Genomic DNA, 112,653 nt, shown 5'->3' on the forward strand with positions numbered 1-112,653 from the left:
CTGCTTCAAAAATTTCTCAATCTCGCTTGAGAAATACCCGATCCTCCGAGGGCTTACCTGGACCCGCGGAGGCAATTCGCCAGCAAGTTCGAGCCGCCGTATAGTCGACGCCCCGACTCCCAGCAAGGCGGCAACCTCCCTGCGACTTAAAATTTTCCCATCTGTTCCCAAAGCCGGACCCCCAATTTATTGCAAAAATAGAATTGCCCCATACTTAACCAGAATCCTTCAGAGTGGTTCAAATATCAATTATTTTGCCCTAAAAAAAACCATATACTCCTAACTACCTGTAAAAACATACGAAATCACGTAAAGACAAAATAATTGATATCTGAACCACCTCGTGCAATTGTGGAGTCAATAGGGACGAAATCGCGGGGAGGGTGTGATGGCCAATAATCAAGAAAAGCTTTTGCGTGTTTCCGAAGTCCTGGAAATTATACATGTTTCCCGGTCGTGTTGGCTCGGATGGGTTAAGTCGAATCGTGCACCGCAGCCGATACGATTCGGCCGGCGGTGTAGCCGGTGGAAACAGTCGGCGATCTCGGAGTTTATTGCCCGGGAGGAATTATTGTGAGCGAAATTGTCCCAAAAACATTGACGGCATTCGTTTTGCCGCCATTCTACAGTTCCCGCGCCTTGTGCAACCGGATCGCGACAGGTTGGCAGCGAGTTGTTTTTTGGGCGGAGGCCGGAGACATTGACAGGGCGTTGGCGACTTTTTTCAACCTAGCAGAATTGCAAAACTTTGCGCGGTCGAATTTCACGGATGAAGCCATTTTGCGGGGTCCAGCGCCACGATGAATGGTTGGGTCCCTCTTGCAAAATCGCTTGTTTGCGAATTGCCAAAAGACAGACCGTATACCCGTCTTGAGGCGCTTTTTTCGTTAACGGTCGACTACGATGAAGGCCGTTCAGCTACGGTGCAGGGGTATTCCAAGTTGTGGAATTGGTCGAGGGGAAAGGTTGACCGTTTCCTTGAAGATGTTGGCGCGGAGATTGTTTATCAAAATGACACCAGTGTAATGCAAAATCAGCGCGGACAGATAGTGATACACAACTCAGACAGATCACGAGCAGATAGCGGACAGATAAAAATGATTGATTCCAAGTGGTTGCATAGCAAAGCAACCAGATACCGAGCAGATACCGAGCAGACAACGAGCAGATCGCGGGGCACTACTACCGAACCAAACCCTAGCCCTGTTTATTACGGGGAAGATGGGATCGAATACTCGCTTCAAGATTTCTTTGAGCGGTTGTGGGCGCACTACCCGAAGCGAGACGGGAAGAAACAGGCGTTGAAGCATTTCCAAGCATCGGTTAAAACGCAGCAGGATATGCACGACATTAAGTTGGCATTGTTCCACTATTGCCAGGACGTAGATGGACGCGATCCACAATTCATCAAGAACGGATCGACTTGGTTCAACAACTGGCGAGATTGGATTCCGGAGGAGTCAAATGCACAACAATGCGAATACATTTAGCCAAGAATCGGAGATGTCGATTCTGGGTTCGGTTTTTATCGAGAATTCTTGCCTCCAGAAAGTGGCCGGGATCATCGAGGCCGACGACTTCTACCGCGAATCCCATCGCAAGCTGTTCCGGGCGATGGTCGAACTTCATCGCCAAAAAAACCCTATCGACTTGGTAACCATGACAGACCGGTTGAAGCGGCACGGCGAACTTGAGGAAGTCGGCGGGGCCGCTTATCTCGCCACCCTGGTCGACTACGTGCCGACGGCGGCCAACATTGCCTACTACTGCAAGATCGTCAAGGAAAAGTCTGTTTCCCGTCAGGTGGCAGCGTTTGCGGCTGAGTTGGCAGACAAGGCCTGTGGTGAAAATCCCGGCGAAATTCTTTCTGAGGCAAAGCTTCAAATTCAGGAGATCACCGGCCGACTCGACGGCATCAACGGGGTTTCCGCCTCAGACCTTCTCAATTTCGACCAGCGGCAGGAGCGGTACCAGCGTTTTGTACGGGACATAGAGAGAGAGCGGTTCAAGACCGGTTTTGCTCTCCTCGACCAATGCATACGGGGCGTAGCGCCTGGCGAGGTCCTGACAATCGCGGCTTACTCTGGAACATTCAAGACCGCCTTTCTGCAGAATCTGCTGCTCAGAGGAGCTGCAGCAACCGGTCTCTGTCACCTTCTCTTCTCACTCGAAATGCCTGCCGAAAAGGTTTTCGAGCGAGAACTTCAAATCCAAGGCGGAGCGACTGGTCGAGAAGTTGAGGACCATTATCGAGGTCATCAGGACAGTGAAAGCGTCCGGACCGGTGAAAATCAAGCCAGCTCTCAGGGGCTTATTGTCTGTGATCGGCCCCGGCTCTCCGTTGAGAAGGTTGCTCGCTATGTCGAGATTGCTCTTCAGAGACATAAACGTCTCGGCGCTGTCGGTATCGACTATCTCGGGTTGATGCAGGCCCCCGGAAAGACCGTTTTTGATAAGACAGCTCACATTTCCGCAGAGATGAAGAACATGGCAAAAGAACTTCGTGTCCCAGTCATCCTCTTGAGTCAAATCAATCGGCAAGCGGCGACGGCCGGCGGAGAAATTGAGATGCACAGTGCGAAAGGCGGAGGTGATGTGGAGGCTGGAGCAGACTTCATGCTCGGTTTCTGGCGGGACAAGAGCGACACGCTCATCTGTAAGGTTATGAAAAATCGCAACGGGGCAGTCGGGATGAATTTCGATGTGAATATCAACCGGGAGACGCTGCAGTTTGTCGACATGACCCCCTACACTCCTGCCAAGGTAAGTCGAAAAAACCCGTTCTAGTTTGTCCCTATTCCCGGGATATGGGATTTACAGAAACACCCGATAATCCACGTTCAGGGCCTTCGCCAGCTTCTTGGCCGCTTCCTTGCCGATGGGACGCTTGCCGTTCTCCATTTCGGAGATATGCCGTTGCGGTATACCTGTCATCTCGGCAAGCTGCCGCTGGGTAAGCTCTTCTTTGCCCCTGGCTCCCCGCAGATTGACGGAGGGCTTCGACTCGCCGGGGAAATGGCCGGCAAAGAAATCCTCCAAGGAGATAGCGTCGTCCTCCGACTCGATACTATCCACATACCGGCGCACACGATCCACGTTCTGGCTGTGAACCCGAAGGCGCAACGTCACAAATTCTTCAGTAGGGCGCTTTTTCGTGAGTCCCTGCATACGTCACCTCAATAAGTCTGATTTCCCTGTCGCGCTCTTCCCACATCACGACATATGTCGGCTTCCCCTTCTTCAGGTGGCAATGGTGCCGACCATCACCGAGCTTGCCATAGTTCGGCCAGTTCCCGCGCACGGGACCGGAGTGCTTGATTTCCTCCATCAGCAGAAAGAGCCGTTCAACAATGCTTCGAGGCAATTTGTGCGCCTGCTTATTGGCCCTTCCCGTGAGCTGGACGACCCATGTCATAAATCACCCTATACCATTTTTTAGTATCGCGTCAATTCATTTGAATGATCAACCCGAGAAAGATCGGGCGCGACCGGTCTTACCCCTCACGCCGCATCGGTATCACCTTCGCGCCCGACTTGAGCTCATTCAGGTAGTCTGCCCACAGCTGCATCATCTTCTTGCGCTCGGAAAGGTGCGTTGTCCGATTGTAGGCGCGGCCGAGGGGATCTCTGACGGCATGCGCCAGCTGATGCTCGATGTAATCAGGCCGGACATGCAACACTTCGTCGAGAATCGTCCTCGCCATCGCCCGGAAACCGTGACCGGTGATCTCATCTTTGCTGAAACCCATGAGCCGCAATGCCGAATTAACCGTATTCTCGCTCATGGGGCGAAGGGGAGAGCGGTGGCCGGCAAAGACGTATCGCCGGGAACCGGTCAGGGTATGGAGTTCCCGCAGAATTTCAACGGCCTGCCGGGAAAGGGGCACCAGATGCTTTTCTCCTTTACGGTCAATTTTCTCTTTTTTCTTCAATTTCAGACGCTCAACGGGGATGTTCCACTCTGCCGCGTCGAGGTCGAATTCCGCCCACTCCGCGTGACGCAATTCCCCAGGGCGGATCAGGACGAGAGGTGCAAGGCGAAGAGCACACTTCGTGATGAACGATCCTTGATAGCTATCGAGTGCCCGCAAAAGCGGAGCCACAGCCTTCGGATCGGTAAGTGACGAGTAATGCTTGTTCTTGACCGGCGGGAGTGCCCCCTTCAGGTCTGCCGCCGGGTCGCGCTCGGCCCTTCCGGTAGCGACGGCATAACGGAACACCTGCCCGCAGGCAATCTTGAGGCGATGGGCCGTTTCTAGCGTTCTCGCTTCCACTCGGCGCAACACGGCCAGGAGTTCCGGGGCCTTGACCTCACCTATTGGGCGCGCCCCGATATACGGAAACACGTCAAGTTCAAGACGGCGAAGCAGCCGCCCGGCATGGTTTTCCGACCACTCCCCCTTGAATCGTTCATGCCATTCACGGGCAACAGCCTCGAAGGTATTCGCAGTGGCCTCGGCCTGCGCCGCCTTCTGCACCTTCTTTTCCTCGCCCGGATCAATCCCCTTTGCCAACAGCTTCTTTACCTCTTCACGACGTTGCCGGGCATCCGAAAGAGAGACAGCGGGATAGGCACCCAATGCCATTGTTTTCCGCTTACCATTGCACCGGTAGTCGCACCGCCAGAGCTTTCCCCCGGAAGCAGCAACCAGAAGATAGAGCCCCCCACCGTCTGCAAGTTTGTAATCCTTGGCCCTCGGTTTTGCAGCTTTTACCTGAAGGTCGGCTAGCGGCTGAATGCGCTTTGGCATGGCGTCTACCCCCTTTTGACGGTATCCATATTCGAGTTTTGACGGTATACCCTCAAAGATACCGTCAAAATCTATGGACGCAACCATATCAACTTAGACATTACCGGACAACAGAAAAAGAAAAAGCCCTGATTTCTCAGGGCTTCTCAAACTACCTTGTACTACCTTGGATTCTCTTTTGGTGCCCGGAGCCGGGCTCGAACCGGCACAGCACTAAGTGCCGAGGGATTTTAAGTCCCTTGCGTCTACCAATTCCGCCATCCGGGCGGTTGCTTAAAGTCTGCTATTCAGCAAGATCGTTGACCCGCTCGCGCAGCTCCTTGCCAGTTTTGAAGAAAGGAGTCTTTTTGGCGGGAATCTTGACGATCGCCCCGCTCTTGGGGTTTCTCGCCTCGCGGGCACCCCGCTCGCGAATGGTGAAGCTGCCGAAACCGCGTATCTCCACCTTTTCCCCACGCTTCAGGGCATCGCTGATGCTGTCGAAGACGATATTGACGATCATCTCCGAATCCTTGCGGGTCAGCCACGAATTATTTTCTGCCAGATTTTCAACCAGTTCACTTTTCGTCATACTGCACTCCTTGCCGCAAAGTAATAAACGTAAGGCCGGGGTCGGCGCAGCCCCGTCGGGATGCAGACAGGGCTGGGCCAGCATGCCCGGTCAGGGACCGGGGAGAGTTACTCGTCACCGTCGCCGTTTTTCCGCAAACCTTCCCGGAGCAGTTCACCAAGATTGGAGGTTGCTTCACCCTGCGCCTGCATGTACGATTCGAGCTCCGCCTTCTCGGTGGCGGCCTGAAGCGCCTTGATGGAGAGCGCAATTTTCTTCTCCACCACATCCACGTTGAGCACGACCGCTTCCAGCTCATCGCCGATATTGGCAAACTCCTTGGGCGTAGCGATCTTTTCCCGGGAGATTTCGGAAACGTGGATCAGTCCCTCGATTCCTTCCTCGATTTCGAGGAACACGCCGAAATCGGTAACCGAGGTGACCTTACCCCGCACCCTGGTACCGGGCCGGTATTTGGTCGGGATTTCGCTCCAGGGATCGGGCATCAGCTGTTTGATGCCGAGCGAGAGGCGTTCGTTTTCGACATCAATGTTCAGCACGACCGCCTGAACGGTCTGTCCTTTGCTGAACAGCTCGCCGGGATGCTTGATCCGCTTGGTCCAGGAGATGTCGGAAACATGCACCAGGCCATCGATCCCTTCATCGACACCGATGAAGATACCGAAATCGGTAACGCTCTTGATCTGTCCTTCCAGCTTGGTGCCAACCGGGTATTTGTCGGTCAGCTGCGACCAGGGGTTTTCCTGAACCTGCTTGAGGCCCAGCGAAATCCGCCGATTGCCCATGTCGACACCAAGGACGATCGATTCGACGGTATCGCCGACCGAGAGCAGTTCGGACGGATGACGCAGCCGTTTCGTCCAAGACATTTCGGAGACGTGGACCAACCCTTCGACGCCGTCTTCGAGGGCGATGAACGCCCCGTAATCGGTCAGGCTGACCACTTTCCCCGTCACCCGGTCGCCGGCATGGTATTTCGTTTCCACGGTCAGCCAGGGATCGGGAGCGATCTGCTTGAGACCAAGGGAGATCTTCCCTTTTTCCTGGTCGTATTTCAGCACCTTGACGCTGATCTTGTCACCGGATTTGAGGATTTCGGAAGGATGGTTGATCCGTCCCCAGGACATGTCGGTAACGTGGAGCAGGCCATCGACCCCGCCGATATCGACGAACGCGCCGTAATCGGTGATGTTCTTGACCACCCCTTCGCGGACCTGTCCCTCGGCGAGGGTACCCAGGGTTTCGCGCCGGACGACGTCCCGCTCCTCTTCCAGGAGGACCCGGCGGGAAAGGACGATATTGCCCCGCTTCTTGTTCAGTTTCAAGACCTTGAACTTGTCGACGACACCGATGTACTTGTCGAGGTTGCCGCCCGGCCGCACGTCGACCTGGGAAGCCGGCAGGAACGCCTGGACCCCGATATCGACGGTCAGGCCGCCCTTGACCTTGCCGATGATCTTCCCTTCGACGATCCCCCCCTCGCCGCCGGCGGCGTCGATGGTATCCCATGCCGCATGGCGGTCGGCTTTACGCTTGGAGAGAACCGCGTATCCCTTCTGGTTCTCCTTGCGCTCGAACAGGGCCTTCACTTCGTCGCCAACCTTGACGGTCAGATTGCCGTCATCGTCAAGGAACTCTTCGACCGCAATGCACCCTTCCGACTTGTATCCGATATCGACCAGGACGTACTCCTGGTTGATGTGCACCACTACTCCCTTGACAACCTCACCGACATGATGCTGCCGGATGCTGTCCTGGAAGAGTTCGGCGAATTCGCCACCCCCTTGCTCCATCTCTTCGTCCGCGTCGGCAAACCGCCGGATCGGAGCGTTGGTGCGGCTGTTTTTGTCCTTTTCATCACTCATTAAAGCTAGCCTCCCTGAATCGTTCATGGATTAGGATATGTAAACGTAACACATATCTATCGAAAAACTCAACCGTTTTTCTCATTGTCGAGCTTCTTGATCCGTTCGATGACTTCGTCGATCAGCCATTTCGGGGTCGATGCACCCGCCGTCACTCCCACCCGGTTGACATCGGCAAACCAGGCCGAATCCAGATCCTGGGCAGTCTCGATGTGGTAGGTTTTCGGCTGCAGCTCTTTGCAGACCTCGGCAAGCCGCTTGGTATTGGCGCTGTTGTAGCCGCCGATCACGATCATGCAGTTCACCTGGCCGGCCAGGGCTTTGGCCTCTTCCTGCCGGACCGCCGTCGCATCGCAAATGGTATTGAAGACCCTGATCTCTCCGGCCTTCAACAGGCATTCGAGCACGACGTTCTGCAAGTTCTCGAAAGACTGGGTGGTCTGTGCAACGATACCAATCTTTTTCATCTTCGGCAAGGTGCTTGCTTCTTCTCCCGAGCCGACCACAAAGACATTGCCGTTGGCAAAGGAGACGATCCCCTGCACTTCGGGATGGTCGGCATCGCCAACCACCACCAGATCGTAACCGGCAAGGGAGAGGCTCTTGACGTGCTCCTGGGCCTTTTTCACAAAGGGGCAGGTGGCATCGACGATCTCCAGCTGTTTCTGGACCGCCTCCTGCAGTTCGTCGGAGGTGACCCCATGGGAGCGGATGATGACCGTCCCCTCGCTGATCCCGTCGAGGCCCTTCAGGACCTTGACCCCCAGCTCTTCGAGCCGCTGCACGACCTGGGGCGAATGAATGATCGGCCCGAGGGTATAGGTGAGCCCACCCTTGTCGGCAGCCTCGAAAGCCATCTGGGTGGCCCGTTTTACCCCGAAGCAGAACCCTGCCCGCTTGGCCAGCACTATTTCCATATCCGACGGCTCCCCTCTTCTGCCTGAATCAGCTCTGCCGACTGCGTTCGCCACCGAAACCGAACTGCCGCTCCCTGTCCCGCACGCACGCTTCCATCCGATCCAGCACTTCTTCGATGGTCAGGCCGGTGGAATCGATGTCGATCGCATCGTCGGCCCGCTTCAACGGCGCATGCTCACGCCCCGAATCCTGCCGGTCCCGCCGGACCACGGCGGCAATGGTTTCCTCAAGGGAAATAGCCTCTCCCCGAGCGGTCAGTTCCAGCCAGCGCCGCCGTCCCCGCTCTTCGGCCGAGGCGGAAAGATAGAACTTCACTTCGGCATCGGGGAAGACCACCGTGCCGATATCGCGCCCCTCCAGGATAACCCCGCCGTTGCAGCCCATTCGCCGCTGCAGCCCCAGCAGGAAGTCGCGCACGACCTTGCGGGCCGAGATCGCCGAGGTCAGCAGGCTGATCTCCGGAGTACGGATCGCCGCCGAGACATCCTCACCGTTGGCCACCACCCGGCAGCAGCCATTATCCCGGACGAAGGAGATTTCCATCCCGCGGCAGAGTCCCGCCAGGGCCGCGTCGTCGTCGACATTAATCCCCGCCCGGCTGGCGGCAAGCGCCACCGCCCGGAACATCGCCCCGGTATCGATGTGGATATAGCCGAGCCGATCGGCCAACTGCTTGGTGATCGTACTCTTCCCCGCCCCTGAAGGACCGTCGATGGCGATGATGAGTCCCCTTTTCCCTGCCCCGTTCACCGTGCCGTCACCTTTTCCAGTAACGGGAAGAAGTCAGGGAAGGAGGTACCGATGCAGGCCACGTCATGGACGGTGACCCCGCCGGCCGCCACCAGGCCGGCCACCAGCATCGACATGGCAATCCGGTGGTCGCCGAAGCTCTCGACCGTCGCCGCACCGAGGCGCTCAACGCCGGTTATCTCCATTCCATCGTCCGACTCCGCGACGGTAACGCCCGCCGCCCGGAGATTGGTCGCCATCGCGGCAATCCGGTCGGTCTCCTTGACCCGCAATTCCCGCGCCTCACGAATAACAGTCTTCCCTTCGGCCAGAGCGGCAGCAACGCAGATCACCGGGAATTCGTCGATCGCCCGGGTCACCACCTCGCCGGCGATCTCGATCCCGCGAAGGGCGGAAGAACGGATCAAGAGGTCGGCAACCGGTTCGCCGGACAGTTCCCGCTGGTTGAGCAGGGCAATGGAACCGCCCATGGCGGTCAGGATGTCGAGGATCCCGGTCCGGGTCGGGTTGACCCCCACCCCAGTGATCAGCAGTTCGGAGTCCGGCACCAGCAGGGCGGCCACGATGAAGAACGCTGCCGAGGAGATATCGCCGGGGACGATGATGTCCCGTCCGGTCAGTTCGTGGCCACCGCGGATGACGACCCCTGTCGCGCCGGTTTCGATCGCGGCGCCGAAATGGCGGAACATCCGCTCCGAATGGTCCCGGGAAAGGTGGGGCTCGATGATCCTCGTTTCGCCGGCCGCATAGAGTCCGGCGAGCATCAGCGCCGATTTCACCTGGGCGCTCGCCACCGGCGAGCGGTACTCAAGACCGGTCAGCGGCCGGCCGGCAATGGCCAGCGGTGCCTTCTCCCCGCCATCGCGGCCGAGGATGCAGGCCCCCATCTGCCCTAACGGCCCGACCACCCGTTTCATCGGCCGGCGGCGCAGGTAGCGGTCACCGGTCAGCACCGAATAGAAGCGCTGGGGGGCCAGCAGACCGGTCAGCAGCCGGATCGATGTCCCGGAATTGCCGCAGTCGATGACGTCATCGGCTTCGCTCAACCCGTACAGCCCCTTGCCATTGATGGTGAGCGTTTCGCCGTCGTCGCCAATGGCGACCCCCATGGCGCGGAAGGCGTTCAGGGTGGCGAAGTTGTCCTCCCCGCGGAGAAAGCCGCGCACTGTCGTCACCCCCCGGGCAATGGAGCCGAGCATGATCGAACGATGAGAAATCGATTTATCGCCGGGGACGGCGATTTCGCCGCGAATCCCCTGGGCGGGCTGTGTCGAATACGATTGAACGTTCATATCACCTGCGTCTGTCATGGTTGCTTACAGGATGGCGTCCCTGCTCTCCTTGGATTCGCGGAAGAACCGTTCGAGCCCCGGGCCGTCGCCGGCCGCCACCAGCTTGCGGAGCGTCCCGAAATAACCGGCGAAATGATCCATCATTTCCAGCACGGCGCCCTTGTTCATCAAGGCGATGTCCCGCCACATGATCGGGTCAGACGAGGCAATCCGGGTAAAATCCCGGAAGCCGCCCGCCGAGTAGCGGAGCAGCCCCTCCCCACCGTGCCGGTAGCCTTCGACGGCGTTCACCAAAGCATAGGCGACCATGTGGGGGAGATGGGAAATCGCCGCCACCACCCGGTCGTGCTTCGCCACGTCCATCGTCACCACCACGGCACCGGCCGCCTCCCAGGCGGCGACGACCTTTGCCAGGGCCGCCCGGTCGCTTCGGGGAGTGGGGGTAACGATACAGCGCTTGCCGCGATAGAGGGCGGCAAACGACGCGGCCGCTCCCGAATGCTCGGTGCCGGCGATCGGATGCCCGCCAATGAAACTGACTGCCGGCGGCAGCAGTGCCTCACACTCCGCAACGACCCCTTCCTTGACGCTCCCCCCGTCGGTGACGACCGCCCCGGGGGCGAGATGGGGCGCGATCAGGGCAACAACCGCGGCAATGGCACAGACCGGCACGGCAACGAAGACGAAATCAGCCCCCCGGACCCCTTCGGCCGGGTCGACACAGCCCCGGTCGATGATCCCGAGTTCCCGTGCCCGGTCGAGATTCTCCCGGTCCCGATCGATGCCGACGATCTCCGCAACGGCCCCGGCTTCCCGCAGGGCACGGGCGAACGAGCCGCCGATGAGGCCGACGCCGACCACGGCTAACCGGTTGATTAGGGGCATGGAAATCTCCGCCGACAGGATGGTGTCACTCCGCATTCGCCCGGCAGGCTACTTCGCCCTCGGGTATGAGCCGAGGATCTTGACGAACTGGCAGTACCCCTTCAACTCCTGGACCGCTTCGGCCACCGCCGGTTCGGAGACGTGGCCGGCCAGATCGAGGAAAAATATGTATTCCCACGCCTTTTTCTTCAGCGGCCGCGATTCGATCTTGGAGAGGCTTACCCCCCGCTTGGCGAATGGCTCCAGCATCCGGTAAAGGATGCCCGGCTCGTCCTTGATCAGGAACATCAGCGAAGTTTTGTCGTCGCCGCACCGCTCGGCCATCTTCTTGCCGATGACCAGGAAGCGGGTGAAGTTGTTGACTTGGTCCTCGATCCGCTTCCGCACGACCTTGAGATCGTACATGGTCGCCGCCAGCTCGCTGGCGATGGCAGCCGCCGTATAGTCCTCGCCGGCAATCTGGGCGGCAACGGCCGTGGAAGCCACGTCGACGAGCGGCACCCCCGGGAAATGCTCTTCGAGCCAGTTCCGGCACTGGGCGATAGGTTGGGGATGGGAGTAAATCTTTTTGATATCTTCGACTCTCCCGGTGCGGGAGAGCAGATCGTGATGGACTTCGAGCAGAATCTCGGCGTTGATCTTCAGCTCACTGTCCATGAACATGTCGAGGGTATGGGAAACCACCCCTTCGGTGGAGTTTTCGACCGGGACCACCCCGTAGTAGGCGCGCCCCTTCTCCACTTCCTCGAACACCGCCGAGATCGACTTGAGCGGGACGAGCTCGGCGGAGAGGCCGAACTGCTGCAGGGTAGCCAAGTGGCTGAAGGTCGCCTTGGGGCCGAGAAAGGCCACTTTCATCGGCGATTCGAGCGACAGGGAGGCGGAAATCACTTCGCGGAAAACGCTCCGCACCGCCTCGTTGGGGAACGGGCCCGGATTGGCACCGGTCAGCCGCTCGTAGATTTCCCGCTCCCGGTTTGGCACATGGAAATCGCGCTTTTCCCCCGTCTTGAGCCGACCGACCTCGATGACGCAACGCGCCCGCCGGTTCAGCAGGTCGAGAATCTGGTCGTCGATGGCGTCGATGTCGCGCCGCAAATCTGCAAGTGTTTTACTCATGTAACGAGGGCCACCTGGGGAGGGGAATGCGGACATGCCGTGGAGGGAGGTACTCTATAGCAAAGGGGGCTAAAATGCAAACATTTTCTGGTATACACGACGGCGGGACGCTTTACGGCCATCCCATTGCGCAAGGGGACCACGCCCGCCGGGGCGAAATACCGGGCCGCAGAGGGCCTCGCCTATTTGAGACAGACCTTGCGGACTTCGTGAATATCGGTAAGCCCCTGGAATACTTTGAGGATGCCATCCTGCCGCAGGGTCGTCATACCCTCGGCGACGGCTTCGCGACGGATGAGGTCGGTGTCGGCCTTCTTCTTGATCAGACTCCTCATTACGTCGGTGCACTCGAGGACCTCGTGAATGCCGATCCGGCCGCGGTAACCGCTCTGCCCACAAGAGGGACAGCCGACCGGCCGAGCGAGAACCAGCTCGCTGCCGACCAGCCCCGTCGCCGCGAACTGCTCCTCGCCGTACTCGGCAATGATCTCCGCCAGTTCGCGCCGTTCGGGACGATAGAGCTCGCGGCACTCTTCGCAGAGCCGGCGGGCGAGCCGCTGGGCGATAATGCAGAGCAGCGAATCGGAAAAGCCGAAGGGGTCGAGGCCGATATCGAGCAACCGGGTAACCGTTTCCGGCGCCGAGTTGGTGTGGAGGGTCGACAGCACCAGGTGGCCGGTCAGTGACGCTTCGATGGCGATCGAGGCTGTTTCGGCATCGCGCATCTCGCCGACCATGATCACGTCGGGATCGAGCCGAAGGAACGAACGGAGGGCGGCAGCAAAGGTCAGGCCGATCTTCGGGTTCACCTGCACCTGGCGAAGCCCCTTCTGAGTTATTTCCACCGGATCCTCAGCGGTCCAGATCTTGACCTCCGGCCGGTTGATCCGGCCGATGGCCGCATGGAGGGTAGTGGTCTTTCCGGCCCCGGTCGGGCCGACGACGAGAACCAGCCCGTACGGCTTGGCAATCGACGATTCGAAGACCCGCAGGTTCCGGTCGGTGAAGGCCAGGCTGTCGAAGGAATAGCTTTCGCCGATGTTGACCAGCCTGAGCACTACATCTTCGAGCCCGCCGGCGGTCGGCATGGTGGCAACACGCAGTTCCATGTCCAGCGGACCGAACTTCTTGAAGTTGATCTTGCCGTCCTGGGGCTTGCGCTTCTCGGCGATATCGAGATCGGCCATGATCTTCAACCGCGACGGGATCGCGTACTTGTACTTGTAGGGGATGCGCTGGTAGACCTTGCAAAGGCCGTCGACGCGCATCCGGACGATCACGTCCCCCTTGCCCGGGTATGGCTCGATATGGATATCGGAAGCCCGGCTCTGGAAGGCATCGAAGATGATCTTGTTGACCAGCTTGACGATGATGCTGTCCCGCTCGGTAACCTTGCGGACCTCGTCGTCGATCTCCGGTTCGTCCTCGGCGGCACTGGCGCTCAGGATCTCGACGATGCTCCCCGGGGTGATCTCGAGATCTTCCTCGTCGAATAACTGGCTCGGTCCGGCAGCAGTCTTGTACAGTCGCTGCTGGGCCTTGACGATCTCGCTTTCGGGGGCGATCACCGGAATGATCCGTGCCCGGATGCTCTGTTCGAGTTCTTTCAGCTCATGCAGCTTGACCGGATAGGCCATCGCCAGCGTCAGGGTATTGCCGATCTTGGAGATCGGCACGATCCGCTGCTTCTGGGCATAGCTTGAATTGATGTACCGGGCGAGGTCCGCCTCAATTTCCAGGGTATTGATATGGACGAAGGAGAGATCGTACTGGGTTGCCAGCGCCTTGGCCAGCGCTTCCTCCTCGATGAAGCGCAGCCTCAGCAGCGCCCGCTCTAGGGGGACGCCGTCCCGTCTGGCGGCAGTTCGGGCCTGGTTCAGCCGCTCCGGGTCGATGAGCCGTTCCTTGAGCAGGATGTCGCCCAGCTTTTGCCGCTTGCCGGTCTGTTCCAGGATATAGGAAAGGTCGTTCTCGCTGAGGAAGCCAAGCTTGCAAAGGAGCTGGCCGACCGGCTGACCGGGGAACACCTTCTGCAGCTCCAGCGCCTCCTTGAGCTGTTCCTCGGTGACGAGCCGGTTTTCGATGAGCAGCTCACCGACTTTTTTCTGAGACATGGCGATCAATCCTCGTCGGCGGACGGGAATTCCCGGCGCCCGGCAAACGGCGCCGGCAGTGATTCAATAGGTAACGACGCGATAGCCGCCGTAATCGAGCAGGTCGCGGAACAGCGGATCGATGGTGGCGTTGGTCAGGAAGAGTTCACCGGACCGCCCCGCCAGCCCATGGACCTTGAAGCCCGACAGGCGGATATCGTAAGGGAGATGGCGATTCGCCAGCAGTTGGTAGCTGGCATAGCTGCCGGGGATGCGCAGCCGGGAGAGGATTTTTCCCGACACCTTCTGGAAATCGTCCTGCGGATCGAGCATGATTACCCGGTAACCGCGGGTTTCGAGGAGCCTGGTGAGGGTATAGCTGACCGGATCGCCGTCGAAATAACTGACGACATACCGATCGCCGCCACTCTCGAAATAGCGGTCGGCCCGGACGAACAGCCGGACGCCGCCGTCATCGACGCCATACAGCTCCACGTTACGGTCGGTCTCGAAGGGGAGCGACAACGCCCGGAGGATTTCGTCGGCGAGCGGCCGCGGTTCGCGGGCGGTGATCTGATGGACGGTTTCGTCTACGGCGGGACGGGATTCCCCCTCCCGGGCCGGGAACGGCTCCAGCAGCTGGAATCCTTCCTGATGGAGGAATTGGGCCAGCGCCGTCGGCATGGCGCGCCGGTTGTCGCCGACGTTCAGCAGCACCACGTCGTGGCGCAGCAGGCTGTCGGCGGTCTTTTCCACCTTGAAATCGGCATTCACCGTCAGCTTGGGATCGGTGCCGAACTCGAGGGAGACATTCTCCTCAACCGAGTAGAAATGGCCGCCGGCCAAAAGAGAAGCGATGAACCGCTTGCGGTTGCGCGGGTTCTCGGCAACGATCCGGAGCGACGGGTCCTTCGCCTCGATCAGGGACCGGACAAGGGGAGGAAGTTTTCCCCCCGCATCGACCAGAATCCGCCCCCCGTCGGCGGCGGCGAAGGTCGGAAAGTTAGCCGGATCGAGGGAAAGCGAGAAGTTTTTGTCTTCAATGGCAATCGGCTGAAAGGAACTGTGCGTCGGCGGGACCAGATCGTCCCAGACCCGCCGCGCCGTCTCGACGCCGTCGGGTTGTTGCCGCTCCGCAGCCACCTTAACCATCTGCAGCGCATGGGCAGCGTCTTCCCGTCGGCCGGCTGCCACTGCGGGCACCGGGGCTTGGGCGGCAGGCTGCCGTTTCGCCGCGTGCTCCTCGTTGCCGGTAGACCGCGTCTGGCCAAGAGGAATAAGGAGGAGCTGTCCCACCCGCAGCCGGCGAATGTCGGTAATGCCGTTCCGCCGTTTGACTTCCGGGATCAACGCTTCCGCTTCGCGGTTGGAAAGGCCGTAATCCCGCATCAGGATCTTGAAGATGTGATCGCCCGCCTTGACCCGGTATTCGGAATCTTCACCGGACCGATGCCCGGCCTTTCTCACGGCATGTCCGGCCTTTTCGCGGAGCGACTGCTGCGGGGAGGCGTCAAGTGCACGGGGGTCAAGTTCGAAACGGGGATCGAGCGCGAAGCCGGCGCGGGGTTGCCGGCAGACGAGGATTAGGGCGGCAAGCGCAATCCCCGCGTAAAACCTGGACGGTACCGATATCATTCATTCTCCCGTCAATAAATGTGTTTCCTCACATGAGAGCTGCATGATAGCAACTTTTCCCCCGCTGTCAATGCAGATTGCGTTCCACTCCGCCGGCCGAGGTAAGCGGGCCGCCGCTCAGGGGAGTGAAACAACTATCCCCCGGATCGCGCCTCCCTTTTGCCGATAGAGCGCAATCTCCCCTTTGCCGCCAAACCGCCCCTGTTCGACGAGATAGCCGGCTTTCCGCTGACGGGCGAGCCGCCCCCGGACGGTATCCCCCAGCAGTTCCTTACTGACCGTGGCGACAAACGATGCGGGAATGGCGGCGCCATGCCGACCGATCACCTGTACCGCCCGTAAGGCCCCTTTTTCACGGAAGAGACGAAACTCCATGGTCTTGCCGAGGTAACGCTCCCAGCCGGGGTTGGCCTTGGCAAAGCCCGGATCAAGGCCGGCCGCCGGCACGAAAGACGGAAGAGCGCTTTGCTTGGGCGCGGCAGGGGGCAGGGCAATCGGCTTGGCGGGTCCGGCCGCCGGCACCGCCGGTGCGGGCATTTGCACAGGCGATCTTTTAACCGGAGGAATAACCGGTGACGATGTCGGCCGCAGAAAGAACAGCGCACCGCCAACTACGGCCGCCAGCGCCAGGGCCGCCAGCGGCAGCCAAAGCGACAGCCGGACCCCTTGCCGCATGCTACCGGCTTCGTATTCCGGCGACGGGATCGCCGCCCATTCGAAGGAGGGCTCCGGCACGGCCGTCGGCGGCACGTTGTCCCCGACGCCGGACGGTGCGGCAGGCGCAGGTTCGGCAACGGGACGTTGTTCGGCCGCCGCGGTGACGATCGGCGCGACAACCGGCGGGACGGCCGGCGCCGCTGGTTCGACGGGCGGTTCCGGCGGCGGGCATGTTGCCGCGGCAACGGCCGCGGGGGGGGTGGACAACTCGACCGCTGCCGGTTCCTGAGCCGACCGGGAGGAAACCTCGGCAGGAGACTCTGGCACGGAAACGGAGCCTGCAGGGACTGCCGGTGGGCAGGGCAGCGCCGGCTCCGGCGGCTCGGGCGCCGTCTCCCAGTCGAAGAACTCGAAATCGGGCGCCGGTCCGGTGGCATCGCCGGTGACAATCGGCGCGGCGCCGGCAGACGGGGGAGTTTCGTCCGGAACGTCCGTCTCCTGCCACTGGTCGGGAGCGATCGCCACCAGCTGATTCCTGAAGGAAGCCAGCAATTCCTGGTCGGCAAGGGAAAAATCGAAGGTGTCGTCAAACCATTTTTTCCCCCCCTGCAGCTTGAGGCTGTCGCGGTGTGCCAGCACGATCCGGGGGGCATCCCCGCGCAGCAGGGTCTTGATGTGCCGCGCCACCGTTTCGCCGGAAATCCCCGAGATGCTGTTCTGGATGAAGACGGCGGCCGGGCGGTTGTCAAAGACCTCCTTGAGCCCCTGGTCGAAATCGGCGGACAGCCGCATCCGAGCCCGGCAATGGGGTTTGAGCAAGGCGAGCAGCTCGGCTGCCCGGGCATCATCAGAGATGAAGAGTATGGAAATCATTACCGTCTCCGGGGTTCCAGGTAAAACTGACCACGATTCGTTACCGGCTGAATAGCCGTCAGGGGCAGACATTCTCCAGGCGGGAGAACAGCTCCCGCCGCTCGGGGGAACGGGCGCGTACCTCGACAAGGCAGCGCTGTTCGGTCCGCCGGCCGCTCAACACGGCAGTCGGCAAGGTCAATGTGGCAAAGCCGTCGGCGGCTGCGGCGGCCTGGCGCGCCACCAGCGCCACTGCATCCTCCAGGTCGTGGGAGGGGGCGACATAGCGCGGATCGCTCACCGATTCGATCCAGCCGTCCCGTACCAGGAGGTCATACTCCTCGCGCGGGGCGTTGGCCTCCGTGCCGACGGCCCGGGAAACGGTCACCAGGACCGCATTCCCCTCCCGGCGGGCAATCTTCCCCCACCATTCGCCCTGCCGGACATCCTGACCGGCGGCAGCCACTGCCCCGGCCAGCAGTTCCGCGCTGCCGGCAGGCCGATGCCTGACCAGCGCCACGCCGCTCTCCCGGACGGACGCCACCGGACCGCTACAGGAAGCCGCCAGGGGAATCGCCAGAAGCGGCAGCCACAACTTGATGTTCATGATACCTCCCCGACTGAACCGGGTGATGCGGCACGCTGTGCCGTCACTACCCTTATCGTCAGGAAGGCGAAAACTCTTGAATGACTGCACGACGTCAGCTGCCGTTACGCCTGCCGGCTGGTTGATCCCGGTGGCAGTGGGCGCCCGGGCAGTGCGGCGTCACAAGTGCCGAACTGCGCCGGGCGACGCAGAAACCGGGGCCGCCAGGAATGAAAAGCAACCGTGCGAGGTCTAGGATACCTTGAAGAAGGCGGTCCCCTTGGCACCGCAGACGGCACACTGCTCGGGAGCGGCCCGCTCAACGGTATGGCCGCAGACCGGGCAGACATAATAGTCGAACTCCTCCGCAGCCGCGCCGAGAGTGTCGAATGCCTTCTGGTAGAGGGCGGCGTGGACTTTTTCAACCGCGTTTGCATAGGTGAACGACCGGCGGGCAGCGGTAGCCCCCTCAAGCTCGGCATCGGCGATCATCTGCGGATACATGTTCTTGAATTCGTGGGTCTCCCCGGCGATCGCCTCAAGCAGATTCTCCCGGGTCGGCCTGATCCCGCCCAGGGCACGCAGGTGATTGTGGGCATGAACGGTCTCGGCCTCGGCAGCAGCCCGAAACAGCCGGGCAACCTGGGGGAAACCGTCTAGGTCCGCCTGCTTGGCGAAGGCCAGGTACTTGCGATTCGCCTGGGATTCGCCGGCAAACGCTTCCTGCAGATCGTGTACTGACTTCGGTGTTTCGCTCATGGGTATCCTCCTTGAATGGCGCCCTGCCCACCCCGGCCAGCGGGAAGGTCAGAGCCGGATGAGATCCTGATGCTCTTCGTCGTGGGGATTGATGTGGATCATGACATCGCCGACATTGGCATACCGCTCGAAGATCAGCTGTTTGACCCTGGTGGCGATATCGTGGGAATGCTTGACCGTCATCTGGGGATCCATTTCGAGTTTAAGGTCGATGATAATGTACTGGCCGGAGCGGCGGGCACGGATCTCATGAACATGCTCCACCCCCTCGACCGCTTCGGCGATCTCGGTGACCGCCGCGATCAGGTCCTCGGACGGGCTGCCGTCCATCAGATCGTGGGCCGCGTTCTTGAACGTCTCGAACCCGATATGAAAAATGAAGAACGCCGTCAGACCCGCCGCCAGCGGGTCCATGATCCCCACGCCCAGATAGGCGCCGCACACGCCGATCAGGGTCGCGACCGAGGTCACGGCATCCTTGCGATGATCCTTGGCGACCGCCAGCAGGGCGGGACTTTCGAGACGCCGGCCGGTGGTGCTGGAAAAGCGGAACAGCCACTCCTTGACGCCAATGGTGATCACCGCGGCGATCACGGCAATCACTTCCGGTGACTGGTAGGTCCGGTCAAGCACGGTATGGACCGATTTCACCAGGATACCGGCGCCGGTGACGAAGATCACCAGCGAGACGAAAATGGCGGCAATGCTCTCCGCCTTGCCGTGACCATAGGGGTGTTTGCTGTCGAAAGGCTGGCGGCCGATCCGGAGGGCAATCAGCGTCGCCAGGATGGCGATGAAATCGCAGGCACTCTCGACGCCGTCGGCAAACACCGCTTCCGACCGGCCGTAATAGCCGGCAAACAGTTTCATCGCCATCAGGCCGGCGTTGACCCAAAACCCGACCTGCATTACCCGCTCGGCCTTATCGAATCGCTCATTGCGCTGCATCATCACTCCTCGTGTGCTACCCGGAAATCTTTGAGCTGGAGCTGCAGTTCCCGTCGGCCCTGCCACTCGTTCCACTGCACCGCCGCGACAAGATCGACGCGCTCACCGGCCGCCCCCCCCCGGCTCGCCATATTGAAGCCGATGGCCCCGAATCGGCAGCCGTCTTTCTCCAGGCGAAGTTTCAGGTGCTGCTCCTTGAGTATTCGCCGGTCGAGCACCGTCACCCCCCGCAGCAGGAAGAGCGGTTCGGGATTCCCCATGCCGAACGGCGCCAATGAGCCGACGAGCCCGGCCAGTTCGGCGGTGACTTCGGCCGGCGCCAGTTCGGCATCGATAGTCAACAGCGGCAGGAGATCGTCGGCGGTCAACGTTCGGGACGCCACCTCTTCGAACCGGGCGGCGAACCCGGCGACGGCCTCTTCGGCAACGGCCAGCCCCGCCGCATGTTTATGGCCGCCGAACCGCTGCAGATGCCCGCTGCACTCCCGAAGAGCGTCATGGAGATGGAATGCCGGGATGCTGCGTCCCGACCCTTTCCCTTCGCCGTCCTGCAGGGCCACCAGCACGGTCGGCCGGTAAAATTGCTCGACCAGCCGCGAGGCGACGATGCCGATCACCCCCGGATGCCAGTCGGCGGCGGCCAGGACGATACTTTTCCGCGCCGCGGCCGTTGGGTCCTGCGCCAGCATGGCAAGCGCCTCGCCGAGAATTGCCCGCTCCAGGTCTTGCCGCTCGCTGTTGTGCCCGTCGAGTTCAGCGGCAATCGATAACGCCCGTTTTTCATCCGTCGCCAGCAACAGTTCGACCGCCCGCGACGCATCTTCGAGCCGCCCGGCGGCATTGAGCCGGGGCGCCAGACGGAACCCCACCGCGCCGTAACCGACCTCGCCGTCGATGCCGGCCACCCGTTTCAACGCCCGGACGCCGATCCGGCGGGCGGCGGTCAGCTCCTGCAGGCCGTGCTTGACGAAAATCCGGTTCTCGTCGAGCAGCGGGACAACGTCGGCGATGGTCCCCAAGGCGACGAGATCCAGATATTCGCGGAGATTTGGCTCGTTTCGGCCGGCGAAGGCGCCTTCCCGCCGAAGCCGCCCCCGCAGGGCGATCAGCAGATTGAAAGCCACTCCCACTCCGGCCAGCGCCTTGAACGGATAGGGACAACTGGGTCGGAGCGGATCGATCACGGCACAGGCCAGGGGGAGTTCCGGCCCGGGCAGGTGATGGTCGGTAATGATCAGATCGATGCCGAGCGAGGCAGCGTACGCCGCCTCGGCAACCGCCGAAATGCCGCAATCGACGGTCACAATGGCCCGGGCCCCCTGGGCGGCCACGGCCCCGATACTCTCGGCCGACAGGCCGTAACCGTCGTCGAGCCGATGCGGAATATGATAGAAGCAGCTGAAGCCGGCCGCCCGGAGAAAATCGACCAGCATCGCCGTGGCGGTGATCCCGTCGACGTCGTAATCGCCGTAGACGCAGACCGTCTCCCCCAGGTGCCGGGCACGGCCGAGCCGTTCCACCGCTTCACTCATCCCCCGCAGCAGAAGCGGATCGCGAATATCCGCCAGGGTAGCCGCGAGAAACCGCCGCCCGGAGTCGGCATCAGCGACACCGCGGCCACTGAGCAGCCGGGCGAGCAGCGGCGCGACGGCCAGTTCCCTCGCCAGGCGCTCTGCCACTGCGGGATCGACGTCGCGGATAATCCAACGTTTTTCGTTAACCGGTTCCATGATCGGCTCGACGGGCTGCAGCCGGTTCCAACAGCTATCGCCCAAAAAAAACCCCCGCCGGAGCGGGGGGGCTGTTACTTTTTGAAGGCCGGCGCCGCTTGCATTCCCTTGGCCTGATCGATCATCATCCGCACCTGCTGGGCGTTGGGATTGGTCGGATCGACTTCGAGAAAGCGGGACCAGGCCTTGATCGCCTTGTCGGGCTGTTTCAGATCCTCCATATAGACGATCCCGAGATTGTAGAGGCTCTGACCATGTTTCGGATCAATCTGCTGCGCCTTCTCGAAATTGGCGATCGCCCGGTCGAACCAGCCGAGCCGACGGAACATGATCCCTTGGTCGGTAAGGACATTCGGATTGTTCGGCTTGAGCTGGAGCACCTTGTCATAGGCGTTGATCGCCTTCTGCGGCTGGTCGGTATCGAAGTAGTCATTGCCGAGCTGGAGCCAGACCTGCACATTGCCGGGGTCCTTGGCAACGATCTTTTCCGCTTCGGCGATCCGTTGCTGATAGTCGACGGGTGAGCCGCCGCCAACCGGCACGCCGCCCGTGGCCGGCAGCGAGCTTTTCTTGCCGCTGACCCCGATGACCAGGTAACCGCCCAGAAAACCGACGAGCAGTGCGACAACTACATACAGTACGGTCTCCTTCTTCACAGGCGGCCTCCTTTATGCCTTGCTCGCCTTGGTGCGCCCTTCCCACACCGCGACGATCGGGCTGGCGACAAAGACGGACGAATAGGTGCCGACAGCGATCCCGATCAGCAGGGCCAGAGCGAAGTCGTGGATCACTTCGCCGCCGAAGAAGAACAGCGAACCGGCTGCCAGGAAGGTGGTGAGCGACGTAATGATCGTTCGCGACAGCACCTCGTTGATGCTGACGTTGAAGATACTCGTCAGGGAATCCTTGGTATTCTTGTGCAGGTTCTCCCTGATCCGGTCGAAGACAACCACCGTGTCGGTCAGCGAATAGCCGGCGATGGTCAGCACGGCGGTGATGAACAGCAGGTTGACTTCCTTGTTGAGGACGAAGAAGACGGCGAACATCGCCAGCACGTCATGCATGGTGGCGACCAGCGCCCCGATGCCGAACTGGAAATCGAACCGCCAGGCAATGTAGATAACGATTCCGACCATTGAAATCATCACCGCCACCAGGGTGTCCTGGCGCAGCTTGTCGCCGATCGCCGGACCGATTTCACTGGAACTCTCCACGACAAACTGGTTGCCCGGCAGTTCCTGGCGGAAGGCGTTCTCGATGGCGTCGGCGGCTTTCCCCTGCTGGCCCGCGGCCGTTTTCCCGACCTTGATCAGCAGTTTGTTCCCTTCCTTGATCTCCTGCAGGTTGGCTTCCTTGAGGTTGTGCTTGGCCAAAGCCGCCCGGGCCTCCTGAATCGGCACCGGTTGGGCGAATTTAAGCTGGACCGCCGTCCCGCCGGAAAAGTCGATCCCCATGTTGGCGGCACCGCGGGCGATCTGGATGATGCCGATGATCCCGAGAATGGCGATGATCGAAGAAATGACGAACGAGATGTTCTTCTTGCCGATGAAGTCTATTGTGGTTTTGCCGATAAATTCCATGACGTTCCCCCTAGATGCTCAGTCGCTTGACCCGCAGGCGCAACAGGGCGAAGTCGAAGATCGCCTTGGTACCGACGAGGGCAGTGAAGAGGTTGATGATGACCCCCAGGCTGAGGGAGACCGCAAAGCCCTTGACCGGCCCGGTGCCGAACTGGAAGAGCACCGCCGCCGTAATCAGGGTGGTCACGTGGGAGTCCATGATGGTCAGGAACGCCTTGTCATAACCGGAATCAAGCGCCGCTTTCGGTGGCTTGCCGAGCCGCTGTTCTTCGCGGATCCGCTCGAAGATCAGCACGTTCGAGTCGACCGACATCCCGATCAACAGGACGATGGCGGCGATGCCCGGCAGGGTGAGCGTCGCACCGAGGGCTGCCAGCGCCCCCATCAGGTAAAGTACGTTCAGCACCATCCCGAAATCGGCCACCAGCCCCGCCATTTTGTAGTAGATCGCCATGAAGATGACGACCAGCGCCACCCCGACCAGACCGGCAATCAGCCCCTTGTTGATGGAGTCCTGGCCGAGGGAGGGACCGACGGTCAGGTTCTGGACGATATCGACCGGCGCGGGGAGCGAACCGGCCCGCAGGACAATCGCCAGGTCAGAGGCTTCCTTCTCGGTGAACGAACCGGAAATCTGGGCGCTGCCGCCGGAAATCCGCTCCCGGATCACCGGCGCCGAGTAGATGGTGTTGTCGAGGACGATGGCGAAGCGCTTGCCGACATTGGCGGCAGTGACCTGATCGAAGAGCCGGGCGCCGGTCGAGTTGAACTCGATGGCAACGTACGGCTGGTTGAACTGGGAATCGATCCGGACCTGGGCATCGGTCAGCAGGTCGCCGGTGATCATCGCCTTCTTCTTGACGACGAGCGGCGTCTCGGTGACGGCGCCGGTAGTCGGATCGGTCCGTTTCTCGACCAGGATCTCGTCATCTTCGGGGATCGTCCCCGGGGTGGCAGTGGCGGCATTCACCGTCTCGTCCACCAGTTTGAACTCCAGGCGGGCGGTCCGGCCAATCAGCTCGATGGCCCGCTTCGGATCCTTGATCCCGGGGAGCTGAACGACGATATGGGTTTGCCCTTCCCGGGCGATTACCGGTTCGGAGACGCCGAACTGGTCAATCCGGTTGCGGATGGTCTCCAGCGCCTGGGCAACGGCCCGGTCCTTGCGCTCCTGAATCTCCTTGTCGCCCATCTTCAGCTGGATGCTGACAAACCCGCCGTCATCATAGGGGGGAACGAGCTCCATGTTCGGATACTTGTCCTTGATCAGCTTCTGGGCCGCTTCGGCGGTTCCCTTGTCATAGAAAGTCATCCCGACCCGATCACCGCCGATCCGGCCGATCTTCTTATAGCGGAGCGTCTTGGAATTGAAGACGTCCTCCAGATCGGTACCGATGAGATCGAGCGTCCCTTCCACGGCTTTCTGGGTCTCCACATCGAGCACCAGGTGGGTCCCCCCCTGGAGGTCGAGGCCGAGATGGATCTTGTCCTTGGGCAGGACCCCGGACCACCAGGACGGCAGGGGAGAAACCAGGGTCGGGGTCAGGTAGAGCAGCGAAACGATGATGAAGAGCGCAATGAGACTGAAGCGCCAAGTTAGCCCCTTGGACATGCGCGAAGCTCCTTTCGAACGGTCGTCCCCGAAGTGGGGCCGTTACTTGTCGGTCTTGGAAATGCTGGCGATGAAGCCCTTGGTGATCTTGATGCTGACCCCGGAAGCGATTTCCAGCATGACCACATCACCGTCGATTGCCGAGATCTTGCCATGGATACCGCCGGCCGTCACCACCTGGTCACCCTTTTTGAGGGCGTCCAGAAGCGACCGGTGCTCCTTGGCCTTTTTCTGCTGGGGCCGGATCAGCAGGAAATAGAAAATCCCGAACATGAAGATCAGCGGCACGATGTTCATGATCGCCGACTGCGCCCCGGCGGGTTGCCCGCCTCCCGGCTGTGCTGCCATGGCAAATGCAAGTCCTAACATTGAATTACCTCCGACGTTTAATGATAACAAAGCAAGTGTAACGCAGGCGGCGCGAAGGAACTTCCTACGCGCCGTCAAACGATTGTACGCCCTGCCTCTTGGAATAAAACTCGCGGCGGAACTCGGCAAAGCGGCCCGCGGCCACCGCCTGGCGGATCTGTCCCATCAGCGCCAGGTAATAGTGGAGATTATGGTACGTATTGAGCCGAGATGCAAGGATTTCGCCGCACCGGTAGAGATGACGGAGATACGCCCGGCTGAAATTACGGCAGACATAACAGTCGCACTCAGGATCGACCGGTCCCGAATCCTCGGCATAGGCTGCGCCCTTGATATTCACCCGACCAAAGGAGGTAAAGAGCATCCCGTTCCGGGCATTGCGGGTCGGCATCACGCAGTCGAACATGTCGAAGCCGTGCCAGACCGCCTCAACCAGATCCTCCGGCGCGCCGATCCCCATCACGTAGCGAGGCTGATCGTCAGGCAGGAACGGTGCGGCATATTCCATCACCTCGTACATCAGTTCCTTTTCCTCGCCGACCGACAGGCCGCCGAGGGCATAACCGTCGAAACCGATCTCCCGCAGCTCCGCCGCGCTCTGCTCCCGCAGGTCACGGTACATCCCCCCCTGAACGATGCCAAACAGCGCCTGGTCGTGCCGCTGCTGTGCCGCCCGGCATCGGCAGGCCCAGCGGGTCGTCCGTTCCAGGGAGTTCCGGGCATACTCGCGGGTCGCCGGATAGGGGGTGCACTCGTCGAAGCACATGGCGATGTCGCTGCCGAGGGCCTCCTGGATGGCAACCGCCCCTTCGGGGGTGATGACATGGTACGAGCCATCCAGATGGGACTGGAATTTGACCCCTTCTTCGGTGATCCTGCTCAGCTCGTTGAGGCTGAAGACCTGGAAGCCGCCGCTGTCGGTCAGGATCGGCCGGTCCCAGTGCATGAAACGGTGCAGCCCGCCCAGCCGGCGGATCAGTTCGTGTCCCGGCCGGATATAGAGATGATAGGTATTGGCGAGGATGATCTGGGCGCCGATGCCGGTGAGCTCCTCGGGAGTCATCGCCTTCACCGTCGCCTGGGTGCCGACCGGCATGAAGATCGGCGTTTCGATCGTCCCATGCGCTGTTGCCAAAGAACCGAGCCGCGCCCGGCCATCCTGTCTGATTACCTTGAAATCAATCGCTGCCAAATACACCTACCAGGGGTAAGCCACCGGAGCATGCGTCACGGGAGCGACTCTCGTCAGTCCCCGGCGCCCCGCCGTGAGCCGGTTAATAGATAAACATCGCGTCACCGTAGCTGAAAAAACGAAACCGCCGCGCTACCGCCTCGGCATAGGCGGCGAAGAGCAGCTCCTTGCCGGCAAACGCCGAAACGAGCATCAGCAGGGTCGATTGCGGCAGATGAAAATTGGTGATCAGGGCGTCGACCGCCTTGAACCGATAGCCGGGATAGATGAAGATATCCGCGTCGCCCTCCCCGGCCGGGATCGTCCCGTCAGCCGCGGCGGCATACTCCAACGCCCGACAGACCGTGGTCCCGAGGGCAACCAGCCGGCCGCCGCGAACTCGGCACTGCCGAATCGCCTCGGCCGTCGTTTCGGGAATCAGATACCGTTCCCGGTGCATCCGGTGTGCCGCCACCTCCTCGACCCGGACGGGGAGAAAGGTCCCCAGCCCCACGTGAAGGGTCAGCGGCGCAACCACCACCCCCCGCTGCGCCAGTTCGGCCAGCAGCTCGGGGGTAACGTGAAGGCCGGCGGTCGGTGCTGCCACCGCACCCCGGTGCCGGGCAAAGACCGTCTGGTAACGTGCCCGGTCGGCAACGGCCGGCGCGCGGCGGATATAGGGCGGCAGCGGCATGGCGCCATTGCGGTCGAGCCACTCGTCGAACCCTGCCGGCGGGCTGAACGAAACCGCCCAGGTCTCCCCCTCGCCGGGGCCGAGCACTTCGGCGGTCACCTCGCCGGCGAGCCGGATGAGCAGTCCCGGCCGGGGCCGTTTGGAGCAGCGCAGCAGGCAGTGCCACACCTCACCGGCAGCGGCCAGGCGTCGGACCAGAAACACCTCCACGGCACCGCCGCTCTCCTTGCGACCGTGCAGTCGGGCCGGGATCACCCGGGTATCGTTGATCACCAGCAGGTCGCCGGGGCGGAACCGCTCGACGATCTCCCGGAAAGGGATCTCGCCGCGGGCACCGGTCGCCCGCTCCACCGTCATCAGCCTGGTGGCGGCCCGGTCCGGCAACGGCTCCTGAGCGATCAGCTCGGGTGGCAGCGGGTAATCGAAATCGGCGACGAGCAACGGTTGGCTACCGGTCATCGAATTTTTCCAGCCGGGCACCGGGATAGTAATAGCTCAGGATCTCCCGGTAAGAGAAACCGTCGGCGGCCCGCTGCTTTGCCCCCCACTGGCAGAGGCCGACGCCGTGGCCATACCCCCGACCGGTAAAGACCGCCGCATCGCCGGTAATCCGCACGGTGAAATTGGTGCTCTTGATAACGGTATAGCCGACGATCTTGCGGAAAGCGACCGCCGGCACGGTGGCCGTCCCCCGGGCCGAGACAAACGCCAGCTCGGTCAGCCGGCCGCTGTCGTTCCGCTTCCCTTCCCGGATATCGCGCAGCCCCTGCACATTGACGCCGGCAGCGCGGAGCAGCGATTCGAGCTTTTTCAGCGGGATGGTCTGCTCCCAACGGCTGGCGGGGTTGGCAGAGCAGTAAGCGCAATCCACGCTCCGCAGATAGGGGAGCTTCACTCCCCAGACGTTTTCGGGCACCTCGGTCCTGCCGCCGCAGCTGGAATGGTAGAAAGCCTGGATCGGCTGGCCATCGTAGGTAAGCACCTCGCCGGCGGTCTCCTTCACCCCGCGGGCAGCCCGGCTGTCCTCGATCTCGCAGCCGTCGTAGACCTGGTCGAGAACCGACGACTCCAGATGATAGGGAGCGTTGGCCCGGGCCTGTTTCTGATACAGCGCGTAGGTCCGCGCCACCACCGCCTGCGCCTTGATGGCCTCCATGGGCCAGAGCGACGAAATCTCGCAGTTGATCAGGCCGACCAGGTACTCTTCCAGCGGCAGTTCGTTCACCACCAGCAGCCCCTTGTCGAGAGGCGAGATGTCGAGGGTGCCCCGGTACCGCTTGCCATTCACCTGGATGGTGGCGGCGGCGGCAACGATCAACCGGCTGACGATCCGACCGTCGACGGCCAGACCCTCCCGCACCCGCTTGACCTGGCACGGCGGGGCCAGGGGGACCGGCCGGCCGCTTTCATCGGTGGCCAGCAGCCCGTCACCGGCAAGTTGGACCGTCTCGACCCCTTTCAACAACGCCACCCGGATGGTCTCCTGGCGAAAAGGCGCGGCTTCGCCGCGGCTCCCCCCACTCAGCACCAGGGCAACGAGTATGAGCCAAAGATACTTCACGAAGTACCACTTACCTTCCGTCGGCGGCCGTCGCGACCCACCGCAAAACAAAGCAAGGAGGAATTTCCTCCTTGCCGACCCGCAAACGAATCTCCGCCATGGCTTTTTGGCAAATGAATTGCTATAAATAATCAGACAGGCGGAATTTGACCGTAGAATTCACCGGTTCGTCATCATAGGTGGTGACCGGGTCCTTGTCAAGTTTTTCAGGGGAATGACGACGGTACCGCCTGAAACCGGGCCGTTCGCACGTTTGCGTACCGATTGTCGCCCGGAACCCTTGTGGTGTGCGCGCACTGTCATTAGCCGATCCTAACCGCTATATCACTTAGCCAGCAGCCCAAAACCGGCTGCTAACGGCCATCGGCCCGTTACCGAGACAAGCATTCGAACGATGAATTCACTGAAGATCAAAATATTTTTGCTGATAGCGCTGATCGTGATCGTCATTGTCTCGACGGTCGGCTATCTGGAACTGCGCAACCAGAAGGGGATCATCACCCAGATTTCGACCAGAAACGCCCTCATTTTCACCACCGCCATCCAGAGCAGCATCGAAAACGTCATGATGAGCGGGCGCTCGGATGAAGTGGCCAGCGTCCTCACCCGCCTGAAGGGGCAGGACACCCTGCGGCAGTTGCGAATCTTCGACGAGACCGGTCGTATTCTCAACTCCGCCGACCGGCACGAACTCGGCAGACAGGTAACCCCCAAGGAGCTCGACGCCTACCGGCGCGGCATGCGGGTGGCTTTACGCAGCGACGGTGATGAGGAATTCTTCGAGTGCATCTCGCCGATCTACAACAAGCCGGCCTGCCACTCCTGCCACGACCCGCGCTCCACCGTCCTCGGCGCCCTGGAGATCGACATGGCGGTCGACTACCTGGAGGCCTACCTCAGTAAGGGGAAAGAATACACCCTTCTCTCGACCATGGCGATGGTCGCCCTGATCCTGGTGACGGTGTTCCTCTTTATCAGCATTTACGTCAACTCGCCGCTGAAGACGATCATCTCTTCCATGCAGAAGGTCGAGCACGGCGACTTCTCGATCAAGACCCGGATCACCAGCAGCAGCGAAATGATGTTCCTCTCCGACCATTTCAACATGATGGTCAACAAGCTCAAGTATTACATGGACACCACCATCAGCCACGAACGGGAGCTGGCCCGGGCCCAGTCGAAGCTGGCCAACCACCATGAAATGCACCTGATGAACCAGAAGCTCGAAGAGCAGCTGAAGGAGATCGAGAACCTCAACGTCAGCATGGAAGAACGGATCGAGGAGATCGAGGAGGCGAACTACCGGATCGCCGACCTGGCCAGCGAACTGGAAGACAAGAACGCCAACCTGGAGCGGGCAGTCGCCCGGCTGTCGACCCTTTACAAAGTCGGCCTTGCCGTCAACTCAACCGTCGAGTTGGACCGGCTCTTTACCCTGATCGTCAGGACGACCGTCGAGACCTTGCAGGCACAGATCGGCTACATCATCCTTTACGACACCCAGCGGAAGTTCCTCCGGGTCACGACCCTGCTCGGTCACGTCATCCCGCCCGATTCGGCGACGATCATTCCGATGAAACCGTCGAGCGTTTCCACCTGGGTCATTGAGCACCGGCGGCCGCTGCTTATCGCCGATATCAACGAGGCGCCCCAGTTCGACCGCTTCAGCGCCCTCGGCTACGAACGGAAGTCCCTGATCTGCGCCCCGCTGCTGGTGAAGGACGAGATCATCGGTACCATCACCGTCGTCAACAAATCCGACAATTCGACCTACAACGCCGAAGAGGTGGAACTGCTCTCCACCATCGCCGCCCAGGCAAGTATCGCCATCAAGAATGCCCAACTGTACGACGAGCAGCAGGCCACCTACCTGCACACGATCCAGGCTCTCGTCTCGGCCATCGAGGCCAGCGACAGCTATACCCGCGGCCACTCGGAGCGGGTCACCCGCTATTCGATGGAGCTGGCCCGCAAGCTGGGACTGCCGGCCGAGCGGCTCAAGATCATCGAGCGGGCGGCGATTCTGCACGACATCGGCAAGATCGGCATCGACCTGAGCCTCCTCCACAAGGAAGGGAAGCTGACCCCGGAGGATATCCACGACCTGCACCAGCATCCGGTGATTGGCATGAAGATTCTCGAACCGATCGACTTCCTCCAGGACGTCCGGCTCTGCATCGGTCAACATCATGAGCGGCATGACGGCCGAGGGTATCCCAACCGGCTCCGCGCCGAGGAGCTGCTGATAGAATCGCGCATCCTGGCGATTGCCGACGCCTTCGACGCCATGACCTCGGACCGCCCCTACCGGAAAGCCCTGCCGATCGAGACCGCCATCCAGGAACTGCACGATAACGCCGGCAGCCAATTCGATCCCGACCTGGTGCCGCACTTCGTCGAGCTTTTGGAAAACGGCGCCTTCGGCTTTTATCCCGACCGGGCACCGATCGCAGACGATAAACGGGGTGAACGGAAGGTAGTTTCAATGAGCGACTACGGTCCCCGCTCTCTTTGATCACTGCCGTTGTTTTGGTTTACCCACCCCCCCGGCTCGTGTTATAACGGGCTCCATCCTCCGGCCGACAGGCCATCGACCGTTATCTCCGCCCCAGGACTCATGATGTCGCACCTTCTCGCCATCAAAGGATTGACGACCCGCTTCCGGCTGACGGACGGGATTGTCCATGCCGTCAACGGCGTCGATCTCACCATTGACGAAGGGGAGACCGTCGCCCTGGTCGGCGAATCGGGCTGCGGCAAGAGCGTTACCGCCTACTCCATCCTCCGGCTGGTTTTCCCGCCGGGCGAGATCGCAGCGGGTGAACTGATGTTCGAGGGAAGGGACCTGCTGACCCTGAGCGAGGCGGAGATGCGTCGGCTGCGGGGAGACCGGATCTCGATGATTTTCCAGGAGCCGATGACCTCCCTCAACCCGGTTTTCCCCATTGGCCGCCAGATTGCCGAGGGACTGATCCTGCACCGCGGGCTGAACCGCCGGCAGTCCCGCGACGAGGCAATCCGGCTCCTGGGCGAGGTGGGAATTCCGGCGCCGGCCGAGCGAATCGGCGACTACCCTCACCAGCTGTCGGGGGGGATGCGCCAGCGGGTGATGATTGCCATGGCCCTCGCCTGCCAGCCCCGCCTGCTGATCGCCGACGAGCCGACCACCGCCCTCGACGTTACCATCCAGGCCCAGATCCTCGAACTGATCGACCGGCTCAAGGAGAAGAACCGGATGGCACTCCTCTTGATCACCCACGACCTGGGAGTGGTTGCCGAGCGGGCGGCCCGCACCATGGTCATGTATGCCGGCCGGATCGTCGAAGAGGGACCAACCGACCAGCTGTTCGCTTCCCCGCTGCATCCGTACACCGAAGGGCTCCTCGCCTCGCTGCCGCAACAGGGAGAACCCGGCGCGCCGCTCCGGACCATCCCCGGACACGTGCCGAGCCTTCGCGGCGACCTCCCCGGCTGCGGCTTCTGCAACCGCTGTCCCGACCGGGAGTTCCGCTGCGAGCAGGCAACGCCCGAGCTGCGGGAAATCAAACCGGGCCGCAAGGTCAGGTGCTGGAAATACCGATGATGACACCGCTCCTCGAAGCCACCGACCTGGTCAAGACGTTTACCGTCAAGACGAGCCCGTTCGCCCCGCCGCGCCAACTGCGGGCGGTTGACGGGGTGACGCTCCGCGTCGCCCCCGGCGAGACGCTGGGGATCGCCGGCGAGTCGGGGTGCGGCAAGTCGACCCTCGGCAAGCTGCTCCTCGGGCTGCTGCCGCCGGACGGCGGCACCATCAGCTACAACGGTCAGGCGCTGACCGCCGGCTCCCGCCGCGAGCGACTGACGCTACGCAAGAACCTGCAGATGATCTTTCAGGATCCTTTTTCCTCGCTCAACCCGCGGATGCGGGTCGGCGACATCATCGGTGAGCCGCTGATCATCCACCAGCTGGTACCCAAAACCGCACTCCGGGACCAGGTGCTGCAGCTGATGGGGAAGGTCGGGCTGCTCCCCGAACACCTGCATCGCTACCCCCACGAATTCTCCGGCGGCCAGCGGCAGCGGATCGGCATTGCCCGGGCGCTCGCCGCTTCGCCGCAACTGATCGTCGCCGACGAGCCGGTTTCCGCCCTCGACCTGTCGATCCAGGCCCAGATCATTAACCTGCTCCAGGAATTGAAGCGGGAGTTCGGTCTCGCCTATATCTTCATTGCCCACGACCTGTCGGTAGTCCGACACATGAGCGACCGGGTCGCCATCATGTATCTCGGCAAGATCGTCGAAACCGGCGAGCGGGAGGCAATTTTCAGCAACTTCCGGCATCCGTACACTGAAGCGCTCCTCTCGGCAATCCCCCGCATCGGCGGGGCGGCCGATGGCCGGCGGATCATTCTCCAGGGCGATCCCCCCACCCCGCTCAACCCGCCGCCCGGCTGCCCTTTTCACCCGCGCTGCCCGTACGCCGAGCAAATCTGCAGCACAATTGTTCCACAATTGACGGAGAAGGGTCACGGGCACCTAGCTGCTTGTCATTTCAGTGAAAAGCTCTATTCCCGGGGCTAAGCTTTTTCTTGACAATAACGTTATGGAATCATATAAATATATCTAAATTTTTCACAGATTCCGGTCGGAAATGTCCGTACCCGCGAACAGTTCCCCCGGCATCGCCACAGGGAAGGATTCATGGAATTCGATAAAACCAGAAATTTCAATGAAGAAGCGGAAATTTTCAAGGTGCTCGGCCATCCTGTCCGCCTCAAGATCGTCGCCGGTCTCTGCACCCGCGAATGCAACGTCAAGCATATCTGGGAATGTCTGGGGCTTCCCCAGGCAACCGTTTCCCAGCATCTGGCGCTGTTGAAGAACAAGGGGATCATCGAAGGGAAGCGGGAAGGGGTGGAGGTTCATTACACCGTCGTCCACCCGCTGGCAAAAAAGCTCATCGAAGTGGTCAGCTAATCCCCGTCACTGTAGTTCCTGATTTCAAACGTACAAATCCCCTCCCTGCCGAGGGGATTTTTTTTGGAGCGTCCCATGCAAGAACACCGTATCCGTCTCACCCTCGGCAAGGGGGAGGATCGCCGGATCAAGGCCGGCCACCCGTGGATCTTCAGCAACGAAATCCGCGAGCTGCAGGGCGACCGGCTCCGCGGTGCGACCGCGGAAATCTATGATGCCGGCGGCGGTTTTATCGGCCTCGGCCACTACAACCCCCAGTCGCTGATCGCCGCCCGCCTCCTCAGCCGCCAGCGCGAGGAGATCGACAGCGTTGAGTTCTTCCGCCAGCGGATCGCGGGCGCCAATGAGCTGCGCCAGGGCCGCTATCCCGGGTTGGCCACCTACCGGGTGGTCTTCGGGGAAGGCGATTTCCTCCCCGGCCTGATCGTCGACAAGTACGAAGAGTACCTGTCGGTCCAGTTTCTCACCGCCGGGATGGACGCCCGGCGGGAGATGGTGATCGCCGCGCTGACCGAGCTTTTCGCCCCGCGGGGGATCGTCGCCCGTAACGATGTGGCGGTCCGGAGCCTCGAAGGGCTGCCGGAAGCGGTGGAAATTCTTGCCGGGGACATCCCCGACCAGCTTGCGGTGACCGAGCATGGCCTCCGCTTCCTGGTCGATCTGACCGGCGGGCAGAAAACGGGACATTTTCTCGACCAGAAGGAGAATCATCTGCTGCTGCAGGGGATCGTGGCGGGAAAAGAGGTGCTCGACTGCTTCTGCTATTCCGGCAGCTGGGGGGTTCATGCCGCCGCCTACGGGGCCGCGGCGGTGACCTGCGTCGATATCTCGGAGCGGGCCGCCGCGCTGGCCCGGGAAAACGCCCGGCTGAACGGGGTGGCGAACGCGGTGACTGTCGAAGCCTGCGACGCCTTCGAGCGGCTGCGGAGTTTCCGCCACGAAGGGCGGCGCTTCGATGTGGTCGTCCTCGACCCGCCGGCGTTCGTCAAGAGCAAGAAAGCGCTGAAGGAAGCGGAAAAGGGATACCTGACCATCAACCGGCGGGGAATGGAACTGCTCAACCCGGGGGGTTACCTGATCACCTGCTCGTGCTCCTACCACATGGGACGGGAACCGTTCCGCGAGTTGCTGGCGCGGGCCGCCCAGCAGGCGGGGCGGCAGCTGCGGCTGGTCGCGGCCCGCTCGCAGGCGCCGGATCATCCGGTGCTGCTGGCAGTACCGGAAACCGACTATCTCAAATGTTTCGTCCTGCAGGCGGTCTAGCGGTGCATCACCGGGCAGCGGTCGGCCGGTCGATCACCCCAACCCCATAGATCACCGCATAGCTGGCCGGAATGCCGGCCGGCCCGCCGAATTCCTCTGCGTAACGCCGCATCATCACCTGCATCACCCGCCGCTCAGCCAGCCCCCGGCCGCGGACCGGCGAGGCATTGCCAGCACCGACCCGCCGTAGCGAGCGGAGAAAGGCCGGCACATCCGGATGGTACTCGGTCTCCGTCTCGCTGCCGAGCAATTCAACCCGGAAGCCGTTCCGTTCCAGGGCACGCCGCACCTCGCGGGCGGTGAAAAAACGCTGGGTCCGGTCCTCCGACTCCCGTCCGACTTCGGCCAACGCTTCCCGATAGGCACTCTTCAGCTCGTGGAACGTTCCGGCACCGAACAGGGCGAAGCAGAAGCGGCCGCCGGGCACCAGTACCCGCCGGGCCTCGGCGAACGCCGCCTCCAGCGTGGTCAGCCACTGGAAGGTGGAAGCGGAAACCACCAGATCGAAGGCCCCGCCGTGAAACGGCAGTTGCTCGGCATCGGCGACGGCGACCAGCGTCCCGGCCGTCGCCGCCAGTTTGTGCCGGGTTTGCCGGGCCATGCCGAAGGCGAGATCGATGCAGGCCAGCCGGCCGGGATGCAGGCGATCGGCCAGCTGGCAGGCCAGTTCTCCGGTCCCGCTCCCCACGTCGAGGACCCGCGGCGCCTCCCCCACCCGCCCGGCGAGCAGTTCCAACAGCCGCGCCACCACCCGTTTCTGCACGGCAGCATGGGCATCGTACTCCATCGCCTGACGATCGAACGCCTCCCGTACCCGCCGCCGGTCAATCATCGGCGGCAACCTCGCGGATAAAATCGCCGAGCTGTCGGTTGAACAGCTCCGGCCGGGAGAGAAACGGCGCATGCCCCAGACCGGGGAACATCACCAGCCGACCGGCGGGGAGCCCCTCGGCAAGGGCCCGGCCGGCGCCGGGGAGGCAGATCGGGTCCCGATCGCCGTGCAGTACCAGCGCCGGGCAGGAAACCCCCGCCAACAGCGGTCGCTGGTCGCCCGCCGCCAGGGTGGTCAACGCCGCTGCCACCGCCGCCGGATCGGGATGGCGCCGGTTCATGACAATCTCCCGGACGAGCCGCTGGTTGTCCGCCGGCGACAACTCCCCGGCGACGAACATCCGCTGGAAGAATTCGCCAAGCGTTGCCTCGTAATTACGCCTGAGGCGAAGGGCCAATCCCCGGACCTCGCTGGCGGGGAGCCCGTGGGGCCAAGCGTTGCCGGCGGCAAATCTCGGCGTCCCCCCCACCAGCACCAGCCCAGCCAGCCGGTCGCGCAGCGTCCGTTCGACTTCCAGCACCGACTGGGCACCGAGGGACCAGCCGAGCAGCACCGCGCGCCGCAGCTCCAGATGATCGAAGAGGGCAACGATATCGGCGGCGAAATCGGCGAAGGCGTAGCCGGCGGCCGGCGCCGACGAGGCACCGTGGCCGCGCAGATCGAGCATAATCAGGCGGCAGGCGGCACCGAGCTCGCGCTGGAATGCCCAGACCCGCCCCGACATCGCCCAGCCGTGGACCAGGACCACCGGCACCCCCGCTCCCACCTCTTCGTAGTGGAGCGTTGTCCCTCCCACCGTCGTCAGCTGCGGCATCAGATCACCCCCAGCTGCCGGCCGATCCGGACAATGGCCGCCGCCGCCCGGTCAAGATCGTCGGGACTGTGGGTCGCCATCAGGGTGCAGCGGAGCCGGCAGGTCCCCGCCGGGACGGTCGGCGGGCGAATCCCCTGGACAAAGAACCCTTCCGCCAGGAGCAGCCGGGTAAATTCCATCGCCGGTGCCGCCTCGCCGACCCGGAGCGGGACGATCTGGGTCGTACTCCCCATGGTGTCGAAACCGGCGGCGGCCAGTGCGCCCCGGAACCGCTCGCTGTTGGCCGCCAGCTGCCGGCGCAGCCGCGCCCCTTCCGGCGAATCGACCACGTCGAAGGCGGCCAGCGAAGCAGCCAGCACCGCCGGCGGCAGCGAGGTGGAAAAAATGAAACTGCGCGCCCGGTTGACCAGATAGGCGACGATCTCCCGGGAAGCGGCGGCGTAGGCACCGTAACTGCCGAACGCCTTGCCGAGGGTCCCCATGTGGATATCCACCCCGTCCATTACCCCGAGCAGCTCGGCGCTCCCCCGGCCGGTCGCCCCGAGGACGCCGCTGCCGTGGGCATCGTCAACCATCAGCAGGGCGCCAAACTCGCGCTTCAGCGCCACCAGCTCCGCCAGCGGCGCCAGGTCGCCGTCCATGCTGAAGACCCCGTCGGTGACGATCAGCCGCCGCCCGGTCGGCGGATGTTTCGCCAGCAGCCGGCGGAGCGCGGCCAGGTCATTGTGCGGATAGCGGACCAGGGTGGCCCGGGAGAGGAGGGAACCGTCGACGATACTGGCGTGGTTGAGGCGATCGGAGAAGATCAGGTCGCCTTTTCCCGCCAGGGCGGGGATGATGCCGCTGTTGGCCGCATAGCCGGAATTGAAGAGGAGTGCCGCCTCGGTCCCTTTGAAGCGGGCGATGCGCGCCTCCAGTTCGGCGTGGAGCTCCATGGTCCCCGAGACGAGCCGCGAGGCGCCGCTGGACGTACCGTAACGCTCCACCGCCGCCACCGCTCGTGCCTTGAGCTGCGGATGATCGGCCAGCCCGAGGTAGTTGTTGGAGCAAAGGAGCAGCACTTCCCGGCCATCCACCACCACCCGGCTCCCCTGGCTCCCCGCCACCAGCCGCAGCGAACGATAGAGTCCGTCCTGCCGCAATGCTGCCAGTTCTTCGCCGATCGATCCCGACACCCGCATCCTCCTTGTCGAATAGTGGTTCCGGTTGTATCACAGCCGGCGGCCCATCGTCAACCCACACTACTATAACGGTTAACAATGGCAATCACGGGGTGCGCTGGAGATCGATAATAGTGATTTCCGGAGGAGCGAGGAAGCGGAGCGGCGGCCCCCAGGTGCCGGTCCCCCGGCTGACCGCCAGCAGGGCGCCATTGGCCAGACGATGAACGCCGTTCATCAGCGGGTAGGAGAGCCGGACCACCAGTCCGAAGGGAAAGAGCTGGCCGCCGTGGACATGACCCGACAGCATCAGGTCGAAGGGGCTGGGAGGAGAGTCGAGCTGGGGACGGTGCTTGAGCAGCAGGGTAAACCGCTCCGGAGGGAGCGTAGCCATCAGCCGCCGCTCCTGGTCGGCCGGAGCGAGGCCGAGCCGGACCGCCACCGGATCGTCGACGCCGGCGACGGTGATGCCGGCCACCGTTGCCGCTTCGCCGTGAAGCAGCCGGAAGCCGGCCCGGCGGGTGAACGCAAAGGCCTGCTCCGGGCCGGCATAATACTCATGATTACCGGTGACGGCATACTTGCCGAAGCGGGGATGCAGTTCCGCCAGCGGTTCGACCAGGTTCGCCAGGTTGTTGATCTGCCCATCCACCAGATCGCCGGTGGAGACGAGGATGTCGGGTCCGGCCGCCCGGACGCTGGTCACGATCCGCTGCAGCAGCTCCTCCCGGACGATCAGTCCCAGGTGGACGTCAGAAATCTGCACGATCCGCAGCCGCGGCACGTCCGCCGGCAATTTGGCGCTCGGCACCGTCAGGTGTTCGGTACGGATGTCGCGGGCCTCGAAAGCGCTGTAAACAGTCACCACCACGGTGTAGAGCGCCGCCAGCCGGAACGCCCCGAGCGGGGAGAGCCGGAAGGCTGCCAGGTCGCGGTGGCTGAGCAGCGCCACCGCCTTGAGAACCAGATGGTAGGAATCGATCGCCAGCGAGCTGCTGAAGAAGAAAAACAACACCCCCATCCAGCAGTAGCCGCTCCAGGCGAGGAACCGGGCAATCCCTTCCAGTCCTTGCCGCTCGGTGATCCGGACCAGCAGCGGCATGACCGCCATCACCGCCAGGAACAGCGCCAGAGCGACCGCCACCACGGCGCCGAAGCCGAACGCCGCCCGGGCACGGTAGAAAAAGTAGACGTGGGTCCCGCCGTAGATCAGGAAAAACATCGCCAGGAAGAGGGACATCGGCAACTCCGGGAACATCGGGAAATGACGGCGCCGTCTGCCGCCGTACCGCCAACTGTACCATATTCACCGTTTACTTGCGAGGGGGGCGCGTGCTATAAAAATCCACAAAATCAATGTATTCACCGAAAGGGCCGCCCCGTGCCGGACAATACTCCCCGTCGCTTCGTCATCCCCGACATTCATGGTTGCAGCAGGACCCTCGACCGGTTGCTCGGCAAGGTTCTCCGGCTGCAGCGCGGCGACGAGCTCTACCTGCTCGGCGACTACATCGACCGCGGCCCGCGCAGCCGCGAGGTGCTGGACCTGCTTCTGGAACTGGTCGGGGCGGGCTATGCCGTCCATCCGCTACGGGGCAACCACGAGGAGATGCTCCTCAACGGCTGCCGTGACCGCGGCATGTTCCGCCTCTGGATGCTGAACGGTGGCGATGCCACCCTGCAGAGTTTCGGGGTCGAAGACCCGTGCGAAATCCCGCTCCGTTACCGCCGTTTTCTCGGCGAACTGCCCCTCTATTATTTATTGCCCGACTACGTCCTGGTCCATGCCAGCCTCAACTTCGCGCTCGCCGATCCCTTCGCCGACCGGGAGGCGATGCTCTGGAGCCGGTCGCTGGAGGTCCGCAAGGAGTCGATCGGCGGCCGGCGGCTGATCGGCGGCCACACCCCCGTCCCCCGGGAAACCATCGTCGCGGGACTCGCCGGCGACCGGATCGTCCTCGACAACGGCTGCGTTTATGCCGGCCGTTCCGGCATGGGGAGCCTGGCAGCCCTGGAACTGAACGGCATGAGCCTTTTTTTCCAGGAAAACATCGATCGCTAGCGGGAGGGAGACCGTGAAACATTATCGCAAGGAGCTCTGGTTCGAGACAAAACAGCGCCGTCAACTGCTCAATATCACCCCGACCGTCCGCGACTGCCTCCGGGAGAGCGGCATCCGTGAAGGGCTCCTGCTCTGCAACGCCATGCACATCACCGCCAGCGTCTTCATCAACGACGACGAAGCGGGGCTCCACCAGGATTTCGAAACGTGGCTGGAGCGGCTGGCCCCGGAAAAACCTTACAGCCAGTACCGGCACAATGGCTTCGAGGACAATGCCGACGCCCACCTCAAGCGGACAATCATGGGCCGGGAGGTGGTAGTGGCGGTTACCGGTGGCGAGCTCGACCTGGGACCGTGGGAGCAGCTCTTCTACGGCGAATTCGACGGCAAGCGGAAGAAGCGGGTGCTGGTGAAGATCATCGGCGAATAACCGGCCGCCGGCCATTTCCTAAAGCTTTCTCATTTTTGCCCGATAAAGCTAACAAGTACCTTCGCAAGGAGCTGATGCCGGGTGAACACCCTTTCCGCCAAGAGCATTTTCATACTGGTCATTCCCGCCGCTCTTCTGGCCGCCACCTTCTGGCTGTTGCCCCGGGCCGCCGCGCTCCCCGCCGGCGAACAGCAACTCCTCCCCTCGCTCCCCTATGCGGCCATGGCGCTCGGCATGATCCTCTCGATCCATTTTCACCGGGGCCGCGCCTTTTTCGCCCTGCTACTGCTCGCCGGCGCCTACTGGACGTTCCGCAATCACCTTCCGACACTCCCCGCCGGCATCACCGCCACCGTCCTCTTCCAGGCGCTCTGCATCCTCGTCCCCTTCAACTTTGCCCTTCTGGCGCTGATGCGGGAACGGGGAATCATCACCGTGGCGGGACGGCTCCGCCTGGTTTTCCTGGTGCTCCAGGCCCTGGCGGTCGGCTGGCTCAGCGAGCCGGGACATGTCGCGGCCCAGCAGTTTTTGGGACAGCGGTTCTTCGCCGGCGGCCTCCCGGGTACCCTTCACCTCCCCCAGACGGCCCTGCCGGTGCTCGGCATCGCCGCCCTGGTCATTGCCAGTTGCGCCTGCCGTCGCCAATCGCCGATCGACAGCAGCCTGCTCGGCGCGCTGCTGGCCTTTGCCGTCGCCGCCAATCACCTCGACATCGCTCACGTCACGCCGGTGTTCATGACCGCAGCAGCCGTCATCCTCTCCTTCGGCATTCTCAAGGACTCTTACAACATGGCTTTCCGCGACGACCTGACCGGCCTGCCGTCGCGGCGCGCCCTCAACGAACAATTGACCTGGCTCGGCCGCCACTACGCAGTTGCCATGGTTGACGTCGACAATTTCAAGAAGTTCAACGATACCTACGGCCACGACGTCGGCGACCAGGTACTGCGGATGGTGGCCGGCAAGCTCCGCAGCGTCGGCGGCAGCGGCCGCGCCTTCCGTTACGGCGGCGAAGAGTTCACCATCCTCTTCCCGCGCCGGACCAAGGATGAGGTCGTCGCCTACTTGGAAGAGCTGCGCTGCACCATCGCCGATTACGAAATGCGGCTCCGCGGCGATGACCGGCCCAATTCCCGGCGCGAGGGGATGAAACGCCGCACCGCCACACTCCGCAGCCGCGGCGCGGTCTCGGTAACCGTCAGCATCGGCGTCGCCGAAAGCGGCGGCCCCCTGCGCCGACCAGCCGATGTCGTCAAAGCCGCCGACCAGGCGCTGTACCGGGCAAAAAACCGGGGCCGCAACCTGGTCAGCACCTGACCCCCTCATTTGCATTCGCCCTATCCCCCGCTATACTTTCGATGATGTTCGCCCCCCTTCCCGTACCACCTCCGGCGCGGCTGCGCTCACCTCCGGTACTACCCGACGGCGGACGACACTTCTACACGCGGAGGAATCCCATGAAACGAACGGCAATCGCACTGCTAACCCTGGCAACCTTCACCCTGAGCGGCCTCACCGGCTGCATTACTGTTCCGGAAGAACACCAAGGCGCGGCCAAGGGAGCCGGCATCGGCGCCGCCACCGGCGCGCTGGCCGGGGCGATTCTCGCGCCGGAGGGCGCCGGTCTCAAAGGGGCGGTCCTCGGCGGCCTGGCCGGCGCACTGGTCGGCGGCCTGATCGGCAACTATACGGTCGACAAGAAGCTGAGCGCCGAACAGACGGCCAGCAAATACAACTTCCAGCCCTCGTCGGGAACGATGGTCCGGATCGAGAATGTCACCACCACGCCGACCACCGTCCGGCCGGGAGACAAGATCGACATCCAGACCACCTACGCCCTGCTGGCGCCGAACAACGACAGCCAGGTCACCGTCACCGAGGCGATGGAAATCCGCCACGAAGGCGACCTGGTCGGCAATCCCCAGACAACGGTCTCCCATACCGGCGGCACCTATACCGCCACTATCCCGATCTTCCTGCCGCCCGACGCCAAAAAGGGTACCTACCGGATAACGTCGACCATCAGCACCGCCACGGCCAAAGACGTCCGCGAATCGAGCTTCACCGTCCGCTAGCCACCCGGGTTCGCCGCACCGGGCTCCGGCAACCGGAGGAGGAGAGACAAGATGATCGAATTCACCGTCAACGGCAAGCCGCAACGGGTCGATGTCGCTCCGGAAACGCCGCTGCTCTGGGTAATCCGGGAGCAGTTGGGGCTGACCGGCACCAAATTCGGCTGCGGCAAGGCCCTCTGCGGCGCCTGCACCGTTCACCTGGACGGCCGGGCGATCCGCTCCTGTGTCACCCCGGTCTCCGCCGTCGCCGGCAAGGCGGTGGTAACCATCGAAGGGATCCCGGACAGCCACCCGGTGAAGGAAGCCTGGATCGCCGAAGACGTCCCCCAATGCGGCTGGTGCCAACCGGGGCAGATCATGGCGGCCACGGCGCTGCTGGCGGCCAATCCCCAGCCGGACGATACCGCCATCGACGATGCCATGTCGGGGATCATCTGCCGCTGCGGTACCTACCAGCGGATCAGAAAGGCAATCCACCGGGCAGCCGGCAAACGGCCGTCGGGAGGTGCCCTATGAAGAGCAAAACGGTCATGAGCCGCCGCGATTTTCTGAAAACCGGCGCCGTGCTCGGCGGCGGGCTGGTCCTCGGGCTCTATCTCCCCCACGGCACCGCCCTGGCAACCGAGCCGCCAGACGGGACCTTCGCCCCCAACGCCTTCATCCGGATCGGCACCGACGGCTCGGTAACCTTCATCGATAACAAATCGGAAATGGGCCAGGGGATCTACACCGCCCTGCCGATGATCGTCGCCGAAGAGCTGGAGGTCGACCCGGCCATCATCCGGGTCGAACCGGCGCCGGTAGCTCCCGCATACAATCACGCCCTCTGGGGGATACAGGTCACCGGCGGCAGCACCAGCGTCCGGACCGAATGGCAACGACTGGCCGAAGCCGGGGCCGCAGCCCGGGAAATGCTGCTTGCCGCAGCCGCCGCGGAATGGGGAGTGAAACCGGCCGACTGCCGTGCCGAGAACGGCTGGGTGATCCATCCCGCCACCAGCCGGCGCCTCGCCTATGGGGCGCTCGCCACGGCCGCCGCCCGGCTGATGCCGCCCAAACAGGTGACGCTCAAGCCCCCCGCCGCGTACAAAGTCATCGGCACCCGGGTGCCGCGGCTCGATACCCCGGCCAAAGTCCACGGCACCGCCCTGTTCGGACTCGACGTCACCCTACCGGGAATGCTCACTGCCGTAGTCGCCCGGCCGCCGGTCTTCGGCGCCCGGGCGACCCGGATCCGGGAAGACGGGGCGCTGAAAATTCCCGGTATTCAGCGGGTCGTACCGATCGACACCGGGGTGGCGGTGGTGGCCGACACCCTGCCGACGGCCCTCAAGGGGCGGGCGGCGCTGGAAATCCAGTGGGACGAAGGCCCCCTGGCCCAGCTTGACAGCGACCGCCAGCGACAGCAATACGCTGCGATGGCAAAAAAACCGGGAGCCGTGGCCGCCAGCCGGGGCGATGCCGACGCCACTCTGGAAAAGGCCGAGAAACGGCTTGAAGCGGTCTACACCCTGCCGTACCTGGCCCATGCGCCGATGGAGCCGCTTAACTGTGTGGCGAGTGTCCGCCCCGACGGTTGCGACATCTGGGTCGGCACCCAGATGCAGACCGGCGACCGGGACGCGGCGGCAAAGATCACCGGCTTGGCGAAGGAAAAGATCAACCTGCGCACCATGCTCCTCGGCGGTGGCTTCGGCCGGCGGGCGGTGCCCGACTCCCATTTCACCCGGGAGGCGGTCCAGGTTTCCAAAGCGGTCGGCCGGCCGGTCAAGGTAGTCTGGACCCGCGAGGACGACATCCACGGCGGCTGGTACCGGCCTGCCTCGTACAACGCCCTGGTTGCCGGCCTTGACAAAGCAGGGCGGCCGATCGCCTGGAAGCACCGGATCGTCTGCCAGTCGATCGCCCTCGGCTCCCCCTTTGAAGCGGCGATGGTGAAAAACGGGGTCGACGACACCTCCGTCGAAGGGGCAGCCGATTCCCCGTACGAAGTGCCGAACTTCCACTGCGATTACCATATGGCGCCGACCGGGGTGCCGGTCCTCTGGTGGCGGTCGGTCGGCCATTCGTTCACCGCCTTTGTCGTTGAGAGTTTCCTGGACGAACTGGCGCACGCCGCCGGCCAGGACCCGTACCAGTACCGGCGCGGGTTGCTCGCCGGCCATCCCCGCCACCGCGGCGTGCTCGACCTGGCGGCCGCCAAGGCCGGTTGGGGCGCCCCTTTACCGCCGGGCCGCAGCAGGGGAATTGCCGTGCACGAGTCGTTCGGCAGCTTCGTCGCCCAAGTCGCCGAAGTGTCGGTCGGCAATCGCGGCGAGATCAGGGTCCACCGGGTGGTCTGCGCCGTCGACTGCGGTCGGCTGGTCAATCCCGAGATCATCGCTGCCCAGATGGAATCGGGAATCGCCTTTGGCCTCTCTGCAGCACTGCACAGCGCCATCACCTTCAAGAACGGTCGGGTCGAGCAGCACAATTTCAACGACTACCAGGTGCTGCGGCTGCGGGAAATGCCGGTCGTGGAAACCCACATTGTCAGCAGCGGCGAAGCGCCGGGCGGGATCGGCGAGCCGGGGGTCCCCCCCATCGCCCCGGCGGTGGCCAACGCCGTATTCGCCGCTACCGGCGCTCGGCTGCGCGAGCTGCCGATGACCCCGGAGCGAGTGCAGGAGGCTACGAAGCGCGGATGAACGACCTGGATATCTATCGGGAACTGATCAGACTAGCCGAGGCGGGGATTCCGGCGGTACTGGCGACAATCGTCGAAACGAGCGGTTCGAGCCCCCGCAAGGCGGGCGCCAAACTGCTCGTCCGGGAAGATGGGACCAGCTGCGGCAGCGTCGGCGGGGGCGGAGTCGAGCAGGAGACGATCGCCGCCGCCCGGCTCGTGTTGGGGGACGGAATGCCGCGCACCGTGCCGATTACCCTCACCGAGCAGCACGGTCACCTTTGCGGCGGCCGGGTAGTGGTCTATCTGGAACCAGTGGCGATCCGTCCCCGACTGATTATCGCCGGCGCCGGCCATGTCGGGGCGGCGCTGGCGCGCACCGCCCAGCAAGCGGGCTACCGGGTGACAGTCGCCGACGACCGGGCCGATTTCGCCGTTACCGGCCGCATCCCGGCGGCAGAGGAAACGCTGCTCGTCGATTACGGCGCGCTGTTCGGATCGCTGCCGGTCGCCGACGGGACCATCATCGTCATTGCCACCGCCAGCGCCGAGAAGGATTTTATAGTAGCCAGGGGCGCGCTCGGCACGCCGGCGGCATTCATCGGGCTGATCGGCAGCTCCCGCAAGCGGGAGGTACTGCGCCGGACGCTGGCCGAAGAAGGATATCCGGCCAGGGAAATCGACCGGATCACTATCCCGGTCGGGCTGGCCATCGGCGCCGAAACGCCCGAGGAGATCGCCATCAGCATCGTCGCCCAACTCATCGAAAGGAGAAAGGCCCATGGCGCCGCCGGTATCGGCGATCCTGCTCGCCGCCGGCAGCTCGCGGCGGATGGGGACCTGCAAGCAACTGCTGCCGCTGGGTGACCGGCCGGCCATCGCCCACTGCCTGGACAATCTTGCTGCCGCCGGCATCGACGAGATCGTGGTAGTGGTCAACCCGGCCAACCGGGAGCTGGTCGCGGCGTTGCGCCCCTTTCCCATCACGCTCGCCGACAACGACACCCCCGAGAGCGAGATGGCCGGCTCGGTCCGGGCCGGCCTCCGCCACCTCCGACCAATGGCAACCGGCATTCTCGTCGCCCTTGCCGACCACCCGCTGGTCACCGCGGCATCCTACCGCGCCTTGGCGACAGCCCACGAAGCCGAGCCCAACGCCATCGTCATTCCGGTTCGCAATGGCAGGAAGGGACACCCCACCCTTTTCCCCCGGGCGCTCCTGGCGATGATCGACACCCTCCCCACCCTGAGAGACATCATCGGTAACCACCAGGAAATGGTCCGGCTGCTGCCGCTCGCCGACGAAGGGATCACCCGCGACATGGATGTCCTGGAGGATTACCAGCACATCGCCAAAATATTCTCCGCCCGGCGGGACCGTTGATCGCCCCGGGCAAACAGAAAAGGGGCCGGCATGACTGCCCGACCCCTTTGACGGTTATTTCACTCGAACGTGATGCTCAATAATCATCGTCATCCGCCATCACGCCCCACTTGTCGACGAAGTTGAGATGATGGAGCATATTCTTCACCTTTACCTCGCTGGCGATCGAATCGGCCTCGTCGGCAGTAAAACCGACGCTCGGTCGCACCCCCATCCAGTGGGTCGACTCGCCGGAAGGATTGTCGAGAGGGCGGGGAACCGGCGGGCCCGGTTTGTATTTACCGTTGAGAAACAGTGCGGCTTCATATTGCCGGGGCCTCTTGACCAGGCGAACGTCGACCATGAAACCGTTCTTCAGCTCTTTCGACAGAATTGATTCCACCACCGTCATATCTTTGGGTACATCGAGAAACTCTGCCATTACTTCCCCCGCATTTGTTTTAGTTCGGACGTTGACGTGAATCGTCGCTCTGTTACTGTCTATTATCGGCATCCCGCGGCATTTCCTTTAGCAGGAAAGTGGTCGCCAGCCGATCCGAAGTTCGGATATGCGACCGAAGCCAATCAATGAGCAGCCGGTTGACCCGGAGGGTGAAATCCCGGCCCGGGGAACCGCTGGTCAATTCCCGCCCGAGGATGACAACCTGCTCCCGGAAGTACCGGTGTTCCGCCTGATGCTGCCGATAGTCGGGATAGCCAAAATGCTCCTGCAGCTGCTCTTCACTGGCGAAATGGCTTACCACGTAACCGTCGAGGAAGGCGAGCATCGCCAGGGTTTCGTCCCGATCGCCACCGGCAACGCAGGCATCGAGCAGTCGCGCCAACTGCGCGAACAGCGCCTTGTGCTGGCTGTCGATCTCGGCGATGCCCAGCGTCAGATCATCGCTCCACATCCCTCACCTCCGCGAGGTGAATTCCCTGCCGCCCGTTGATGCAGCAAAATTGAAGCCAAGACGCCCGGGGTGAAGCAGCGAACGCCCCCCGGCGATACTCACAATGGCCGATAAACGATGAAGCCGGCCGCCGGGACCGTCAGCTCGATCGCCTTGAGGTACGCCGTTGCCTGGCGGACTGCCGTCTTGTGCCGCAGTTGCGCCGGATCGGTGGAATAGAGGCAGCCGAACCGATCACCGGCCCGGTGCAGGCCACCGTCCACCACCACCCAGGCGCGACGGGGCTGGTCCGGGTCGGTGTTGATCGCCAGCACCAGTTCCTCGCTATCGAAGATCCGCGCCCAGGGGACGACCGAACGCAGTTCGCCGCCGATCTCGTGGGGAAGGCCGAAATTCACCCCGTCGCCGGAAATCTCCCGCAGGTACTGGCGGCCGCGGCGGAGCGCCGGTTGCTCCTTGCGGATGACCAGAATACGGGCAAATTCCCGGTAGACCGGATTGGTCTCGTCGAAGAAATGCCGCTCCCGGCTGCGAAAGGCGCCGAACGGCCCGCCGAACATGCATTCCCGCAGATAGCGGTCGTCGCCCCCCTCGCCGTCGAAACACTGCTCGGTACCGTAGTAGACGCACGGAATGCCGAGGGTGGTAGCATTAAGGGCCAGGGCGTTGAGGGCCAACGTGCGCCACTTCGGTGCACCGGCGCAGAAACGTTCCTTCTTGGCGCCGCGGCAGACCTGGTCGTGATCGTCGATCATCGTCACCACCCGGTTGCGGAACCAGGCGTGGGACTCCTTGCGCACCAGGAGCGAATTGCGGAAGAGATCGAAGTAGCCGGCCGGGTCGGCCTGCCCCTTGACCATATCTTCGAGCCGGAGCGGAACGTCGTCCACCCCGAGGGCGGCATCGAGGCCGGTGGTTTCCAGGGTATCGAAGGCGTTGACCCGGCCGCCGGTGATCTCGCCGATCAGGTAGAAATTCTCCTTGCCGAGCCGCTGGGCAAATTCATGGATCGTCGAGGCAAAAAAGCGGGTCGCCCCCACCCCCATGTGCTTCACCGTGTCGATCCGGTAACCGTCGAGATCGGTCAGGGCGATCCAGTACTTGTAGACCTCGCAGAGGGTGAGCAGCGCCGGCGACGGCTGGAAGGTGTCGGCATCGCCCGCCCCGAGATGGAGATCCTTCAGATCGAAGAAGTCGCCGTCCAGGTATTCGAGATAGCGGTCCCAATCCCGGATGAACCCCTTGCGGGTGAACGATTCCGGCGCCTGCAGCTCCCGGGGCCAGACCGCCCCGGCGGGCCAGGCCGCGGGTTGCGTGGCCGGATCGAGCGGCGCAAAGGGGAGCGACGGCTGGCCGGTCCCGTCGCGGAAGCCGCTGACCGGGTAGAGCGCATCGCCGGTGAAAGGGGTAGGCTCGCGGTCGTAGGCAAAGACGTTGCCGGCATGGTTGAGAATGACATCGAGGATGACGTAGATGCCATTGTCGTGGGCGACCCGGACCATCTCCCGCAGGTCGTCGCGACTGCCGAAATGCGGATCGACCTCAAGGAAATTCTGGATACCGTAGCCGTGGTAGGTCGACTGAAAGGAGACCTGCCGGAACAGCGGGCTCACCCAGACGGCGGTAATGCCGAGCCGCCGCAGATAGCCCATCTTGCCGGTCAGCCCCCGCAGGGTGCCGCCGCACCACCGGCCGCCGGCATCGCGCCAGGCTGCCGCGTCGACGGCACTGCCGATGGCGTTCCCTTCGTCGGCTGGCGCAAAGCGGGGGGTCGTCCCCTTCCGGACCGGCCGGCCCCGGTTGTCCCGATAGCCCTGTTCGTTGCCGTCGGAAAAGCGGTCGAGCAGCAGAAAATAGAGTACCTGGTCCTCCCAGGCGACTGGCGAGGGGTGAAAGCGGCGATTGCTGAGGCTTTTCAGATCCAGATCCGTGATCGTTTGCAGTGCCGTCATGGCGCGCCTCCTGAACGCACCGGCCCCCTCGTCGACAGGGGCGAGGGGGCCGGCAGGTTACGTCAGTTATTGAATTTTCAGGACGATTTTGCCGAAATGCTTGTCCTCTTCCATCATCCGATGCGCCGCCACCACCTCGTCGAGCGGGAAGACCTTCTCGATGATCGGCACGATCGTCCGGTCGGCGAACTTCGGCAGCGCCGTCCGGGTGAACTCGGCGACGATCTCCCCCTTGTCTTTGACCGGCCGCGAGCGGAGCACCGAGCCGATGATCTGCTGCCGCTTGACCATCATCAGCGCCAGGTTCAGCTCGGCCTTGATGCCGCTGATCACGCCGATGAGCACCAGCCGGCCGGCATAGGCGAGGGAGTTCATGTTCGGCTGCAGATACTTGGCGCCGACATGGTCGAGGATCACGTCAACCCCCTTCTTGTTGGTGAACTCCTTGACCGTCTCGGAGAAATCGGGGGTTTCGCGAAAATTGATCACCAGGTCGGCACCGATCTCCTTGACCCGCGCCAGCTTCTCCGGCGCCGCGGTGACGATGATTCTGGTGTTCGGCACCAGCGCCTTGCAGAGCTGGACACCGGCGGTATTCACCCCGCCGCCGCCGCCATGGAGGATGACGGTGTTGTTGTCCTTGAGGCCGCCGATCATGAAGACGTTGAGGAAGGCGGTGATGTACGATTCGCAGACGCAGGCCGCCTCTTCGAAACTCATGCTGTCGGGAATCCGCATCAGGTGACTGGCGTACGCCACGGCGTATTCCGCATACCCGCCGCCGCCGACCAGCGACATGACCCGCTCGCCCACCTGCCAGCCGGTAACGCCCGGGCCAAGTTCCTCGATGGTACCGGCCACTTCGAGGCCGAGAATTTCCGAATCGCCCGGGGGGGGCGGGTACTTTCCTTCGCGCTGCACCAGGTCGGGGCGGTTGACGGTCGTCGCCACCACCTTCACCAACACCTGGCCTTCCGCCGGTTTCGGCCGGTCGACCTCCCCAACTTTCAGCACCTCCAGACCGCCGAAGCCGTCAAGCAGAACCGCTTTCATACTCATCCTCCTTGCATCGAATCTGATGCGGTGAAATATCCCGCCACTCTAACGGACAAACGCCGTTATGTAAACAGGAAAAGGAGAGCGGTTTTCACCACTTCCAGAGGTAGAGGAACTCGGTGTCGGCAAGGAGTCCGAGCAGTCCGTCGCCGGAGAGAAGCTCCAGGCCGGGTCCGGGCTGTGCCTCGCCGGCATAGATGCTCCCCTGGTAGCTGCCGGGGCGGTAGTAGCTCACCACCCGCGCTTCGCCGAGATGGAGCTGCTTCTTCATCCCGTCGATCGCATCCTCCAGGTAGCCGACCTGGTCGATGAGCCCGTCAGCCAGCGCCTGGTCGGCGGTAAAGACCCGCCCGTCGGCCAGCTTTAGCAGTTCCGGCCGGGTCAGCCGGTTGCCGGGGCGGGCGAGCACCGTATCGAGGAACCGGCCGTACAGGCGATCGATCAGGTCCTGCAGGAGAGCCTGCTCCTCGGCGGTCATCGGCCGGAAGGGGGAGAGGATATCCTTCTTGTCGCCGGACTTGATGGTCTTCTCGCTAACGCCGATCTTGCCGAGCAGCCCCTCGGCATTGAAGGAGTGGAGCAGGACGCCGATACTGCCGGTGACGGCGGTCGGATGGGCGACGATCCGGTCGGCGGCGGCGGCCACGTAATACCCCCCCGAAGCGCCGATGCCGACGATACAGGCATAGACCGGCACCTTCTTCCGCTCCCGGAACCGCTGCACTTCATGATGGATGATATCGCTGGCGGTGACCGTCCCGCCGGGCGAGTTGATCCGCAGGATCACCCCGGCGATGTCGTCATCTTTTTCCGCCCGCCGTAGCGACTCCTTGATCCGGGAGACCATCGACGGCCGCTTCCCGCCCAGGATCCCCCCCCCTTCCTCTTTCTCGGAGATGATGCCGGTAAGGTCGATGAGGAGAAGCTTCGCCCGCCCCTCGCCTTCCAGGGTCGTCTCCTCCAGGGGCCTGGCCGGGGTGACAAGATTGGCATTGACGAAGGCACAACCGTTGAGCAGCAACAACAGGCCGAGCATTGGCAGCACGAGGTAACGACGGGACATCGGCGACTCCTTCCCGGTGGGCCGCTGCCGAAAAACGGCCGACACTACCGGACGGTTATCGGGGAACAGACCGCTACTCTTTCCGGCAGAGCACCGGCACCTTTGCCAGGGCACGCAGCCGCTTGTCGGGATCGCTGCTCAACCGGATCGCGTCCATCATGAAGCCGACGGTTTCGACGAAGGCAACGGCGTCGCGCACCACCTTCCGACAGGCGGTCTCACTCTCCGGTTGCCTGTCGGGAGCATAAACGAGGGTTTTCTTGTCGACGGTCAGCAGCCAGGCAACGTACACCAGGAAAGCCTCCCCCCGCCGCAGGGCGCAGATATAGGCGCCGCAGGTCTGGGGCAGATGCCCTTCGGGGGAGATGTTGACCATGTTCAGGGCATGCTGGAGGGCAATGAAATCTTCGGGCTGTTCATACTCGATACAGGTCAGATGCTTGTCGAGGCGGAAGAGGGCGGGCGAGCCGAAATCCCCCGCCGGTTCACTGTCACCGAATCCCGCGAACGCATCGTCCCCCTCGGGAAAAGCGAGCGGCTCTTCGGCAGAGGCAAGCACATCGACCGCGGCGTCAACCTCTTCTTCCCACTCCGGCGCGGTAGCGCCCTTGTCGGTGCTGACGGGAGCGGCCGCCGGCTCCGCTCTCCGGGCGGCCGGCGGAGAGGGAGCGGGCTCGGCGGGAGCCAGCCGGGATTTCGCCGCAGCGCCCCCCTCCCCGGCATGCCGTTCGAGTTCGGCCTGCAGTGCGGCAATCCTGGTTGCCGCGCTCTGCTCGGCAAGGCTCTTTTCGGCAGCCAGTCTGCCGACTTCACCCTTCAGGGCCGCCACTTCCGCTTCGGCCCGGGCCAGCAGTTCCGCCGCTCCCCCCCCGGAGTGGCTGGCAATAAAGCGCTCGACTGCCGTCCCTTCCGCGGCGAGCAGTTCCGCCTCCACCGCCAACTGGGCCAATTCCCGGACCGCCCGCTGCCGGGCCTCCGCGGTCTCGGCTTTCAACCGGGCAACGGTTTCCTGCAGGGCGGCCTGATCGATTTCGGCCCGCTGTTCCATCGACGCCTTGACGGCAACGAGCCGTTCGATCTCGGCCTCCAGCGCCTGCACCCGCTCGGCGGCACCCTGCTCCCCCGCCGCCGTTTGCTGGGTCAAGCGGGCAATTTCGTCTTCGAGTTTTCCGGCCTGCTCGGCGGTCGCGGCCGCCGCCGCCGTCTGGGCCGCCGCCAGTTCGTCACGCTCAGCCCGGAGTGCTGCCAGCTGCTCTTCCGCCTGCCGTTCGACCTGCTTTTTCTCGGCGGCGACCCGTTTGAGCTCGGCCCGCAGATCACTCTGCTGCCGCATCGCCAGTTCGCTGGCATGCTCTTTTTCGGCAGCCAGGGCGGACAGGTCAGCCTTGAGGGACGCCACCTCCGGCGCAGCAGCCGCCTCACGATCCTTCACTTCCTGCCGGAGCCGGGCCAGCTCTTCCTTCAGGGCCGCAAGCTGCTCGGCACCGGAGCTCTCAAGCCGTTGTTTCTCGTCGGCAAGCCCTTTCAGTTGGTTCTTGAGCGTCGCTGCCGCCGCCGTCTGGGAACGCCGGAGCTCCTCGTTCTCGGCCGACAGTCGTTCGATCTTCGACTGCAGCGCGGCCTTCGCGGCGGCAGACTCCTCCTCCAGCCGCTTCCGTTCCGCCGCCAGTCGCTCGGCTTCCACTTCGAGGCTGGCGGCTGGCGAAGGTTCCGCCGCGCCCTTCCGGCGGCCGGCCGCTGCGGACTCGGGAGCAGGAGCGCCGGCCGGCGCTGCCGACGCGGGGATATCGGCCGCGGCAGGTTCCGGCGCCTCTTTTGCAGCGCCACCCCGTTCCTTCGCCGCTACCGCCGGTGGTTCCGGCATGGGCAGATCGGCGGAAGGCCGGCTGATCACGTGGATATCCCGAATGACGACTTCCCGCATCGCCTTGCTGTAGTTGAGATTGATCTCCTGCATGGCAAAGCCTAGCGAAGCGGCCAGATCGAGCGCTTCCCGCAACAGGGACTGTTCCAGCGCCCCCTCCTTGGGCAGCTGATCGGGACGGTACACGAGGGTCTTTTTCCGTTCGGTCTGTTCGAGCGCCAGATAGACCATGGTCGTCTCGCCTTCCCGGATGGCACAGACATAGGCGTAACTCAGACGCGCCGTGGGCTCGCCGGCCGAAACGGCCACGGCTTCCGTGGATCGATGGATCGCAACGACGTCCGACTCGCCGGCCTTGATAGTGGTAAGCGACGGATCGATGACAAACATGAGACCTTCTCCAGAAAACTGCTGGCGCTCGCGCGGGGCCGGCCCGGCCGCCCCGGCGGGGGATCGATCCCGGGGAGAGCGGCGGATGCCAGCCGCAGGCGGAAGTATAGTACACTTTACACGTTTTTCCTTCAAAGGCAAACAAACGGACCCCCAAGGGGCGGAGCGGCGGGAAGGATTCAGGGAGAGGAGGGGTGGAGATCGTGCCGGGCGACGCCGGACTAGGGAATTTCAACCGTCAGCAGATCGCCGGAGCCGGTCTTGAGCTTCTTTTCGATCGCCTTGCAGAGAATGATTTTGCCGTCGTAGGACGCATCATTTTCATTAACAACCATCACCGGGAACACTCCTGACACCCCGGTTGTCTGGTGGGTCAGCTTCAGCTTCTTGAGCGGCCCGCTGGCAAAATGGTTGCTGATCTGATGGGCCGTGGTCTGCGTCAGGGCGGCCATACCGAACTGCTCAAACGAGCTGCCGATGGTGGAATCTTCGAGATGGCAGGCCGGCAGGGAAAGCCCCCCGCTTGGCACTGTCCCGCCAGAAGCGGGGACGGCGGCAGCAGCCGGCTGGGTCGACGGAAGCAGCGCCTCGATCTTCCCTTTCGCCACGTTGAGGGAAATATTGAGAACCTGCAGATTGACCGACTTGGTGCAGAGGAGGAGCAAAAACGCTTCCTGCAACGGCTTGACCAGGATCCGGCCATCGGCATAACGAAGGTCTGCCAGTTCGGCCGTGCCGGCCGCCGTGCGCAATCCCCCCTGCTGGGCGACCACCTGGGCAGCCGCGCGACGGATGATCGACACGTCGAAGAGCGGCGGGAACGAATATGCGAGCAGTTCGCCGCTGTCATCGCAGACGAAACTGCCGATAACCCCCTGGACCGCATTCAGATGCTGAAGAACTTCCTCCATCAAACTATTCTCCACAGATCGCAGCCAACCGCCACGGCCGGGCATGGCGCCACCGGCGCCAACAGCCCGTCCCGCCGGACAGGATGCTATTTCTTCGCCGTAAAGGTCGAGCGGATATCGGCTTCCACCTGGGCCAGCGCGCTTTCCCCCCGCACGGCGATGGATATGTAATGGTTTTTCGCCTCGAACACCAGCAACTGCGTCGCCTTGGCCTGAACGGCCGCCGACTTGAGCTCGCCGAGTCCGAACACTTCGCCGAGCCGGTTCCCCGTGCTGGCAATCCCAAGCCCCTTGCCGGCCAGCGCCTCGGCTTCGAAGCTGTCGTCCTCGACCGGCGTTCCGTCATTTTTCATTAGAACAGCGTAGGCTACCCCCGCGATTTGGAGCAACCGTTCCGCGATTTTACTCATCCGCCGCGAACCGGTTTTCCCGGTCTCTTCAGCCGAGCCGTCGGCCGGGGCGATCCCCGCCCGCGCTTCGTCCATCAGCCGGTGAGCCTCCAGCAACAGGTAGCTGATGCTTTGCTGAATGGTGCGTCCCGTGGTGGTTACCTTGGGCTGGATCGCGAATCGGCCCCCCGGCCAGCAGATAATTTGGTAAAGGGCCTGGTTGCCGCTCGCCCCCCCCTGCTCGGCATGGATGATCTCGCCGTCGCGGAAGAAGATCATCCCCTGCTTCTGCTGATACTCCACCGAAATACAGCCGGAAAAACGGTTTTGCCCCTTCAGCTGGATGACATCCGTGAGGGGAAGCCCGGCGACCGCTCCTTCGAAACCGTTTACCTGCTCACGAGATTGGGATTCTGCCATCATGACGGTACCCTCTGGCGGAGACTTGATTTCCATCGTTTCGAAAGCACATTCCATGCCCGGGTGCCGCTGCCGGTCGACTCCGGCCGCCCGGCCCCGGTGCCGCTAGGGGAGCCCCGTGTGGCACACCGTGCAATCGCGCTCGATTTCAAAGGTGAAACCGACGTTCGGATCATAGCTGGAGGGATGGCATCCGCCCATGAAGTCCAGACAGGTTATCCCGAGGCTATGGTGCCGATCGGGAACGGCTGGCGAACCGCCGTGGCAATAGCGGCATTTGTCCTCGGAGTTCCGGTCGACCAGCGGGATGGCATCATGCTTGAGATGAATCCCCGTGGTCCTCACCTCGTCGATGAACTGCTGGTTGATCGGCCGCCCGTTCCGCGACGCGGCATTGGCTGCCAGCCACTGGTCGAAGGGGAGGACGGCATTCGGCAGGCCGCCATGACAAGAATAACACATAACAGGATACTGGCTCGGGTCAAGAATATGACAATCAAGACACGCTGGCGCAGCCATGCCATCCGAAGCGCCCAGTAGGTTGGTGCCATGACAGACTTTGCATTCGATAAGCGCTTCCGAGCTCTTCTGTGAGAACCCCTCGTACATCGGGCTGCGATGATAGGTAACCCAGGTGGTGGTGTGGGCCGCCACCGCCGCCGGAGCATCGGAGTTCGCCGAATTGCCGCCGCACCCGCCGAGCAGGACGAGCGGCAGGGCGGAAAGCGCTATTCTTGCCAATCGATTGAGCCAGGTCATTTCGCGCCCTCGTTTTCTGCGGCTAATTGCCATGACAGGTGGCACCGGCGCAGGTTTGGGCCGACTGGGGATTGCCGTGGCAACGGAAACAGGAGGTCGGATCGAGACGGCCGTCGATCCGGTGCCGCGACAGGTATTCGCCGCGGTGCTGCATTCGCCGGTAGTTCTCGGTTTCGTTCTTCAGGGACGGCTTGAGTTCGGTATGGGTGACGTGGCAGTCATTACAGAAGCTCTGCTCGTGGCAGAGGGCGCAGACCCGCTGATCCTGGTAGGCTACCAGGCGATGGGAATCGGTGAACAGCAGGGTATGATTGTAGCGTTCGAAGTCGATCGGCTGTTTCTTGAAACCGTGGCACTTGGTACAGAACTCCCGTCGTTCGCCCAGCTCATAAATTGGCGGATGCTTTACCGGCAGCCGGTAGCGCTCGGGCAGCGCGCACCCCGCCAGCAGCACCGATGCCAGCACCAGCATCCCCACTACCGTAACCATCTTTTCTTGATTCATCTTGCTGACTCCAGCGCGGCAGTCCCGCCGCGGCGCGTTCAATTGCCGAATGAATAGGACGCGACCAGCGTGCCGCGATAATCCTTGTCGAAATAGGGATCGTCGCTGTAATCGACCGAGAACTTGAGCTTGAACGACGGGTCAAGCACCTTCCCGCCGAGACCGACGGAGGCGAACAGTGCCCCGTCCTTACGGTAGATGGCCTCATCATAGCGGGCGTAGACCACATCGCCGGTAACGAACAGCCGCCTGAAATCCGCATAAATGTATGCGCGGCCGTAATAGTAACGGTTTTCAGAGAGGTCCCCTTCGACCCGGCCGAACTCCGCACCCACTTCGGAGAAAATCTGCCGGCGCACCGTGGCCAGCACCGTGTACATATTGGACCGGCCGAAACGCGGATCATACTCGTAATGCTTGTAGCGCGCCCCCACTTCGATGGATTCGACCGGGTACCAGAACGCCTCGCTCCCGACGACCGTCATCTCGTCGCCCGAGGTGGCAAGAAAGCGAAACGGCGAGGAGCCGCCGGCATTCTTGTTGAGGAAGCTGTCATACTCGTAATGTTGATAGAACGGCCGGACCTCGAACGAGCGGAACGGGACCCGCAGCTCGTAGGAGTGTTCCCCCCAGCCGCCGGTCAACAGATTGCGGGTCGAATGGCCGAGAACGGTGATATTGCCCGGCAGCATCAGGGTAACGTCGGTCCCCAGCAGTTCTTCGTCCGCCTTGCCGTCATTCCTGACATTTTTGTACGATACTGCGATGTCGTAGTACCCCGGGATCCCCTGGGCGACCCGGCAACCGGCGATCAGGTCGCCACTACGGCCGTTGGTGTCGTCCAGATTGACCGGAAAGCCGCTATAGGCTGACACGGTCACCGACGGAATGAGGTCGGTCTTGCCGTAGACACCGTCGATGCTCTCCTTCGTCACCCCCTCGAAGATGTACTGGCGACCGAGGCGCAGTTGGTAATCCCGTGCCGGATCGAGATATTCGAGGTAGGCATAGAGCAGTTCGCCGGCAGTGGTGTGATTGTAGTAATTGTCTTCGAGGTTGACCCGCCCCCAGCCGTAGGCATGGAGAGACAGCCCCGGCGTGCGCAGTTTACCGTAATCGAAACGGAAAAATTCATAGGCCGGCAAAAGGGAACGGCTGATGCCATTCCGATCGTCCCGTTCGAGATGACGGACAATGGTATCGGAGGTGATCCCGAGATCCACAGCCCCGCCGACAGCCGGCAGCGACAACAGTCCCGCTGCAAGCGTACAGATATGGAATACGCCACGAGAAAGCCGCACGCTTTCCCCCTTCGTCATAATACATGGAAACAAGATCGGGAATACCGCCCTCCCCGCGGGGGGAGGGCGGCGCCGGACTACCGCTGACGCACCGGCGGATTATGGGCATCCTGGTGACAGGTCAGGCATTTGGGGAAACGCTCATGGAGCTGCTTGCTGTGCGGCAGACCATGACATTCGGTGCATTGGGGAATAGAGCCGTGTTTGGTGTGGCAGGCCGCACAGTTGACTTTGCCATGGCGGCTGGGGGTCGTGCTCCAGACAGCATAGATCTTCGCATGGCAGGAACCGCAGGTCCGCGCCCCCACATCCTTTTTGTAGCTGATCTGCTTCGGCATGTGCACCGGATGGCATTCACTGGCGCATCCCTTGAAATCCTGCCCTTCGTAATGGGGCTTGTGGCACATGTTGCAGGAGGGTATGAAGCCGTGGGAAGTATGGCAATCCGCACAGGAGAGGTTCGTATGCTTGCTCGGGAACTTGCGGAGCTGCTCCGGCGGGCCGGCATGGCAGGTGGCGCAGGAATTGAGCAGCTTGGCAGTCATCGGCACCTTGAGAATGGCGTGGGGATTGACGTGGCACTCGGCACAGTTGGTAAAGATCTGCACGTGGGGAACCGACGGCCCCGAATGGCAGCTGGCACACTTGGGCATGCTCGCCGCCCAGTTGTTTTTGACCGGACTGTAGCTATGGAAACTCTTGTGGCACTCTTGGCATTGGAAGGTATGTCGGCCACCATCGTTCTTGATGTCCCGGAAAACACCGGGATGGCACTGGCCGCACTGGGTGACGGTGAGCGGCGGCGGTTCGCTGGCATAGAGCGCGGGCTGTGGCGGAATCTGGACCGTGGCTACCGGCTGTCGCGCCGTTTTCTCGCCGGTGGCTGCCGACGCCACCAGCGCTGTGCCGAGCAGCACAGCCAACGCTGTCAGGACGATTCCGATCGAGTTGTTCAAGAACCTGCTGTTTCCCTGTCTCATCATCCGTTTCCTCTTTCCCTGAGATTCTCCGCTTTCGGTACGCCCCGCCGGACGCCGGCAGGATATCCCGCGCCGGTAGCCTTTTGGCGAAACCGGTCAACGAATTAGCACGTATTAATACAACTGTTCTCACTCAAATGTCAACCGGAATTCAAAATGTTGCCGATATGAAACCATTTTTGCGCCGACCGGCAAAACCGTAGCGGGAAATGGTTAAAGAAATGCGGCCGGCGGCCGAAGAGAGTACAAACGCGGGAAAACGTCGTCCTGAGGAGAAAAACGGCTAGAGATGGGCATCGACACTTTCTACAACAAGGTTCTCAGCTATTTCGAGGGTGAGCTCGCAGCGGCCCGGGAACGCCTGGACAGCGGACAGTTCTCGAGCTTCAAGGATCAGGTCGTTGCCGGGCGGAGGCTGGCGGAGGCATTGGCCCTCCTCGCCCCCTATGCCCGCCAGGACCAGCGGGCACGCCACCTGGTGAAAAACGGCGAAGCGCTGCTGCGAGAACTGATGTCGGTGCGCGAAGTAATCCGCAAGAAGAGTGCGACCCACGGCTTCCGCCACACCCTCCTCATCACCCGCCTGCTGCGCAAGAAAGAACAACTGCAATAAAGCCGGGGCGATGCCACGCGGAAGCGTGCCGCGTCGCCACCTCGCTGCTTCAGCCGTTCCCCGTCAAGTCCCCTCGCGATCCGTCGTTGTCTGCAGCGACGCCTTGAGCCCCGCCGCCAGTGTCGGATAGCGGAGCTCCACCCCCAGCCGGGCCAGCATCTTGCCGTTGTCCAGCCGCCGCGATTCGGTCACGTAGGAGTACATCAGCGGCGCCATGACCTGGCGCGCCTCGGCGAGGGTCACCTGCCGGGGCCGGGGCATCCCCAGGGCGTCGGCGACGGCATTGAAGTATTCGGTCATGGTCCCGGGATGCCCGTCGCTGACATTGAAGATCTCGCCGGCCTCACCCCTGGCCGCAGCGGCCAGGCAGACCCGGGCCAGGTCGTCGGCATGGATCCGGTTGGTCAGCCGGGCCTCGCTCTCCAGGAGTACCGGCTGGCCGCTCGTCAGCTGTTGCAGCGGCAGGCGGCCCGGTCCGTAAATGCCGGTCACCCGCAGGATCACCACCGCCACCCCCCGTTCCTCGCCCCAGGCACGAAGAATCGCTTCCGCATCGTAACGCCTTTTCGCCCTGCTGGTCTGGGGGTTGGCCGGGGTCTCCTCGGTAACCGGCTGCTCGCCGCAATCGCCATAGACGCCGCTGGTGCTGAGGTAGACCACTTTCGCCGGCTCGTCGCCCGGCGGTATCGCCGCGCAGAAGGCGCGCATCCGCGGGTCGGTGATTCCGCCGCCGGGCGGCGGGGCGAAATAGAAGACCACCCGCCCCCGGGTCGGCAGCCCGACCAGAGTGTCGGGCTGGTCGAGATTGCCCACCAGCGCCTCGATCCCCCGCTCCCGAAACCGGGCCGCCTTCTCCCGCGACCGGGTCAGCACCGCAACCGCCGCCCCTTCCTCAAGGGCCGCCGCCGCGACCCGCCCGCCGATGTCACCGCAACCGACGATCATCAGTCGTTCCCCTGCCATCCCCGCTCCTTCGCTGCCGATAGTGCCGTGCCGCCCCTGTATACCATTGCCGTGGAAACGGTGTCAAGACGCCCGCTCCCGGGGTGTCGACGCTCAGCCCTTCAGGCGGGAGAATATCCCCGCCTTCCGGCCCCAGACCAGCACGTACTCCCCACCCGACACCAGTGCCAATGCCAGCGTTACGGCATAGAGTGGCGGCAAAAGAGCCGTCAGCCCGGCCAGACCGGCACCATTCACCAGGATCGCCAGGACCAGGACGACCTGGACGAAGGTATTCACCTTCCCCAGGACGCTCGGCGCCATCTCGATGCCGCCGGTCCGCCGGTAATAAGCCACTGCGCCGCCGACGATGACCAGGTCGCGGCCGATCACCACCAGGGCCAGCCACCAGGGGAGAAGGCGGAGCCGGGCCAGGACCAGCGCCGAGGCGACAACGAGCAGTTTGTCGGCCAGGGGATCGAGCAGCGAGCCGAGCCGGCTGCAAAGATCGAAACGGCGGGCGATAAAACCATCCAGGGCATCGCTGACGCCGGCCACCAGGAAGACCTGGAGCGCCGCGGCATACCTGCCATGGAGCAGCAGCGCCACCAGGACGGGGATCAGCGCGATCCGCAGGATCGTCAACAGATTGGGCAGATGTCTCAGCAGCGGCATAGGCATCCCGTCGGCGAGCCGGCCGTCAGAGTTTCCCGAGGGCCGCCCGGATCTCTTCGAGCCGCTGCCGGTTCTTGCCGAAATCGGAATAGCCGAGTCGGGATGCCGAACGGACCTGGATCAGCCGCCGGCCCCGGTCGAGGAGGAACTCCCCGTCGTCGACAAAGCCGAGCCGGGTGCGAAACTCGACCCGCAGATAATCCTGCGCCTCGGCCACCAGTCGGGTATCCCGCCGGGCGAGCAGCACTTCCCGCAGCCGGGCAAACGCCCGATCCGGCTCGCCGCGGAAATCGAGCGGGGCGATTTCGTGCTTACCGGGCGGCGCCTGACTCGAAACGCAGTTCGGCGTGGCCGGACACTGCGCGAGCCGGCCGTCACGAACGCCGAGGTCACCGGGACGATCACCGGCACAGCCGGCGGGAATGGTCAGGAGGGTAACAAGCCACAGCCAGGGGGAAAAACGCATCTAAGCTCTCACTTTGCTGGTCGGTAGACTATTAGCCAATGATACCGTAGATTGCCCGTTTTGCCATGCCGGCCCGCCGCCGGGCGGCCCCTTTTCGTTGACAACGGCCCGGTGGCGGGTAGAATAAACTCTTCGTTGCCGGTTATTTTTCATGAATTTGGCTGACAAGGAGGAATCCATGCGCGGAATCATCGGAAGAGTTCTCGGCGGCACCGTCCTCGCCGCCGCCCTGGCCGTCCTGCTGGCGGTCGTTGCCCGGCCGGCCGGGGCCGCAGAGCAACGACCGCTGGTAGTCGGGATGGAACTGGCCTATCCCCCCTTCGAAATGACCGACAAAGCCGGCAATCCGGCCGGGGTCAGCGTCGATCTGGCCCACGAACTGGGCAAGGCCCTCGGCCGGAAGGTCGTTATCCAGAACATTGCCTTCGATGGCTTGATCCCGGCGCTGAAGACCGGCAAGATCGACCTGATCATCTCGTCGATGACCGCCACGGCGGAGCGGGCCAAGTCGATCGACTTCTCCGACCCGTACCTGAACACCGGCCTCTGCCTGCTGGTCAAGAAAGACTCGCCGGTAAAGACCATCGCCGACCTCGACCAGCCGGGCCGCACCGTGGCAGTGAAAAAAGGGACCACCGGCCACACTTACGCCAGCAAGCAGATCAGGAAAGCCCGGCTGCTGGTCCTCGACAAGGAAGCGGCCGCCGTCCTCGAAGTGGTGCAGGGCAAGGCCGACGCCTTCATCTACGACCAGATGTCCACCTATCAGAACTGGCAGAAAAACCCGACCACCACCCGGGCGATCCTCGAACCGTTCCAGAAGGAGTCGTGGGCGGTCGGCATCCGCAAGGGGAACGACGATCTCCGGCTGAAGGTCAATGCCTTTCTCAAGGATTTCCGCCGCCGCGGCGGCTTCGAGAAACTGGGCGACAAATACCTGAAGGAGCAGAAGGACGCCTTCAGGAAGCTCGGTTACCCCTTCTACCTCTGACATTCGCTGCGCGCCCGAGGAGTTCCATTGCGCCTGCCCCTCACCCACCTGTTCATTGCCGCCCGGTCCGGGCGGAAGGAGACGATTCCCCTTCCCGCCCGGCTCGTCGGCTTCCTGGTCGCGTTCCTCTTCGTGACGCTGGTATTCGCCTACGCCTTTCACAACCTGCAGTACCAATGGGGTTGGGAGGCGGTCTACGAATACCGCCAGAAGTTCATCAACGGCTGGCTGATGACCGTTGCCATCTCGGCGGCGGCGCTGCTGCTCAGCCTGCTGATCGGCCTGTTCTTCGCCCTGGCCCAGAAGAGCCGCTTCCTGCCGCTCCGTTACTTCAGCAAGCTCTACATCGAGACAATCCGCGGCACGCCGCTTCTGGTGCAGATCCTGGTCTTCTTCTACGTGGTGGCGGACGCCTTCGGCATCGGCAACCGCTATGTCGTCGGGGTGGTCACCCTGTCGCTCTTCGCCGGCGCGTACATCTGCGAGATCATCCGGGCCGGGATCGAAAGCGTCGGCGAATCCCAGCTGGAGTCGGCCCGGGCCATCGGCCTCACCCGGCTGCAGATCTACCGCTATGTCGTCTTTCCCCAGGCGTTCCGCCAGGTGCTCCCCCCGCTGGCGGGGCAGTTCGCCTCGCTGATCAAGGATTCGTCGCTCCTGTCGATCATCGCCGTCAGCGAATTTACCCTCAACGCCCAGGAAGTGAACGCCTTCACCTTCAGCACCCTGGAATGCTACCTGCCGCTGGCGGTCGGCTACCTGCTGCTGACCCTCCCCATCTCGCTCCTCTCCCGTTGGCTGGAAAAAAAATACCGCTATGCGACTTGAACTCTCCGCAATCACCAAATGTTTCGGCCACCAGCGGGCGCTGGACGGGCTCACCCTGACCCTCCCCGAGTTCCACGCCCTGGTGATCATCGGCCCCTCCGGCGGCGGCAAGACCACCCTGTTGCGGGTGATCGGCGGCCTGGAGCCGCCCGATGCGGGCGAACTGCTGATCGACGGCGAGCGGATCGAATTCGGCGAAGAAAGCCTCCGCCGCCACCGGCGGAGCATCGGCACGGTGTTCCAGGCCTATAACCTCTTCCCCCACCTCTCGGCGCTGGAGAACATTACCCTGCCGCTGGAGAAGGTTCATGGCAACTCCCCCGAGGAGGCGCGGGAGACCGCCCGGGCCATTCTCGACCGGTTCCAGCTCGCCCCCCACGCCGCCAAGAAGCCTGCCCAGCTCTCCGGCGGCCAGCAGCAGCGGGTAGCCATCGCCCGGGCCATCGCCATCAAGCCACGCTTCCTGTTGCTGGACGAACCGACCTCGGCCCTCGATCCGGAGATGACCGCCGAGGTGCTCGACATCATCCAGGAACTCCGCCGGGAGGGACGCGACCTGATCCTGGCCACCCACCACATGAGCTTTGCCCGGACCGTTGCCGACCAGTGCCTGTTTGTCTCCGCCGGCCAGGCAACCGAATGGGGCCCGGCCGCCGAACTGTTCGGCGCACCGCGCAGCGACGAACTGCGGAATTTTTTGGCCAAGGTCCTGAAGTACTGAAGAAACCGAGGAGACTCCCGGCCTGCCATGCAACGTCCCAACCTGATCAACGATCCGATCCCCGAGCTGCTGCGGAGACTTGCCGTGCCGGTCGGCGTCGGCTTTTTCTTCAACACCATGTTCAACGTGGTCGACACCTTCTACGGCGGGTTGATCTCCACCAGGGCACTGGCGGCACTCTCCCTCTCCTTCCCGCTCTTCTTCATCATCCTTGCCCTTGGCGCCGGCACCTCGATGGGCGCCACCGCGCTGATCGGCCATGCCCTCGGCGCCGGGCGCCGGGACGAAGCGGAACTCTATGCGGCCCAGGTCCTCTCCTTCGGCCTCCTCCATGCGCTGCTCCTCACCGGCGGCGGCCTGCTGGCGGCACCGGCGGTTTTCACCCTGCTCGGCGCCAGCGGCGAGTACCTGGACATGGCCCTGGCCTACATGAACGTGCTTTTTGCCGGGGCGCTGTTCTTCATCGGCAACTACGCCCTCAACGCCATGCTCAACGCCTCGGGGGACACCCACAGCTTCCGCAACTTCCTGGTCGCCGGCTTTTTCCTCAACCTGGCCCTCGACCCATGGTTCCTCTACGGCGGCGCCGGCCTTCCGCGAATGGGACTGGCCGGCATCGCGCTGGCCACCGTGGTCATCCAGGCCGGCGGCAACTGCTACCTGCTGGCCCGGGTGCGCCGCACCGGGCTCTTGTCGCACCGCTCCTGGGCTTTGCTCCGTCCCCGCCGGGCAACGTTCCGCCGGCTCTTCGGCCAGGGATTCCCGGCCAGCCTCAACATGCTGACCGTGGCGCTGGGAATCTTCGTCATCACCTGGTTCCTCGGCCGCTTCAGCAAGGAGGCGGTAGCCGCCTACGGCATCGGCACCCGGATCGAGCAGATCGTCCTCCTCCCGGCAATGGGGCTGAATGTCGCCACCCTGTCGCTGGTAGCCCAGAATTTCGGCGCCGGCAAGCCGGAGCGGGTCAGACGGACGGTCCGGACCGCCATCCGCGCCGGGCTGCTGCTGATGGTCGGCGGGACCGTCCTGGTGCTCTTGGCGGCCGAACCGCTCTTACGGCTCTTCAGCCGCGATGCACAGGTCGTCGCCATCGGCGCGGTCTTCCTCCGGATTGAGGCGCTGGTCCTCGGCGCCTACGTCATCCTCTACGTCAACAATTCGGCGCTCCAGGGGTTGCAGAAGCCGGCGTTCGCCCTCTGGATCGGCCTGTTCCGCCAGCTGGTCGCCCCGGTGGCCGTCATCTGGCTGCTCGCCTTCCGCCTGGGGTGGGGCCTGCTCGGCATCTGGTGGGGGACCTTCATGGTCACCTGGCTGGCGGCGGGAATCTCGCTCCTCTACACCCGCCGGACCGTGGAGGTTCTCTGCAGCGAGCCGCCGACGGTGACGCCCGACAACGGCAACGGCGGCAGCAACGGCTGACGGCCGTTTGACAGCGTCGCCGGTGATGCTATCCTAATTTCATGCCCGAATCCGTGCTGCAGACCTTCACCATCACGCGCCTCGAAATCCTCGACCCGGCGGGAAACGCCGACCCGGCGCTCCTTCCGTCCCTCTCCGGCGACGAGCTGCGCCGGCTCTATTACCTCCTCGTCCTGACCCGCACCTTCGACGCCCGGGCCCTGGCCCTGCAACGGGAGGGCCGGATCGGCACCTACCCGTCGGTGCTCGGCCAGGAGGCGGCCCAGGTAGGGAGCGCCTTCGCCCTCGAACGGAGCGACTGGGTCTTCCCGTCGTTCCGCGAAATGGGGCTTCACCTGACCCTCGGCTACCCCGTCCACCAGCTGTTCCAGTACTGGGGCGGCGACGAGCGGGGACAGCGTACCCCCGACGGCATGAACGTCTTCCCGATCTCCGTCTCGGTCGGCACCCATCTCCCCCACGCGGCCGGCGCCGCCCTGGCGGCCAGAATCCGGGGGGACCGGATTGCCGTGGCGACCTATTTCGGCGACGGCGCCACCTCCAAGGGGGACTTCCACGAAGGGCTCAACCTGGCCGGGGCGCTCCGGCTGCCGGTGGTCTTCATCTGCCAGAACAACCAGTGGGCGATCTCGGTCCCGCTTCTGCGCCAGACCGCAGCGCCGACTCTGGCGCAGAAGGCGGTGGCCTACGGCTTCAGCGGCATCCAGGTCGACGGCAACGATGTCCTCGCCGTCTACCGGGCGACGCGGGAGGCCCTGGAAAAGGCCCGCGCCGGCGGTGGCCCGACGCTGATCGAATGTCATACCTATCGGATGGCCGACCACACCACCGCCGACGATGCCAGCCGCTACCGGGCGCCGGACGAAATCGAAGCCTGGCGGGAACGGGACCCGCTGCTCCGCTTCGAGCGCTTCCTGGCCCGGCAGGGACTCTGGAACGAGGACTACGCCGCCGAAATGAAGGGGAAGGCCGCCGGGGAGATCGACGAGGCGGTCCGGCGATTCGAGGCGATTCCGCCGCCGACAGCGGCGGAGATGTTCGATGCCGTCGCCGCGGAGCTCAGCCCGGCTCTAAAGAGCCAGAAGAATCGGCTTGCGTAGCCACCGGGGACATAGCGCATGAACCGGCTCACCGTACAGATCCCCGGCAGTTTCCGCCCTGGCGGTCGGTGGTGCGCCTTCTCCCGCGATCTCGGCGTCCGCAGTGGCGCTCAAGGGTTATCCGTATGCCCCAACTGAACATGGTCCAGGCAATCAATCTCGCCCTCCGGGAAGCGATGGCCCGGGACGACCGGGTGGTCATTCTCGGCGAGGACGTCGGCAAGGACGGCGGGGTCTTCCGGGTCACCGACGGGCTCTACGAGCAGTTCGGCGCCGAGCGGGTCATCGACACCCCGCTGGCCGAATCGGCCATCGTCGGCGCCGCCATCGGCATGGCCGCCTACGGGCTCCGGCCGGTGGCGGAGATCCAGTTCCTCGGCTTCATCTACGCCGCCTTCGACCAGCTGCTGACCCACGCCGTCCGCCTCCGGACTCGCTCGCGCGGCCGTTTCAGCTGCCCGCTGGTGATTCGCACCCCCTATGGCGCCGGCATCAAGGCGCCGGAACTCCACGAGGAGAGCAGCGAGGCGCTCTTCTGTCACCAGCCTGGGCTGACGGTGGTGGTGCCGCCGGGACCGTACCATGCCAAAGGGCTGCTGACCGCGGCATTGCGCCATCCCGACCCGGTGCTCTTCCTGGAGCCGACCCGCCTCTACCGGATGATCCGCGAGGAAGTCCCGGAAGAGGAGTACACTGTGCCGCTTGGCCGGGCGCGGATCGTCCGTCCCGGCAACGCCGTGACGGTGGTCGCCTGGGGGAGCATGCTCCAGCGGACCCTCGACGCGGTGACCGGTTACGATGCCGAAGTGATCGACCCGATGACCCTCTCCCCCTTCGACAGCGCGACGCTTCTCGCTTCGCTGGCAAAGACCGGCCGGCTGGTGATCGTCCACGAGGCGCCGCTCACCGGCGGCTTCGGCGCCGAAATTGCCGCCATCGCCGCCGCGGAGGCGATGCTCATGCTGCGCGGGCCGATTCTCCGGGTGGCGGCGCCGGACCTGCCGGTACCGCTGGCTAAACTGGTCGACCATTACCTGCCGCAGCCGGAGCAGATCCGCGCCGCCCTCGACGAGGTGCTCCGCTACTGAGCGGCCGCCATTTTTCCCCTACCCTGCAAGTCTCTGGAGGTTGTCATGCCCTTCGACTTCAAACTTCCCGACCTCGGTGAAGGGATCACCGAAGCCGAACTGCGCAGATGGCTGGTCAAGGAAGGGGACCGGGTCCGCGAGCACCAGCCGGTGGCCGAGGTGGAAACCGACAAGGCGGTGGTGGAAGTTCCCGCTCCCCGCGCCGGGACGGTACAGCAGCTGGCCCGCCGGGAAGGGGAAATGGTCCGGGTCGGCACGACCCTCCTCCTGATCGCCGAGGAGGGAGAAACCCCGGCAGCGCGGCCGAAGTCGGTGGGGATCGTCGGCGAACTCCCCGAGGCGGCGGAGCCGCCGGCCACCCCCGCCCGGGAGATCCTCGCCCCGCCGCTGGTCCGGAAACTGGCCCGGGAACGGCAGATCGACCTGACCGGGATCAAGGGGAGCGGCCCCCGGGGGAGCATCACCCCCGAGGATCTGGAAAACGTGCCGGCCGCTCTCCCAGCGCCCGCCGGCGGCGGCTTCGGCCCCGAAGAGCGGCTGCCGCTGCGCGGCGTACGGCGGGCCATCGCCCGGAACGTCATCGCCTCCCAACGACTCACCGCCTTCGTCACCGGCACCGAAGAGGCGGACATCACCGAACTCTGGGAACTGCGGGAACGCGAACAGGTAACGGTCGAAGAGCACGGCACCCATCTCACCTTTCTCCCCTTCTTCATCAAGGCGGCGCAACACGCCCTGCGGGAGCACCCGAACCTCAACGCCTCCCTCGACGACGCCGGCGAGGCGATCGTCATCAAGCGCTATTACAACTTCGGCATTGCCGTGGAAACCCCCGACGGGCTGATGGTGCCGGTGGTCCGGGACGTCGACCGGAAAAGCATCCTCGAACTGGCGGCGGAGATCCAGGAACTGGGCCGCAAGGCCCGGGAGCGGACCATCGCCCGCGACGAACTGCGGGGGAGCAGCTTCACCCTCACCAACTACGGCCACTTCGGCGGCGTCTTCGCCACCCCGATCATTAACTGGCCCGACGTGGCGATCCTCGGCTTCGGCCGGATCGCCGCCAAACCGTGGGTCCATCGGGGCGCGATCGCCATCCGCAAGATCCTCCCCCTCTCCCTCACCTTCGACCACCGGATCACCGACGGCGCCGATGCGGCGCTCTTTCTCGCCAAGGTGGTCCGCTACCTGGAAGATCCGGCACTGCTGTTCATCGAGAGCGTCTAGGGTTCCCGCCATCGTTTCGCTGCGGCTGTCCTGTCGGCCTTCTTTACATTTCCCGTCAAGTACGACCATTTTCACGCAGTGGTAACCGCACCGGTCGCCAGGACCACCGCCGGCAGTCGACGGAGATTAAAATGTTGTCCTGCGGCTTGCAAACTGTTACCGGTCGTTTACACTTGGTGACATTGTCGTTTTACGACAGACAAATTCCACCGAAAAAACAATATGTTACCTAATAACCAGTCGGAATCATTCCAGAAAGGAACGACAATGAGGACGACGATCATCGGCTGCCTGGCTCTCCTTCTCTGCACCGCAGCCGGCTGGGCCGAACAACCCAAGCCGGTCACCGAGCAGGACAAAATCAACTACAGCGTCGGCTACCAGATCGGCAGCGACTTCAAGCGGCAAGGGGTCGGGCTCAGTCCCGAGCTGCTGGTTCGCGGCATCCAGGACGCCCTCGGCACGGGACAGCCGTTGCTGACCAACGAGGAGATGCACACGACCCTGGTGGAACTGAAGAAGAAGATCGACTCGTCCCAGGCGGAAGAAAAGAAGCTGCGGCGGGAAAAATACCGCGCGGAAGCGGAAAAGTTCCTGGCCGAAAACGGCCGGAAAGAAGGGGTGGTTACCCTGCCGAGCGGCCTCCAGTACCGGGTGATCACCCCGGGCAGCGGCCGGAAACCGATCCTTGCCGACAGCGTGACGATCCAGTATCGCGGCACCCTGGTCAGCGGCGCCGAGTTCGACAGCTCCTACCGGGCGAAAAAGCCGAACACCTTCCCCCTGGCGAAGCTGATCCCGGGACTGCAGGAGGCACTTCAGCTCATGGCAGAAGGGGCCAAGTGGCAGGTCGTTATCCCTCCCCGGCTGGCTTTCGACGAGCGCGGCCCGCTGGCCGACCGGGTGGTGATCTACGAGCTGCAACTGGATGCCGTGCAGCCGCCGAAATAACCGGCGCTGGTGACACGGGGAATAACAGTAACGGTAAATAATTATTATATTTTAATAACTTAGCAGCAAATTCCCACCTGTGGGCTGTAAGCTTTCCCGACAAATTGCCGAGCCGTTTGTAAAAATCTTTTACACAAATTATTTGCATACCGAGCTGCCGGCCGCTGATTTCGTAGGGTTACAAATTGGTACCAATATTGCTTTACCCGATAAAACTCCAGCCGATCATTGAAACGGTCCATATCATCTATCGGACAACCGATCGGTACTTCGCACCGCCCGGTTACGGCGCACCAAAGACGTATCCACCGCCCGGCAACGCCGGTAGGGCGGCGAACAAATAAACCGAGCTGCATTACTTTTATCCGGAAAAAGCCGAATCCGCCGCGAGGCGGGGGCGGAAAGCCACGGATCTCCACCGCGAGACGGCCGGGCTGCCAAGGGATAACGAGCCCTTTGGCATGTCCGGCCGTTGTCATTTCCAGGGGGACCCCACCGACGAAAGGAGTTGATGCCCGGCAACCGTTGCACGACGAATTCACAATGGAGCGCCAAACCTGGCGCCAGCCCAAATTGCAGGAAAGGAGGAAGAAGCGCCATGACAGCGACCCGTCCATTTTTGAAAACGATCTTCACCGCGGCAACCGGCCTGTTCCTGCTGCTGCCGGGGAACGCCGGCGCGGCCCCGGTCCCCGGGGGGACCCTCGATCCGACCACCATCCCCAAATACGTGACCCCCCTGGTGATCCCGCCGGTCATGCCGATGAGCACCAGGCAGCCCGGCTTTCCGGCAGCCGATTACAACATTGCCATCCGGCAGTTCAAGCAGCAGATTCTCCCCGCCGGCTACGGGGCGACCACGGTCTGGAGTTACGGCCGCGCCGAGGATACCCTGCCGCCCGGTTTTGTCGCCCCGGCACCGCTCTCCAGCAACATTTCCTTCAACTACCCGGCGTTCACCGTGGAGAACGCCTCCGGGGTGATGACGAAGGTCCGCTGGATCAACGATCTGGTTGACGCCGCCGGCAATTACCTGCCGCACCTGACCGCCATCGACCAGACGCTGCACTGGGCGAACCCACCCGCCGTCGGTTGCACCGACGGCACCAACCGGACCGATTGCCGGACCCAAAACCCGGACAACTACACCGGGCCGGTGCCGATGGTCACCCATGTCCACGGCTCCCACGTCAATACGGAGAGCGACGGCTATCCCGAAGCCTGGTGGCTGCCGGCGGCGAAGAACATCCCGGCCGGCTACGCCAGATACGGTCGACTGTATGATCAGTACGACCGGCGGAACAAGGTGCCGGGTTCCGCCTACTACGCCTACGAAAACGACCAGCCCGCCACGACGATCTGGTACCACGACCATTCGCTGGGGATCACCCGCAACAACGTCTATGCCGGCCCGGCCGGTTTCTGGCTGATCCGCGGCGGGACCCATGGCGACAGCTTCGTCGATAACGGCACCACCGCAGCGCCGAACGACGGCAAACTCCCCGGCCCGGCGCCGACGGCCACCGGCGGCGACCCGAACTTCAATGCCGCCGTTCGGGCCACCATCCGCGAAATCCCGATCGTCATCCAGGGCCGCTCCTTCAATAGCGACGGTTCGCTCTTCTATCCGAGCAACCGGGCGTATTTCGAGCAATTGAACCTGCCGGGGCAGCCGCCCCAAGCGGATTTCACCGGCGTCCTCGACATCCCGTACATCCCGATCTCGGATATCTCGCCGATCTGGAATCCCGAGTCCTTCTTCAACACCATGGTCGTCAACGGCAATACCTGGCCGAAGCTGGAAGTCGCCCCCGCCCGCTACCGCTTCCGGCTGCTGAACGGCTGCAATTCGCGGACCCTGAATCTGGCACTGTTCCAGATGAACGGCCTGGTGCAGGAAAGTGAGCTTCCTTTCTACCAGATCGGCGGGGACCAGGGATTTCTGCCCAAGGTGGTGATGGTCCGAACCGGTTCGTACACCGTGCTCCCCGGCAACGGCACGGTGCCGGCGGCGATCCCCGCGCCCGACCCGCAGTATGCCCTGTTGATGGGGCCGGCGGAACGGGCCGACGTGATCGTCGATTTTACCGGCCTGCCCAACGGGACCATCGTCCGGATGATCAACACCGCTCCCGACGCCCCGTTTGGCGGCTTCCCGGACACGCCGGCCGATCCCGGCACCTCCGGTCAGGTGATGCAGTTCGTGGTCAACACCGCCCTGACCCAGCCGGCCGATGCACAGGCAACCCCGCCGCAACAACTGGTTCTCCCGGCGGAACCGGCGCTCGGCGCGCCGGCCAACGTCCGCCAGGTCACCCTCAATGAAGAGGAATCGTCCCAGCTCTGCGTCCAGGTGCAGCCGGACGGCAGCGTCACCACCCTGTTTAACAGCCCCGGGCCGACCTTCATGGCCGACTGCGAAGCCGCCGGCGGCGTGCCGATGGCGCCGAAAGCCGCCAAGCTCGGCATCCTGATGACCGACCCGACGACCGGCATGAAGATGAGCATGCCGATGATGTGGATGGACACCATCACCGAGAACCCCACCGTCGGCGACACCGAAGAGTGGGAAATCTACAACTACACGGTGGACGGCCACCCGATCCACCTCCATCTGGTCCGTTTCGAGGTGATCGACCGCCAGGACTTCGACCCGGCCACGACAACGCCGATCGGGCCGACCACACCGCCGAAGCCCAACGAACTCGGCTTCAAGGACACGGTCATCGCCCTTCCCGGCCAGATTACCCGGCTGAAGGCGAAATTCGACCGGCTCGGGCTCTACGTCTGGCATTGCCATATCCTCGAACATGAAGACAACGAAATGATGCGGCCGTACATCGTCAAGATCGACCCGGCATTCCCCGACTTTACCGGCGACGGCAAGGTGACCATCGCCGACGCCCTGTTCCTCCTGCAGAAGCTCACCACCCCCAGCCCGGCCGACCTTGCCTACGATCTGAACGGTGACGGCAAGCTCAACCTGCTCGATGTTCGCCTGTTGATCCAGAAGATTGTCGCAGGCTTGACAGCCCGGAAATAGGAGCGCCGAGGAAACGACACGCGCCGGCATGACGGCGAAAGAAACCATCTGAACGCCGGCCGCGGTCAACCGCCGGCAGGGTCATCCGAGACCCTGCCGGCTTTTTTTGTCGCCGCGGTTGTTTGACAACTCCCGGTCAGCCACTAGAATTAAGCGAAACAAATTTTGTCCAGGTGACTGTTTTGTCCGGACTGACAGCGGAGGGAAAAAGATGAAACAAACCGTAATCAAGTGGGGCGGCATGGCGGTACTGGCCCTTTTCCTCGCGGCCTGCGGCAGCGGCAGCGGTGGCAGCACCACGGCAACCAGCGGTACGGTGACGGGGGTGGTAACTGCCAACGCGACCGGCACGCCGTTGGCAGGCGCCGTGGTCAGCGACGGGACCGCCAGCGCCACCACCGACGCCAGCGGCGCCTACACCCTGGCCCGGCCGGTCGGCGACTACACCCTGACCGTCAGCGCCGTCGGCTACCAGAACGGCTGGCGGGCCTGCACCGTCGCCCCCGGCGCCACCGTCACCCTCGACTGGCAACTGACCACGGCCCACGACGACTATGCCGATTACGGCGCCGTCGCCCCGAGCCAGATGATCCCGGCGGCCAGCATGAACTATGTGGTGCTCGCCTGGAACGACCTCGGCATGCACTGCAGCCAGGACGATTATTCGGCCTTCTGCATCCTGCCGCCGTTCAACACCTTGCATGCCCAGGTTATCCAGCGGGGGGTCGGGGTGGTAACCAGCGGGATCACCGTCAGCTACCGTTTCCCGAAGAAAACCAATTCCGCCGCCCATACCAATTTCTGGCAGTACGCCGCCAGCTACGGCTGGGCCGCCGCGCCGAACGTCGGGATCACCGGCACGCCGCTGGCCGGAACGATGAAGGTCGATGCCAACAGCCTCGGTTTCGTCGCCGAGGGGATCCCGCTTACCCCCTATGATGACGACGGCACCTGGGACCCCTACGGTACCGCCACCATCACCGTCACCGACAGCACCACCGGCGCGGTCCTCGCCACCACCCAGGTGGTGGCGCCGATCTCCACCGAAATGAACTGCAGCAACTGCCACGGGATGACCAATACCTACCTGAACATCCTCCAGGCCCATGACCGGCGGAGCGGCACCACCCTGGTCGCCGACCGGACTGCCGGGGCCCTCCATCTCTGCAGCGAGTGCCACGCCGACAACGCCCTCGGCCTGCCGGGAAAAACCGGCGTAAAGAATCTCTCCCTGGCAATGCACAACTTTCACAAGGACAAAGTGGTCAGTGCCGGCGCCAGCAGCTCACCGGCCTGTTACAACTGTCACCCCGGCCCCCGCACCAACTGCCTGCGCGGCGTGATGTACCATGCCGGCCAGACCTGCACCGATTGCCACGGCGACATGACCGCCATGAGCCAGGCGCTGGTCAACGGTCGCCAGCCGTGGCTGGAAGAGCCCCGTTGCGGCAGCTGCCACGGTAGCGGCCACCAGGAGAACAGCGGCACCCTCTACCGCAATTCGCTCTTCACCAACTCCCCCGACCCGAAGATGGACGGCCAGATTTACTGCGAAGCGTGCCACAACAGCACCCACGCCGAATACACCTCCACCAACCCGGTCGACAACGGCATTCCCCAGCAGTACCAGGGAGACAGCTACTGGATCTGGAACTGCTACGTCTGCCACACCGACTACATGCCGATGCCGTCGATGCACCAGTAGCCGAAAACCGGCAAAAAAGAAGGGCCGCTCCGCTAGGGGCGGCCCTTCTTTTTTCGTCTGCCGGCCATCGCTGCCTGCGGTCGGCCGGGAGCATCAGCCGGCAGCACCGTCCAGCCGGAACTTGCTCACCATCCGCGACAGCTTTGCCACCTGCTGGTTCATCCCCTGGGCCGCCTCGGACGAGGTCTGGGCGGAGGCCGCATTCTGCCGGGTGACTTCGTTGATGTGGATCACGGAACGGCTGATCTCCTCGATGGCGCTGGCCTGCTCCTGGCTGTTCTGGGAAATCTGCTCGGTGAGCGAGCTGATGGTGGCGGCGCCGGATACCGCCGTGCTGAGGCAGCCGTCGATCTTTTGCGTCAGCTCCTCGCCCCGGCGGGCCTGCTCCACCGAAGTCCTGATCAGCACATCGGTCTGCTTGGCGGCATCGGTGGAGCGCCGGGCCAGCTGGCGGATCTCTTCGGTCAGCTGCTGGAAGTCGTTGCCGGCCCCTTCGACGTGGGCCGCCGAAATCGCCGCATTGACACCGAGAAGGCCGGAATTCGAGGCCACTCCCTTCAGCTCGCGCACGAGGTCCAGATACTCGTCCATCACCTCGTCGGCACTGCCGCCGTTGCCGGAAAGGGGCGTAAAGGCGACCCGGCGCCGGAAGTCGTTGAGCCGGGCGACTGCTTCCTCGCACCGCTTCGACAGGTTGCGCACCTCGCCGGCGACGACGCTGAAGCCGTTGGCCGACGAGCGGATCAGGCTCGCCTTGCTGGTGGCATTGGCCGAGAGCTTGTCGGTCTCCTTGGCGATGGAATCGATCTGCTGCACGATCCCGACGGTGTTGTCGGCCGAGCCGCGGATCTCCGCCATCGCCTGGAGCATCTGGTCCATGACGGTCTTTGCCGTGTCGATCGACGCGGCGGACTGCTGAGCGATCTGCCGGGCTTCAACGGTATTTTCGGCGCTCGTCTGGGAGGTTTTGGCGATATGTTCGAGGACGCCGGAGGTTTCGGTCAGCTGGCTCTCCTGTTCGCGGGTCCCGTCGGTAACGATCTGGCTGCTGGCGGTGATTTGCCCCCCCACCGCCGAAACCATCTCCACCGTTTCCGCCATCTGGGTCACCGCCGCATGAAGCGACTCCGCCGTGGCGTTCATCGCCTTCTTGATGGTGGAATGCTCGCCATGGTATTTCCCCCGCATCCGGGCGCCAAGGTCGTATTCGGCCAGGTGACTGAGGACGGTGCCCGCCTCGTTGACCGGCCCCATCACTGCATCGAGGGTCCCGTTTACCCCGGTGATCAGATCGCGCCAGACCCCTTCGAAGTCCCAGTCGTTCCCCCTCGCCTGCAGCCTGCCGGCGTCGATATTCCGGATCAGGTAGCGGGTTTCCCGGTCAAGCCCGTAGAGCGTGGCAAGCAGCGTGTTGAGGTTGCGCTTCAGGGTGTCGTGCTCGCCGGTGAAGTCGTCGATCACGAAGGGGGGAATCCGCCCGTGGGCAATCTCGTCGATCGCCCCGGCGGCCAGCCGCAGGGGAGCGACGAGGGTGTCGAGCATGCCGTTGATCGCCTCGACCAGCCGGGCGTCGTCGTCGCTAAGGCCCGACGTCTCCCCCCGCTCGTCGAGTCTCCCGGCCGTAATCGCCCCGACCAGCCGGTAAATTTCCTCATTGAGGGCTGCCGCGGGAACGGCAGGGGCTGCTGCAGCTTTGCTCGTTGCTCGTTTCATGTCAGGCTCCTTGGCGAAGCGTGAAGATAATCCTCGATGCAGGCGACGGCCGGATCGATGGCGGCGGCAACCTCCGGCGACATGCAGTCGCGGGGGCGGTCGAAGCAGCGCCCTTCGATCCCGACCAAGGTGATCGTTGCCGGAAGTCGCTCCGGGTAGAGGAGCCGGCCGATGTCGACGGTCTCCTTCAGGCCGATGAAATGGGCCGAGATGGCCCCGGCGCCGAAATCCGGCAGCTCATCCCACGGCAGCCGGTGGATGGTGCCGGCCGGCGCGCCGAACTGGACGGCATCGACGACGATCAGGGCCGATTCGGTGCCGGTCAGGTAGTCGAGCAGGGCAAGCCCGCCGACGGCCGCGTAGCGGAGCACGGTTCCCGGCGGCAGCGGAGAGTCCGCCAGCCGCCGGTAGATCTCGTACCCCACGGCGTCATCGGCCACCAGCTCGTTGCCGACACAGACCACAACCGCCCCGGCGGTCACTGGGTCCGGAGTTTCAGCAGGCACTGCGCCCCGCACGAAACGATCTCCGATTTGACCGGCCGGCAGACCAGCTCGTTGACAATCCCGTCCAGGTAGGCGTGGAACAGCCGGCAGAGGGCGGTTCCCGGTGTCAGCCCCCGCTGGCTGCAGATATCCCGCAGCACACAGTGGTCGAACAGCAGTTCGCGCTCCGCCCCTTCCCCGGCAAGCCGGAAGGCGTAGCCGGCCTTCATCCGGGAGCCGAGAATGGCGACGACCTCCTCCAGCGTCGGGTTCGGCAGATGGACCGGCAGTTTCCGCGCCATCTCCCGGCCGGCGATCCTCCCCACCGAGGCGGTGGCGCCCCCCATGATCGTGTCGACGGTAGCAGCGAAAATGTCCAGCAGGAACGCCACTTCGGTGGCGGCGTTGCGGTGGTCTTCCAGGGTGACCTGCCCGGCAGTCTCGCTGCTCATATGAACTTCTCCATCTTGGCGCAGAACGCCAGGTCGCGGTAGAAATTCCTGACGACGTGGTACTCCTCGTGGCGGATCGCCCCGGAGGGACAGAGATAGGCACAGGAAAGGCAGGCGATGCAGTCCTCCTGGTGTTCCACGACGCAGAGCCGCTTCTCCTCGTCATAGGCGAAGACCTTGGTGGGGCAGACATCGACGCACATCCGGCAGCCGCGACAGGCCTCTTCATGGACCAGTATTTCGAGCATCAGCAGTTCCTCCTGATCACCTGGGAGTGGCGGGGACGGTTGACGACGATTTCCAGCGGCATCGTCCCCAGGGCGTGGGTGGCGCAGGAAAGGCAGGGATCGTAGCAGCGGATGCCGAACTCCACGGCATTGAGCAGCGCCTGGTCGTCGGGGCGGTTGATGACGTGGGAAGAGGCGGCCTGGGCGATCATCGCGTTGATCAGGGCATAGTTCTGCTGGGTGGCGACGATCAGGTTCGCCGCCCGGACAATGCCGTTCTCGTCGATCTCGTAGTCGTGGATCAGCGTCCCCCGGGGGGCCTCGACGTGCCCGACGCCCCGGCCGCCGGCGAATTTCACCGGCAGGCGGGTCTCGCCGTGGAGCTGCGGATCGGCGAGGATCTCCTGCGCCCGCTCGGTGCAGTACAGGAGCTCGATCAGCCGGGCATAGGGCTGCAGGGCGTTGGCGTGGCAGGGGCGGCCGATGGTCCGGATAAACTCCTCCCGCTCCCGGTCCGCCAGCGGGGTGCCGTAGCGCTCGGTGACGTTGAGGCGGGCCAGCGGGCCGACCCGGTAATCGTGGCGGCCGTCGCCGGCCAGGAAGGCGACCTGCTTCATGTAGGAAAAGTCCACCACCGATTCGGAGAGGTAGCCGGTGTAGTCGGCGGTCGGAAACTGCCCCTGTCGGGCGCCGCTCTCGTCGACGGCGCGGATTTCGCCATCGACCAGGGCGATGGTGCCGTCCGGCTTGACGGTGCCGACGCTCCAGGCGGGGACGACCCACTGCTCGACCATCGCCGGGTGGGCGTCGAGCATCTTCATGAGCAGCTGTTTGACCACCGGCGCCAGTTCCAGCACCAGGCCGTGGGCCTCCTCCGCCCAGGCGTTGAGCTGGCGCTCCCGTTCGGCGTCGAGGACGAAGGCGATACCGCCGGCCACCGAGGTGACCGGGTGGGTGCCGCGCCCCCCCACCAGCTCGTTAATCTTCTGGCCGATGGAGCGGCACTGCAGGGCCTTTTTGGCGATCTCGGGGACCGCCCGCACCACGCCGACCACATTGCGGACGGCCGGGTCGGCATCGAGCCCCAGGACCAGGTCCGGCCCCTGGAGGACAAAGAGTGAGAGGCAGTGGGAGTGAATCAGGTGCCCCATGTACATCAGCTCCCGGAGGAGCTTCGCCGCCGGCGGCGGCTCGACCCCGGCGGCGTTGTCGAGGGCGTTGGTGGCGGCCAGGTGGTGGGCCGTCGGGCAGACACCGCAGATGCGGGCCGTCACCAGCGGCATCCGGTCCGCATCCATGCCGGTCAGGATCTTTTCGAAGCCCCGCAGCTCGTTCACCACCAAGCCGGCGGCGGCCAGCCCGCCCCCCTCGTCGAGATCGATGAAAACCCGGGCGTGTCCCTCGATGCGGGTGACCGGATCAATGGTGATGGTCTTGTTCATAATCGTCGCGCTCCTCGTCGGTCCACTTGCGGATCAGGAAGGTCGGCTTCTCGCCGATCATCGGCGTCGCCATGGTGTAGGAGTAGTGGGTCTTGGCGGTCCGTTCGATCTCCCGGATAATCGCCTCCCGGGGAATCGCGGTCAGGCGGGACATCCGCTCGGCGATTTCGGTGCGGATGTCGCGGTTCGGCTCGGTCAGCACCTGCCGGGTGGCGCCGGCGCAGCCGCTGCAGGGGATGCCGTTCAGCGGGCAGGGGGCCATGCAGCGATCGAGGGTCACCGACCCCATGCAGAGATACCCCTGGCTGAGGAAGCAGCGCTCCGGATCGGGGACCCCTTCGGCATTCTTCCGGATCCGCTCCACCTCGGTCTTCTCCATCTGCCGCCGGCAGCGGGCGCAGACCGACTCGCCGGTGGCGATCCGCGGCGAGCGTCCCTCCAGCAGGGCCAGCAGGGCATCGAAAACGAAGCCGGGATGGGGGGCGCAGCCGGGGAGGTAGAGGTCGACGGCGATGACGCTGTCGAGCGGCGAGACGGCCGGCTCCAGGGCCGAGACCTCCCGGGACGGCGGCGCCTGGGTGCCGGTGGTCTTGTTACGGGTATAGACCGCGTCGATGATCTCCTCGCGGGAGTGGACGTTGCCGGCGCCGGCAATCCCGCCGTAGACCGCGCAGGAGCCCCAGGCGATGATCAGGTCGCAGCTCTTGCGCATCTCCTCGGCCGCGTGCCGGTCGTGTTCGGAACGGATGGCGCCGGAGACGATGCCGATGGCGGCCTTCGGGTAGTCCTTGACGTCGGTCAGCACCGGGCAGCGCTGGATGGTGACCGATTCGAGGACCGCGAGGATCTTTTCGTGCAGGTCGACGATGGCCACGTGGCAACCCGAGCAGTCGCTCAGCCATTCGAGGTTGATCGGGACGGTGCTCACTGCGCTCCCCCCTTCTGCCGATGGATCACCAGCCGTTTGTAGCAGGCATTTTCTCCGGCATGGAGAATCTCCAGCGTCGAGTCGACCCCCATGATGTTCCGGAGGGCTCCCGAGAAAAAGCCGAACATCATCGTGCAGAGGGACCCCTTCTGGGTATGGCCGAAACGGAACAGGGACTGGCGGATCATGCAGTCCCGGAAGACGAGGTGGAGGTCCTCGTCGCCGCTGTCGGTCGCCAGCACCAGGGCCGGCCGGTCGTGGGTCTTGAACGGCTCGAAGTGCCAGAGGCAGTTGTTGGCGAGGAGCACCTGGCGGACCGCTTCGAGAGCCTCTTCGACATTGTCGGTTCGCGGAACGTTTGCGGAAAACTGCATGCCGAGGCGCTTGCCGGCAAGGTAGGTGATACTGTTGGCCGATTCGCCGATCGCCTCTTCGATGCCGCTGGCGATGGCGCCGAGGAAGGTCATGGTCTCCTGGAGGGCGGCGCGGGTGGTCATCAGGTCGGACATGTCTGGTCCCTTCTGCCATTGAGATGGGGTCACCGGGCAGGAGGGTCGGGAGGAGGGCGGGGTGACACCGTTGTCACTGCAGTACTGTGCAAGCATTGCCGCATTTCCCGGCCGAGGGGCCGGGCACGGCAATTGTGCGGCGGCTGGCGCCGCGGGTTCAGCGGGCTAGCCCGACGCGGCGTCGGCCAGTTCACTCATCTCCTCGGCGGAGAACATCTTGTCCACGTCGAGGGCGATGACCAGCCGGTCGCCCATCGAGGCCACGCCGCGGATGGCCTCGCCGTCATACCCCGATGAGGCCGGCGGTGCCGGCGACAGCGACTCCGGCGGCACCTTCATCACCTGGCTCAGGCTGTCGACGATGATGCCGACGGTCATCCTGGGAGTGATGGCCACGACGATCACCCGCTCCGCGTCGTCGGTCGGGCATTCGTCGGCAATGTTGAACCGTTTGCGGAAATCGATGATCGGCACGATCCTGCCGCGCAGGTTGATGATTCCTTCAACGTCCGGCGGCGTGCTGGGGACGGTGGTGACCGGGGTCATCCGGATGATTTCCTGCACCTTGAGAATCTCGAAGCCGTATTCCTCGCGTCCGACCCGGAAGCCGACCAGCTGCAGAGGTTTGTCACTGCCCGGTTTTCCCGTCGGGTATGCCGGCAATGTCGACATATGGCTGCCCTTCCCCGGAGAATTAATATAACGGCGTTACATTAAAATCGACAACTCGGCCCATTACCGCCGCCAACATCCGCTGCCGGCGGCGATCCACGCCGACACCCCGCCTGAAACGAGTAAAACAGCACACAAACATACCCGTAACAACCCGCGGTCTTTGCGATGTATACACCTATTTATCGGAGATGACAATCAGGACTTTAGGGTTTTTTTAAGACATATCGCTGATGGCGATACAAATAGAACAACGATAAAACACCTATTGACCGGCAAAAAACACCGGTGTCACGCTTCATTAACTTGAAATCATTGACATTATCTTGTCTAAAGGTTCTGCCTGGCGGTCAAAGCCCGGCATGTCGACCGCCGGGCCGTCCCGCCGCGCCACCAGTTCGCCAATCCGATTCCCTTCGGCCGGGAGCCGTGCCGCCCCCCCTCCCGACAATCGGCACATTTTTGATCCAGGTCATAATCCCGGCCGGGCGAAGGGGGTAAAGTGGGATCATCACCAAGGGGGGGGAGGAACAAACCATGGAACTGAACAACGACCTCGGCAACCGGGCCATCCAGGAAGTGATCGCCGAACATCCGGCCATCGGCGAAATCCTGCAGCGTTTCGATATCGGCTGCGTCACCTGCAAGGTAGGAATCTGCCTCCTCAAGGACGTCGTCTCGATCCACGGGCTGTCGCCGGAAGACGAGGCCCGGGTGGCCGCCGAAATCAACGCCTACCTGGCCGGGCGGGCGGCCTGACCGCCGACCGGGAAGAGTTTGCACCGTCTCACGCAGAGGAATAAGACGCTAATCTTCCGTACGTTATCCCCCCTCCCTCGATGGGAGGGGGCAGAGGGAAGGGTGAAAATGAACGGCCATCCGTTTGCACCCCCACCCCAGCCCTCCCCCATCGAAGGGAGAGGGAGCATTTTCGGCTTGCGAAAGATTGGTGGAAATCATGTCAAACAAACCAAAGGAGACATATCATGACACAGATGGGTTGTGGCTGCCCCGGCAGCATGGCACGGGTTATCGAACGGGAAGAAACGACGACCGATCAGACGGCACGGGCACCTTCCGAACTTCGCCAGTGGCCGGTCCAGTTGCAGCTGGTACCGCCGACCGCCCCCTATTTCCGCAACGCCGAGATCCTCATCGCCGCGGACTGCGTCGGCTTCGCCCTCGGCTCGTTCCACCAGGCCCTGCTGAAAGGAAAGGCGCTGGCGATCGCCTGCCCGAAACTGGACGAGACCGGCAGCTATGTGGAAAAACTGGCGACCATCTTCCGCGACAACGAGGTGAAAAGCGTCACCGTAGCAATCATGGAAGTACCCTGCTGCCGCGGGCTCGACATCATGGTAAAGCAGGCGCTGGCCCAGGCCGGCAAGCCGATCCCCCTGGAAACGGTGGTCATCGGCATCGACGGCGAAAGGAGGAACTGACCATGACCGGCAACATCACCGACCGACTGATCGACGAGCACCGGCTGATCCTGCGGATGCTCACCGTCCTGGAGAAACGGGCGCTGCGGGTCGCCGACGGCGCCGCCCCGGACGCCGAATTTTTCCTCGCCGCGGTCGACTTCATCCGCAACTACGCCGACCGCTTCCATCACGCCAAGGAAGAAGACATCCTCTTCGCCGCCCTGGTGGCCAATGGCATGCCCCGCGAGCACAGCCCGGTGGCGGCGATGCTGCTGGAGCACGAAGAGGGGCGAGCCCACGTCCGGGCGCTGGAAGCGGCCGCCCTGGCGGTGCAGGCCGGGGAAAGCGGCCGCGCCCGCGAAATCGCCGAGCACGCCATCGCTTACCTCGAACTGCTCCGGGAGCATATCGACAAAGAGGATCACATCCTCTACCCGCTCGCCGAGCGGCTCATCCCTGTCGGGCAGCACGAGGCGGTCCTCGCCGGCTACGCGGCGGCGGCAAAGCGGGCCCCAGCCGGGTTCGAGGAACACTACCGGCAGCTGGTAGCCCGCTACGAAGCGGCAGCACTCCGCCCGGCGGCATAACCACATTTGCGCCGATACAAACAAACCAGGCCGCACCTTCGAGGAGGATGCGGCCTGGTTTGTTTGTATTGCTGCCAGATTGTCCCTCTCTCCGGTTCATTCAAAAAAGCGATTCAAATCGTCAAGGCCTATTCTTGCCCTCGACGGACGGGGGCCAAATAAGGGTTAGACCACTCTTTTGATGTAGTAAAGGAGCAAACCAACTCCTCCGCACAGCAGCACAACTCCAAAGTACCGTAAAAATCTTGGTGTCACAGCCGGGGCAGAGGGAATAATCTTTTTTTGCAGGTTGAAAAGAAACGACAGCGCACTACTAGAGAAAATGTGGAGGCTTCCGAAAATGATCAGAAAAAATGAAAGGAATTGACCCTGTGGTGTCCTTTTAGCCGTACAATAACTTTCGGCGTAATACAGGCCAACACCAGCCATCATAAGAGAGAAAAATAATTTAATGATTTCTATTGCAAGTCTTTTTGACTCTTCGAATTCATCAGCTGATTTCATTTAAACAGCTCATGGGGGTCAGGTCTTGAAACAGCTCATGGGGGTCAGGTCTTGAAATGTCACTTTTCCAACACCTTTCCTCAAAATCTTATATTTCAAGACTTGACCCCCATGTCTTGTTTTTTTGCCGCACCATTCGGCCAGCAACTCCAGATAGGCCTGATAATCATCATCACTAAAAAAGGTTTGTTGGCGGCGATTGCCGCGTTGCGTAACGTGGTGCGGAAGTCCAGGAGCTATTACTCGTGCGATGCGTGCCATGTGGAAATATTAGCAGATGTAAATCGGCGGTCAATTAAATATACTGTCCCCGGAACTTCGCACTCTTTCCTATTCAGTCGTAGCTTGCACTGCAGTGACCCTATAGACGTGCTTATTTTTAACTTGGTTGTTCCGTATTTCTTTCAGAATTTCTGGTAATGTCGATTCACTTGATGTTTCCGGTTTGTCGCCCATCCAAATAGCCTGAAATGTAAATCCGCCAGCTTCCTCTCCAAGCACTTGTAGTGCCTTTGCCAAAGGTTCCAGAATTTCTGGCTCCAACTCCCATACAGGCTCGTTCCAATCTGCATTGTCTGACATAAGTGAGCATGAGCATCCTCCGTCACGTGAAAACCAGAGGGCGCCTTTGTATGGCTTGTTCTGTTTCTCAACACGGAGCCCTGATAGCTTCGTCAGCCTCTGTGCACTCACTTTGTTTTCCTGTGCCGGAATCGCATACGCTTGGAGACACATATTCATCTTCCTTTATTCTGCCAACGGTTGAGAGTACAGCGGCTTGCCCGCTGTTACGCTTTGTTGGCTGCTTTTCTGGAAGTTTCACGTTTGCTTCTCCGCCCCTTCATGGCCCGGTGTCTGATTTCCTCTTTTCCCAGCGACCTTCAAAGCGAAGTATCCATACAGGATTCCTGGTGTGCAAGGGAGCAACTCTTGGATGTTGGGCTGTTGATGGTTCAACCAGTTGAGAATTAAAATACTCGGCACAAAAAGTATGAAAAACCAGCCTGTCACTTTTAATTCAACGTTTGATAACAAGTAGGTGCATCTATGTAGAGCAAGCTTATAGGTCAATTTCAAAAACCAATATGCTATGAGGAGCAAGATTGCTAAAAACACAACAGCGTAGGTTTCAATTGTGCCTCTCCTGAGTATTGACTTACTAAACCATCCTGAGACAAAAAGGAAAAATCCACCGACCGAACCAGTGATAAGAGCAAAAAAGGACTCGAACACCTTTTCTGAAAATTGATTTTTGTACTCCTCATCGAGTTTCATTTGATCCTTTTTCCTCCTAGCCAACGGCTGAGAGCGCAGCGGCGGCGCTAGCCGACCGTCTGACGCGCTTAGTTGGGCGACTACTCTTCCTGACCGGAATCATCGGTGGAAAAAATGTCCTCTTTGGAGGGTTCAATAGCTTTCTTTTTCGTCTCTTCGTCACTTAAATGTATGATTGGGTCAAGCTCTTTTGCTAATGCTACATGACGACGTTTTCGGTTACCCAAGTCTGAGGATGCACGAATGGATTTCGCATAGTCTTGGACGTTTGCTGAAAACTCACCAGTAGTTCCATCAGTGCTTAAAAAACTGCTGACCCCAGTAGCAAACTCGTCAAGCTTGTTTCTGAAATTTTTTCTTGACTCATCTGACAGTGGCAGACTTTTTACTTTCTCTGCTAAGTAAACAAACAAACTATAAAAATCGGTTTTCTTTTTCCATCTGGTATTTTTAATGTCTGGCAACACATATTCTATTTCATTCAATACAACTTGTGTTGTAAAGGTTATATCTTCCTTAAATTCAAACTCCTCTTCATATTCTTGGTAATATTTATCCAATGTCTCCTTTTTATTTTGATGGCCGTGTAGCACAGCTATCGCAAGTTCAGAAATATATTCTACATCCATCATCCTCCTAAAATTTAGAGGAGTGAATAACCCTGAAGTACCCCAATAGTAGTAGTTAGATATTTCTTGCATTGTAGAAATAAAAGGTCCCCAGTAAGTAGCTTGACGAAGCTCTTGAGCATTTAGTGCAACCACATTCTTATTAAGTCGTTGAAAGATTCCGCGTATTTCTTCGTCGGGCATTTCAGGCAATATTCTTACATTAAAGGTATATCCGAAAAACTTCTTCTTATCATCTGGTGACAGATCGTCAAATTTCATGTTAGCCCAACTAGGGCTTTCCTCTTCTTTTAATCCAAATTTCCCTTCAGCATAATCCAGGCATGCTCTGATTCGTTGCTGTCCATCAATAATGATATGATTCTCTTTTCCATTCTCATCCACGAATTCCTGCATGTAAATTTCTGGGATTGGGAATCCATTCAATATACTATCAATTAGATAGCTTTTCTGTGGATGTATCCAAACAGGGTTCCGCTGGAACGGTGGTTTCATTTGTAGATCACCATTATCGTTAGCCTTTTTGAACCATATAACTGTCCTATTCGTTGTATTCAAAAACTTTGACATTTTAGACTCCTTTTCCCAGTTCGTGTTCCCTCAAGTTATTAATATTTAAGACATGATAACTACGAAGACTTTCAAAATCCTTATAGATTCTTGCATTAATTGTTCTTTCCCCTGATGGTTCAATGACTGACATTTCTTTTAGTGCAGTCCCCCATTTTTTCCCAAAAGGTAGATAAGCTAGAATTTTGTCGGTCGCAATAGTGCCCCAATATATGTAGTTTTTCTGATGATCTATGACAGACTGTTTAGCGCGAGGAGGTAATTTATGTAATTCGGCTCCTAAACCTCGCATGTATCGCCAAGACTCATTGAAATAGTAGTCAGAGACAATAGCCACGCCCAAGTCTGACTCAGCATCAAATTCTTTATAGTTCTTGTATGGGTTCATGCTGACACCAGCTGACCCGCTTCCAATTAGAAATATGGATGCAGAATCTACTGATATCTTATCTGCTAAGACGTGTTTCCAATTAATGTATAGTTCTAGATTGTTGTTGAAAGCGTGGGGGATTCGTTCGAGCATCCAGAATGAGGCTATCTTATCTGGTGGCTTTGATAGTAGGTCACCAATAAATCTGTCTCGTATAGATTCCATTTCGCGTTCCTATTCCGATTCTATTCTTCTAATTCGGCCAACGGCTGAGAGTGCAGCGGCGGAGCGAAGCGGAGACCGTCTGCCACGCTTTGTTGGCGCGTCCAGTCAGAACCTTTGCAAATTCAGCTGTAAGTTATTTGGCAAGGCCCGAAACCAGCAGAATCTAAGAGGCCATTGAAAAATGCAGAGATTGTTTCCAGAGACCGCATGCAATATGCTTTTTCTACAACCAATGCTCCTTCTGCGTCTGAAACGCCGATCTGTTTTTTGCAGAGCTCGTAGATACGTTTTTTATCTCTCGATTCTTCGATTCTGCCGTTCGTGTGGACAATGCAATCTCGAATCATTTGTAAATCCTTCAGTTCTTGCCAGCCTTTTTGATTGTCATAATGTATTTCAGCAATCTTCTTCAAAAAAGCATTAACTCTTTCAAACTGTGCACCCCTGAGGTCCTTCTCGGTTATGGGTAAATTTCTTCTTTTTTGAATTTCGTTACAGGTTGCGCGTAGACGATCCTCTAGGACAATGTGAAGAAGGACAATGAATGAGTATCGAATTTTTGATGGGAAATCACGCTCATAACGTTCTTCGAAAAATAGGACTTCACCTTGATAGTCAGAGTACCACTCATGATAACCATCTTCAGACAAGCCAGCTGGAGGAGTCAAATCTGTCCGAGCCCTTTCCTTTTCACGTACAGCCTCGAACTGGCTCTCCGCCATCTCAAGATAATCTTTAAGGTTACTGAAGGCAAAATCAGTTTCCCATCTGTGAACGTCCCAGTTAATCAAAGCCATGTTTTACTCTCTTAATGTGACAACTCGTTATTTGTCATCTGACCTTGTGGCGACCAGAATGCATATCTCTTTCGATGTTGTAAGCTCTTGTCACATCTTGAAAACACTTTGTGAGATAATCCCTTTGAAACCTTATCTCGGCAATGACTTTGTCCAACAGGTAATTTGGTGGTGATATGGTGTGCCTAGTTTTCGGTCGTTGCGCTTTATATTCTTCGCCGTAAAATCTGACTTTGTGTGCAAAATGTTCAAAATCATGGTTTACAAGCTGACTGCCACGCACTAAGTTTAGTACGGTTTTATCAAAGTCAGATTCCACTTCGTCGTTACTATCATCGTATATTTTGATTCCACGAAGCTCCTCCCGAGAAGAAGCTTGTTTCACGCGGCGCTGATTTATAAATTCAATAATGTCTTCAAAACGCTCGTTTTTTTCTAATTTCGACTCAAGGTTCTGGTAATAATCTATATAATCATCGTACACCAGCTTCGCAGCATCATAAGTTGGCTGAATATGCCGCAAAAGCTCAGGGGGGTCAGGTCTTGAAATATCACTTTTCCAACTCTTTTCCTCAAAATCTTATATTTCAAGACTTGCCCCCCGGCGTGTGCGTGACCCCCGGCGTGTGCGCTCAGATTCTTATTTCATTCTCCGCCCAACGGGAGCCGGGGCTGACCGTGAGAGCACCGCGTCGAGGTTTCGGCGAGGATCGTCCCCATCCGCAAGACAAAATCATCCCTGTCCGAGTCATCGGTGAAAATTTCACGGCGCTCAATGCCGCGACAAATGATGTGGTGGAGCGTGCCAGCTCTATCGATCCGAGCCTGACGGGGCATCTCTTTTCATCCTTCTTGCTTCAATAGAAACTTATAAATTTATGGGCGTCCCCCTAGATAGACTCCGGCAGATATGGTATCTCGTTGCATCTTTTCTCCTATGCTTTATGTGGCCAACTCCATAAGTCTGATCGGCTAGCTTTTCGAGCCGGTCTTGGCGGTTCTGGCTTTAACGTTTCTCGTTATGAAACTTTTTATTAATAAAATCATATTTTTTAATATCCATCATCCCCATTACAATACGATCACTCCTGTATATCAATATAGTGCTCACTAAATACGCGAAACAAGTTAGTGAAAGTGCCCACTGGGGCGGATTCCGGGGACAGTATATTTAAATTACTTTCCCTTTGGCTTCGGTCCTCTCTTCGCCGGCCTGAGCAGTCGCTCCAGTTCTCCCTCCAAGCGCTCGACAAACGATACTTCCCCAAGCGGCCGGCCACTACGCTCGTGTTTTTTCAGCAAGGTAAGCTCATCCTCATCCGTCAGAGCCAGAAATTGCTGCCAGTCACTTACAATGTCCAACAGCGGCTTGACCTTTACAAGCGGGTCATCGTTCCCGGCAAGATGGGCAGCTGCACTGCTCCAGCGATACTCTCCGGGAAGGGCGACCATGCCGGCAGCAACAGGATTCATTTCTACATAGCGGGCAGCGGCGAGTCAATTGTTTAAGGGTCAGGTCTACATTCTACATAAAGTGTGGAATGTAGACCTGACCCTCCAGTTGTAGACCTGACCCTCCAGTTGCTTGCTGATTTGATTATCGAAATAGCAGAACTAGGCCAGCTATCGTCATGACAGTCCCAACGCCCAGCAAGCCAAGCTCCAGCTTCATTTCTCGCCAGTTACTTGGTGCCTCAATCAGATTTTTTATGAAATCAACAACGTAGTTCAGCGAGGTGAAGATGCTCAAAATCAGGTACGGAACTGATGGCGTTTCTTCTTTGTCTGAATTTTTGAAGGTCAAAGCGATTACGCCAGCAAATAGTATGGCGCTTCCCAAGGCGAGTAAGATAATTCCTGCAATGAAAGAGAATTTCATCTAATCTTCATTCCTCGTCCAACGGGGTGCCCGGTTGACCCGCTTTGGGGCGGCGTCTAACCGGCTGGTTGGATCATTCTTGCTGTGCTGCCACTTACACGACTGACCAGCGTCTCCCAGGTCTCTTCCAATCATATTCAATTTCTAGGCGGTAATACTTCGTAGCCGAACTGAACTACATCATCGACTTTGCCCAAACCGACGGCACTCTTTGCATGAAATTTTCGCTGGCTTTTCACCGCAACAAATATCCACAGCATTTCTTGCACATGATTTTCTTGTATTGTTAAATCAAAGTCACCACTGCTGTTCCAAGAAAAAACATGGGGCACCGCCATTGGCAACACCGCGAACTCTAATGGCTCACCCAACGGATCTGTTCCAGATACTTTAATTTGAAGTTGATCACCTGGTCTAAGTATGCTTCCTGTCGCTACTGGATTTGATTGACCGATAGCCCAAGTGTTTCCCAGACTGTCTTGAACGCTTTCAATCCTCGGATAGTATCGCAGGGATTCCGGGGACAGTATATTTAAATTACTTTCCCTTTGGCTTCGGTCCTCTCTTCGCCGGCCTGAGCAGTCGCTCCAGTTCTCCCTCCAAGCGCTCGACAAACGATACTTCCCCAAGCGGCCGGCCACTACGCTCGTGTTTTTTCAGCAAGGTAAGCTCATCCTCATCCGTCAGAGCCAGAAATTGCTGCCAGTCACTTACAATGTCCAACAGCGGCTTGACCTTTACAAGCGGGTCATCGTTCCCGGCAAGATGGGCAGCGGCACTGCTCCAGCGATACTCTCCGGGAAGGGCGACCATGCCGGCAGCAACAGGATTCATTTCTACATAGCGGGCAGCGGCGAGCAAATATCTTTCGTCCATGGGAAACGACGCAAATCGTTCCTGCCAGAGATGCCCGCGCCACTTCTCCCGGAAATTGATCCGTCTGGTGTATCGGCGGTGAGCTTCGCCAATCGCTCGCGCCAACCCGTCTTCCGTTTCAGGAACGGCAATGAGATGAACATGGTTCGGCATCACGCAATAAGCCCAGATCTGAACCTGATATTTGCCGCACCATTCGGCCATCAACTCCAGATAGGCCTGATAATCATCATCACTAAAAAAGGTTTGTTGGCGGCGATTGCCGCGTTGCGTAACGTGGTGCGGAAGTCCAGGAGCTATTACTCGTGCGATGCGTGCCATGTGGAAATATTAGCAGATGTAAATCTGCGGTCAATTAAATATACTGTCCCCGGAACTTCGTCCCCCGGTCGTGCCGATGGTTGGCGCACCCCTTTACCTGCTTCAGCATTCCTAAACCTCTGAAATAGCTTCGATATACCTCTCGCATGTCCGATCTCTGCTGCCTGAGGAAAAAATATACTCTTGAAACCAAAGATGTTTTAAGAATGCACTTTCATTTTCAAGCATATGGTTTTTGTCATTTTCATATATTTTTTTTGCAAGTGTATAAATCAGAACCCAATTTTCATCATCAACTATGTTTAAAAATGTGACGCCATTTTGCTTTGAAAAAATCCGTTTATTGAATATGTCAGGCATTCCAACTCCTCCGACATACATTTCCATTATGTTGTTGTCTATTACAATCCGGGGATAAATAGAAATTTTACTTTCCAGCTCATAGGCTTTGGCTATAGAATGGCTATAGGTAAGCCGTCCACTTTGAAAATGTCTTGAATATGCAATACCACCTCTGATAAAAAGCCCACGCCTTAAAAACTCAATGAACACATTTTTCAATATCGAGGTAAATTCAGGGAAATGGTTATGTTCTGAACAAGTTATAATTATTGTGTCTGATATGGCTTGAACCCTGTAAAATGCGTCATTAACACTATCAAACACCTTTAAAGCTTGTTCAAGATCATCTTTGAAAGTAAGTAGTCCACTCTTTTGGTCACTCTCCAGGCGATACCTATATGCTAAAATATCAATCAACGCAGTGTACACATGAGATATGGCCATTATGATAAAGCTCCTGCTATTTTAGCAATCTCGTTTTTATATTCCTTCATTCTTTCCAATAAAGGATCCCATACAGTTCCGTAGTACATACGTCCATCAGCAGAAGCTTCCTTAGTATGCTCTTGTTGTATGTCAAATATTGCTCTCCCGAACATTTGAGCAAGTGGTGCCAACACTCCTACATCACGGATTGTCGCTATATATGGCATTTTGACGTTAAATGAACATTTTGGGGTTATCCCCTGATCACCTACTAATTTTGTCTCAATTTCAGCTGATATCCTGTTTTGCCATTCGATGTAAGATTTTTTAGTTTTAGAGGCACTATGTATTTTATAATTTTGAATTATAGTTCCTGCTAGCTTTGGCTCACCTGTAAATGGAACTATACCAAATGGCACTAAAGTATCTGAAATTTGCTTATGCCGATCTACCCATTCCCTTATTACTCGCCCCAACAAACGAACCGCTTGATAACAAAATCTATCTGGCACCAATGGCACTATTATTTCGTCACACGTTAATATAACAGTACGGGTTATTGAACCTGTACTTGGCCCAACATCACATAAGATATAATCAAAACCGTTTAATTCACCGAGTTCTGTAATTAAGCGATGAAACGCAACATAAGTATTTTTTTCGTGAATATTTTCAGTTACAGCTTGGTTCCAGGCCGTTCCAAAGTAGGTTTCCGCTCTAGAAAATTCAAGATCGCCTCTAAAAATAAATAGATTTGTATAAATGTTGTGGCTCGGCAACTTGACTGAGTTTGGGTCTATTTTACTACTTTCTCCCATAAATCTTGGTAAAAATGCTTGATATATGGATGTCCCGGGTAAATCAATGTCTGGTGAATCAGCGTCTTCGTTTGCAGCAAAGAACATTTCGGTTACATTGCATTGTGGATCACAATCTACTAAAAGCACTTTGCTACTTTGGGAAAGATATGCCCCTAAATTGAATAATGTTGTTGTTTTTGATACACCGCCTTTGTTGTTGTAAAGCGATATAATCTTTCCCATCGTGTTCTCCTTTTGATAGCATCAGAATCTTGAAATCTCATTACTTTGAACGCATTGTGTTAGATAGTGCTAGATATTTCGACAACGGCATAAGCCTGACCGGCGGCTTTTTAGGCCGGTCTTGGCGCTGGTTGGTAGTTCAAATGTCATCATTCGTGGCGAAATACAGCACATTATTGTTTATTCCAATTTCCTTTCGCTGTGATAGCCACTCTTTTATTGGGACGTCAGTAGCCATGTCATTCAAATATGCTTTTTCTTCGGTTGTAATCCGGGTTCCCAATTTTCTGCGAAGACGGCAGTACGTTAAAGTTGCCGCAGCAGAATATGAAACAAAAACCTCAACGATAAGGAAGGCAGAATTATAAAAATTTAAATGGTTTGCAGAGCCACCGCCTCTGTACATGATGTTGCCAAGCGGAAAGGAATGCACATAATTTGAGAGTAGTTTGTAAACTCCCTCCTCCATTTCTTTAGAAAAAGGAGATTTCTTGGGGCGCCGTCCGCGCCAGTAAAAAGCTTTGCGTCCTAGCAGTAGCTGTCGCTGCTCTTTTTCAGTCAAGTTGGTAAAAAATACGTTTCTTTCCAAGCATGAAACTGACATCCTGCCGGTCATTTCAAATGTTGACATTATCGAGTCATGGTCTGTGAAGTTAAAACAAGAAAGAATGTTTCTAAGATCGCAAGAGTAGTGGAGATGATACAGCCATATCCTAAAGTCTAGTTCGTCCTTAGAGGCAGATGCATCGCAAAAATAGCAAAGAGCATTATGGGTCTCGATTACCATTCTAGCAAGTGCGGCAAGCACTGAAATGTCAACATGACCCGTTTCTTTGTTATTGCTGGCCAAATGTTTCCTGAAACTTGCAATATGCAGAATGAGTTTATTGAAAATTTCTTCGGCGTGAAGAGCGCGAGATGTTGACCCTGTCGGGAACTCGCTAATGGTCGAAAGTTTTTCTGCGATTCCGATAATTTTAGGAATTTCGTCAGTTCTGAATTTAAGTTCTGTCATATTGTTTCTGCCAACTAGTTATTGACCGGTCAGGACCGGCATCTAATATTATATGCAAGCATCTAATAATATATCCCGGCATCTAACTTTAGATACCGGGATGCATATAATAATAGATGCTTTTGGCAACCTCTTGGGCATCCAATATTATATACTGGCATCCAATATTAGATGCCCTCAACTGCCGCTGTTCTTCATCTCGGCATCCAATATTATATGCTTCTCCAGTTCTGTCCCCTTGATCTTGCCAAGCTGGATGTACCAGAGCTTGACGTCAGGGTCCCATGTCCCGCCCATAGTTTTGGCCATTCGCCCCAATTCACGCTGACCATATGAAATCCGCACCGGCACAAGAGGATCATCGACAGTCGCTTTCCGCGGAGCCGGCAATTCCTTCGTTTCAACGATAAGTTCCACCGTCTTTAGGCGGATCCGGCTTGTCTCATCATAACGGTAACGCACGCAAACAAGGACGTCTCCATACTTTTCGACCAGTGCCTTTGTTCCTCTTTGACCAGGCTTCAGCTTTAAGCGTGTTATCATTGAATTACCTCGGAAATAGTACATGCTTTGCAGTACATGCTTTGCAGGGTCAGACCTACACATTTTACAATTTCAGCAGTCTGTCAATTGTGTAGGTCTGACCCCGCTGCTGCCCTGTTGTCGTAAAGCACTTCGCGCGGAACGCCGCCGAAGAAGGAGAATGCCATCTCATGGCACTCCCGCAGGACATCAAAAGCCTGGCTGGTGGTGAAGACGACGAACGAATCCCGGCTGAAGCCGAGAGTTCCAACGAACGCGTACAGCGGGTGCTTCCCCTTGCGCAATTCGCACCAGTCGGCTTGCATCTGTTTGCCGGGCTCCGTCTCGAACCGTATAACGGGTTCCGGTGTGACGCGGGAATACAGTGTCGCCAAAAACGTTCTGACGGTGCGTTCGCAGCCCTCGTAGCCAAGGCTTTTGATCTCCCGAGCAAGCACTGGAGCGGGAATCCGATGCGGCAGCGCTGCCTTCACCCGCTCTTCGAGAAACGCTTTAAACGGATCAAGCTTCCCCGGCCGCTTCGCCCGTTCTTTGTAACGGGGATCGGCGGTCGATCTGAGGAATTTCCTGACCGTGTTGCGGCATAGCCCGGTGATCCGTGAGATCTCCCGGATGCTCTTGCCCTGCTTCTTGAGAATTCTGACTTCCATACACTCTTCCTTTCCGATCATGCCGACCCTCCAGGTCGGCTAGGTTATCAGGAAGAGTGGGTCAAATTTCAATTTCCGAGGTGGGTCATTTTTACATTGCCGCTAACATGAATCAAACATTTACCCCCAGCAACCCCAACGAGGTCTGGGTTACGGACATTACCTACATCCCTACCGGCGAGGGCTGGCTCTACCTTGCAGGTGTCAAGGACGTCTTCACCTGCGAAATCGTCGGCTACGCTATGGCTGAGCGCATGACACAGGACTTGACTGGCCGGGCGTTATTCCGAGCTGTTCAACAAAAACGACCGGCGGCTGGGCTGATCCACCATTCGGACCGTGGCAGCCAGTACTGTGCTTGTGATTACCAGAAACTTCTTGAGCAGTTCGGAATGAAGGCTTCCATGTCACGCAAGGGGAACTGCTATGACAACGCGCCGATGGAAAGCTTCTGGGGAAGCCTCAAGAACGAACTGGTACATCACTGCCGTTACGCGACCCGGGCAGAGGCTGAAGCTTCCATCCGAGAGTACATCGAGATATTCTACAACCGCCAACGGCGCCATTCGCGCCTCGGCTATATTGCGCCGGCCGTGTTCGCTCAGAATTTCAGACGACAGCCAACGGCCGCTTGAGTTCGGAGTGTCTGTTGTTGACAGGACACCTCAAGCATCAGCTTTAGACATATCAGCTTTAAGTGATACTTTATCAATTAGCTCTGTTTTTTTCATGATTACTCCTTAGCACGATTAAACTGAACAAAATTAGACACATATTTTAGACAACACAAGGCTGACCGACCCGATTTTTCAGGGGCCGGTCTAGCCGCGAGTTGGGACATCTCTCTGTTTTATGTCCCATGTCGAGGGCTGGCCCTTCTGCTTCACCTTAGCAGGTGTCCCTGTATTTCTCTAGTTATGCACATTCACTATAACCACAAACACGGCATACGCGGCATCCTCCCTCTGCCTCTACAGAGCCGCCGCACTCTGGGCAGGCATCGCGGTCTGCCGCGGTCTTTTTAACGTCAATGGCAGTGCCGCTTCCCATCATGTGTGACTGAATCGCCTTCGCAACCGCGTCTGAACACGAGAGGATCTTGTTTTCTCCAAAGCCGGACGGGGCATGGCAGGAGATGCCAAGTAGCTGCTTGGTCACTTGGCGAGCCTGGATCCCACGGCGCCATGCCAGAGTTACCATACGGCCGAGTGCTTCGCACTGCGAAGCCGCACATCCCCCTGCTTTACCCATTGTAACGAACATCTCAAATGGTCCTTTGGTGTCGTCGTTTATGGTGACAGACAAAGGGCCGCATCCGGTTTGCATCTGGTATGTCCAACCCTTGAGCGCTTTTGGGCGGGGGCGGAACAGAGGTTCAGAACTACAGGAAGTACCGCCAATAAGCTCCCGTGTGCCCACCTTCTCCGATACAATTTTCTCTATTTCGGCGCGAGCTTCAAAATCCTGAATCGCATTTTGCACCTCCTTGGCCAAGCAAACCCAAATTGCTTCACGCTCTGCTTCACTAACAGCAATCAGAGGGTTTTTAGGATCATTGACAGCTTGATAGACTGAAATATTTTCCACATCTGAAAAAGCACACGGTTTTAGAACAACCGGTAGTATCTTGACTCCGTTATTTTTAGCTGCATCTAGTAATGGAGGGAGTTCATTGTCAACTACAAAATCAGATGCTAGAAAATCAGCAGATACTAGTAAAATTGCAACTGCAGCCCGACCTAAAGCTGCCTCAATTTCTTTCTTCCATTGCTGGCCAGTTCTAATTTTTGTATCTGACCATAAGTCGATCAAAGACTTACGCTCATAAGGCCGTAAATGAACTTTAAGACGTGAGAGGTATTCACTGTCTGCATGGCTATAGCTTATAAATACCGCATCTCTTGTCATAATTCCTCTCTTGTTAGTTAAATTTGACGGTGTTGGCGGCACTTGTGTAACCAGTTCATGCCCACAGCAGATTCAAATTGCAAGTGCACCACATAGAGCTTGCCGCATGACCTCCGCAGGTGTCCGGTAGTCGAGGCACTTTCGTGGTCGATTATTTATCGTCCTCACCACCAGTTCAAGCTCTTCGTCGGTGATCGTGGTGAAGTCGAAACCTTTCGGATAATAGTGGCGCAGGATTCCGTTCGTATTCTCGTTCGTTCCTCGCTGCCACGCTGCATAGGGATCGGCGAAGTAGACCGTCAGGCCTGTCTTCGCTTCCAGTTCTTTGAATTGAGAAAATTCCTTTCCGTTATCAACGGTCAGCGTCTGCCGAAGAACTTTCGGAAGCCGCCAAAACGAGGTCGTTGTGGCCTGCGTCATGGTTGCCGCCCTCTTATCGGCGAGCTTGGCGGCCACAAGAAACCTGCTCTTACGTTCGACATGCGTCGCGAGGTGGCCACAACCTTTCTTGCCTTCGAGTGTGTCACCCTCCCAGTCGCCGAAGCGCTCGCGGGTTTCTACGATTGGTGGACGCTGTGAAATCGACACGCGCCCAGGGATGAAGCGCCTTCCCGAGCCGTAGCGTGTTTGCCGGCGCCGTTTCTTGTGGTGCCTGCGCAAGTGCTGGTGAAGGTTGCCTCCTTCCATGGCGTCAAGGTAGATCCAGCGGTAGACGGTCTCGTGGCAGACCCGCATCCGCTCGTCATGCGGGTACTCGAGTTTCAGCCTTGCAGATATCGCCTCCGGCGGCCACTCAAGCCTGAGCTTGTCCTCGACATACTCGACAAGCGGCAGATGCCTCTGGCGGCGAAAGCACCGCGCCAAGTGCCGCTTGCGTTCCACGTCACGTTCGATGAAGTAGTACCAGTACGTGGAGTGTGGTGGCTTGTTGCGCTTGATCTCGCGACTGATCGTCGTGTGATGGCGCCCGAGCCGACGGGCGATCTCACGATAGCTAAACTGACTCTGCAAAATGACTGATGACATATCGGTCTCTTGCGGTAAGATGCGTGTAGGACATGGTGGGCTCCTCCTGGGGTATGTGTTGGTCGCGCTTCACACACTACCAGATTTGCCTGCCATGTCCTCTGCTTAGCTCTTGTGGTGCACTTGCGAATAGAATCTACCTTCAATAGCACACACGCCGGGGGTCAAGTCTTGAAATATCACTTTTTCGCATTAATCACTTTGCCCCGCTCAATCCTGCTTCTCAGCTTCATGGCGAATTCCTAGACAAAATGTGTTTCGCCCACCACAAGCTGGACATGTCCAGCTTCTACCGGCTTCTAGCTCATGGTCCCAAATGACAATTTTGTTATTGCAACTGTTATTTGCACATGGAATTTCATGCTGTTGGGAGCCCCCCAGGGGTCAGACCTACACAATTGACAAATCCAAACATTCCCAACTTTTCCCAGCACTTTTTGAGATTGCCGTCCTTGGCAATAGCTTGCCCGCCCTCCATGGCAACAGCTTGACCGAATCGCGTGCCGGCTGGGGTTAGTCAATCCCCGAAGCGGCACGACCGTCGGGACGGCCGCTTTTCGACCATCGACTCAATGGTTTTCACCCGCACCTCGCCTCGCGCATAACGATAACACCCTACCACATAAGCCCACGCTCACAAAGCCCAATTCACCCCGCAACTCCCCGGAATTCCGAAAAGTTCCTACATATAGTAACCTCACCGAAAAAATTTTATTCCCACCCGGATATCCGCCGGCGAGGGCGGCATGGCACCAAACGAAACAGGCCGCATCCTCCTCGAAGATGCGGCCTGTTTCGTTGTGTCACAGTGCCGGGCGGCCGATCAGGCCATGGTGAACCGCAGCGCCAGGGTCTGCAACTGCTGCGCCTGCAGCGCCAGCTGGGAGGCGGCCCCGGCGGTTTCGTCGGCGCCGCGGGCCGTCAGATGGACCACCTCGGTGATCTGCTGGATGTTGTTGGTCACCTCGCTGGTGGTGGCGGTCTGTTCTTCGGCGGCGGTGGCGATCTGGCTGATCTGCAGCGACATCTCGTTGATCCGCCGGACGATCTCTTCCAGCGCCAGCCCCGACTTCTGCGACGAGGCGGCGCCCCGCTCCACCTCCTGCACCCCGACCTCCATCGTCCGCACCGCCTCGCGGGTCTCCTGCTGAATCGCCTTGATCATCGCGGCGATCTCCCGGGTCGCCTTCCCGGTCCGTTCGGCCAGCGCCCGGACCTCGTCGGCAACGACGGCGAAACCGCGCCCCTGCTCGCCGGCCCGCGCCGCCTCGATGGCGGCATTGAGCGCCAGCAGATTGGTCTGATCGGCAATATCCTCGATGGTGCCGATGATCTCGCCGATATGTTCGGAGCGGGAGCCGAGGGTTTCGACGGTGCCGGCACTCTGCCGCACCTGGGCAGCGATGACGTTCATCCCGCCGATGGTTTCGTTGACCACCGTCGCCCCGGCCGCCGCCGAGTCGATGGTCTGCCGCGAGGCGTCGGCCGCCAGGGTGCAGTTGGCGGCGATGTCGGAACTGGTGGCGGCCATCTCTTCACTGGCGGTCGCCACGGTGACCGTCTGGGCGGCAACCTCTTCGGCCCCGGTGGCAATCTGGGCGGAGGTGGCCTGGAGCTGGCTGGAGGCCGAGGCGATGCCGGTGGCAATGGCGATCATCTGGGAGAGCATGTCGCGGAGATTATCGACCATGTTCTGCATCGAGCGGAGCAGTTGTCCGGTTTCGTCCCGGCCGGTGGCCTCGATCTTCACCGTCAGGTCGCCGGCGGCCAGCCGGTCGTTGACATTCACCGCATACTGCAGCGGCCGGGTGATCGCCCGGGTGATCGAGACGGCGATCAGCACGCTGCACAAGAGGGCCACCGCACAGGCCGCGACCAGGACCAGCAAGGTCTTCCCCGCTGCGGCGACAATCCCCCCGGCAGTGGCGGTCGCTTCGGCAGCCTGGCTTTGCTGCAGCTTCTCGATGGCGGCGGTCAGCCGCTCACGGGCCTGGTCGAACTCGGCCATCGCCCGGTCGCCCGCCGCCGCGCCGCCGCCGAGGTAGGCGTCGACCATCCCCTTGCCCAGTGCATGGAAACGGTCGAGATCGGTCGCCAGTTCGTCGACCTCCCGGCTGGCGCGCTCGTCGTGTTCCCGGGCAAACATCTCCCGGAAACGGGCAATGCCTTCTTTGGCGACCGCGAGCGGTTTTTCCGCATCCTGCACCCGGGCGGCATTGCGCGTGACGATTGCATCGTTGACGATTTCCGCGATCTGCACGGTGGCAATGTCCAGCTCGTAAGCATGCATCAGATGGGGGAGCGTTTCATTGGCCACCTGTGCCGAACCGATTTTCACCCGTTCGACCAGTAATGCCGTGACGATCAGTGCCACCGCAAACAACGTCAGGACCGTCCCGAAGCCAATCCCCAATTTGCTGCCAATTTTCAGCCCCTTGAACATACCCCCTCCACCCTAGAACAATTTAATAAAACCATTATAAGAGCATATCGGTTAATACATATAGTAACTTTAGTAAACATTGCATAAATTCTGGGTGGCAATTGTTACATATTTTATACACATTATTGGCAGTGCCGGTGCGCAACTCTCTCCAGCGGCCAAAGCGGCCTGCCGGGCGCGGCCGGTGGCTGGCGCACGGCGCAACCGGCCGGCAGGAAAGGCAGGTTCTTGACCGGCAAACGGCATAAAAAAAGGCCCGGTTTCCCGGACCTCCTTCGTGCCGTCCCCTTCCCGGAGACTATTCGCCAGACGACTTGCTCTCGGCAAGTTGGACCGGTTCGCAGACGTTCTGCGGGCTATGCGCCTTGGCGCCGCACCGGGCACACGAAACGGTCGCTTCCGCCGTCAGACAGTGGAGCGTTCTCGCATCCTGCACGTTGCAGACCTTTTCGCCTCTCATGATCGGGACCTCCTCTCGGCGCAAACCATTACCTCTGCTTAGTTATATTTAACCACAATCACCACACTTTAGCAACATTACAGCAACAGCGAACCCTCCTGCGGAGCAGCGGCCCGCCGGCCGGCGGCAATCCTCCTTGCCAGGCACCGGCAATCGGCTATAATGGGCGAAAACCGCTGTGCAGAGGTCCCATGAACCGCCCGCCCCTCGATTCCATCCGCAATATCGGCATCATTTCCCACATCGATGCCGGCAAGACGACCGTCTCCGAGCGCATCCTCTTTTACAGCGGCGAAACCCACCGGATGGGCGAGGTCCACGACGGCGAGGCATTCATGGACTGGATGCCCCAGGAGCAGGAACGGGGGATCACCATCACCTCGTCGGCCACCCCCTGCCGCTGGGGCGACTACTGGATCAACCTGATCGATACCCCGGGGCATATCGACTTCACCATCGAGGTCGAGCGGAGCCTGCGGGTGCTCGACGGCGCCATCGCCATCTTCAGCGCCGTGGAAGGGGTCCAGCCACAGAGCGAATCGGTCTGGCGCCAGGCCGACCGCTACCGCGTGCCGCGGATCTGCTTCATCAACAAGCTGGACCGGATCGGCGCCAACCTCGACGCTACCCTCGAACAGCTGGAACGGAAGCTCCAGGCCCGGCCGGTGCTGCTCCAGCTGCCGATCGGCAGCGAAGGGGAGTTCAGCGGCGTGGTCGATCTGCTGACCATGGAGGCGCTCGCCTTCGCCGAAACCGACCAGGGACGGACCGTCAGCCGCGGGCCGCTCCCCGAGCCCCTGCGCGACGCGGCCCACGCCGCCCGGGAGCGGCTGGTGGAGGCCGCCGCTGACTGCGACGACACCATCCTCGCCGATTTCCTCGACGGGACGCCGGTGGAGGCGGCGCGGCTCCAGAGCGCCCTCCGCCGCGGGACCATCGCCTGCCGCCTCTTCCCGGTGCTGCTCGGCGCGGCGCTGCGCAACAAGGGGATCCAGCCGCTCCTCGACGCCGTCGGCGCCTACCTCCCCTCTCCACGAGAGCTTCCGCCGGTTACCGGCAGGCGCCCGGGGAGCGACGCCGAGGAAATCATCCCCTGCGACCCGGCGGCGCCGTTCTGCGGCCTCGCCTTCAAGGTCCAGGCCGACGAAGGGCGGAAGCTGACCTATCTCCGGATCTATGCCGGCACCCTCCATGCCGGCGCGGCGCTGCAGAACCCGCTGCGCAAGGGGTTCGAGAAGGCGGCCCGGCTCTTCCGGATGCACGCCCACAAGCGCGAGCAGATCGAGGAGGCGGCGGCCGGCGACATCGTGGCGGTGGCGGGGCTCAAGGAAGTCCTCACCGGCGACACCCTTTGCGCCCCGGGGCATCCGGTGGTCCTTGCCGGGCTCGCCGTGCCGGAACCGGTCGTCTCCCTGGCGGTGGAGCCGCGGGGGGTGGACGACCGGGAACGGCTGCTGCCGGCGCTGGAGAAGCTGCAGTGGGAAGACCCGACCTTCAAGGTCCACGAAGACGAGGAGACCGGCCAGACGATCCTGACCGGGATGGGGGAACTGCACCTGGAGGTGGTGACGGACCGGCTGGAACGGGAGTTCGCCGTCAAGGTCAAGACTGGCCGGCCCCAGGTGGTCTACCGGGAGACGATCACCCGGGCGGTGGAGCGGCAGGAGCTGTACCGCAGCGAATTCGAGGGGAAGATCCAGGGGGGCGAGGTCCACTTCCGCCTGACGCCGCTCCCCCGCGGCGCCGGCCTCGTCATCCTCGTCCCGCCCGCAGCGGAGCTCGGCATCGCCCCGGAACTCGCCGCCGCCGTCAGCGCCACCATCGGCCAGGCCTGCTCCGCCGGTTGCCGCACCGGCTACCCCCTGACCGACCTGGAGGTACGGGTCACCGCCATCCCCGTCGAAGCGGGAATCACCACCGAGGCGGGGATCAGGGCCGCCGCCGGCCGCGGCGTGCTGCAGGCCGCCCGCGAAGGGCTGCCGCTGCTGCTGGAGCCGGTGATGGCGATGGAAATCGTCGCCCCGTCCGCATACGCCGGCAAGGTACTCGGCTCGGTACAGCAGAAACGCGGCCGGATCGAGGGGATCACCACCCAGGGAGAGCTGGACACCGTCCGGGCCCAAGTGCCGCTGGCCGAGATCTTCGGCTACATGACCGAGCTGCGGAGCGCCACCAAGGGGCGGGGCACCTACACCATGGAATTCGCCCGTTTCGAGCCGGCGCCGCCCGAGGTGCAGCGTCGCTTCGGCCTTGAGTGACCCCCCCCTGTAACGACAAAGGCCGACACCCTGCCGTGCCGGCCCTTATCCGTTCGCTGCCGTTTCTCGCTTAGCCGCGGGGATGCGGAATGGCCGCCAAAGCCTCCTTGAGCGCCGCGAGAGCCCCATCGATAACCGCCAGCTTCTCCTCCAGCGCCTGCAGGTCTTCCTTGACGTCAAGCTTGGCGGCAAACTCCTGGATGACCCCGATCTGCCTGGCCAGCACTTCGTTGACCCGTGATGTTTCGATATGCGTCATCGTCCCCTCCCTGGCACTCCCGCAGCGCGGTTTCGCTACCAACAGGGGAAAGTATAACCGCCCCGACCGGCTTGGCAACCGGCGTAAAATCGGCCGGCCGGCTTTCCTTTACGCCGGGAGATGGTATACCTGAAACTACGGCTTGGCCGGCGACCGCCGGAATTCAGCGAAGGAGGAGCCAATGCTCAAAGAGTTCAAAGAGTTCGCCATGAAGGGGAGCGTTATCGACCTGGCAGTCGGGATCGTCATCGGCGGCGCCTTCGGCAAGATCGTCAGCTCGTTTGTCGGCGACATCCTGATGCCGCCGCTGGGGCTCGTCCTCGGCAAGATGGACTTTTCCAACCTGTTCATCGACCTCTCGGGGAAAGGGTTCACCACCCTGAAAGCGGCCAAGGATGCCGGCGCGCCGGTGATCGGCTACGGGGTGTTCCTCAACACCATCCTCGACTTCCTGATCGTCGCGTTCGCCATTTTTCTCCTCATCAAGCAGATCAACCGCCTGAAGCGGGAGCCGGCGCCGGCGCCGCCGAACACCAAGGAGTGCGCCTTCTGCTGTTCGGCCATCCCGCTCAAGGCGACCCGCTGCCCCAACTGCACCTCGGAACTCCCCTCCTGACCCCCCCCGGCCGGAAACGACAAAGGCGCCCCCTGCGGGGCGCCTTTGTGCGTTAACGGCGATGGGAGCGGGACTTACGCCACCGGGCGCATCCCCTCCGCCACCACCTCGGCGATGTCCCGGACCCGCGTCTGGCTCGCCTGTTTGTCCTTCAGGCCATCTTCGAACATCGTCATGCAGTAGGGGCAGGAGACGCAGATGGTGTCGGGATTCCGGTAGAGCGCCTCGGTGACCCGGTTCAGGTTGATCCGGCTGCCGAGTTTCTCCTCCATCCACATCCGGCCGCCGCCGGCGCCGCAGCAGAAGGACTCCTCCCGGCTCCGGCCGAATTCGCCGGGGACCACGCCGGTCGTCGCGGTGAGGACGCGGCGCGGCGCCTCGTAGACGTCGTTGTGCCGACCGAGGTAGCAGGAGTCGTGGAAGACGATCGCGCCGAGCTCGGTCACCTCGTGGGTCAGCGGCACCCGCCCTTCGGCGAGGAGCGTGGCGATCAGCTCCGAATGGTGGATCACCTCCAGCTCGATCCCGTACTGGCGGTAATCGTTGCGGAGCGTGGAGAAGCAGTGCGGGCACTGGGTGATCACCTTGGTCACCCCCCGCTCCTTGAACAGCGCGACATTCTCGCGAGCCATCCGGTCGAAGACGAATTCGTTGCCGAGCCGGCGCAGGCTGTCGCCGCAGCACTTCTCGTCCTTGCCGAGAATCCCCCACGAAACCCCTGCCGCATCGAGGATCTGCGCCAGGGCGAGGGTGACCTGCTTGCTCCGCGAGTCGAAGGAGCCGGCGCAGCCGACGTAGAGGAGGTATTCGGTCACCCCGGCTTCGAACGGTTTGACCTCCAGCTGCGAACACCACTTGGTCCGCTCGGCGGGGGCGATCCCCCACGGGTTGGAACGCTGCTCCATGTTCTCGAACAGGTTGAGCAACTCTTCCGGGAATTTCGCCTCCATCTCCACCAGGTGCCGGCGCAGCTCGATCATTTTCGGCAGGTGCTCGATGAAGACCGGGCAGACCTCCATGCAGGCCCCGCAGGAGGTGCAGGACCAGATGACGTCCTCGGCGATACTGCCGCTGCCGCCGTCGCCGATCAGCGGCACGGTCGGCACGCCCCCCCGCTTCAGCAGCGGGCCGTTGGCGAGCAGGTTGGCCTTGATGTCGCCGACCACCTGGCGCGGGTTGAGCGGCTTGCCGGTGTTTGCCGCCGGGCAGACGTTCTGGCAGCGGCCGCATTTGGTGCAGGCGAAGCCGTCGAACAGGTCCTTCCAGCTCAGCAGGTTCACCTGCCCGGCGCCGAACAGCCGCCCCTCCTCGAACAGCTCCGGCTGCTGGGCGTTGGGCTTCTCTTCCCGGCGGAGGAAACAGTTGGCGATGGCGGTAAAGACGTGCAGGTGCTTGCTGTAGGGGATCAGCACGTTGATGAAGGCTAAGAGGGCAAAGGCATGGAGCCACCAGTAGAAGTTGTAGGTCGCCTCGATATGCTTGTCCGAAAGGCCGGCCAGCAGCTGGCCGAAAAACGACGACACCGGCATCACCGCGGCGGCCCGCTCGCCCCCCTTGGCGATTTCCGCGGCATTCACCCCGAAATAGGCGATCATGTGCACGGCGATCAGGACGATGATTGCGTAGGACTCCAGGGTGCGCGACTCCGGATAGGGGGGGAAGACGGTGCGGCGAACGAAGGCAATGATGATGGCCAGCAGGGCCAGGGCGGCCATGACGTCCGACAGCAGGCGGATCGGCAGGTAGAGGAAATCGGGGAGCAGCGACAGGCGGGCGGCCGGCACGACCCCGCTGACCAGGAATTCAACGTTGACGAACGCCAGGACGATGCAGGACCAGAAGATGACGAAATGGTTGAAGCCAAACGACTTGCGGAGGACCCGCTTCTGGACGAAGGCGTAGAGGAACATTTCCCGCAGCCCGGCGCCGATGCTCCGGAAGGTATGCGCCGGGCGCCCCAGGCTGACCAGGCTGAGCCGCCGGTAGATGCTCCAGGTGAAGAAGAGCAGCGAGGCGATGAGAAGCGGGGTGAAAACGGCTGGATTGGGTTGCATATCAGTACCTCATGACGAGACGTGGAGTATCGGGAAGGCGCGGGGCGCGCACCGTCAGACAGTCTTTCCCTGCTTCAGTTCCCGGAGCCGGTCGGTGATCGCCGGCACGATCTGGAACAGGTCGCCGACGATCCCGTAGGTGGCAACGGCAAAGATCGGGGCCTCCCGGTCCCGGTTGATGGCAATGATCACGTCCGAATCCTGCATCCCCACCAGGTGCTGGATGGCGCCGGAGATGCCGCAGGCAATGTAGATCTTCGGCCGGACGGTCTTGCCGGTCTGGCCGACCTGGCGCTCGTGGGGCATCCAGCCGGCATCGACGGCGCTGCGGGAGGCGCCGACCACCCCGCCCAGTTCGTCAGCCAGCTCCTGGAGGAGGGAAAAGTTTTCCGGGGCCATCATGCCGCGGCCGCCGGAAACGATGAACTCGGCCCCGGCGATGTCGACCCCCTGTCCCTTGGTATCCTTGATGATTTCCAGGACCTTGGTGAGGATGTCGGCCTCGTTGATGGCGCAGGACTCGTGGACGATCTCGCCGCTGGCGGCGGGCCGCCGCTCGGGCATCGGCATCACGTGGGGGCGGACGGTGGCCATCTGGGGACGGAACTTGTCGCACATGATGGTGGCCATGATGTTACCGCCGAAGGCCGGCCGGGTCTGGCGCAGATTCCGCTTGTCGTCGACGTCGAGCCCGGTGCAGTCGGCGGTAAGGCCGGTCTTGACCCGGGTGGCGACCGCCCCTGCCAGGTCGCGCCCCATCCCGGTCGCCCCCATCAGGACGATCTCCGGCTTGTATTTGTCGATCAGGTAGCAGAAGGCGTTCAGATAGGGCTCGGTCCGGTAGTAGTGGAACACCGGCTGATCGAGGAGGTAAACCTTGCTGGCGCCGTAGCTGAAGGCCTCCTGGCAGAGGTGGCCGACCCCTTCGCCGATTACCACCGCGCAGAGTGCCACGTTGATGCTTTTCGCCAGTTCGGCGCCGACGCCGAGCAGTTCCCACGACACCTTGGCCGCTTCCCCCTCGGTCTGCTCGATGAAGACCCAGACGTCCCGGTAGGCGGAGAGCTTCGCGGCAAGGGCCGCCTCTTCCTCGTCCACCTCTTCGGCCGGCGCCGCCCCGGCACCCTGCTGCTTCGCCAGCTCTTCGAGGATCCGCTGTTCCTCGGGGGTGAAAAACATCTCCAGCGCCGCGGCCGGACAGACCTTGACGCACTTGAGACAGCCGATGCACTTTTCGGAAAGGATGAGCGGCTCGCCGGCGTCGTTCATCTCGACGGCGTCGACGGGACAGGCGCTCTGGCAGCGGGCACCGCAGGCGATACATTTCCCTTCGATCAGGCGTGCCTTGCCCCGCGGCTTTTTCAGTTTTTTCGCTTCGGTCATATCAGCCTCGTGCGGCAGCGACCCCGGGGTCGCCGCGAGAGTGCGGGAAGCCGTCCGGCTCCCCTTGATTCGCCTTCTAAACCGCCAGCAGATCCTTGGCCAGCAGCTGGTCGAGCAGCAGATGGGCAGTGCCGACGGGATTCTTCAGCCCGTCGCCGATGATCTCCCCCTTGTCCCGCTCGGGCGAGAAGATCCGGCTGACCCAGGTCGGCGATCCCTTCAGGCCGACGCTGGTGACGTCCAGCTGCAGGACCTCATTGTTCCAGACTTTCACCGCGGCGTCAACGGAGGAGAGCCGCATCGGCACCGTGGGATAGCGGGGCCGGTTCAATTCCCGGACTACGGTGATCATTACCGGCAGGCTCGCCTCGACGATCTCGTAGCGCCCTTCCAGCTTGCGCCGGACCCGGATCCGCTTGTTGGCCAGGTCGAGCGCCTCGATCCGGTCGACCAGGGTCAGCTGGCTGAAACCGAGCCGCACGGCAATTCCCGGGCCGACCTGGGCGGTATCGCCGTCGATGGTCTGCTTGCCGCAGAGCACGATCCCCAGCTCCTCCGTCGCCGCCAGCTTGCCGATCGCCGCCGCCAGCACGTTGCTCGTCGACAGGGTATCGGCACCGCCGAAGCAGCGGTCGGAGCAGAGAACGGCTTCGTCGACGCCGAGGGCCAGCGCCTTCTTGAGGGCGGCTTCGGCATTGGGGGGACCCATGGACAGCGCCACCGCCCGAAAACCGAAGCGGTCCTTCAGGTTGAGGCTCTCCTCCAGAGCATGGGTGTCGTACGGGTTGATGATGAAGGGAATCCCTTCACGGACCAGGGTGTTGGTCACCGGGTCGATCTGCACCTGGGTGGTATCGGGAACCTGCTTGATACAGGCGACAACAAGCATCGAAAAAACCTCCCCCTCGGAAAGAATACCGGCGGCCAGGCCTGTCCGGCGCGCCGACGCCCCTTACCAGGAATGCGCCGGCAAGGGGCGAGCGCTGAATCTTTCAGCACCTTGCTCCCTGCTTAATCCTAACAAAAAGAAATATTTCTAATCAAGGAAAGGCTGCCTAAAAATAAGGCAGACTTTTTTAATGACGGTAAAACGGCAGCTTCCGCCGGGCGGCGCCGCATCTCACCCCATCCCGCCGGTGGAGGCCAGGGCGTAGACGAGTGCCGGGCGATAATCCGGCCGCTGGCCGGCGTACATCAGCGAATTCCACCCCCGGAGGGTGAAGTCGGCGGCCCGGACCAGCAGGCTCGCCACCTCGTTCCGTTCAGGGACGTCGAGAAAGACCGGCGTATCCGTATCGATCCCCACCAGTGCCCGGCCGAACAGCAGGGCCGCTTCCGTTTCGTCGTGGCCGCACCAGGGGCCAAACTGGATGCCGAGCGGCCACTGCTGGGCAAGGAGGAACCCCCGTTCGCCCCGGGCGAGAGCCCCCCGCAGGCGCAACGTCGCCAACAGCCGCTCCCGCCGGTCGCCCCAGCCGGCCAGGTCGACGGCCGCCATCTCGGCCAGCGACAGCGATTCGTCGGCGAGATGAAAGTTCGCGCCACGCCCCCGGCCGCACCAGCGCCCCACCCGATCGATCTCGGTGAAGCCGAGCGTTTCGTAGAGCGGCTTTCCCGCCGCCGAGGCGGTCAGCCAGACCGTTTCCGCCCCCGCCGCCGCCAGGGCGGCCCGGGCCCGCTCCATCAGCAGCCGGCCGAATCCTTGTCGCCGCTGGTCCGGGCGGACCAGCAGGTTGCCGATCCAGCCGCTCGTCCCATACTTGACCGAGGTAATGAAGGCTACCGGCTCACCGGCGCGGAGGCCGGCAAAGCAGCCGTCCGGGAACGCCTCCAGCAGGAAGGCGAATTCCCAGTGATCGCTGATCCACCCCTCCCCGGCCGCCAGGGTCAGGAAGGCCGGCAGATGTTTCGGCGCCAGCCGGACAATCTCCATCTCACCTCACCGGCACTTCGCAGGCCGACTGGCCGACGGTGACGTCCTGGCCGATCAGCCCGACAGCATCGGCCCGGCACTGGCGGCAGTGCTTGAACTGGCCGATGACCGATTCGTTGGCCGCCCGCGCCAGTTCGAGCTGCTCCGGGGTGGGCGGGACGATATGGGCCAGTTCCGCCTGGGGGATGATCGGCATGACGTTCATGACGAAGGCGCCCAGTTCCTTGACCCGCCGACCGATGAGCGGAATCTGTTCTTCATTGATGCCCGGGATATAGACGGTATTGATCTTGACGGTCATCCCGTGGTCGGCGGCCCGTTTGACCCCTTCCAGCTGGTTGGCGATCAGGATCTCCGCCGCCTCGCTGCCGGAATAGCGCTTGCCGTGATAGAAGATGTGGCCGTAAATCCGGGCGGCGACCGCCGGATCGAGGGCATTGATGGTCACCGTCAGGCTGTGCAGATCGAGGTCGTGCAGCCGGTCGATCGACTCGGGCAACAGCAGGCCGTTGGTGCTCATGCACTTGATCAGATGGGGAAACTCTTCCCCCACCAGGCGGAAAGTTTCGAAAGTCTCTTCGTTGGCCAGCGGATCGCCGGGGCCGGCGATGCCGATGACCTTGATGATCGGGCCGAGCAGCTCGCTGGCCATCACCTCGCGAACCTTGGCGATCGCCTCCGCCGGGGTCAGCACCCGACTGGTCACCCCCGGCCGCGACTCATTGGCGCAATCGTGCTTGCGGCTGCAGTAACCGCACTTGATATTGCATTTGGGAGCGACGGCCAGATGCATCCGGCCGTTCTTGTGGTGGTTGCCGCCAAAACAGGGATGCCCCTGTATTTTTGCCATCCGGTCGCATGACGTTGCCATAATCAACCTCCCCGTATTCGGTCCGTAAACGGAAAAAGGGCGCTACAACTCGATTCCAGCGCCCTTGCCAAAAAAAGGGCCCGGCGGTTCACTTTCCCGCCGGGCCTCGTTGCCGTAGTGCAGATATACTCCGTTGTATAACCTTGTCATCTGCTCTGGCATTAAGCGTGCCAGAATCCCAACCGTATACACCAACGTATAACCATTTGATTTTATTGGTTGTTAATTGAGAGTAAACTTTTTCTGCTGCATAAAAATTGCCTCGCTGACTAATTCCTAGGCAGCAGATTCCGCCAACCCGGCACCCGCCGACAGCCGGAAATCGGCTCTGGCGGCCGCTTGCGCCAATCTTGGTCCCCCCCTGCCCTGCGGAGTGGTTATTGCATCACCGCCACCGTGACCATTTCCTTCAACATAGCGGAACTCCGGGACCGGGCCAGGGCGGCCTTTCAAGGTCTGGCGGTCGGCGATGCCCTCGGTGCACCGGTCGAATTCATGACCGTCGGCGAGATCAAGGCGGCCCACGGCGTTCTGAAGGAACTGGTCGGCGGCGGCTGGCTGCGCCTCAAGCCGGGGCAGGTGACCGACGACACCGCCATGTCCCTCTGTGCCGCCCGGGCGCTGGTCCGGGCCGGCGGCTGGTCGCTGCCGGGAATCGCCGAGGAATTCGCCGCCTGGCTCCGCAGCAAGCCGGTGGATGTCGGCGACACTTGCCGGCGCGGCATCAGGAACTACATGCTCAAGGGGACCCTCGAAACCCCCTTCAACCAGTGGGATGCCGGCAACGGCGCGGCAATGCGCCTCTTGCCGGTCGCCCTCTTCACCCTCGGTAGCGACCGGCTGCTCGGCGAGTACGGCACCAGCCAGGCCCACCTGACCCACAACCATCCGCTCTCCGATGCCGCCTGCCTCACCCTTGGCCGCCTCGTCCACTTCGCCCTGCTCGGCTATTCGAAATCACGCCTCCGCCGGGAAGCCGACCAGCTGGTCGCCGACTATCCGACCTTTTCCTTCACCCCCTACCGGGGTCTGGCTACCGGCTACATCGTCGACACCGTCCAGACCGTTTTCTACCATTTTTTCCGCACCCGGACTTTCGAGGAGTGCGTCATCGACACGGTGAACCAGGGAGGAGACGCGGACACGACCGGCGCCATCGTCGGCATGTTGGCCGGGGCCTATTACGGCGGCGACGCCATCCCGAAACGGTGGCGGAAAAAAATGGACCGGCAGGCAATGGCCGAATGCGGGGAACTGGCGGAACGGCTGCTCGAACTGTCACCGCTGTTGAACGGCACGGCCGAGTAACCGCGCAACCCGGGCGGCTCAGGCCGGCGGGGGGGAAGAACTGGCGGCATCACCGGCAAAACGGCGGGCAAGGACGCGGAACAGCGAGGGGTAGAGGATGCTGGCGAGCAGCGCGGTCAGGATCAGTGCGCCGCTGGTCGTCGGCGAAACCAGCCCCATCTTCATGCCAATGGTGCCGGAAACCACGATCATCGACAGCGGCGCGGAGAGTAGCAGCGCCATGCCGGTCGCTTCCAGGAGCGTCACCCCGAGCGGCCGGGCCAAAAGCAGCGGCGACAGGTTGGAGGCGAAGACCGCCAGGGTAAGCACGGCCGCCGTCCGGACCGTCTCGGCGGACAACAGGAGCCCGAGCGGGAATTCCGCCCCGACGCCGATGAAGAAGAAGGGGATCAGAAAGCCGAAGCCGATGGCGTTGATCTTCTCTTCGAACCGCCCTTTGCTTTTGAAGACGTAACTGAAGATCATCCCGACGATGAACGAGCCGAGGATCGGCTCGGCCCCCGCCAGCGAGGCGAGCAGACCACCGGCAAAGGCGACGGTGACCACCGTCCTGATCCCCTCTTCAATCGGGTCATCGCTCTCCATCAGCCGGCTGACCCGCTCCGGATGCCACCAGACGAGAATATAGAGCGCTTTCAGCACCAGGAAGGCGCCGGCGAACAAAAGCGTCAGCCGGGCCAGTTCCAACACCGCCAGGATGGTCAGGCCATGCTTGTGATAGGCGTCCACCAGGGTAAGGACGAGGATCGACAGCAGCTCGCCGGTCAGGGCGATGCCAATCACCTGCTGCCCCAGCGGCGTTTTGTTCAGCCCCGATTCCTTGAGCACCGGAATGACGATCCCGGCCGAGATCATCGCCACCGTCAGTCCGAGATAGAACGACTGGCCGAGCGCCACGAAGGCCAGCGGGGTCAGGGTGAAGGAGAGGAGTGCCACCAGCACGTACCAGAAGCTTTTGCCGCTTTTGCGGATCATCGTCAGGTCCAGCTCCATCCCGGCGATGAACATCAGATAGATGAAGCCCATCTCCTTGAGCAGCAGGAACCACTCCGGCCGCTGCCTGACGAACAGGTTGAAGAGGACGATCCCGTAGACGATCTCCAGGGCCGCTCCCGGCAGGCGGAAGCGTCGGCCGAGGAACGGGATGAGCATCGCTCCCAGCATGACAACGAAGAAGGAAATCTGGCTTTCGAGCATGGGTTCCTGAACCGGCGGGCACGGCAGTGGCCGTCCCGCGTCAGATGGTCGTTTCGGCGCCGGGAATCAGCAGGGTCGAGACCGGCGACCGACGAACCAGATGCCAGCTGACGTCCGGCCGGAACACCCGGCGCAAGAAGTCGGTCAGCCGCCATTCGCCGGTGCTCGCCACCAGGAGGTCATACTCCCGCAGCGCCGCCGCAAGGGCATGGATCGGATTGCCGGCCGCCACCCGGGTGGCGATATTCTGCTTGTAGATCAACCCCAGGTCGGGGACGGTCTTTTTCATCCGCTCGATTTCCGCCACCTCGTCCTCGGTGGCGATATAGGGGAGGAGCGTCGGGAAGAGCGCCGTCACCTCGAAGGGGAGGGTCGAGGATATCTCCAGGGCCGTCTCCAGGGCATGCTGCAGACTGGAATCGCTGATGCACGGGACTGCCGCCCGGTTGTAGGGGAACGTCCCCCGGGCCAGAAGAACCGGACAGCCGGCCTCCCGGGTCAGGGCGAGCATCAGGTTCTTTTCCGCCCGTTCGCTGACAAAGGAGAAGAAGCTGCCAATGGTGCCGGGATGGGCGAGCATCACCAGCCCCGGCCGGTAGGAAAAGCGCTTGAGGGAGGTGGCAAGGGCATCCGCCGGCACCAGGACGCTCTCGAAGGTTTCCGCTTTCGTGGCGCCGCTCACCGCGCCCTGCAGCCGCTCGGCCAGGGCCGCGGCGGCCGGCTGATGGACGATGATGGT

The 112,653-nt window shown here is 61.3% G+C and carries 113 protein-coding genes, 1 tRNA gene, 4 pseudogenes and 1 riboswitch (2 of these 119 only partly in view); of the genes and pseudogenes, 35 read left to right on the top strand and 83 right to left on the bottom strand.

The genetic code is table 11. From position 1 onward, the window contains the following. Positions 1-171, bottom strand: partial view of a helix-turn-helix transcriptional regulator gene (locus tag QMN23_RS19715; RefSeq protein WP_432613079.1) — the 5' portion only. The gene continues 33 nt to the left of window position 1, outside the view; 171 of the gene's 204 nt are visible here — the first part of the coding sequence; its start codon is at positions 169-171; its stop codon lies beyond the left edge, outside the window. Between the two features lie 217 nt (positions 172-388). Between QMN23_RS19715 and QMN23_RS19655 the strand changes: the two genes are divergently transcribed. The 3 genes from QMN23_RS19655 (at position 389) to QMN23_RS15400 (ending at position 2,787) form a co-directional block, all read left to right on the top strand. Further along, positions 389-577: a helix-turn-helix transcriptional regulator gene (locus tag QMN23_RS19655; RefSeq protein WP_348835247.1), complete on the top strand. Its 189-nt coding sequence runs from the start codon at positions 389-391 to the stop codon at positions 575-577. Positions 578-800: 223 nt separating this feature from the next. Continuing rightward, positions 801-1,490: a hypothetical protein gene (locus QMN23_RS15395; protein ID WP_282000218.1), complete on the top strand. Its 690-nt coding sequence runs from the start codon at positions 801-803 to the stop codon at positions 1,488-1,490. Beyond that, positions 1,465-2,787, top strand: coding sequence for a replicative DNA helicase (locus tag QMN23_RS15400; RefSeq protein ID WP_282000219.1), 1,323 nt, complete (start codon positions 1,465-1,467; stop codon positions 2,785-2,787). Before QMN23_RS15395 ends, QMN23_RS15400 begins: the two co-directional genes overlap by 26 nt. Positions 2,788-2,814: 27 nt before the next feature. Here QMN23_RS15400 and QMN23_RS15405 read toward each other — a convergent pair whose 3' ends face one another. The 25 genes from QMN23_RS15405 to QMN23_RS15525 form a co-directional block, all read right to left on the bottom strand. Further along, positions 2,815-3,087, bottom strand: coding sequence for a helix-turn-helix domain-containing protein (locus QMN23_RS15405; RefSeq protein ID WP_282000220.1), 273 nt, complete (start codon positions 3,085-3,087; stop codon positions 2,815-2,817). A gap of 49 nt (positions 3,088-3,136) precedes the next feature. Further along, positions 3,137-3,415: a cytotoxic translational repressor of toxin-antitoxin stability system gene (locus tag QMN23_RS15410; RefSeq protein ID WP_282000221.1), complete on the bottom strand. Its 279-nt coding sequence runs from the start codon at positions 3,413-3,415 to the stop codon at positions 3,137-3,139. A 79-nt stretch (positions 3,416-3,494) separates the two neighbouring features. Then, positions 3,495-4,751 (bottom strand): tyrosine-type recombinase/integrase, encoded by a 1,257-nt coding sequence (locus QMN23_RS15415; protein ID WP_282000222.1) that lies wholly within the window; start codon positions 4,749-4,751, stop codon positions 3,495-3,497. 179 nt (positions 4,752-4,930) lie between these two features. Next, positions 4,931-5,018 (bottom strand) — tRNA-Leu (locus QMN23_RS15420). A 16-nt stretch (positions 5,019-5,034) separates the two neighbouring features. Further along, a complete protein-coding gene (locus QMN23_RS15425; protein WP_282000223.1) occupies positions 5,035-5,322 on the bottom strand; it encodes an integration host factor subunit beta in 288 nt (95 codons plus the stop codon). A gap of 107 nt (positions 5,323-5,429) precedes the next feature. Beyond that, complete coding sequence (locus tag QMN23_RS15430) at positions 5,430-7,187, bottom strand: 30S ribosomal protein S1 (protein ID WP_282000224.1); 1,758 nt, start codon at positions 7,185-7,187, stop codon at positions 5,430-5,432. Positions 7,188-7,255: 68 nt separating this feature from the next. After that, entirely contained in the window at positions 7,256-8,104 is an 849-nt protein-coding gene (locus QMN23_RS15435) for a 4-hydroxy-3-methylbut-2-enyl diphosphate reductase (protein WP_282000225.1), read from the bottom strand. A 28-nt stretch (positions 8,105-8,132) separates the two neighbouring features. Next, on the bottom strand, positions 8,133-8,855 hold the full coding sequence (gene cmk, locus QMN23_RS15440) for a (d)CMP kinase (protein ID WP_282000226.1): 723 nt from the start codon (positions 8,853-8,855) through the stop codon (positions 8,133-8,135). Next, positions 8,852-10,147, bottom strand: coding sequence for a 3-phosphoshikimate 1-carboxyvinyltransferase (gene aroA, locus QMN23_RS15445; protein ID WP_282000227.1), 1,296 nt, complete (start codon positions 10,145-10,147; stop codon positions 8,852-8,854). Before aroA ends, cmk begins: the two co-directional genes overlap by 4 nt. A 24-nt stretch (positions 10,148-10,171) precedes the next feature. Continuing rightward, entirely contained in the window at positions 10,172-11,032 is an 861-nt protein-coding gene (locus QMN23_RS15450; RefSeq protein ID WP_282000228.1) for a prephenate dehydrogenase, read from the bottom strand. Positions 11,033-11,080: 48 nt separating this feature from the next. Next, complete coding sequence (gene pheA, locus QMN23_RS15455) at positions 11,081-12,151, bottom strand: prephenate dehydratase (RefSeq protein ID WP_282000229.1); 1,071 nt, start codon at positions 12,149-12,151, stop codon at positions 11,081-11,083. Between the two features lie 182 nt (positions 12,152-12,333). Continuing rightward, the gene (locus QMN23_RS15460; protein ID WP_282000230.1) at positions 12,334-14,265 is read right to left on the bottom strand and encodes a GspE/PulE family protein; all 1,932 of its coding nucleotides are present in this window, start codon (positions 14,263-14,265) and stop codon (positions 12,334-12,336) included. Between the two features lie 63 nt (positions 14,266-14,328). Further along, positions 14,329-15,879: a LysM peptidoglycan-binding domain-containing protein gene (locus tag QMN23_RS15465; protein ID WP_282000231.1), complete on the bottom strand. Its 1,551-nt coding sequence runs from the start codon at positions 15,877-15,879 to the stop codon at positions 14,329-14,331. Between the two features lie 117 nt (positions 15,880-15,996). Continuing rightward, complete coding sequence (locus QMN23_RS15470; protein ID WP_282000232.1) at positions 15,997-17,409, bottom strand: hypothetical protein; 1,413 nt, start codon at positions 17,407-17,409, stop codon at positions 15,997-15,999. Positions 17,410-17,467: 58 nt separating this feature from the next. Continuing rightward, positions 17,468-17,995: a hypothetical protein gene (locus tag QMN23_RS15475; protein WP_282000233.1), complete on the bottom strand. Its 528-nt coding sequence runs from the start codon at positions 17,993-17,995 to the stop codon at positions 17,468-17,470. Between the two features lie 231 nt (positions 17,996-18,226). Further along, complete coding sequence (locus tag QMN23_RS15480) at positions 18,227-18,733, bottom strand: rubrerythrin family protein (RefSeq protein WP_282000234.1); 507 nt, start codon at positions 18,731-18,733, stop codon at positions 18,227-18,229. Positions 18,734-18,781: 48 nt separating this feature from the next. Next, complete coding sequence (locus tag QMN23_RS15485; RefSeq protein WP_282003919.1) at positions 18,782-19,681, bottom strand: cation diffusion facilitator family transporter; 900 nt, start codon at positions 19,679-19,681, stop codon at positions 18,782-18,784. A gap of 2 nt (positions 19,682-19,683) precedes the next feature. Further along, positions 19,684-21,456, bottom strand: a complete 1,773-nt coding sequence (gene recJ / locus QMN23_RS15490; RefSeq protein ID WP_432613080.1) for a single-stranded-DNA-specific exonuclease RecJ — start codon at positions 21,454-21,456, stop codon at positions 19,684-19,686. Between the two features lie 29 nt (positions 21,457-21,485). Further along, a complete protein-coding gene (locus QMN23_RS15495; protein ID WP_282000235.1) occupies positions 21,486-22,067 on the bottom strand; it encodes a tetratricopeptide repeat protein in 582 nt (193 codons plus the stop codon). A 12-nt stretch (positions 22,068-22,079) separates the two neighbouring features. After that, positions 22,080-22,991 carry a protein translocase subunit SecF gene (gene secF, locus QMN23_RS15500; protein ID WP_282000236.1) on the bottom strand — a complete coding sequence of 304 codons (912 nt, stop codon included), beginning with the start codon at positions 22,989-22,991 and terminating at the stop codon, positions 22,080-22,082. 10 nt (positions 22,992-23,001) lie between these two features. After that, a complete protein-coding gene (gene secD / locus QMN23_RS15505; RefSeq protein ID WP_282000237.1) occupies positions 23,002-24,603 on the bottom strand; it encodes a protein translocase subunit SecD in 1,602 nt (533 codons plus the stop codon). A gap of 42 nt (positions 24,604-24,645) precedes the next feature. Next, the gene (yajC, locus tag QMN23_RS15510; protein ID WP_282000238.1) at positions 24,646-24,972 is read right to left on the bottom strand and encodes a preprotein translocase subunit YajC; all 327 of its coding nucleotides are present in this window, start codon (positions 24,970-24,972) and stop codon (positions 24,646-24,648) included. Positions 24,973-25,036: 64 nt separating this feature from the next. Continuing rightward, positions 25,037-26,164: a tRNA guanosine(34) transglycosylase Tgt gene (gene tgt / locus QMN23_RS15515; protein ID WP_282000239.1), complete on the bottom strand. Its 1,128-nt coding sequence runs from the start codon at positions 26,162-26,164 to the stop codon at positions 25,037-25,039. 82 nt (positions 26,165-26,246) lie between these two features. Next, complete coding sequence (gene queA, locus QMN23_RS15520; RefSeq protein WP_282003922.1) at positions 26,247-27,278, bottom strand: tRNA preQ1(34) S-adenosylmethionine ribosyltransferase-isomerase QueA; 1,032 nt, start codon at positions 27,276-27,278, stop codon at positions 26,247-26,249. Between the two features lie 7 nt (positions 27,279-27,285). After that, positions 27,286-28,398 (bottom strand): SpoIID/LytB domain-containing protein, encoded by a 1,113-nt coding sequence (locus QMN23_RS15525; protein WP_432613081.1) that lies wholly within the window; start codon positions 28,396-28,398, stop codon positions 27,286-27,288. Between the two features lie 394 nt (positions 28,399-28,792). Between QMN23_RS15525 and QMN23_RS15530 the strand changes: the two genes are divergently transcribed. The 5 genes from QMN23_RS15530 (at position 28,793) to QMN23_RS15550 (ending at position 34,620) form a co-directional block, all read left to right on the top strand. Continuing rightward, a complete protein-coding gene (locus QMN23_RS15530; protein ID WP_282000240.1) occupies positions 28,793-30,913 on the top strand; it encodes an HD domain-containing phosphohydrolase in 2,121 nt (706 codons plus the stop codon). A gap of 105 nt (positions 30,914-31,018) precedes the next feature. Continuing rightward, positions 31,019-31,981 (top strand): ABC transporter ATP-binding protein, encoded by a 963-nt coding sequence (locus tag QMN23_RS15535; RefSeq protein WP_282003926.1) that lies wholly within the window; start codon positions 31,019-31,021, stop codon positions 31,979-31,981. Continuing rightward, positions 31,978-32,961 carry an ABC transporter ATP-binding protein gene (locus tag QMN23_RS15540; protein WP_282000241.1) on the top strand — a complete coding sequence of 328 codons (984 nt, stop codon included), beginning with the start codon at positions 31,978-31,980 and terminating at the stop codon, positions 32,959-32,961. The genes QMN23_RS15535 and QMN23_RS15540 overlap by 4 nt, the downstream gene beginning before the upstream one ends. A 120-nt stretch (positions 32,962-33,081) precedes the next feature. After that, positions 33,082-33,357, top strand: a complete 276-nt coding sequence (locus QMN23_RS15545; RefSeq protein ID WP_282000242.1) for an ArsR/SmtB family transcription factor — start codon at positions 33,082-33,084, stop codon at positions 33,355-33,357. 75 nt (positions 33,358-33,432) lie between these two features. After that, positions 33,433-34,620, top strand: coding sequence for a class I SAM-dependent rRNA methyltransferase (locus QMN23_RS15550; RefSeq protein WP_282000243.1), 1,188 nt, complete (start codon positions 33,433-33,435; stop codon positions 34,618-34,620). A 7-nt stretch (positions 34,621-34,627) separates the two neighbouring features. Here the strand turns inward: QMN23_RS15550 and QMN23_RS15555 are convergent, their stop codons facing one another. From QMN23_RS15555 to QMN23_RS15570, 4 genes are all read right to left on the bottom strand, one after another. Next, on the bottom strand, positions 34,628-35,452 hold the full coding sequence (locus tag QMN23_RS15555) for a methyltransferase domain-containing protein (protein WP_282000244.1): 825 nt from the start codon (positions 35,450-35,452) through the stop codon (positions 34,628-34,630). Next, on the bottom strand, positions 35,445-36,266 hold the full coding sequence (locus QMN23_RS15560) for an alpha/beta fold hydrolase (RefSeq protein ID WP_282000245.1): 822 nt from the start codon (positions 36,264-36,266) through the stop codon (positions 35,445-35,447). Before QMN23_RS15560 ends, QMN23_RS15555 begins: the two co-directional genes overlap by 8 nt. Continuing rightward, on the bottom strand, positions 36,266-37,441 hold the full coding sequence (gene bioF / locus QMN23_RS15565; protein ID WP_282000246.1) for an 8-amino-7-oxononanoate synthase: 1,176 nt from the start codon (positions 37,439-37,441) through the stop codon (positions 36,266-36,268). Before bioF ends, QMN23_RS15560 begins: the two co-directional genes overlap by 1 nt. Before the next feature lie 91 nt (positions 37,442-37,532). Next, positions 37,533-38,666, bottom strand: a complete 1,134-nt coding sequence (locus QMN23_RS15570; protein WP_282000247.1) for a metallophosphoesterase — start codon at positions 38,664-38,666, stop codon at positions 37,533-37,535. 141 nt (positions 38,667-38,807) lie between these two features. Between QMN23_RS15570 and QMN23_RS15575 the strand changes: the two genes are divergently transcribed. The 8 genes from QMN23_RS15575 to QMN23_RS15610 all read left to right on the top strand — a co-directional run bounded on the left by QMN23_RS15575 (position 38,808) and on the right by QMN23_RS15610 (position 46,042). Continuing rightward, positions 38,808-39,488: a metallophosphoesterase gene (locus QMN23_RS15575; RefSeq protein WP_282000248.1), complete on the top strand. Its 681-nt coding sequence runs from the start codon at positions 38,808-38,810 to the stop codon at positions 39,486-39,488. Positions 39,489-39,501: 13 nt separating this feature from the next. Continuing rightward, positions 39,502-39,918, top strand: a complete 417-nt coding sequence (locus QMN23_RS15580) for a secondary thiamine-phosphate synthase enzyme YjbQ (protein WP_282000249.1) — start codon at positions 39,502-39,504, stop codon at positions 39,916-39,918. An 81-nt stretch (positions 39,919-39,999) separates the two neighbouring features. Continuing rightward, a complete protein-coding gene (locus tag QMN23_RS15585) occupies positions 40,000-41,235 on the top strand; it encodes a GGDEF domain-containing protein (RefSeq protein ID WP_282000250.1) in 1,236 nt (411 codons plus the stop codon). A 140-nt stretch (positions 41,236-41,375) separates the two neighbouring features. Beyond that, positions 41,376-41,993 carry a YMGG-like glycine zipper-containing protein gene (locus tag QMN23_RS15590; protein ID WP_282000251.1) on the top strand — a complete coding sequence of 206 codons (618 nt, stop codon included), beginning with the start codon at positions 41,376-41,378 and terminating at the stop codon, positions 41,991-41,993. A gap of 51 nt (positions 41,994-42,044) precedes the next feature. Then, a complete protein-coding gene (locus QMN23_RS15595; protein WP_282000252.1) occupies positions 42,045-42,509 on the top strand; it encodes a (2Fe-2S)-binding protein in 465 nt (154 codons plus the stop codon). Continuing rightward, the gene (locus tag QMN23_RS15600; protein WP_282000253.1) at positions 42,506-44,680 is read left to right on the top strand and encodes a xanthine dehydrogenase family protein molybdopterin-binding subunit; all 2,175 of its coding nucleotides are present in this window, start codon (positions 42,506-42,508) and stop codon (positions 44,678-44,680) included. Before QMN23_RS15595 ends, QMN23_RS15600 begins: the two co-directional genes overlap by 4 nt. Continuing rightward, on the top strand, positions 44,677-45,525 hold the full coding sequence (locus QMN23_RS15605; protein ID WP_282000254.1) for an XdhC family protein: 849 nt from the start codon (positions 44,677-44,679) through the stop codon (positions 45,523-45,525). The genes QMN23_RS15600 and QMN23_RS15605 overlap by 4 nt, the downstream gene beginning before the upstream one ends. Continuing rightward, positions 45,440-46,042 (top strand): nucleotidyltransferase family protein, encoded by a 603-nt coding sequence (locus QMN23_RS15610; RefSeq protein WP_282000255.1) that lies wholly within the window; start codon positions 45,440-45,442, stop codon positions 46,040-46,042. The genes QMN23_RS15605 and QMN23_RS15610 overlap by 86 nt, the downstream gene beginning before the upstream one ends. 76 nt (positions 46,043-46,118) lie before the next feature. Here the strand turns inward: QMN23_RS15610 and QMN23_RS15615 are convergent, their stop codons facing one another. The 12 genes from QMN23_RS15615 to QMN23_RS15670 all read right to left on the bottom strand — a co-directional run bounded on the left by QMN23_RS15615 (position 46,119) and on the right by QMN23_RS15670 (position 58,501). Further along, positions 46,119-46,463, bottom strand: coding sequence for a hypothetical protein (locus QMN23_RS15615; protein ID WP_282000256.1), 345 nt, complete (start codon positions 46,461-46,463; stop codon positions 46,119-46,121). 52 nt (positions 46,464-46,515) lie between these two features. Continuing rightward, entirely contained in the window at positions 46,516-46,935 is a 420-nt protein-coding gene (locus QMN23_RS15620; protein WP_282000257.1) for a bacteriohemerythrin, read from the bottom strand. A gap of 98 nt (positions 46,936-47,033) precedes the next feature. Next, positions 47,034-48,887: an alpha-amylase family glycosyl hydrolase gene (locus QMN23_RS15625; protein ID WP_282000258.1), complete on the bottom strand. Its 1,854-nt coding sequence runs from the start codon at positions 48,885-48,887 to the stop codon at positions 47,034-47,036. A gap of 66 nt (positions 48,888-48,953) precedes the next feature. Next, on the bottom strand, positions 48,954-49,940 hold the full coding sequence (locus tag QMN23_RS15630; RefSeq protein WP_282000259.1) for an NAD(P)H-quinone oxidoreductase: 987 nt from the start codon (positions 49,938-49,940) through the stop codon (positions 48,954-48,956). A 94-nt stretch (positions 49,941-50,034) separates the two neighbouring features. After that, the gene (sppA, locus tag QMN23_RS15635) at positions 50,035-51,006 is read right to left on the bottom strand and encodes a signal peptide peptidase SppA (protein ID WP_282000260.1); all 972 of its coding nucleotides are present in this window, start codon (positions 51,004-51,006) and stop codon (positions 50,035-50,037) included. Between the two features lie 73 nt (positions 51,007-51,079). Next, entirely contained in the window at positions 51,080-53,260 is a 2,181-nt protein-coding gene (locus QMN23_RS15640) for a hypothetical protein (RefSeq protein WP_282000261.1), read from the bottom strand. Positions 53,261-53,481: 221 nt separating this feature from the next. Next, complete coding sequence (locus QMN23_RS15645) at positions 53,482-54,171, bottom strand: roadblock/LC7 domain-containing protein (RefSeq protein WP_282000262.1); 690 nt, start codon at positions 54,169-54,171, stop codon at positions 53,482-53,484. A gap of 86 nt (positions 54,172-54,257) precedes the next feature. Next, positions 54,258-54,983: a DUF4388 domain-containing protein gene (locus QMN23_RS15650; protein WP_282000263.1), complete on the bottom strand. Its 726-nt coding sequence runs from the start codon at positions 54,981-54,983 to the stop codon at positions 54,258-54,260. Positions 54,984-55,085: 102 nt separating this feature from the next. Continuing rightward, positions 55,086-55,739 (bottom strand): cytochrome C, encoded by a 654-nt coding sequence (locus QMN23_RS15655; RefSeq protein WP_282000264.1) that lies wholly within the window; start codon positions 55,737-55,739, stop codon positions 55,086-55,088. A gap of 22 nt (positions 55,740-55,761) precedes the next feature. Further along, complete coding sequence (locus QMN23_RS15660; protein WP_282000265.1) at positions 55,762-56,244, bottom strand: cytochrome C; 483 nt, start codon at positions 56,242-56,244, stop codon at positions 55,762-55,764. Between the two features lie 38 nt (positions 56,245-56,282). Further along, complete coding sequence (locus QMN23_RS15665; protein WP_282000266.1) at positions 56,283-57,545, bottom strand: hypothetical protein; 1,263 nt, start codon at positions 57,543-57,545, stop codon at positions 56,283-56,285. A 77-nt stretch (positions 57,546-57,622) separates the two neighbouring features. After that, positions 57,623-58,501: a cytochrome C gene (locus tag QMN23_RS15670; protein ID WP_282000267.1), complete on the bottom strand. Its 879-nt coding sequence runs from the start codon at positions 58,499-58,501 to the stop codon at positions 57,623-57,625. 313 nt (positions 58,502-58,814) lie between these two features. Here QMN23_RS15670 and QMN23_RS15675 point away from each other — a divergent pair, with 313 nt between their 5' ends. Next, positions 58,815-59,138, top strand: a complete 324-nt coding sequence (locus tag QMN23_RS15675) for a hypothetical protein (protein WP_282000268.1) — start codon at positions 58,815-58,817, stop codon at positions 59,136-59,138. Between the two features lie 63 nt (positions 59,139-59,201). On the opposite strand, the gene QMN23_RS15680 is transcribed toward QMN23_RS15675, so the two are convergent. The 3 genes from QMN23_RS15680 to QMN23_RS15690 form a co-directional block, all read right to left on the bottom strand. After that, on the bottom strand, positions 59,202-60,101 hold the full coding sequence (locus QMN23_RS15680) for an SDR family oxidoreductase (RefSeq protein WP_282000269.1): 900 nt from the start codon (positions 60,099-60,101) through the stop codon (positions 59,202-59,204). 93 nt (positions 60,102-60,194) lie between these two features. Then, on the bottom strand, positions 60,195-60,755 hold the full coding sequence (gene pgsA, locus QMN23_RS15685) for a CDP-diacylglycerol--glycerol-3-phosphate 3-phosphatidyltransferase (RefSeq protein WP_282000270.1): 561 nt from the start codon (positions 60,753-60,755) through the stop codon (positions 60,195-60,197). A 25-nt stretch (positions 60,756-60,780) separates the two neighbouring features. Next, positions 60,781-61,221, bottom strand: a complete 441-nt coding sequence (locus tag QMN23_RS15690) for a DUF1499 domain-containing protein (RefSeq protein WP_282000271.1) — start codon at positions 61,219-61,221, stop codon at positions 60,781-60,783. A gap of 178 nt (positions 61,222-61,399) precedes the next feature. Here QMN23_RS15690 and QMN23_RS15695 point away from each other — a divergent pair, with 178 nt between their 5' ends. From QMN23_RS15695 to QMN23_RS15740, 10 genes are all read left to right on the top strand, one after another. Continuing rightward, positions 61,400-62,212, top strand: a complete 813-nt coding sequence (locus QMN23_RS15695; RefSeq protein WP_282000272.1) for a transporter substrate-binding domain-containing protein — start codon at positions 61,400-61,402, stop codon at positions 62,210-62,212. A gap of 27 nt (positions 62,213-62,239) precedes the next feature. Further along, positions 62,240-63,040, top strand: coding sequence for an amino acid ABC transporter permease (locus tag QMN23_RS15700; RefSeq protein WP_282000273.1), 801 nt, complete (start codon positions 62,240-62,242; stop codon positions 63,038-63,040). After that, positions 63,030-63,761, top strand: a complete 732-nt coding sequence (locus tag QMN23_RS15705) for an amino acid ABC transporter ATP-binding protein (protein ID WP_282000274.1) — start codon at positions 63,030-63,032, stop codon at positions 63,759-63,761. The genes QMN23_RS15700 and QMN23_RS15705 overlap by 11 nt, the downstream gene beginning before the upstream one ends. 27 nt (positions 63,762-63,788) lie before the next feature. Beyond that, positions 63,789-65,180: an MATE family efflux transporter gene (locus QMN23_RS15710; RefSeq protein WP_282000275.1), complete on the top strand. Its 1,392-nt coding sequence runs from the start codon at positions 63,789-63,791 to the stop codon at positions 65,178-65,180. A gap of 41 nt (positions 65,181-65,221) precedes the next feature. After that, positions 65,222-66,280 carry a pyruvate dehydrogenase (acetyl-transferring) E1 component subunit alpha gene (gene pdhA, locus QMN23_RS15715; protein WP_282000276.1) on the top strand — a complete coding sequence of 353 codons (1,059 nt, stop codon included), beginning with the start codon at positions 65,222-65,224 and terminating at the stop codon, positions 66,278-66,280. 125 nt (positions 66,281-66,405) lie between these two features. Then, on the top strand, positions 66,406-67,368 hold the full coding sequence (locus QMN23_RS15720) for an alpha-ketoacid dehydrogenase subunit beta (protein WP_282000277.1): 963 nt from the start codon (positions 66,406-66,408) through the stop codon (positions 67,366-67,368). A 45-nt stretch (positions 67,369-67,413) separates the two neighbouring features. Further along, positions 67,414-68,595, top strand: a complete 1,182-nt coding sequence (locus QMN23_RS15725; RefSeq protein WP_282000278.1) for a dihydrolipoamide acetyltransferase family protein — start codon at positions 67,414-67,416, stop codon at positions 68,593-68,595. A gap of 267 nt (positions 68,596-68,862) precedes the next feature. Next, a complete protein-coding gene (locus QMN23_RS15730; RefSeq protein WP_282000279.1) occupies positions 68,863-69,546 on the top strand; it encodes an FKBP-type peptidyl-prolyl cis-trans isomerase N-terminal domain-containing protein in 684 nt (227 codons plus the stop codon). A 364-nt stretch (positions 69,547-69,910) separates the two neighbouring features. Then, positions 69,911-69,988: riboswitch (cyclic di-GMP riboswitch) on the top strand. Between the two features lie 156 nt (positions 69,989-70,144). Continuing rightward, complete coding sequence (locus QMN23_RS15735; protein ID WP_282000280.1) at positions 70,145-72,589, top strand: multicopper oxidase domain-containing protein; 2,445 nt, start codon at positions 70,145-70,147, stop codon at positions 72,587-72,589. Between the two features lie 211 nt (positions 72,590-72,800). Further along, on the top strand, positions 72,801-74,294 hold the full coding sequence (locus QMN23_RS15740) for a carboxypeptidase regulatory-like domain-containing protein (protein ID WP_282000281.1): 1,494 nt from the start codon (positions 72,801-72,803) through the stop codon (positions 74,292-74,294). 93 nt (positions 74,295-74,387) lie between these two features. Here QMN23_RS15740 and QMN23_RS15745 read toward each other — a convergent pair whose 3' ends face one another. From QMN23_RS15745 to QMN23_RS15780, 8 genes are all read right to left on the bottom strand, one after another. Beyond that, entirely contained in the window at positions 74,388-76,007 is a 1,620-nt protein-coding gene (locus tag QMN23_RS15745) for a methyl-accepting chemotaxis protein (protein ID WP_282000282.1), read from the bottom strand. Then, on the bottom strand, positions 76,004-76,513 hold the full coding sequence (locus QMN23_RS15750; protein ID WP_282000283.1) for a hydrogenase maturation protease: 510 nt from the start codon (positions 76,511-76,513) through the stop codon (positions 76,004-76,006). Before QMN23_RS15750 ends, QMN23_RS15745 begins: the two co-directional genes overlap by 4 nt. Further along, a complete protein-coding gene (locus tag QMN23_RS15755; protein WP_282000284.1) occupies positions 76,486-76,944 on the bottom strand; it encodes a hypothetical protein in 459 nt (152 codons plus the stop codon). Before QMN23_RS15755 ends, QMN23_RS15750 begins: the two co-directional genes overlap by 28 nt. After that, entirely contained in the window at positions 76,941-77,192 is a 252-nt protein-coding gene (locus QMN23_RS15760; protein ID WP_282000285.1) for a 4Fe-4S dicluster domain-containing protein, read from the bottom strand. Before QMN23_RS15760 ends, QMN23_RS15755 begins: the two co-directional genes overlap by 4 nt. Then, positions 77,192-78,613: a Ni/Fe hydrogenase subunit alpha gene (locus QMN23_RS15765; protein WP_282000286.1), complete on the bottom strand. Its 1,422-nt coding sequence runs from the start codon at positions 78,611-78,613 to the stop codon at positions 77,192-77,194. The genes QMN23_RS15760 and QMN23_RS15765 overlap by 1 nt, the downstream gene beginning before the upstream one ends. Beyond that, entirely contained in the window at positions 78,591-79,541 is a 951-nt protein-coding gene (locus tag QMN23_RS15770) for a methyl viologen-reducing hydrogenase (protein ID WP_282000287.1), read from the bottom strand. The genes QMN23_RS15765 and QMN23_RS15770 overlap by 23 nt, the downstream gene beginning before the upstream one ends. Beyond that, positions 79,538-80,050, bottom strand: coding sequence for a hypothetical protein (locus QMN23_RS15775; protein ID WP_282000288.1), 513 nt, complete (start codon positions 80,048-80,050; stop codon positions 79,538-79,540). Before QMN23_RS15775 ends, QMN23_RS15770 begins: the two co-directional genes overlap by 4 nt. A gap of 165 nt (positions 80,051-80,215) precedes the next feature. Beyond that, positions 80,216-80,722: a chemotaxis protein CheW gene (locus tag QMN23_RS15780; protein WP_282000289.1), complete on the bottom strand. Its 507-nt coding sequence runs from the start codon at positions 80,720-80,722 to the stop codon at positions 80,216-80,218. Between the two features lie 537 nt (positions 80,723-81,259). On the opposite strand from QMN23_RS15780, the gene QMN23_RS15785 reads away from it, so the two are divergent. The 3 genes from QMN23_RS15785 (at position 81,260) to QMN23_RS15795 (ending at position 82,733) form a co-directional block, all read left to right on the top strand. After that, a complete protein-coding gene (locus QMN23_RS15785; protein ID WP_282000290.1) occupies positions 81,260-81,481 on the top strand; it encodes a hypothetical protein in 222 nt (73 codons plus the stop codon). Positions 81,482-81,708: 227 nt separating this feature from the next. Then, entirely contained in the window at positions 81,709-82,164 is a 456-nt protein-coding gene (locus QMN23_RS15790; protein WP_282000291.1) for an iron-sulfur cluster-binding oxidoreductase, read from the top strand. Positions 82,165-82,166: 2 nt separating this feature from the next. After that, positions 82,167-82,733 carry a hemerythrin domain-containing protein gene (locus QMN23_RS15795; protein WP_282000292.1) on the top strand — a complete coding sequence of 189 codons (567 nt, stop codon included), beginning with the start codon at positions 82,167-82,169 and terminating at the stop codon, positions 82,731-82,733. 165 nt (positions 82,734-82,898) lie between these two features. On the opposite strand, the gene QMN23_RS15800 is transcribed toward QMN23_RS15795, so the two are convergent. The 8 genes from QMN23_RS15800 to QMN23_RS15835 form a co-directional block, all read right to left on the bottom strand. After that, positions 82,899-83,237, bottom strand: coding sequence for a hypothetical protein (locus QMN23_RS15800; RefSeq protein ID WP_282000293.1), 339 nt, complete (start codon positions 83,235-83,237; stop codon positions 82,899-82,901). An 18-nt stretch (positions 83,238-83,255) separates the two neighbouring features. Next, positions 83,256-83,498, bottom strand: a complete 243-nt coding sequence (locus QMN23_RS19720) for a hypothetical protein (RefSeq protein WP_282000294.1) — start codon at positions 83,496-83,498, stop codon at positions 83,256-83,258. Positions 83,499-83,567: 69 nt separating this feature from the next. Continuing rightward, on the bottom strand, positions 83,568-83,819 hold the full coding sequence (locus QMN23_RS15810; RefSeq protein WP_282000295.1) for a hypothetical protein: 252 nt from the start codon (positions 83,817-83,819) through the stop codon (positions 83,568-83,570). 237 nt (positions 83,820-84,056) lie between these two features. Next, the gene (locus QMN23_RS15815; RefSeq protein WP_282000296.1) at positions 84,057-84,512 is read right to left on the bottom strand and encodes a hypothetical protein; all 456 of its coding nucleotides are present in this window, start codon (positions 84,510-84,512) and stop codon (positions 84,057-84,059) included. An 80-nt stretch (positions 84,513-84,592) separates the two neighbouring features. Then, a complete protein-coding gene (locus QMN23_RS15820) occupies positions 84,593-85,711 on the bottom strand; it encodes a DUF262 domain-containing protein (protein WP_282000297.1) in 1,119 nt (372 codons plus the stop codon). 1 nt (position 85,712) lies between these two features. Next, complete coding sequence (locus QMN23_RS15825; RefSeq protein ID WP_282000298.1) at positions 85,713-86,306, bottom strand: hypothetical protein; 594 nt, start codon at positions 86,304-86,306, stop codon at positions 85,713-85,715. 122 nt (positions 86,307-86,428) lie between these two features. Next, the gene (locus QMN23_RS15830) at positions 86,429-87,103 is read right to left on the bottom strand and encodes a hypothetical protein (RefSeq protein WP_282000299.1); all 675 of its coding nucleotides are present in this window, start codon (positions 87,101-87,103) and stop codon (positions 86,429-86,431) included. A 34-nt stretch (positions 87,104-87,137) separates the two neighbouring features. Further along, positions 87,138-87,587, bottom strand: coding sequence for a hypothetical protein (locus QMN23_RS15835; RefSeq protein ID WP_282000300.1), 450 nt, complete (start codon positions 87,585-87,587; stop codon positions 87,138-87,140). 20 nt (positions 87,588-87,607) lie between these two features. Between QMN23_RS15835 and QMN23_RS15840 the strand changes: the two genes are divergently transcribed. After that, on the top strand, positions 87,608-87,967 hold the full coding sequence (locus tag QMN23_RS15840; protein ID WP_282000301.1) for a hypothetical protein: 360 nt from the start codon (positions 87,608-87,610) through the stop codon (positions 87,965-87,967). Between the two features lie 312 nt (positions 87,968-88,279). Here QMN23_RS15840 and QMN23_RS15845 read toward each other — a convergent pair whose 3' ends face one another. From QMN23_RS15845 to istA, 9 genes are all read right to left on the bottom strand, one after another. After that, the gene (locus QMN23_RS15845) at positions 88,280-88,576 is read right to left on the bottom strand and encodes a hypothetical protein (protein WP_282000302.1); all 297 of its coding nucleotides are present in this window, start codon (positions 88,574-88,576) and stop codon (positions 88,280-88,282) included. Positions 88,577-88,700: 124 nt separating this feature from the next. Next, positions 88,701-88,982 carry a hypothetical protein gene (locus tag QMN23_RS15850; protein ID WP_282000303.1) on the bottom strand — a complete coding sequence of 94 codons (282 nt, stop codon included), beginning with the start codon at positions 88,980-88,982 and terminating at the stop codon, positions 88,701-88,703. 137 nt (positions 88,983-89,119) lie between these two features. Further along, positions 89,120-89,320, bottom strand: coding sequence for a hypothetical protein (locus tag QMN23_RS15855; protein WP_282000304.1), 201 nt, complete (start codon positions 89,318-89,320; stop codon positions 89,120-89,122). A gap of 199 nt (positions 89,321-89,519) precedes the next feature. Continuing rightward, the gene (locus QMN23_RS15860) at positions 89,520-90,179 is read right to left on the bottom strand and encodes a transposase (protein WP_282000305.1); all 660 of its coding nucleotides are present in this window, start codon (positions 90,177-90,179) and stop codon (positions 89,520-89,522) included. 111 nt (positions 90,180-90,290) lie between these two features. Then, complete coding sequence (locus QMN23_RS15865) at positions 90,291-90,965, bottom strand: hypothetical protein (protein ID WP_282000306.1); 675 nt, start codon at positions 90,963-90,965, stop codon at positions 90,291-90,293. Beyond that, positions 90,965-91,990, bottom strand: a complete 1,026-nt coding sequence (locus tag QMN23_RS15870) for a ParA family protein (protein WP_282000307.1) — start codon at positions 91,988-91,990, stop codon at positions 90,965-90,967. Before QMN23_RS15870 ends, QMN23_RS15865 begins: the two co-directional genes overlap by 1 nt. Before the next feature lie 139 nt (positions 91,991-92,129). Continuing rightward, on the bottom strand, positions 92,130-93,005 hold the full coding sequence (locus QMN23_RS15875; protein ID WP_282000308.1) for a hypothetical protein: 876 nt from the start codon (positions 93,003-93,005) through the stop codon (positions 92,130-92,132). Between the two features lie 177 nt (positions 93,006-93,182). Continuing rightward, positions 93,183-93,548 carry a hypothetical protein gene (locus tag QMN23_RS15880; protein ID WP_282000309.1) on the bottom strand — a complete coding sequence of 122 codons (366 nt, stop codon included), beginning with the start codon at positions 93,546-93,548 and terminating at the stop codon, positions 93,183-93,185. An 83-nt stretch (positions 93,549-93,631) separates the two neighbouring features. Further along, positions 93,632-94,219, bottom strand: a complete 588-nt coding sequence (gene istA / locus QMN23_RS15885; protein ID WP_282000310.1) for an IS21 family transposase — start codon at positions 94,217-94,219, stop codon at positions 93,632-93,634. Between the two features lie 86 nt (positions 94,220-94,305). Here istA and QMN23_RS15890 point away from each other — a divergent pair. Further along, positions 94,306-94,833, top strand: a pseudogene (locus QMN23_RS15890) (IS3 family transposase); the annotation flags it as partial. Positions 94,834-95,113: 280 nt separating this feature from the next. On the opposite strand, the pseudogene QMN23_RS19665 reads toward QMN23_RS15890, so the two are convergent. From QMN23_RS19665 to QMN23_RS15910, 5 genes and pseudogenes are all read right to left on the bottom strand, one after another. After that, positions 95,114-95,563, bottom strand: a pseudogene (locus QMN23_RS19665) (TSCPD domain-containing protein); the annotation flags it as partial. 240 nt (positions 95,564-95,803) lie between these two features. Beyond that, positions 95,804-96,106, bottom strand: a pseudogene (locus QMN23_RS19670) (toll/interleukin-1 receptor domain-containing protein); the annotation flags it as partial. A 72-nt stretch (positions 96,107-96,178) separates the two neighbouring features. Beyond that, positions 96,179-97,166: pseudogene (locus QMN23_RS15900) on the bottom strand (IS30 family transposase). Positions 97,167-97,955: 789 nt separating this feature from the next. Further along, on the bottom strand, positions 97,956-99,575 hold the full coding sequence (locus QMN23_RS15905) for a methyl-accepting chemotaxis protein (protein ID WP_282000313.1): 1,620 nt from the start codon (positions 99,573-99,575) through the stop codon (positions 97,956-97,958). Between the two features lie 298 nt (positions 99,576-99,873). Continuing rightward, positions 99,874-100,035, bottom strand: a complete 162-nt coding sequence (locus tag QMN23_RS15910) for a hypothetical protein (RefSeq protein ID WP_282000314.1) — start codon at positions 100,033-100,035, stop codon at positions 99,874-99,876. 191 nt (positions 100,036-100,226) lie between these two features. Between QMN23_RS15910 and fusA the strand changes: the two genes are divergently transcribed. Further along, complete coding sequence (gene fusA / locus QMN23_RS15915; RefSeq protein ID WP_282000315.1) at positions 100,227-102,293, top strand: elongation factor G; 2,067 nt, start codon at positions 100,227-100,229, stop codon at positions 102,291-102,293. 70 nt (positions 102,294-102,363) lie between these two features. Here fusA and QMN23_RS15920 read toward each other — a convergent pair whose 3' ends face one another. After that, entirely contained in the window at positions 102,364-102,552 is a 189-nt protein-coding gene (locus QMN23_RS15920; protein WP_282000316.1) for a hypothetical protein, read from the bottom strand. A 181-nt stretch (positions 102,553-102,733) separates the two neighbouring features. On the opposite strand from QMN23_RS15920, the gene mscL reads away from it, so the two are divergent. Further along, positions 102,734-103,168, top strand: coding sequence for a large-conductance mechanosensitive channel protein MscL (mscL, locus tag QMN23_RS15925; protein ID WP_282000317.1), 435 nt, complete (start codon positions 102,734-102,736; stop codon positions 103,166-103,168). Between the two features lie 74 nt (positions 103,169-103,242). Here mscL and QMN23_RS15930 read toward each other — a convergent pair whose 3' ends face one another. The 5 genes from QMN23_RS15930 to QMN23_RS15950 form a co-directional block, all read right to left on the bottom strand. After that, positions 103,243-105,222 (bottom strand): (Fe-S)-binding protein, encoded by a 1,980-nt coding sequence (locus tag QMN23_RS15930; protein ID WP_282000318.1) that lies wholly within the window; start codon positions 105,220-105,222, stop codon positions 103,243-103,245. 54 nt (positions 105,223-105,276) lie between these two features. Continuing rightward, positions 105,277-106,605, bottom strand: coding sequence for an electron transfer flavoprotein subunit alpha (locus QMN23_RS15935; protein WP_282000319.1), 1,329 nt, complete (start codon positions 106,603-106,605; stop codon positions 105,277-105,279). A gap of 76 nt (positions 106,606-106,681) precedes the next feature. Next, the gene (locus tag QMN23_RS15940) at positions 106,682-107,494 is read right to left on the bottom strand and encodes an electron transfer flavoprotein subunit beta/FixA family protein (protein WP_282000320.1); all 813 of its coding nucleotides are present in this window, start codon (positions 107,492-107,494) and stop codon (positions 106,682-106,684) included. A gap of 231 nt (positions 107,495-107,725) precedes the next feature. Beyond that, positions 107,726-108,538 carry a GNAT family N-acetyltransferase gene (locus tag QMN23_RS15945; RefSeq protein ID WP_282000321.1) on the bottom strand — a complete coding sequence of 271 codons (813 nt, stop codon included), beginning with the start codon at positions 108,536-108,538 and terminating at the stop codon, positions 107,726-107,728. 1 nt (position 108,539) lies between these two features. Beyond that, positions 108,540-109,409 carry a radical SAM protein gene (locus tag QMN23_RS15950; protein WP_282000322.1) on the bottom strand — a complete coding sequence of 290 codons (870 nt, stop codon included), beginning with the start codon at positions 109,407-109,409 and terminating at the stop codon, positions 108,540-108,542. 396 nt (positions 109,410-109,805) lie between these two features. Between QMN23_RS15950 and draG the strand changes: the two genes are divergently transcribed. Beyond that, positions 109,806-110,717 carry an ADP-ribosyl-[dinitrogen reductase] hydrolase gene (gene draG / locus QMN23_RS15955; protein ID WP_282003928.1) on the top strand — a complete coding sequence of 304 codons (912 nt, stop codon included), beginning with the start codon at positions 109,806-109,808 and terminating at the stop codon, positions 110,715-110,717. Positions 110,718-110,735: 18 nt separating this feature from the next. Here the strand turns inward: draG and QMN23_RS15960 are convergent, their stop codons facing one another. Both QMN23_RS15960 and QMN23_RS15965 read right to left on the bottom strand, forming a co-directional pair. After that, the gene (locus QMN23_RS15960) at positions 110,736-111,914 is read right to left on the bottom strand and encodes a cation:proton antiporter (RefSeq protein WP_282000323.1); all 1,179 of its coding nucleotides are present in this window, start codon (positions 111,912-111,914) and stop codon (positions 110,736-110,738) included. 40 nt (positions 111,915-111,954) lie between these two features. Further along, on the bottom strand, positions 111,955-112,653 hold the end of the coding sequence (locus QMN23_RS15965; protein WP_282000324.1) for an NAD-binding protein. 774 nt of this gene lie beyond the right edge of the window; the window shows 699 of its 1,473 coding nt (coding positions 775-1,473); its start codon lies beyond the right edge, outside the window — the gene reads right to left on this strand; the stop codon is at positions 111,955-111,957.

This window comes from Geotalea uraniireducens (assembly GCF_027943965.1).
In the GTDB taxonomy this organism is placed as follows: Bacteria; Desulfobacterota; Desulfuromonadia; order Geobacterales; family Geobacteraceae; genus Geobacter; species Geobacter uraniireducens.

Bases quoted from the DNA above. Each gene is read 5' to 3' on its own strand.
- QMN23_RS19655 (WP_348835247.1), top strand. From the start codon at position 389: ATGGCCAATAATCAAGAAAAGCTTTTGCGTGTTTCCGAAGTCCTGGAA.
- QMN23_RS15395 (WP_282000218.1), top strand. From the start codon at position 801: ATGAATGGTTGGGTCCCTCTTGCAAAATCGCTTGTTTGCGAATTGCCA.
- QMN23_RS15400 (WP_282000219.1), top strand. From the start codon at position 1,465: ATGCACAACAATGCGAATACATTTAGCCAAGAATCGGAGATGTCGATT.
- QMN23_RS15410 (WP_282000221.1), bottom strand. From the start codon at position 3,415: ATGACATGGGTCGTCCAGCTCACGGGAAGGGCCAATAAGCAGGCGCAC.
- QMN23_RS15415 (WP_282000222.1), bottom strand. From the start codon at position 4,751: ATGCCAAAGCGCATTCAGCCGCTAGCCGACCTTCAGGTAAAAGCTGCA.
- QMN23_RS15425 (WP_282000223.1), bottom strand. From the start codon at position 5,322: ATGACGAAAAGTGAACTGGTTGAAAATCTGGCAGAAAATAATTCGTGG.
- QMN23_RS15430 (WP_282000224.1), bottom strand. From the start codon at position 7,187: ATGAGTGATGAAAAGGACAAAAACAGCCGCACCAACGCTCCGATCCGG.
- QMN23_RS15435 (WP_282000225.1), bottom strand. From the start codon at position 8,104: ATGGAAATAGTGCTGGCCAAGCGGGCAGGGTTCTGCTTCGGGGTAAAA.
- aroA (WP_282000227.1), bottom strand. From the start codon at position 10,147: ATGAACGTTCAATCGTATTCGACACAGCCCGCCCAGGGGATTCGCGGC.
- QMN23_RS15450 (WP_282000228.1), bottom strand. From the start codon at position 11,032: ATGCCCCTAATCAACCGGTTAGCCGTGGTCGGCGTCGGCCTCATCGGC.
- pheA (WP_282000229.1), bottom strand. From the start codon at position 12,151: ATGAGTAAAACACTTGCAGATTTGCGGCGCGACATCGACGCCATCGAC.
- QMN23_RS15460 (WP_282000230.1), bottom strand. From the start codon at position 14,265: ATGTCTCAGAAAAAAGTCGGTGAGCTGCTCATCGAAAACCGGCTCGTC.
- QMN23_RS15465 (WP_282000231.1), bottom strand. From the start codon at position 15,879: ATGATATCGGTACCGTCCAGGTTTTACGCGGGGATTGCGCTTGCCGCC.
- QMN23_RS15470 (WP_282000232.1), bottom strand. From the start codon at position 17,409: ATGATTTCCATACTCTTCATCTCTGATGATGCCCGGGCAGCCGAGCTG.
- QMN23_RS15475 (WP_282000233.1), bottom strand. From the start codon at position 17,995: ATGAACATCAAGTTGTGGCTGCCGCTTCTGGCGATTCCCCTGGCGGCT.
- QMN23_RS15480 (WP_282000234.1), bottom strand. From the start codon at position 18,733: ATGAGCGAAACACCGAAGTCAGTACACGATCTGCAGGAAGCGTTTGCC.
- QMN23_RS15485 (WP_282003919.1), bottom strand. From the start codon at position 19,681: ATGCAGCGCAATGAGCGATTCGATAAGGCCGAGCGGGTAATGCAGGTC.
- secF (WP_282000236.1), bottom strand. From the start codon at position 22,991: ATGGAATTTATCGGCAAAACCACAATAGACTTCATCGGCAAGAAGAAC.
- secD (WP_282000237.1), bottom strand. From the start codon at position 24,603: ATGTCCAAGGGGCTAACTTGGCGCTTCAGTCTCATTGCGCTCTTCATC.
- yajC (WP_282000238.1), bottom strand. From the start codon at position 24,972: ATGTTAGGACTTGCATTTGCCATGGCAGCACAGCCGGGAGGCGGGCAA.
- QMN23_RS15530 (WP_282000240.1), top strand. From the start codon at position 28,793: ATGAATTCACTGAAGATCAAAATATTTTTGCTGATAGCGCTGATCGTG.
- QMN23_RS15535 (WP_282003926.1), top strand. From the start codon at position 31,019: ATGTCGCACCTTCTCGCCATCAAAGGATTGACGACCCGCTTCCGGCTG.
- QMN23_RS15540 (WP_282000241.1), top strand. From the start codon at position 31,978: ATGATGACACCGCTCCTCGAAGCCACCGACCTGGTCAAGACGTTTACC.
- QMN23_RS15545 (WP_282000242.1), top strand. From the start codon at position 33,082: ATGGAATTCGATAAAACCAGAAATTTCAATGAAGAAGCGGAAATTTTC.
- QMN23_RS15550 (WP_282000243.1), top strand. From the start codon at position 33,433: ATGCAAGAACACCGTATCCGTCTCACCCTCGGCAAGGGGGAGGATCGC.
- QMN23_RS15555 (WP_282000244.1), bottom strand. From the start codon at position 35,452: ATGATTGACCGGCGGCGGGTACGGGAGGCGTTCGATCGTCAGGCGATG.
- QMN23_RS15560 (WP_282000245.1), bottom strand. From the start codon at position 36,266: ATGCCGCAGCTGACGACGGTGGGAGGGACAACGCTCCACTACGAAGAG.
- QMN23_RS15570 (WP_282000247.1), bottom strand. From the start codon at position 38,666: ATGTCCCTCTTCCTGGCGATGTTTTTCCTGATCTACGGCGGGACCCAC.
- QMN23_RS15590 (WP_282000251.1), top strand. From the start codon at position 41,376: ATGAAACGAACGGCAATCGCACTGCTAACCCTGGCAACCTTCACCCTG.
- QMN23_RS15595 (WP_282000252.1), top strand. From the start codon at position 42,045: ATGATCGAATTCACCGTCAACGGCAAGCCGCAACGGGTCGATGTCGCT.
- QMN23_RS15600 (WP_282000253.1), top strand. From the start codon at position 42,506: ATGAAGAGCAAAACGGTCATGAGCCGCCGCGATTTTCTGAAAACCGGC.
- QMN23_RS15605 (WP_282000254.1), top strand. From the start codon at position 44,677: ATGAACGACCTGGATATCTATCGGGAACTGATCAGACTAGCCGAGGCG.
- QMN23_RS15610 (WP_282000255.1), top strand. From the start codon at position 45,440: ATGGCGCCGCCGGTATCGGCGATCCTGCTCGCCGCCGGCAGCTCGCGG.
- QMN23_RS15615 (WP_282000256.1), bottom strand. From the start codon at position 46,463: ATGGCAGAGTTTCTCGATGTACCCAAAGATATGACGGTGGTGGAATCA.
- QMN23_RS15620 (WP_282000257.1), bottom strand. From the start codon at position 46,935: ATGTGGAGCGATGATCTGACGCTGGGCATCGCCGAGATCGACAGCCAG.
- QMN23_RS15625 (WP_282000258.1), bottom strand. From the start codon at position 48,887: ATGACGGCACTGCAAACGATCACGGATCTGGATCTGAAAAGCCTCAGC.
- QMN23_RS15630 (WP_282000259.1), bottom strand. From the start codon at position 49,940: ATGAAAGCGGTTCTGCTTGACGGCTTCGGCGGTCTGGAGGTGCTGAAA.
- sppA (WP_282000260.1), bottom strand. From the start codon at position 51,006: ATGTCCCGTCGTTACCTCGTGCTGCCAATGCTCGGCCTGTTGTTGCTG.
- QMN23_RS15640 (WP_282000261.1), bottom strand. From the start codon at position 53,260: ATGTTTGTCATCGATCCGTCGCTTACCACTATCAAGGCCGGCGAGTCG.
- QMN23_RS15645 (WP_282000262.1), bottom strand. From the start codon at position 54,171: ATGGAGGAAGTTCTTCAGCATCTGAATGCGGTCCAGGGGGTTATCGGC.
- QMN23_RS15650 (WP_282000263.1), bottom strand. From the start codon at position 54,983: ATGATGGCAGAATCCCAATCTCGTGAGCAGGTAAACGGTTTCGAAGGA.
- QMN23_RS15655 (WP_282000264.1), bottom strand. From the start codon at position 55,739: ATGACCTGGCTCAATCGATTGGCAAGAATAGCGCTTTCCGCCCTGCCG.
- QMN23_RS15660 (WP_282000265.1), bottom strand. From the start codon at position 56,244: ATGAATCAAGAAAAGATGGTTACGGTAGTGGGGATGCTGGTGCTGGCA.
- QMN23_RS15675 (WP_282000268.1), top strand. From the start codon at position 58,815: ATGGGCATCGACACTTTCTACAACAAGGTTCTCAGCTATTTCGAGGGT.
- QMN23_RS15680 (WP_282000269.1), bottom strand. From the start codon at position 60,101: ATGGCAGGGGAACGACTGATGATCGTCGGTTGCGGTGACATCGGCGGG.
- pgsA (WP_282000270.1), bottom strand. From the start codon at position 60,755: ATGCCGCTGCTGAGACATCTGCCCAATCTGTTGACGATCCTGCGGATC.
- QMN23_RS15690 (WP_282000271.1), bottom strand. From the start codon at position 61,221: ATGCGTTTTTCCCCCTGGCTGTGGCTTGTTACCCTCCTGACCATTCCC.
- QMN23_RS15695 (WP_282000272.1), top strand. From the start codon at position 61,400: ATGCGCGGAATCATCGGAAGAGTTCTCGGCGGCACCGTCCTCGCCGCC.
- QMN23_RS15705 (WP_282000274.1), top strand. From the start codon at position 63,030: ATGCGACTTGAACTCTCCGCAATCACCAAATGTTTCGGCCACCAGCGG.
- QMN23_RS15710 (WP_282000275.1), top strand. From the start codon at position 63,789: ATGCAACGTCCCAACCTGATCAACGATCCGATCCCCGAGCTGCTGCGG.
- pdhA (WP_282000276.1), top strand. From the start codon at position 65,222: ATGCCCGAATCCGTGCTGCAGACCTTCACCATCACGCGCCTCGAAATC.
- QMN23_RS15720 (WP_282000277.1), top strand. From the start codon at position 66,406: ATGCCCCAACTGAACATGGTCCAGGCAATCAATCTCGCCCTCCGGGAA.
- QMN23_RS15725 (WP_282000278.1), top strand. From the start codon at position 67,414: ATGCCCTTCGACTTCAAACTTCCCGACCTCGGTGAAGGGATCACCGAA.
- QMN23_RS15730 (WP_282000279.1), top strand. From the start codon at position 68,863: ATGAGGACGACGATCATCGGCTGCCTGGCTCTCCTTCTCTGCACCGCA.
- QMN23_RS15735 (WP_282000280.1), top strand. From the start codon at position 70,145: ATGACAGCGACCCGTCCATTTTTGAAAACGATCTTCACCGCGGCAACC.
- QMN23_RS15740 (WP_282000281.1), top strand. From the start codon at position 72,801: ATGAAACAAACCGTAATCAAGTGGGGCGGCATGGCGGTACTGGCCCTT.
- QMN23_RS15745 (WP_282000282.1), bottom strand. From the start codon at position 76,007: ATGAAACGAGCAACGAGCAAAGCTGCAGCAGCCCCTGCCGTTCCCGCG.
- QMN23_RS15755 (WP_282000284.1), bottom strand. From the start codon at position 76,944: ATGAGCAGCGAGACTGCCGGGCAGGTCACCCTGGAAGACCACCGCAAC.
- QMN23_RS15760 (WP_282000285.1), bottom strand. From the start codon at position 77,192: ATGCTCGAAATACTGGTCCATGAAGAGGCCTGTCGCGGCTGCCGGATG.
- QMN23_RS15765 (WP_282000286.1), bottom strand. From the start codon at position 78,613: ATGAACAAGACCATCACCATTGATCCGGTCACCCGCATCGAGGGACAC.
- QMN23_RS15775 (WP_282000288.1), bottom strand. From the start codon at position 80,050: ATGTCCGACCTGATGACCACCCGCGCCGCCCTCCAGGAGACCATGACC.
- QMN23_RS15780 (WP_282000289.1), bottom strand. From the start codon at position 80,722: ATGTCGACATTGCCGGCATACCCGACGGGAAAACCGGGCAGTGACAAA.
- QMN23_RS15785 (WP_282000290.1), top strand. From the start codon at position 81,260: ATGGAACTGAACAACGACCTCGGCAACCGGGCCATCCAGGAAGTGATC.
- QMN23_RS15790 (WP_282000291.1), top strand. From the start codon at position 81,709: ATGACACAGATGGGTTGTGGCTGCCCCGGCAGCATGGCACGGGTTATC.
- QMN23_RS15795 (WP_282000292.1), top strand. From the start codon at position 82,167: ATGACCGGCAACATCACCGACCGACTGATCGACGAGCACCGGCTGATC.
- QMN23_RS15800 (WP_282000293.1), bottom strand. From the start codon at position 83,237: ATGAAATCAGCTGATGAATTCGAAGAGTCAAAAAGACTTGCAATAGAA.
- QMN23_RS19720 (WP_282000294.1), bottom strand. From the start codon at position 83,498: ATGGCACGCATCGCACGAGTAATAGCTCCTGGACTTCCGCACCACGTT.
- QMN23_RS15810 (WP_282000295.1), bottom strand. From the start codon at position 83,819: ATGTCAGACAATGCAGATTGGAACGAGCCTGTATGGGAGTTGGAGCCA.
- QMN23_RS15815 (WP_282000296.1), bottom strand. From the start codon at position 84,512: ATGAAACTCGATGAGGAGTACAAAAATCAATTTTCAGAAAAGGTGTTC.
- QMN23_RS15820 (WP_282000297.1), bottom strand. From the start codon at position 85,711: ATGTCAAAGTTTTTGAATACAACGAATAGGACAGTTATATGGTTCAAA.
- QMN23_RS15825 (WP_282000298.1), bottom strand. From the start codon at position 86,306: ATGGAATCTATACGAGACAGATTTATTGGTGACCTACTATCAAAGCCA.
- QMN23_RS15830 (WP_282000299.1), bottom strand. From the start codon at position 87,103: ATGGCTTTGATTAACTGGGACGTTCACAGATGGGAAACTGATTTTGCC.
- QMN23_RS15845 (WP_282000302.1), bottom strand. From the start codon at position 88,576: ATGAATCCTGTTGCTGCCGGCATGGTCGCCCTTCCCGGAGAGTATCGC.
- QMN23_RS15850 (WP_282000303.1), bottom strand. From the start codon at position 88,982: ATGAAATTCTCTTTCATTGCAGGAATTATCTTACTCGCCTTGGGAAGC.
- QMN23_RS15855 (WP_282000304.1), bottom strand. From the start codon at position 89,320: ATGGCGGTGCCCCATGTTTTTTCTTGGAACAGCAGTGGTGACTTTGAT.
- QMN23_RS15860 (WP_282000305.1), bottom strand. From the start codon at position 90,179: ATGGCACGCATCGCACGAGTAATAGCTCCTGGACTTCCGCACCACGTT.
- QMN23_RS15865 (WP_282000306.1), bottom strand. From the start codon at position 90,965: ATGGCCATATCTCATGTGTACACTGCGTTGATTGATATTTTAGCATAT.
- QMN23_RS15870 (WP_282000307.1), bottom strand. From the start codon at position 91,990: ATGGGAAAGATTATATCGCTTTACAACAACAAAGGCGGTGTATCAAAA.
- QMN23_RS15875 (WP_282000308.1), bottom strand. From the start codon at position 93,005: ATGACAGAACTTAAATTCAGAACTGACGAAATTCCTAAAATTATCGGA.
- QMN23_RS15880 (WP_282000309.1), bottom strand. From the start codon at position 93,548: ATGATAACACGCTTAAAGCTGAAGCCTGGTCAAAGAGGAACAAAGGCA.
- istA (WP_282000310.1), bottom strand. From the start codon at position 94,219: ATGATCGGAAAGGAAGAGTGTATGGAAGTCAGAATTCTCAAGAAGCAG.
- QMN23_RS15905 (WP_282000313.1), bottom strand. From the start codon at position 99,575: ATGTTCAAGGGGCTGAAAATTGGCAGCAAATTGGGGATTGGCTTCGGG.
- QMN23_RS15910 (WP_282000314.1), bottom strand. From the start codon at position 100,035: ATGAGAGGCGAAAAGGTCTGCAACGTGCAGGATGCGAGAACGCTCCAC.
- fusA (WP_282000315.1), top strand. From the start codon at position 100,227: ATGAACCGCCCGCCCCTCGATTCCATCCGCAATATCGGCATCATTTCC.
- QMN23_RS15920 (WP_282000316.1), bottom strand. From the start codon at position 102,552: ATGACGCATATCGAAACATCACGGGTCAACGAAGTGCTGGCCAGGCAG.
- mscL (WP_282000317.1), top strand. From the start codon at position 102,734: ATGCTCAAAGAGTTCAAAGAGTTCGCCATGAAGGGGAGCGTTATCGAC.
- QMN23_RS15930 (WP_282000318.1), bottom strand. From the start codon at position 105,222: ATGCAACCCAATCCAGCCGTTTTCACCCCGCTTCTCATCGCCTCGCTG.
- QMN23_RS15935 (WP_282000319.1), bottom strand. From the start codon at position 106,605: ATGACCGAAGCGAAAAAACTGAAAAAGCCGCGGGGCAAGGCACGCCTG.
- QMN23_RS15940 (WP_282000320.1), bottom strand. From the start codon at position 107,494: ATGCTTGTTGTCGCCTGTATCAAGCAGGTTCCCGATACCACCCAGGTG.
- QMN23_RS15945 (WP_282000321.1), bottom strand. From the start codon at position 108,538: ATGGAGATTGTCCGGCTGGCGCCGAAACATCTGCCGGCCTTCCTGACC.
- QMN23_RS15950 (WP_282000322.1), bottom strand. From the start codon at position 109,409: ATGGCAACGTCATGCGACCGGATGGCAAAAATACAGGGGCATCCCTGT.
- QMN23_RS15960 (WP_282000323.1), bottom strand. From the start codon at position 111,914: ATGCTCGAAAGCCAGATTTCCTTCTTCGTTGTCATGCTGGGAGCGATG.